Genomic DNA, 115,343 nt, shown 5'->3' on the forward strand with positions numbered 1-115,343 from the left:
GCAAAAGCAGCTTTTGAATTAGATAACTTAGTACAGGTAATGAATAAATATCCTGATATGGTAATTTATGCAACCTCACACACAGATATTAGAGCAACAAATAGATATAACGATGCTTTATCAGACAGAAGAGCAAAAACAACAGTACAATACATTATCTCTAAAGGTATAGATGCTACAAGAATATCTGGAGCAGGAAAAGGAGAAAATGAATTAGTGGTAGACTGTGGTGATAATTGTACAGAAGAAGAACACCAACTTAATCGTAGAAGTGAATTTGTAATTATGAGTGGTGGCCCTAATACGAATAACTAGAACACACTAAACTTAGAAATAAATAACCAACCAAAACAAAAAAGCCGCAACTTATGTTGCGGCTTTTTTAATACTCTAAAGTCATAAGATAAAATAGTAACTTCGTAACATGAATTTATCATATTGGGAAATAAAAACTTGGTTATATAACATTGACTATACTATCGTTGGTAGTGGTATAGTAGGTTTAAACTGCGCTTTAAGTTTAAGACAACGCTTTCCTAAAGCTAAAATTCTTGTCCTAGAAAAAGGTATTCTTCCACAAGGAGCAAGTACAAAAAATGCAGGTTTTGCATGCTTTGGTAGTCTTAGTGAAATTGTAAAGGATCTTAATTCCCACTCGGAAGAAGAAGTCTTTCATCTTGTAAAAAATCGTATAGAAGGTCTCAATTTATTAAGAGAAACTCTTGGTGATAAGACCATAGATTATCAAAATAACGGTGGTTACGAGTTGTTTTTAAAGAAAAACGAATCTTTATTTAGTAATTGTTTAGACAAAAAAAACGCTGTTAACACATTACTTCAGCCTTTATTTAAACAAGATATTTTCAAATTGCAGGATAATCTTTTTGGTTTTAAAACTATAAAAGAGCAATCTATATTTAATTCTTTTGAAGGCCAAATAGATACTGGAAAAATGATGAATGCTTTACTTAATAAAGTACAAGCGCAAAACATTAAAATATTAAATAATATAACAGTTGAAGCATTTTTAAATGAAGGACACTCTGTAAAACTAAAAACAAATGCATTTGAATTATCGACTTCAAAATTATTAATAGCTACAAATGGTTTTGCTAAACAATTATTAAATGAAATTGTTGAACCAGCAAGAGCACAAGTATTAATTACAAAGCCAATTAAAAACTTACATATTAAAGGCACTTTTCATTTAGATGAAGGCTATTATTATTTTAGAAATATTAATAATCAAATATTATTTGGAGGCGGAAGGCATTTAGCTTTTAAAACCGAAAACACAACAAATTTTGGTGAAACAGAGCTCATTCAGAATACATTAGAAATGCTTCTAAAAACAACCATCTTACCAGAAACCTCTTTCGAAATAGAGCATCGTTGGAGTGGTATTATGGGTGTTGGAAAACAGAAAAAACCAATAGTAAAACAAATAGACGACAATGTCTTTTGCGGTGTACGATTAGGTGGTATGGGAGTTGCTATAGGTAGTCTGGTTGGAAAACAATTAGCAGATTTAATATAATAAATTATGAAAAAGCTCTTTCGTTTTTTATTAAAATCTTGCTTTTGGAGCATTGTGTTTTCTATAAGCTTAGTAGTATTATTTAAATACATCCCTGTACCAATTACACCTTTAATGGTTATTCGCTATTACCAAGACGATGCTAATCGTAAGCTTTGGAAACATGATTGGACTCCAATAGAAAAAATCTCTAAAAACTTACAGTTAGCTGTTATTTCTAGTGAAGATCAAAAATTTATATCTCATAGTGGTTTCGACATAGAAGCTATAGAAAAAGCGTACGAGAATAATAAAAAAGGGAAACGTATAAAAGGCGCAAGTACTATTAGCCAACAAACGGCCAAAAATGTGTTTTTATGGCCAGAACGCAGTTGGCTTCGTAAAGGATTAGAAACGTATTTCACTTTTTTAATTGAGAAAATATGGAGTAAAGAACGCATTTTGGAAGTCTATTTAAATAGCATAGAAATGGGAAACGGCATATATGGTGCTGAAGCTGCTACACAGTATTGGTTTAAAAAATCTTCAGCTAGTCTAACAGAATATGAAGCAGCTGCAATTGCTGCTATATTACCAAATCCAAAACAATACAAGGCTAATCCTGCATCTTCATATATTCAGAAAAGAAAGACATGGATTGTTAGACAAATGCATTTTTACGGAAAACTAGAATTTAAAGCTCAAAAATGAATTTAAAGGAAGAATTATATAATCAATGTTTAGTATTTATAGACAATCGGCTTATAACGGTTCAAAATACAATGCAAGAAATTCAAGAGTCTTTGCTTTCAGAAACAAAAAGCTCTGCTGGAGACAAACATGAAACTGGTAGAGCTATGTTACAACTGGAGCGTGAAAAGGCCGGAAATCAGTTAGCAGAAATTAATAAAACAAAAGCTAACTTAGTAAAAATAAATATAGAAACTACTTCACAAAAAATACACCTTGGCAGCATTGTCTATACAACGCAAGCGAATTATTTTATTGCAATAAGTGCTGGTATACTAACAGTTAAAAATGAAGTGTTTTATGCTATCTCTCCAAGTACTCCAATTGCTCAACTACTATTATCTAAAACAAAAGGAGATAAAATAACCTTTAGAACAAATAACTTTAGCATTACTAAAGTTATTTAGAATATAATTATCTTTAAAAGATGATAAAGACTAAAAGTATATTCTTCTTTTTTACATTTTTATTTTTGATAGCAAACTATAGTTATTCCCAAAGTAATAATGATGTTAATACACATGTTACCGTAGATTTTAAAATTAGAAACCTAGGGTTTAATGTAGATGGCTATTTTAAAGATACCAAAATGAATGTTCTATTTAACAAAAATGATTTAGCAAATAGTTCAATTTCTGGCAAAGTATCTGTAAAATCGATAAATACTGATATAGAAAAAAGAGACGAACATTTAAAACAAGAGGACTATTTTGATGCTAAAAAGTATCCATATATTTTATTTAAATCTTCAAAAATCATATTTAAATCTGGAGACACTTATAATGTTACTGGAGAATTAACCATAAAAAATACTACTAAAGAAATCACCATTCCTTTTAAGATAAAAAACACAACATCTGGTCTTGAATTATCAACTTACTTTGAAATTAACAGACGAGATTATAAAGTAGGTGGTAGTAGTTTTGCTCTTTCTAACACAGCAAAAATATCGATTACCTATCTTAAAAAATAAATGTCTTGAATACTGAAGACTCATACTTTGATGTTATAATAGTTGGTGGTGGTTTAGCTGGATTATCTTCAGCAATTCACTTATCAAAATTTAAGATTAAGGTATTAGTCATTGAAAAAAACACCTATCCAAAACATAAAGTCTGTGGCGAGTATATTTCTAATGAAGTATTGCCCTATTTAAAATTTCTAGATATTGATGTTTTTAAATATGATGCTCATAAAATCAACTCATTTGAATTAACAACAATAAAAAATAAAATAATAAAAGTAAGGCTACCACTTGGTGGTTTTGGTATTAGTAGATATTGTTTAGATAATATACTAGCAAAAAAAGTATTAGAAAGTAATGTTGAAATATTAAAAGACGCTGTTGAAGATATTACATTTATTAATAAAACATTTTCAGTAAAAACAAAAAGCGACACAACATATAAAGCTAAACTAGTTATTGGTGCTTATGGAAAACGTGCCAATCTTGATACAAAATTAAATCGTCAATTTATAAAAGAGAAATCACCCTTTCTAGCTGTAAAAATACATGCTACTGGAAACTTCCCTGATAATCTAGTAGCATTACATAATTTTAAAGGCGGTTATTGTGGTGTTTCAAAAGTTGAAAATAATAAAATCAACATCTGTTATATTACTAACTATAATACTTTCAAAAAACACAAAAACATTCAAGCATTTCAAAAAGAAATTCTTTATAAAAACGAGCATTTAAAATCTATTTTCAAAAACTCCACGTCGGTTTTTGATGTCCCTTTAACAATAAGTCAGATTTCTTTTTTAAATAAAAAACCTGTAGAAAACCATGTGCTTATGTGTGGTGACACGGCAGGAATGATTCATCCGCTAGCAGGAAACGGCATGAGCATGGCTATTAGAAGTGCCCAAATAGTTTCATCCTTAATAATTGATTACCTTGATGGTAATATAAAATCAAGATATTTATTAGAAAAGCAGTACTCAATGCTTTGGAATAAAGAGTTTAAGAACAGAATAAATACTGGGAAATTTATTGCCTATTTGTTTAGCTTAAATATAGTATCGGAAATAATTGTACTAATATTAAAGCCATTTCCAAAAGTATTGCAGTACATTATTAAACGTACGCATGGCAAAATCATGACTACATCATGAGTTTATTAGTGAATACAAAATATAGGACTAATGCAACAGAAATTATGGATGATTTCTCAATTAGCGGTACTATTTTACGAGACACTTTAAATAAAATCGATAATATTAATGCTTTTTTAGGTGGTAATAATGTTACTATTAATGGGCTTAAAAAGCTATTAAAAAACCATCCAAAAGAAAAACCAATAACCATTATAGATTTAGGTTCTGGTAGTGGTGATATATTAAGAAACGTAGCAAAACTGGGCAAAAGAGAAGGCTATGCTTTTAATTTAATTGGCATAGATGCCAATAAAGATACTACTGCTTATGCCAACGAATTGTCTATTAACTATCCAGAAATTCAATTTCTAGATTATAATATTTTTTCAGAAACATTTAAATCATTAGAATTTGACATCGTATTGTCAACCTTATTTTTACACCATTTTAAAGAAAATGAATTACATTCACTCTTATCTTATTTAATAAAAAAAGCAACAATAGGAATAGTTGTTAACGATTTACAAAGACATAAACTAGCCTATTATTTATTTAAATTACTATGCATACCTATAACAAACAAAATGGTTATTGAAGATGGATTAACTTCTATATTAAGAGGTTTTAAACGTAAAGAATTAGAATCTATTTCGACAAAAATAAATGCCAATTATGCAATAAAATGGAAATGGGCTTTTCGTTTTCAATGGATTCTTAAAAGAAAATAAATGAGTGTAAAAATAACAGCAGTAGCAAAACAATTACCTCAATATACTAGAGAAACTAAAGATATTATACCATATTTAAATAATTGGTTATCTGGGCAAGACGATCGTTTTAAAAGAAAGGTAATAAAGCTTTTTGAAAATGCAGGCGTAGAAAGACGTTACTCTATTATGGACGCTAAAGACGTTTTTACTAAAACATCATTTGAAGAGAAAAACGACATTTATTCTCGAGAAACCATTAAGCTAGCTGAAAAATCCCTAATAAAAGCACTAGATAAAGCAAAACTACAACCAACAGATATAGACTATATTATTACGGTAAGCTGTACAGGTATTATGATTCCATCTGTAGATGCTTATTTAATAAATAGATTAAAAATGAAGCGTGATATTGTGAGACTACCTGTTACAGAAATGGGCTGTGCAGCTGGAGTTTCAGGAATTATTTACGCTAAGAATTTCTTAAAAGCAAACCCTAATAAACGTGCAGCCGTTATTGCTGTAGAATCTCCAACAGCGACGTTTCAACTAGATGATTTTTCTATGGTAAATATTGTAAGTGCCGCTATTTTTGGAGATGGTGCTTCTAGCGTTATACTATCATCGTATAAAAGCGATAATGGACCAAAAATTATAGATGAAGCAATGTACCATTTTTACAATGCAGAGACTATGATGGGTTTTAAATTAGTAAATACTGGCTTACAAATGATTTTAGATAAAGCTGTACCAGAAACTATTGCTGAACATTTTCCAAAAATAGTCCACCCTTTTTTAGAAAAAAACAATCTTACAATAGAAGCTATAAATCATCTTATTTTTCATCCTGGCGGTAAAAAAATTGTACAAACTGTAGAAGCTCTTTTTGGAGTTTTAGGTAAAAACATTGACGATACAAAAGAAGTTCTTAAATTGTATGGAAATATGAGTAGCGCTACTGTTTTATATGTTTTAGAGCGTTTTATGGACAAACAATTACCAAAAGGAGATAAAGGATTAATGTTAAGTTTTGGCCCAGGTTTTTCTGCACAACGCATACTTTTAGAATGGTAAAATCTCGATTAACTTTACACTGTTAAAGCTCTGGACTAAACAGGAACTAAATATCATATTGAGCTAGCAGGAACTTTAAACAATCGAAGTGTCATTAAAATAAATATTTGAATAAAGTAATGAAAGAATTTCAAGATAAAAACTATTGGGCAATTATTTTAGGCGGTTCTAGCGGATTAGGTTTAGCTACTGCAAAAAAATTGGCAAAGCACGGTATGAATATTTGTGTTGTCCATCGTAATGCCAGAGCACATTCTGAAATATTTAATGCAGAATTTGATAAAATTAAAGCTGAAGGCATACTATTTAAATCTTATAACATTGATGCTTTTAAAGTTGAAAAACGAAACCGAATTATTTCAGAATTAAAAGAGGTTTTAGGAACTAAAGGTAAAGTAAGAACACTTATTCATAGTGTTGCTAAAGGCAATTTGAAACCTATGGTAGATACCGAAAACCCAACTCTTACTAACGACGATTTTCATTTAACACTTAACGCAATGGCTATTAGTTTGTACGATTGGACTAAAGCGGTTTTTGAGGCCCAATTATTTGCGGAAGATGCAAGAGTACTCTGTTTTACAAGTGAAGGAAGTTCAAGAGCATGGAAAAGTTATGCTGCCGTTTCTGCCGCAAAAGTAACCTTAGAAGCCCTTTCAAGAAATATAGCACTAGAGTTTGCTCCTTTTGGTATTAGAGCAAATTGTATACAAGCTGGTGTTACAGACACCTTATCTTTTCGAATGATCCCTGGAAGCGATAAACTTAAAGAACATGCATTATCGCGAAGTCCCTTTAATCGTTTAACACAGCCTGAAGATGTTGCTAATGCTGTGTATTTATTAAATAAAGATGAAGCCAGCTGGATTAACGGTTGTGTAATTCCTGTTGATGGCGGCGAACATATTAGTTAAACATGACTGGAAAACAAATCATAAAACTATTACCTTATCAACAACCTTTTCTATTCGTTGACGAGCTAACGACTATCTCAAACGAAAGTATTACTGGGCATTACACCTTTAAAAAAGATGAGTATTTTTACCAAGGTCATTTTAAAGATAATCCTATTACACCTGGTGTTATTTTAACAGAATGTATGGCACAAATTGGTGTTGTTTGTTTAGGAGTTTTCATGCTAAAAGATGAACTTTCTGAAGTTAATCTTCCACAAATAGTATTAACGTCTAGTCAAATAGATTTCTTTTTACCGGTTTATCCAGAAGAAAAAGTAACAGTTATTTCTGAAAAAGAAGTCTTTCGTTTTAATAAATTGAAATGCAACGTAAAGCTTTTTAATGAAAGAAAAGAATTGGTTTGTCGTGGAAAAATTTCCGGAATGATGAAGATAGGACAAAGCGATATATAATAGTTAATTTGTCACACTGAGTTTGTTGAAGTGTTATATTAAAAATAATTAATAAGATTCCCGCTTTCGCGGGAAATGCTATGAAAAATAGAGTCGTCATCACAGGTTTAGGAGTTGTAGCACCAAATGGTGTTGAAATCGATGCGTTTTTAAAAGCCATTAAAAATGGAGATTCTGGTATTACGTTTCATCAAAATTTAAAAGATTTAGAATTCTCCTGTTGCATTGGTGGTATTCCAGAAATTTCTGAAGAAAAAAAACTAAACTATCTAACACCTTTACAACTTCGCAATTTTAACAGTAATGGTATTTTATACGGCTGTATTGCAGGAATAGACGCTTGGAAAGATGCTGGATTAAGCATAGATAAAGACAGTGAGTTAGATTTTAATAGTGGAACTATATTTGGCACCGGAACATCCGGAGTAGAAAAATTTAGAGAAGCTATTTACAAACTAGACGATAAACAAGTGAAGCGTTTAGGAAGCACCGTTGTTGTTCAAACTATGGCCAGCGGGATTAGTGCATTTTTAGGAGGAATATTGGGTTTAGGTAATCAAGTGACAACGAATTCTTCTGCCTGTACAACAGGCACCGAAGCTATCTTAATGGGTTATGAACGCATAAAAAACGGACACGCAAAACGTATGCTGGTTGGTAGTTGTAGTGACGATGGCCCATACATTTGGGGCGGATTTGATACTATGCGAGTCATGACCTATAAACATAATAATACTCCAAAAAAAGGCTCCAGACCAATGAGTGTTTCTGCTAGTGGATTTGTTCCTGGAAGTGGCGCAGGTGCTTTAGTTTTAGAAAGTTTAGAAAGTGCTTTAGATCGTAAAGCTACCATTTATGCCGAAATTATTGGAGGTAATATAAACTCTGGCGGACAACGCAATAATGGTACCATGACAGCGCCAAATCCAGAAGCTGTACAACATTGCATAAAAAACGCTATTAAAGATGCTCAAATTAAAGCTAAAGATATAGATACTATAAATGGGCATTTAACTGCTACATCAAAAGATACTTTAGAAATTGAAAATTGGTCAAAAGCTTTAAACCTAAACAGAAACGATTTTCCATACATAAATTCATTAAAATCTATGGTTGGTCACTGTTTAGCAGCAGCCGGTAGTATTGAAAGCGTAGCTACAGTATTGCAAATTAAAAATCAGTTTTTGTTTCCCAATATAAATTGTGAAGATTTACATCCTGGAATTTCGGCATTAATTTCTGAAGAAAAAGTAGTTAAACAATTAATGCATACAACAATAAACATAGCAGCAAAAGCTAGTTTTGGTTTTGGTGATGTTAATGCTTGTGTTATCTTTAAAAAGTATAATTGAGATGTCATGCTGAGCGCAGTCGAAGCATCTCAACAAAAAATAAGTTTAATTAAAAAGATTTCCACTTTCGCGGAAAGTAAACATGACAAAAGACCAATTAATAGCCAAACTAAAAAGTATTGTAGAACCCTATATACAGAACGAAGAAGCATTTAATAATTTATCGGAAAACACAGATTTTATTAATGACTTAAAAATAAACTCTGCTAATTTAGTTGATGTTGTATTAGATGTTGAAGATGAGTTTGATATTCGTATAGAAAACGATGATATGGAAAAAATGATATCTGTAAAAACAGCAATGGACATTATTAATGAAAAATTGAATGCTAAATGATTGGCAACGACATTGTCGATTTAAACTATGCCGCTAAACATTCTCCCTATAGTAATAGTAAAAGATACCAACGTTTTCTAGATAAAGTTTTCACTAAAAAAGAACAACTACTTATTTTTAATGCTGAAGATAAACACCAAATGGTTTGGCTGCTTTGGAGTATGAAAGAAGCTGCCTATAAAGTAAATGTACAACAGTTTGGGAAGCAGTTTTATAACCCAAAACGCATTGATTGCAAATTGCTTAATGACAAAAAAGGGCAAGTTATTATTGATGAAAACCTATATTTTACTGAGTCAATAATTACTGATGATTTTAGTCACTCTATTGCGACCTTAGAAGGTGAAACTGACTTTAAAAGCGAATGGTTTAAAGTTGAAAAATTGGATTATAAAACACAAAGTAAAATGCTAAAATATTCTTTTCTAAAATTAATATCTGAAACCAAAGGATTTAATATTCAAACTTTGAGCATTAAAAAAACAGAGGTAGGTATTCCTAAATTATTTAATGAATCTAAAAAACTGTGTATTGATTTTTCTTTGTCACATTGTGGCGAGTTTTCCGGGTTTGTTTTTTAATAAAAAATCAATAATAAATGTGAGAAGTCAATCAAACAAATCAACTAGCTAATAAATTGCCCTTTAAATTTTATTAGAATTCTACTTTGTTATTTTTCCTTCTATTTTTAGTAACTACTCTAAACATGAATAAGTTTTCTGTCAATTAAAGCTTAACATCACTACTTTCTGTTAAATTATTATAGCACTGCTGATGGCTTCCGTTTTCCCTTAATGAGGATTAAACACTGTTCTTAGCCGATTAGACTTACTTACAATTTAGTTTAACAGATACAAACTGAATAGGAAAACCCTTCTGAATTTTCATAATAGCAATTAATCTTATACGTTGTTAGGAGGCATTTATTAAGTGATTATTTTTAAGATATCCTTTTTAGTAACCTTTCTTTTTAGTTTCTTTTTTAATTTTCTATTTACTCTTTTGGCAATTCCAATTTTAGTATAACGTATTTATAAAAGTTGGCAAATAAAACGTAGATAGAAAATCCGCAATGACTTTCGTAAACTGGCTAAAACCAACAATTAATTTTATACGGTGTTGTAAAACGTTTTTTTGTCGTCTATTTATTTCAAATAATTAACGAAATTTTTTTCAGTTTTTTTTCCAACTAATCTTTTGTTTTTATAGAAAAGAGTTATTTTTTTTCTTGAAGGAAGCGTTCTGACAACTTTGACTATCTTCCTCTTTGAGAATTTAGTTTTTCTATTCCTTGGTGTATATCTTCTATATTTTACAACATAGTTTTTCCAATATTTCATTTCAGACATATGTGAAACTCTGTCATTTTTTTCAAGTCTTAAATAATTATAATTTGTACTTGACAAACTACTTCTACCACCTAAATTCAAATTTTTTATTCTTTTCTTTTTTGGTTTTCCCTCAACTTTAAATTTATGGTCGTTAAACATTTTTCTCCCAACTTTTTTACCTATCAATTTACCTCCTTGATAGAAATAAAAGGTTAAAGCACCTGAAGAACTTTTAGTAGCGTAAACTTTAATTAAATGATCAGTAAACGAAACAGTTCCATTTAGGTTTCTGTATAATCTATCTGTTCTTTTTACGTATTCTTCCCAGTAAGCTTTCTCTGTAATAGTTTTAATATATTCTTTCTTATTCTGATTATTTCTATTTTGCGCTATTGAACTCGTGGCATTTAATAAAAAAATAAAAAGTAAAAAATAGATGATCTTTTTCATAGTAATTTAGTTATAATGGTTTCTAGTTAATTTTTTAGAAGTTTCTTCGTCAGAACTTATTCTAATGTTATATTGTTCAATCATTTTTTTACTGAAGGTTGTAAATACTTGACAAGTATAAATACCTATTGAGATATCATAAGCACATGAGTTTGTATTTTTACCATGATTTGCCTTTCCAACTAGAATAGTTTGTTGTTTACCATTAGTCCTATTTGTTAAAACTATTTTACGAGAATAATAATTTGGATTTAAAAAACAAATGGAACCAACATTACTATTTGTCTCACTCTCAATTTCTTCCTCTTCTATTTCATCATATTCCTCTAAATCAGTTGATTCTTCATTAGAATCTTTGTTTTTTACATTTTCTGCGGTTTTATTTAAAGTTGCAACAGCAATATTACCAAGAGCTTTCCAAAATTTTCCTTTTTTCTTTTTTGACTTAATCTCCTCTTCAACTTCCTCAATAATTTCATCATCATCTTCTTCTGTCGTTTTAACAGCTATATTCTTGTTATTTTCTAATTTTTCTGAAGTTTCTTTAATCACTTTTTTAACATCAGACATTTTAATTTTAATTATTGAACCATTATCCATTTCCACAGTTAAACTTTCATTAACTATCATTTCTGTAATTACCCCTTTAAGAATACTCCCATTATTTAAGTGAACAACATCAATTTGTTTACTTTGTGCTGCCAAAAATATCGGTATGCAGATAGTTAAAATGTAAATTAATTTTTTCATAATATTTCTAATGCTGCCTAACTATTAATAAAAAGAAAACTTAATGCTAAGAATAGTAGGTATATTTTTTTCATTTTATTGAAATTTATTTGAAACAAATCTCAATAGAAACATATGAATTGACAACAACCACTTCGGTTGTTTTTACTTATTTATCTGATAATCAACAAATAAGTCGTTAAAAATTTTAACAGAATGACTTTTAGTCATCTGAGTATCGATACTTATATCTATAAATATCTTAAGTGCTTCGTAGAGTTTTACGATTCGAGTTTTTGCACCACTTAAGCTTAGGTTGATACTTTTAGCTATTTCATTATAACTTTTACCTTTTACAAGTTCAAGATAAACTACTAATAGGTCATTATTAATACCTGTTTGCTCTTTAATAAATTTGTGAAATTTAGAATCTTCAATACCCTCAATATCTTGAGGTCTGTTTTCAAGATTTTGTACCATTTCTCGTAAACGCTTTCCTCTATTTAATTCTTGATTGTATTTATATTGTTCTATTTTTAATTGTTTTTGACGCTTATGAAGATAATACACTAACAATAAAGAGAATAATGCAACAATTGAAACAATGTATATTAATTGATCTTTTTTATTACTTTCTTTGGCTAATAGTTCGGCTTGTTTAGCTTTATCTGTTCTAAGTTGTAAATTTTCTTTTTCTTTTTCAAAGGTTTCAAATTCAATTTTATCAATAGTCGATTTTAGTTTAGTTTTAGCTCTATTTACACTGTCAACTAAACGCTTGAATAGTCTTGCCTCTTTATTATTGTTTTTCTTAATATCTATTAAAAACCCTAAACTTTCTATTTTAGAATCTGCACTATTTAATTTATTTGCAATTTTATAAGCTGCTTCTGCTTTTATTTTTGCTTGGTTGTAATTATTTAGTTTTAAATGCAGTTTCGTTAAGTGAATGTTACTAGCATAAGCGTCTATATAATAATTAAGCTTAAGCTTTTCATTTTTAATAGAATCAATTTTATTAATTGCATTTTTATTATTTAAGAGTCCTTTTGTAAATGCTTTATTGTCTTCAATTTTTAATTTAAGTTTTGGCTTTAAACTATCTTTTAAGGCTAAGTCAAAAAACTGTAATGCTTTATTATAGTTTTTTTTCTTTTGAGACATGACTCCAAAACTATTGTATGTATTAGCACTATCTTTTTTGTTTTTTGCTATTTTCAATGCATCGGAATACCATTTTTTTGCTGACTCATAATCCCCTAAATTATTAGAACAAATACCTAATTGCATGTATAATTTATAGCTAAGTTCTTGGTTTTTTGCACCTATTAATTTTAATCCATCTACCGCTAATTTTTCCGCAGTATAAAAATCCCCATTAATTCTAGTGATATCTGATAAATTTTTAAGGGACTTTACGACATTTAAAGTGTCTTTAATAGATAAAAAATACTTTTTAGAATTATAAAAATTAACATATGCAGAATCTTTAATCTCAATATTGTTATAATTTAACCCTAGTTTGTAATAGGCTTTGGCAATGTAAAGCGTGTCTTTTATAGCTTTAGCGTTTTTTAATAATTTATAAGCTTCAAGAATTGCATTTTTTTCATCATCAGCACTATAAAAAATAGCAACTTTACGCGATTGGTATTTTAACTTTTTAGAAGCATTTTCATTACTAAGCAATGCTTGGTTAATATAATTTAATTGCTGTTTTATATGCAGGCTATCGTTCTTACTTAAAATATATAAAGAGTCCGTCGAAATATTAGATTTTTTTTGAGCAAAAAGAGGAGTAATACTTAAAATAAAAAACAATAAAAAAAAGGGGAATGTTTTTTCCATTCCCCTAAAATACTAAATTTAATCGTCGTCTTTTTCTTTTTCAGACTCAATAGACTCTTCTCCATTGGTACTTTGTTCTGTTAGATTTTTATCATCTTCCATGTTCTGCGGTGTGCAATTATATAAACTAACACTCATTAAAATTATGGCTACTGCCAACACTGCTTTTTTCATCTCTTTTAAGTTTTAGAGGTTAAACAAATGTTATCCAGTTGCCGATCGGCTTTTATGTGAGTAGTATATTAAAACAGGATAGTAGCATCTCACATTGCTGTGCTTTAATACACTATTATGATGTAAATTTAAGATGGAGTTAAATGAAAAAAGTTCCAATAATGGAACTTTGATAAAAAAGATGAAAAAAATAAATTACAGTAAGCCCAATTCTTGTAGTTTTAAAACCAATTCTTTTTGATTACTAACATCTAGCAACTGGCTTAACTTGTCTATTCTTTTTTTTATACCTCTATAACTGTATGCTTTGCCTTTTTTAAAAACTTGATTTTTCCAACTTTCTATGCTTTGGTTGGTTGGTAATAATTTAATAATCTGCATATCTACATCATCTAGTTTTAAATCATAGGTTACTCGCTTATTCAGTAATTGTTGCACTTCTTTACTATAATAGGTGTTGCCTTCTAATACTTCCTTTATAGCAAATAATAATTCTTTATTACTAGTACTAGTTTTAAGAACGTAACTTTTGGTTTTATAACTATTAATTACTGTATGTATGCGCTGCATATCATTATGAGAGCTATAAACAATAGTAGGTAATGTAATTTGTTTTGCCTTTAAAGCAGAAAGCACTTGAATACCATCTTTAAGCTGTGCATTAAAAGGTTCTATTGTAAAAGTTAAATCTAATATTAATAGAGAGTATGGCTGTGTTAATAAGCTTTTTTTTATTAGAGTAAAACCTTCGTCGCAAGTAGAGGCTATTGTTATTTTCGCTAATGGAAACTCTCGAAGAATTTTACGCTCTAAGTTTTCAAATACGTCTTCGTGATCTTCAATAATTAAAAAATTAGAATTCATACTATTATATAATAACAAATTGAATGGCAATAATAGTTCCTCTATTTTTTTCGCTTATTATTTTTAAATCACCATTGATATCTTTAACTCTAACTTTCATGTTTCTAAAACCGCTTCCTATATTTGTACTTTTTTTATCAAAACCAATACCATCATCTTTAATATTAACACTAATATTTTTAATGTTTTTATTAAAATGGACATCTATATTATTCGCTTTAGCATAATTACTGCTATTAGAAACTGCTTCTCTAATTACTAAAAACAAATTGTATTTAATAGGTTGTGCTATTTTTTTCCAATCAATATTTTCTATACCAGATATATTAATTCTAGTGTTTTCTGTTTGGTATGTAGCAGCTAAAGTCGTTAACTGTTCTTGAAAAGGACTTTCCTGAAAAGACATTACACTTAATTCTTTAGAAATTTTTTTGATGTTATCTTTAATTTGTGTGGTTTGTCTCGCTAAATCACCATCTCCCTTTTTTGTTAACTTATATGCAATTGCCTCTAGTTTTTTTGAAATACTATCATGCAATTCTTTACCTATTTCATCCTGCTCATTCTGTCTAGCTTTTATAATATTAAGTTTTGCATTATATAAAAGTTCTGCTTTTTTATTTCTAGCATATTTATAAAATAAAATTATACCAAAAAGCAATAGCGTTAAAATAAATAACAATAGTAAATTTTGATTTTTTCGTTTTTCAGCTAAAATGATTTTTTCTGCCGTATCTGCTCTAAGTTTTTGGTTTTGTTTCTCTGTTTTTTCTGTTTGGAACTTTGTTTCAAACTCTAAATACTTACTATTTAGCACAGTATAGTAGATACTATCTTTTAGTTTTATAATACGGTCTATGGTTTCTCTTATGTCTTTTTCACTGTTTATTTTTAGATTAGCATCTATAGCCTTTTTGCTTCCTTTTAAATATTCTAAATAAGCATTTTCTTTTTCTAATTGAATACGTTTATCTATGATACTATCTCTTTCTTTTAAAAACGCTTCGGTATTATTAATTGATTCATTTTTGCCATTTAATTTTGCTAACTGATTCGTTTTCTCAATTTCTGCTTTTAATTTATTTGCTGTTTCAAAACTACTATAAAGACCTAAACTTATAAATGCATGTTTCTTTGCTTTATCAAGTTTTCCTGTATATAAGTATATTTTAGCCAAATTCGAATTAGCCAAAACTACATTTTTATTTAATTGGTTTGCTTCTGAAAATTTAATAATGTCCTTATACTTTTTCTCTGCATCATTATATTTTTTTTGAAGCTCATTAAGTTGTGCTAAACAAATTAAAGTTTCAATAATAGTAACACTGTCTTTACTTTTTTTAGCATAAGTCATTGCTATATCTAAATATTTTTTTGCTTTCTTTTTGTTTTTTTCTTGAATAAAAATGCGTCCTAAATTAGAATTAGTAGCATTCAATAAATAATTATTATTCGTTAACTCTGCCGTTTCTATAGCTTTTAAGCCAAATACAACCGCGCTATCCATTTGGTTTTTGGTATAAAATACTGAAGATTTATAATTGTATTTTTTTACTAAAAGAGTATTTGTTTTTAATTTATCTGCAATTTCATCTCCTTTCCCATAATAAATTTGTGCCGAGTCTAAAAGAGTAAGGTTTTGAAAAGCATAACCTATTTTATAAAAAGCTTTACCTCTTTCTTGTTCCGAAATTTGAGGGTTTGCTGCTACATTTCTTAGTAGCTTAATACTAGAAAAATACAACCCATTATTAGCTAGACTATCTGATGTTTTAATTTGTTTATAAAAATAAGCGTCTTTTTCTTTACAAGAATTTAGTCCGAATATTAAAAATAGAAAAATTAGAATTCGTATCATTTACAAGAAATTTAGAGTACTTCTAAAATATAGCAATAGTAACTAATAATCTGCTTATTAATAGAGAAAATAAGAGTTTAAAAAACAACATATATATTAAAAAAGAGCCATAAATTCTTCTAAACTGTTTTTTTTGACATAAGAACGAATTAACGATATTTACAATCTAAACAACTTTCGCTATGCTTAAAAACATCTTATTTAAAATCATCAAATTTTCTAAAAACTTATTTTTTATTAAACGATTAGTGGCTCTAGCTATACTTGCTTTTATTATTTATATGTTTAGTGGCGATTTACTATTTATGTCTAAAGCTAAAAAATTAGAACCTGTAAAAGCAAAAAATATTTTAAATACTAAAGAAACACAAAAATACATGTTGCTTTCAGATTATAAAATAGATTGTAACTATCCATTTATGGTAAAAAAGGTATTTAAAAAAGATAAAATAAGTCACTTTTATTTGCCGCTTGTTAGTCTAGATAAGCCAAAAGAGATTATTGCTCTAATTAGTGAAAATGCAATAAAAGATAGTACAATATTAAAAACAGAAAGTTATGCTGCTAAAGTGAATTTAGCGCAAAACTATTTTGAAAAAGACATCGAGACTAAATTGTTAAATGGAGAAAAAGAGTTTTACATAAAAAACGGTTTTCAATTTTCAGATACTTTTATGCAGTTAAAAATAGATGCGCCACCAACAGCTTTTGGTAGATATTTAATAGCTGTTATTATAGCTTCACTTTTATTCTTACTACTTTTAATATCATTCATTCCTAATAAAATTTTAAGTAAATGGTTTAATCAGTATACTGGAATTGATTATAGTTTTGGAAATAAAACCATTAAAAAAATCGTAAAAAATGTTGAGTATGGTAAATACAATACTGCATTAGAACAAATAAAAGCGTTAACAGCAGACCAAAAAACGCAAGCCATAGATGCTTTAGCTTTAATGCTAAAAGAGAAGCAGATGCAAAAGTGGAAAAAAGCTGAAGGTAATTCTGCTTTTTTCAAATTAGTTGATGGCAGCAGACAGATCTATGACGCATGGGAAAAACGCGGTTACGCTTATGCAACTGAAACAGATGAAGATAGTGCTTTAGGTTTTCTTGAATTACTTGAAAAAGGAAAAAGAACACTTAGTCAAGTACAAGGTTTTTTAAAGGTCGATGCCAATAATTTATTAATAAGCGTTAATAAAGGCTTAAGTGAAAAAGAAGTTTGTAAAAGAGCGTTTCAAGACTGTATATCTGCCGAGCCTAAACATACTATGGCACATTTAAATTATTTAGATGTAATATTACCTAAATGGCTTGGAAGTGAAGAAGAAGTCGATGCTTTTATTATAGAACATTCTAAAAAATCTACTTTTTTAGAATGTATATTAAAGGCAAAATGGCTTCATGAGAAAGTAAATTATAACGAAGAAGAAAATTATACAAACGAGATTGAATCTTATTTAAATACCTTCGAGCCTCAAATACATCAATTAAAAACCGATAGTCCAAATAAATATATTCTTTATAATTACTTATACTTTTTAGCAGATGAAGTTGGAAATAAAAAACTATCTAAACGCTACGAGAAAAAATTAAAAGAGTATTTGTCACCAACACTATATTCTCCCTTACGTTCTGCTGAAGAGATAAAACGTAAGTTAGGTTAATAGCTTATTTAACTTTCTTTATAATTAGTTCAAAATAGTATAAAGTATTGCCTTACTAAGGAAAATTATTAATGCACAGTATAAATAAATATCAGATTATTCTGTAACATTTATATCTACAGTGACACATATCTATAGTTAGCATTAATAATGATAGTAAAATTAAAAACTTTACCAATATTGTTTCTACATAACTGCTATTAAAAATCTATAATCTAAAAACACTAAATCTATTGAGAGCTATTATTGACATTGCTTTTTCTTCTGTAAATATTATACTAAGCCTGTTAGTTATTTTATTAATACTATACTGGCTATTTACAATGATTTCTGGAATTGATTTCGATTTAGATATCGACGTAGATGTAGATATTGATGTTGATGCAGATGTTGACGTAGATATTGATACTGCTACTTCTATTACAGACCTTGCTAATGCAGAAATTAATAAAGAGGATGTTCTTAAATACAATAGAAAAAACCTAGAATGGTGGCAAATAGTATTACTCTATTTTAACTTTGTAGGCTTACCATTTATGTTCACATTTACATGCTGGATTTTTATATGGTGGTTATGTACTGTAATTTCTACAAGCATTACAGAATCGTATAACACTAGTTTTGGTTATACATTACTTTTAATAGGTATCGTTCCCTCGTTATTTTTAACTAAAATTTTTACAACACCATTTAAAGGCTTTTTTAAGAATTTGAATCCCGATGGAGATTTACCAATAAATTTAGCAGGTAGAAAAGGAGTTATGCTATCAAAAATTTCTGGTGATAAAATGGGATCTGCAGAAGTTGTAGCGAAAGGAAACCCCATGTCTGTCTATGCAAAATCATTTGGAGGTGAAACAATTAATTATAAACAAACTATTATTGTTGTTAAACAGTCTGATGACAAAAATTTTTACTGGGTTTTCCCTTATGTAGAAGATGAAGAAAATCCCACTAGACTAGATGAAACCAATTAAAAAACATTATAAACATTAACTTAAATAAAAACTAAATAGTAATTTATGGAAAACGTCACGCAATTTATTGGAATAGGAATAGGGCTTATTCTTTTTTTAATCGTAATTTATTTTGCAATTATTGCCCTATTTTATAAAAAAGTCCCTCAAGGAGAAGCTTTAGTAAGAACGGGATTTAAAGGTACAAAAGTAGCAACAGATAAAGGTTTGTATGTAGTCCCTGTATTTCATAAAGTAGAAATCATGGATATTTCTGTAAAGAAAATTCAAATTGAGCGTATTGCAGAAAATGGCTTATTATGTAAAGATAACATGCGTGCCGATATTAAAGTGGCTTTTTTTGTACGCGTAAATAATGAAGTAGATTTTATTAAAAAAGTAGCACAAACAGTAGGTTGTGAACGTGCTTCAGATATTTCAACTTTAGAAGAACTTTTCGAGGCTAAATTCTCTGAAGCTCTAAAAACGGTTGGAAAAAAATTCAACTTTGTAGAGTTATATGAAGCGCGTAGAGAATTTCGTGATGAAATTGTTGATATTATTGGTACCGATCTTAATGGTTATACACTTGAAGATTGTGCCATCGATTATTTAGAGCAAACCGCTGTTCAATTTTTAAAGTCTGATAATATTCTTGATGCAGAAGGTATCAAAAAAATTACCGAATTGACTGCTGAACAAAACATGAAAGCAAACCTTATTAAGCGTGATGAAGAAAAAGTAATTCGTAAGCAAGATGTAGAAGCACGTGAAGCTATTTTAGAGTTAGATAAACAATTAGCCGAAAAAGAAGAACAACAAAAAAGAGAGATTGCAAACATAAAAGCACGTGAAGGAGCAGAAACATTAAAAGTTGCCGAAGAAGAACGCCTAAAATCTGAAAGTGCTAGAATAGCTACTGAAGAAAAAGTAAAAGTAGCCGAAGAGAATATGGCACGTCAAATTATAGTCGCTGCTAAAAACAAGCAACGTACAGATGCCGTAGAAACAGAACGTGTAGAAAAAGACAGAATGTTAGAAGCTACAGAAAGAGAACGCATAGTTACTTTAGCTCAAATTGAAAAAGAAAAGGTCGTTGAAGTTGAAAAGAAAAACATTCAAGATGTTATTCGCGATAGAGTAATGCTGGAAAAAGGTGTTATAGAAGAGCAAGAAAACATGAAGGATATTCAAGCTTTTAAAACAGCCGATAGAGATAAACAAGTAAAAATAACGGTTGCAGAAGCTAATGCACAGGAAGACTTAATAAAAACTATAAAAGCTGCGGAAGCCGAAAAAGAAGCAGCAAAACAAAAAGCAGAAGAAATAAATATAGAAGCAGAAGCAAAGAAACAAGCCAGTCAAAAAGAAGCAGAAGCAAGAAAAACATTGGCAGAAGCTACAGCTAAGGAAGAAGCTACAAAAGGTTTATCTGAAGCTCAAGTATTACATGCTAAAGCTGAGGCTAATGAGCGTCAAGGTAAAGTAGAGGCTTTAATTATTGAGGAAAAAGCAAAAGCTGAGGCAGCAGGTATTTTAGCAAAAGCGGAAGCTATAAAAGAACAAGGTATCGCAGAAGCAGAAGTAATAAAAGAGCAGGCTTTAGCAGAAGCTATAGGTATTGAAGAAAAAGCTAATGCCATGAAAAAACTAGATGGTGTAGGTAAAGAGCATGAAGAATTCAAACTACGTTTAGATAAAGAATTACAAGTAGATTTAGCCGAAATTAATATTCAAAAAGAGATTGCAGATGCTCAAGCAAATGTAATTGGAGAAGCACTTAAAGCAGCTAATATTGATATTGTTGGTGGAGAAACCATGTTCTTCGATCAAATTATTGGACAAATCACTAAATCTAAAGGTATAGATCGTTTGGTGAATCATTCAGATAATATTACTCAGGTAAAAGATGCTATTCTGGGAAGTGACGATGTTAAGGGTAATCTTTTAGATAAAGTAAAAGAGTTTGCAACTAAATATGGGATCACTTCAGAAGATATTAAAAACCTAACTGTAGCTAACTTATTAATAGATTTAAAATCTAAAACTACAGATGCTAGTGAATCAAATCTATTTGATAATCTTGCAAACCTTGCAAAAGGATTAGGCTTATCTGATAAAAAATTAGGGTAATTATATATAATTCACTTGCTTGTTTAAGTAACAGGTGAGTGAATTAAATCTTTTAATAATTAGTGTCAAAATTTAAGGTCATTTTAATTGTTATTCTATCTGCAATAGTAATCTATTTAGTAGATAATATATTCTTAAAAGAAGAATACCTAAAGGGAGTTGTTATAGAAAAAAGGTACCAAGATAAAATGATTATTACTGGGACAAGTAATAATACTCGAACAGGACATTCTGTTGTAAATACTCCAACTTATGATCCTAATGGCTATAGATTAATTATTAAAGATAAAAATGATAATCAAATAGTGATAAGGAGTAACTCTGATATTTATACCAAAGCTTACAAAGGTGACTCTGTAAAATATCGTGTATCAAAAGGGCTTTTTTCTAGAAAAATATGGAAAGCTTCCATTGTTGAAATAATACCAAATTTTGAATACAGAAAACAATTTTTAAATAAAAAACTATCACCACTAGAAAAGCTCCTTAAAACAAAAGGTGATTTTAACAAAAAAGAATATGACAAGTAATTTCCCTAAAAGGAAAAACTATGGAAAAAACTAATATAGATAACAACATTCAGCTAGACGGCGGCACCTATGAGATTATTCAAGGGCGTTTACAAAAACAAAAAAGTGAACTGCTTTCAAGGCTTTCTCAATTAAACGATGCTCGTAAAAACGTTTTTGGTAGTGTTGAAACCAAGCTTATTGCTAACAACCGTATTAATACAGAAAATAACTGTATAGCAAGAGATATTGTTACCATAGGTGATACCTGTTTTTTTGGATATAATGTACACTTTGGGTTGCGAACCGATATCACACTTGCAGATGTGTTTAGTGTGTATACATACGATAACGACCATTTTACCATTCAGTCTTTAGGCCTAATAGAAGACCCTACGTTTATAAACGATTTTACTAATTTATATAAGTATTATAGAAATACCATTTTCTCAAAATTTGCCATAGTTGGCAATTACTTACATATGGTATTTCAGTTAAGCGACAGTATTACTGATATAAAAACCTTTAAATGGCTTATCAACGATGGTGCACTTCAGTATATTGATAACCGTAGCGAACATGAATTTAAATTCCCTAATCAGCATGAATTTAATTGGGTAGAATCTACCAGAGATAATCATGTGTATGGAAAACACTCGCACATATCAATATTAGACAAAGTTTTTGTAGAAACCATTGGTGGAGATTTAACTATTAAAATAGAAGATAATACAGATGATGGTAAAGGCATTTACGATGAATCTGTACTACATCCAGACCAAACCCTAGATGATGGACAATATAAGTACGCAGACCTAGGTAATTTAATAGCTCTAGAAATTAAACCCTTTCAAGAGCAATCAAGATATTTTGTATACAATCATAAAATACAAGAAGTAAAAAAAATAGATAGTATTGGAGATGCCTGTATACTATTACCAGACGATCAAGGTATTATTTTTGCAGATGGTTATTACTTACAATCTGGTGATTTTAAGTTATTTGATAATAGTGTTTCTAACGTTAAATTCAAAAAAAAGGTAAGCTCTCCTAATGGTGAAGATTTCCTATATGTGTTTTACGAAAGTAAAAAAGGCTTGTATGTATTGATGTCTTATAATGTTATAGACCAGCAAGTAAAAACACCTATTATTTGTAACGGTTACACTATTCTTAATGATGGAGAATTATGCTACTTTAAAACCGAAGACGAACAAACAAAACACCATGTTATTCAAATATGGCAAACACCATTTATTAAAGGCGATGTTATTCCTTCAGAACATACAGACAGTCTATTATATAAAATAGGAAATAAAGATATTGTAAAAGCAATGGCAGAATGCCAAGCTTTAATAACACTTTTAAATAAAGAAGATAGTTACGACGGCTTATATGATGATATTGCTAAATCCTCAAGCGATATTTTAAATAGTTACTATTGGATAACAGAACCAGAAACATTTCTTGTTAACCAACCCTTAACAGAATTAAATGAAGCAGCCAATGCAGCTATTGATGAATTTGAAAAAGTAGTACAACTACGTAAAACAGCTGCAAATATTACTAAAGATACACAAGCTAAAGCAGATGGTGTTTTTGGAAAAATTAAAAGTAGTACGTTTAAATCTATTGAAGATTTTGTACTTGTTTTATCACAGTTACGAACACTTAGAGGAGAAGTTATTGGTTTAAATGACATTCGCTATGTCGATACTGCATTTATAAGTGCATTAGAAGCCGAAATTATAGCGCAAAACGATAAAATTTCTGAACGTTGCGTACAGTTTTTACTAAATGATAAAGCACTTCTACCTTACCATAATCGTGTTGCTGAAAAAGAGACAGAATTAGAAGGCATAAAGAAAGTTGTTGCAGCTAAAAAATTAGAAGAAGAAGTCAATCAAATTGCTGCCGATTTAGAAATGCTCATCGATATCGTTTCTAATTTAGAAATTGAAGATGCCTCGCATTCCACACAAATTATTGATAATATTTCATTGATTTTTGCAACCATTAATCAACTAAAGGCAGGCTTAAAAAACAAGTTAAAGTCCTTAGGTGAAAAAGAAGCTTCTGCAGAGTTTGCTTCACAATTAAAGCTAGTAGATCAAAGCATTATCAATTACTTAGATATTGCTGCTACACCAGAAAAAACAGATGAGCTCTTAAATAAAGTCTCTGTACAATTAGAAGATTTAGAAGCTAGGTTTGCAGATTTTGAAGATTTCATTACTCAAATTATTGAAAAAAGAGAAGAAGTATATAATGCTTTCGAAGCCAGAAAAAATAGTCTAGTTGAAGCCAGAAACAAAAAAACAATAACTTTAGAAGCAGCTGCAAATCGCATTCTTAAAGGTGTTACTAAAAAAGCACTAAGCTTTAAAACTACAGCTGAAATTAACGGTTATTTTGCATCCGATTTAATGATTAATAAGCTTCGCGATATTATCACTAATCTTAAGGATTTAGATGATGCAGGGAAAGCTGAAGCTATTGAAACAGGATTAAAAGTAGCTAAAGAAGATGCGGTTAGAAAATTAAAAGATACCCAAGATTTATACGAAGATGGCGAAAATATTATCAAACTTGGTAAGCACAGGTTTGGCGTTAATAAACAACCATTAGATCTTACCATTGTTTATAAAGATAATACTTTAAAGTACCATCTAACTGGTACAGATTTTTATCAGTCTATTGAAAATGATACTTTAATTAAGTCTCAAAAATATTGGAATCAAGAATTGGTATCAGAGAATAAAGAGATCTATAGATCTTCATATCTTGCCTATAAACTATTTATAAATGCCTCTAATAATCTAAAGCAACTAAGCGATACAGAATTACTTAAACTTGTAAAAAGTGAAAGTAGTAAAAACTATTCCGAAGGTTATATTAAAGGAGTTCATGATGAAGATGCTACCAAAATTTTAAAAACGTTAGTTAGCAAACATCATGATTTAGGATTATTGCGTTATCAATCTATAGTGAGAGCATTTGGGCAATTTTTTTGGAACACTTTAGACAATGAAAACAGAGCGTCTTGGAATCAAAAAATAAAAGCTTCAGGTGAAGTGCTATCTGCTTTTCCAGATAGCAAAGAATATGAAATTTTTGTAGAGATCTTAAGTCAAGAATTGCAAGATTCTGTGTTTTATGATGTCATTTCTAAACACTATAAAGGGCAAAAAAATACACTTGAATTTGAAACAGCATCCTATTTATTTGATGAATTACAAAACAACGATACGTTTTGTAGTAGCAAAACAGCCCAAGAGTTATTTGATAACTTTACAAAAGCCTTAAAAAATAAAAAAGCAATTACCGCTTTTAAAACCTCTCTTAAAACCGCTTTAGGAGATAAAAATATTACAATCAATGCGGTGCAATTAGCTGTACAATGGGTAAGCTCTTTTATAAAATCACAGGCTCCAGAGTATATAGATTACATTTATGAAGTTGTTGCACTTATGCTATTTAAAAGTGACACAAAACTAGAAACTATTCAAGTAAATGCTACTTTAATTATTAAAGATTTAAAAGGAAGTCATACCACAATTAGTGAAGGCGATTTTCAATTTAATTACCATAATTTTATAAATCAATTACAACACTTTGCTTCTGTAGAAGTACCAGCATATAATGCCTATCGTGAAGCAAAACACACAGTTACCGAAACTCTAAAAGAAGAACTAAAATTGGAAGAGTTTAAACCTAGAGTACTCTCTTCTTTTGTGAGGAATAAGCTTATAGATCAAGTGTATTTACCTTTGTTTGGCGATAATTTATCCAAACAATTAGGAAGTGTAGGTGATAACAAGCGTACAGATCGTATGGGTATGCTATTGCTTATATCGCCTCCTGGTTATGGTAAAACAACCTTAATGGAATATATGGCAAATCGTTTAGGACTCATATTTATGAAAATAAATGGTCCAGCAATAGGTCATGACGTCACTTCTGTAGACCCGCTAACAGCAAAAAATTCTGCAGCCCGAGAAGAATTGAACAAGCTTAATCTTGCTTTTGAAATGGGTAATAATGTGATGTTATATTTAGATGACATACAACATTGTAACCCAGAGTTTTTACAAAAATTTATATCACTTGCAGATGGTACACGTAAAATAGAAGGGATTTATAATGGTAAACCAAAAACTTACGATTTACGTAGTAAGAAGTTTTGTGTGATTATGGCAGGGAATCCATATACAGAAAGTGGTGATAAGTTTCAAATTCCTGATATGTTAGCAAACCGTGCCGATATTTATAATTTAGGTGATATTATTGGAGATACAGCAGATTTATTTAAGCTAAGCTTAATTGAAAACTCACTAACTTCTAATCCTATTCTTCATCAATTGAGTAGCAAATATTTTGAAGATATTTATCAATTAATAGAAGTTGTAGAATCTGGAAATCCTGCTAATTTAGAACTTAAAGGCAACCATACCAAACAAGAAGTTCAAGATTATTTGGCAGTATTAGATAAAGTAGTTGCCATTCGCAATACGGTATTAAAGGTAAACGAAACTTATATTAAATCTGCTGCTATGGATGATAGTTACCGTATAGAACCTTCATTTAAATTGCAAGGATCTTATCGTGATATGAACAAATTGGTGGCCAAAATAGTGCCAATAATGAATGATAAAGAGCTACAAACTCTTTTGCTATCACATTATGAAAACGAATCGCAAACCCTTACCAGTGCTGCCGAAGCCAATTTATTAAAATATAAGGAGCTTACAAGTTCTATAGATACTATTGAAATTGAGCGTTGGCAAACCATTAAAGATACGTTTGTAAAAAACAATAAGCTTAAAGGTTTTGGAAATGAAAATGAAATGGCGCAAGTACTAAATCAAATGATGCAATTTAGCGAGCATTTAGAAGGGATCCAGAATGTTTTAAAGAAAGGTTTAAAATAAAAACGTCTGTTCGAGTGATTTTGAGTTATTGAAATTCACTCGAATTGACGAATTTTATCTAAGTTAAGATAATCAGATTTGTTTTTTAATAGACCTGTTAGGTTAGATTACTCTATGATATTTTATTTTGATTCAACTATATACTACTGAAGTATTCGTTATATGATTTTCTATAATATGTGCGCCTAAATTTAACCAAAGTTCTGCTCTATCTAAAACCCAAGCATCTGCACTTACAACAATGTGATTGCTTTCTGCTAAGATTTTATCTGGATTGTTTTCTAAAATAATGTCCCAATTAAAACTATGTTTTATGGCGATGTCTCTAAGTATGGTTTTAAGACGACCACTATTAGACACAGGTCTATCAAACACCCAAATAACCTCATTTTCTTTTAAAAGATTACCCACTATAAGCAATGCGTTTTCTGTTTGTTGTACGCGTTTATAGGTACCATGAACACCAGACAAATCTCTATATGCAGCATCTAATCCTTTAAATAAGTAAGCACCAGAAAGTGCACTTTCTAAAATAATAAGCAAATTAAACCCATCTATAATAATGGTTTCAGAAGTTATATTCTTAAAAGGGATGACGTGGTTTTCTCGTCTTTCTATTTGTTGTTGCGAAGCACTCATACCTCTAACGGCTTGTTGTTGCCTTACGTTTAAACGATGCTTATTTCCAACGAGTTGCAATGATGATTTCTCGGCATAACCCCTAGAGAGCAAATAGTGCATATCTATTATAGCTTCTTTTAGTTTTTCTGAATTTTTTCTGAACCAAATAAGACATCATCATTACTGTCTTTTCCTCTGTTTCTATAAATAGTCATACAAATTACCTCCAGAAGGGTTTCTTTTTAGGTTTTAAATCCGCAACGTTTCCTGAAAAATATTTAACCTGAAAAACATTTGTATCTTCATATTGTACCTCCATAAGTTCTACTGGAAAAATACAACAATTTGTTTCTGAATTTACAACTTTTAAACACCTAAGTTTATAATTATTCGTCCTATTTATTTTTGCTCTATTAGCAATTTTTACAATTAGACTAATAAGCTGTTTATGGTTACTTATTATTAATGGATTAAAACATATAAGATATAAAAATTCGGCTAAAGCTTCATTTTTATCTTTAGATTTAAATAAGTTAGTATTATCATGGAAATAAAAATACCATTTCAAAGGATTGTTATCAATAGCAATATTTTTTTCAATTATAATCGGATCAAGTATAGAGTTATTATAAATACTAATTATTGCATTATTTTTTAAATGTAATAACTGATTTTGCTCAACCTTATGTCTTTTTAAATTCCGATTTAACTTTTTATATCTCCATTGAATAATTATACATAAATCTAATAATTCAATAGGCAAGTTATAATTATTATTCTTTTTATTCTCTTTTAATTTATGAGATAAAAATTGAAATAAAATATCACTACAAGTAGATGTTTTCATGGTATTAATTTTAAAAAGAGAGCAAGCAGGATTTGAACCTACAACCTCGGGTTTGCAACCCGCTATTTTTCCAGTTAAACTATTACTCCCCTATTTATATAAGTTGGATGCATGAGACTTGAACTCACAACCTCCTGCTTGAGAGGCAGGCGCTCTTCCAATTGAGCTAGCATCCAATAAAAATCACGTAAGTAGGACTCGAACCTACAAATTTAGAAATGTTGCCTAATGTTTTTCCAATTAAACTATTACGTGTTTTAAAAAAGTAAAGAACGTATGAGATTCGAACTCACAACCTCAGGATTGTATGTCAAGCGCTCTTCCAGTTGAGCTAACGTTCTTTACAATACTTTACCAATTTTCTTCTCTATAATTCTTTAAAAGTTTACCAACAAATATATTATTATTAGTTAAAGATTCAATTATAGGATGAATAACTCTTGATGCTCCGTCTACAGGATCTAAAGGTGGAATATAACCTTGTTCATATTGCTTTTCTCTTAGCGATTCTATGGCTCCAGTTGATACCCAACCTACATCTACAGCATTCATGTAGATATTATAATCTTCATATTGTTTCGCTGAAGTTCTGGTTAACATATTTAAAGCAGCTTTTGTCATATTTGTATGTGGATGAAAAACCGTTTTATTAGCATAACTAAATTGACCTTCAGATGACGTGACATTAATAATAAATTTTTGTTCAAATCTTGATGCTTTGATAAGTGGTGTTAATTCTTTTATTAAAAAGTAAGGTGATATTTGATTAATTAAATTAACTTCTACTAATTCATACATAGAAATTTCATCTAAAGTTGAATTCCAACTATTTTTAGTACTCAAGTCTACAGGCTGACCAAATCGATTAAGCTTCAAATCTATATCCTTTACAGATGCTAATGCTTTATCTTTTTGCATTAATGGTGTTTTGTTTTCAATAAGCTTTTGAGGCTCATTAAAATTTGACAATAGCATTTGCTCTTTTTTAATTATTGGAATATAATATTGATCCGAATATTTAATAGTTTGAGCAGCATTATTTATTAATATATCTAAACTTTCATAATTAGATTTGTAATACTCTATAAATAATTCTACAGATTTTAAGTGTTTTAAATCTAGTCCATAAACTATTAAGTTTTTACTCCAAGTTTCATAATCCTTTTCTTCTTTAAATAGGTTCAAAGCAGAAGCAGGAAAACGTGTTGTCACCAAAACATTAGCATTACATCTTAAAAAACGCAATGCAGTGGCATAACCAATTTTAACACGACCACCAGTAATAATTACATTTCTAGATGTTAAATCAGCCTTTTTAAAGCGATTTTCATAATTTATTTCTGAACAATCTGGACACAATCTACTATAAAAAGAATGAACTTGATTATAAGATTTATTACACGAGTAACAGTTTTTAGGAATATTAATAGTTTGATAAAATTGTTCTTTTTGCTTTAAACCATCATACTCCGAAACATTGTTTAATGCATTTTGAGCAATTTTAGAATTTTTCAGAATTTCTAAATCATGTCCTTTTTTAAATTTATAACTAGATGATCTATTCTGCTTTTTAGCTCTTTTATGAATTTTTGAAATCAAAGCCCCAAATTTTTGGTTATCTGGATTATCAAGAGGATTCTCTTTTAACTCAGTCAATACCTTTAGACAAGATTCCCATTCTTTAGATGTGAAATTATATTGGTCCATAATTATATTTACAAAAAAGGTTCTAAAAAACCTATTAGCGATTTATCGTATTTGGACCATCGTATACCATGGCCACTTTTTATTCTTATTTCAAAAACAATTTCATGTTTGTAATGATAAAACGTATTCCACCATGTATGATTATCTATTATATTATTTATAATGCCTTTTACTTTATCTAATTTTTGTTGTGGAGAACCTTTAATTTCTCCCCAAAAGGAATCTTCTGTTCTATCAATATGTTTTTCCCAAGCACGAACACCAACACTAATTTGCTTATTATAATGACTCAAGCTATTGTCTAGCATCTCTTTTTTGGTCATTGGCAAACCTTCTACAGTTTTTATTGTTGCGGGCGTTTGTCGTTGCCCCATTAATAAAAGAACATGCTCAAAAGACACGCTTTGTATTGTACTGCAAATTATGTTTTTATTTATTACGTCGGAGACAAAATCTCGTTTATTAATTTCTGAAATTGCATGTTTAAAAAATGAAAAAGAACCTTCTAAATTAGGAGCTATTTCTTCTGAAAAATAAGGGAATTGTACATTTTTTGACACACCATATTTATGAAAATTAATACAGTTCTTTGAAAAAACACGTAGATAGTCTTCATGAAAAAACATAGAATTAACTGTTAACCAATCTTTTGAAAAAAGATCTTTTGAATCTAATAGTAGTTGTGTTAATAGAGTTGCTTTCACTTTTTTATATTATAAAAGTTATTTCTCATTTCATAAACGAGTTTATTTACTAAATCTAAATCAGGTCTATCTATTAATTGAGAATTATCATAAATAGCATCAAGTTCTTCTTTCATAGTTTCTGCGCGAGACACTAAATCGTCGTATTCAAATTCAGCATTTTTTATTGATAACAAAAAGTCTCTATCTGTTCTTCGAACATTAATTTCATTATGTAATCCTATTTCTTTAGCCATATGTAATAACCTAAACGTATGCATCATGTTTTTTGCATCATAGTTTTTACTGTGAGAAATATTACTTTTATAACGTTCTTCATTTCTTTTTGCTACCCAATCCCAATATTCTTTATATTTTTTGCAATAGGTTGAATACCCATCTACATTAAAATATAAAACGGCAATAGGTTTTTCAGATTTTGGTACAGAACTTAAACACACTTCATTTCCGTTTTCTCTAACTATACCATTATAATTTAATTCTTCATTATAAAATAGATTATAACAATCTTTCATATGAGCTAGATTTACTAATCCACAATGTTTTGGATCTAAATTCTTTTTCTTTACAAAATCTTTAAACACTATAGATTCCTTTTCTTCTCTTACATAACAAAAATCTTCCACAGACTTTCTTTCTTTTTCAACAGGGTTTACAATTTTCTTGTTTAATCCTCTTGCTTTTTTTATTTGAGTAAATGCATAATTAGCAAAGGTGTTCTTACAAAGTTTAGATACAAAATCTTTCTTTTTAATAGTATCAAATATTGGATCCTTATAAAGTATGCACTCCTTAGGAACATTTAATAGTTCCATAATATTTGGATTATTTTTAGAGAGTAATTCAATAAACTTTCCTAATTCATAATAAGCGATATCGTTCGTTTCATTATTAATTTGACCTATATAATTAAGCGAGTAAAATTGTGCTTTTGGTAAAATAAAAACACCTCTTATATCAGTATCAGAAGTGGCAGTATCTAAGCCATAAGCTCTACTGCCACTAATACTTTCTAATATTATCGATCCTGATTTTTTTAATTCTTCTATTGTCATTGTATTTCTTTTAAGAAGAATGCATTAAATTCTTCAGGATTCGGCTTTTTATTAATTAAGTCGTTTTTAATACTATTATTTTCTGTAACAATATCTCTAACTAATGTAATTAAAGTGTTGCTAACAGGTTCTGTACTTTTTTCAATATGTTTACTTTTTAAATGAATTAAATCATTTAATATAGTATGGTATTTCTCATCAATTATTGGGTACAATTCCGTGAACAAAACTGGCGGAATAGTTTCGTTTTTATAAACCCAATTAGCACACAAAGCAGTTCTTATGGCGTAGAAAAAACTTTTTAGCGTCATTTTATCTGTATCTAGTGTTTCTTCAAAACGGTAGCTCATACTATGGTAATGATAAAAACCAGATACAGGATTAAAGTTGTTTTCTGCCAAAGTTCTAATTTCTTTTAAAAAATCGCCATTCGCTCTATACACAATAGGAGAAAATAACCAGCCTAAAAAAGACGCATTAGATTTTGCTAATAATTTTAAAGCTTTGCGAAATTCCCAACCAGAGCCATCAAGATCGTCTTCTGTCATGAACTCAATAGTATCTTTTTGTTCCCAAAGGTTTAAATACCACTCTTTTTTATGTTTATATACAAAACGGATATCGTAATCTGAATCTGGTGACTCAAATCCCCAAGCTCTACTTCCAGATTCTACCGCAAATAGTATGTCTATATTTTTGTCTTTCTCTATTTCAGAAAGTTTTTCTAGTATTTTAGTTTTCATTTTTCTTTAAATTTTTAAGATCTAGCATAATAGCTTCTCTATTAAATCCATCCAACTGTTTTTCGTAACATTTATCTAAGATATTTTTAAATTTTTTAGATGGCTTTAATCCTAAATCGATTAAATCTCTACCTAAAACTACAGGTTCAATTTTTCTTTCTCCAAACTTTTTAAATAGCTCAAAGCATTTTTCGGAAGTTTCATGTCTATCTAAAATAACATTCCTTCCTGTTCTACCTGCAGAATCTGCTTTACTTTGCCAGCCTAAGATATCCAGTCTACACTTATTATGTAATCGTTTCCATGCAGCATCTTTTGCTTGAGAACGAAATAACTGACCAGGCATCATATGTAAACCTACAATTGTTTTTACTTTATTAATTAAATCTTTATCATTAGTTAAACGCATTAAAAAAGCTTCAGCTATTTTAATACCCGCAACGTCATGTCCATGAGCTTTTAAATCTGGAGTTGTTGTAGAAGGTTTTCCAACATCATGTAATAATGCTCCAAACATATAAGCAAGCTTCCATTTTTCAGGAATTAAATGTCTTAATTTAGCAGCATTGTCCAGAACCATTTTTGTATGAATCCATACATCGCCTTCAGGGTGCCATACTGGGTTCTGAGGACAACCGATTAAATCCTTTAATTCAGGAAAGTGTATTAACCATCTTGAATCTTTTAAAAAATCTAGACCTATTGATGGTTTATCTGCTTTTAATAATAATTTTTCCCACTCAACAAAAACACGTTCTCTAGGCAATTCAGAAAATGTATTTACCATTGATTGACATAAAGTCATTGTTCTTTTTTCTACTTCTCTTCCCTTTCTTGGCAATAATTGCATAATACGCAAGACTCTTAATGGGTCTTCAATAAAAGTATTTTTATCTGTTGCTTTTATTATTCCTTTTTTTAAATCCTCTATACCATTAAAAGGATCAACAATTCTGCCATTATGTAAATTTAAATACATACTGTTAATTGTTAAATCTCTTCTTTTTCCGGCTTCTTTAGGTGTCATTTCTTGATCTAATTCAATTTCAAATCCTTTATGTCCAATTCCAATTTTATTTTCTCGTCTTGGAATAGAAATATCTATTTCTATATTATCTATTGTTGTTTTAATGACACCAAATGATTTCCCTACTAAATTACATGGTATATTTAATTCTTCAATTAAAACAACTAATTGAGGATAAGACAAACCGTAAACTTCAATGTCGATATCTTTTAGAGGTAATTTTTTTATACTATCTATAACTGCTCCTCCAATTAACATTGCAATTCCGCCTTGTTCTTCTATTTCTTTTAATAAGTTTTTAAAGTTTTCTTCTTTAAAGACTTTATTTCTAAGGCTTTCAATATTCTTCATAATTTTTTCGCTGTTAAATAATCTAAGATTTCTATATATACTTATTTTCAATAATAGAGTGAGCAATAGATAATGTACTCGCTAAATCTTCATCTTTTGTATTAAAGAATTCTTTTTCAATTCTAAATAGTATAATGTCTTTATAAAACCAATATGTTAAATCACTAATAATTTCTTTGCTTATATAGTATTGCAAACCATTAACTATAGATTCTGCTATAAATAGAGTACTATTAGAAGACTCCTTATTTTTCCATATGCTTAAAGCTTTATTTAACCCTGTATATTTAGAAACAATATTTAATACACAACCTATTTGATGAAAAGTTGCATTTTCATTTGTAATTACATCTTCCCAAAGTTTAAGCAAGTAGTTATCAATAGTAATAATTTCATTTCTATCCCAAGTCTCCCATTCGCTATAATTCAACTTTTCAAATGTTGTGAAATCATCTAATGTATCACTATTTGGGTCTTGCATTAACTCTAATATTCTAGGCAAAAAATGCTTGAAATCTTCTACATGTCCAAAAGTTGATATTGCAGAACGAGAGAAATGTCCAATATCATCATCATTTAAATCTTTTAAAGGTTTAGATAACAACACCCTTATTTCTTCATCTGTAACACAACAGTCACAACTTCTATCTCTTAAATCTCCCTTAATTGAGTATTTACTAAAAGTATTATAAAGTTGATTTGTTAATTTTTCAAGTTGCGGTTTCATTTAATCTATGGTTTATTTCAATCCTTATTTTCGGATTAAAAATATTTGCATTACAAATGTCGAAACCTAATACGCGGTCTTTTTGCGTAGTTTATTTTTTAAGTAGGCCAACTTTAAGTTATTCTATTTCATTTTTTAAATTATTAATAGACCTTCTTAACAATGAAAAAAAACTTTCAAGATCTTTATTCCTCTTCACATAATATTTAAAAGAATTGTAATGTTGTTTTGTAATTATATCTCCATCAATAATTTTCACTAAACATGGAAACCCTTTGGTTTGAGTATCTTTAGCCAAGTATTCTAATAAAGGATCGTTGAAAGTATATGTTTCAATCTTTAGGCAGTCAATTTTGAAATTATTTTCCTTAAAATAATTATTGAAGTTAAATTGATTGTATTCTTTATATAAAAGGAATATTTCACCATTTTTTTTACCTAATATATTTTTTAACTTTTCTTTTCTTTTTTTCCTATCTATAGAACTTGTTACTATTAAATAGGGGATAAAAATTAATGCTAAAACAGTGAGTATAGGGATAAAAATAGCAAAAACTAAAATGATTAGAATTGATAGGAAAAAGCCTGCTGGTTGATATTCTCTAGGGTGCATTTTTTTAGGTTTTGTAAAAACAGACCAACCTAAGTTAGCCTGTTTTCTATTTCTAAGACTTATTTTTATTTCTTTTATTTTGTCTTCTCCTAATCTTCCAAGGTGCATTTTTCTGCCAATCGCCAGCCATAATACAACCATAAGGCATCACCTCATCAATCACTTTACCTAAATTAAACTCATCCATTTGTGCTCTCACTGCTTTCGCATTTTTATAAGCACTAGGTAACTCGGTAATGTCAATTTCCTTAGAGAAAAACCTAATATCTAAACCTTTGGTTTCTTCATTAAAAATATCCATAGTTGTACCTGTTTTACTTTTTCTATGTTGCGTTCTACTCACATTTCTACCTGCGCCGTGTGGTGCAAAACCTAAATTGGTTTTAGTGGTATCGCCTTCTACAATTAACACTGGTTCACTCATATTTAAAGGAATCAATCTTGGACCTGTAATATCTGGCATAAACTTCTTATCTAATGGCGTTGCTCCTTTAGCATGGTAAAATAAATCGCCATCTTTAAAGACAAAGTTATGCTCGTTCCAATACCTGTTTTCAATATCGATTTCTAAAGTCTCGGCAACAACATTATGGATTACTTCGTGATTGGTTTTTGTCCATTGTCTTATTACTTGCAAAGCATCCCAATACGCTTGACCTTCTTCAGTTTCAAAAGGAATCCACGCATTTTGCTTTTTCGTTTCTGGTGATAATTCTTTTCTAAAACGTTCGGCTATTTTCATACCTTTTGTATATAGTCTAGCACCTGGACCTCTTGAACCATGATGTGTTACCAGCATAGTATTTCCTGTTTTTTTAGATTGTCCAACAAATAAAAAATGGTTACCATCACCTTGCGTTCCCAAATGCGATCTCGCAGCTTGAATCATGTTGCCATCATTTAAAAAGTAATTCGCTTCAAAAGCTTCTAATAAGGCCTTTGGAAATCTAAACTGCGAATTTCTATCTCTTCCTCCAGGACCAAAATGTGTGTTAGCATGCGCAGCATCTAAAATAGCTTTTGGGTCTGCTTTACCAAAATCAGTCAACATCACCGAACAGCAAATATCTGCACTATGCATTCCTGGATGAATCGCATTTTTTGCAACTGCAACACCACCAACAGGAATGGTTCCATCTGGACCTGCTGGACAGGCATCTGGCATAATAGCACCATCAACTAATGTTGGTGTTCTCATTAAGGTTTGCATAGAGTTAACCACCTTATCTACATTCTCTTTTTCCTCTTCATTTTCAGCTTTAATATTTATTGAAAAATCAATTGATTTTGCGTGTAATGCTATTGGATCTGGCGATTTAAATTGCTCTAAATACAATGCCATTGCTTCTCCTTCTAATTCATTTTCATTAATATATACTATGGCTTCTTTCATCCATTTTCCTTGTCTATAACCTAATGCGATTAAATCGTGTCCTGTTACTTTTGTTTTCATGTTTTCTAATTTCTTAATTACACTACAAATATTATAGCGTATTGCGCAATGTTATTGCGCAGTTTTTTTATTTCAAAAGATTATACTCATTAGTTGGGAATTCATGTAAAACCCATTTTTCCTTATAAGCTTCTGGGTTCATTTTATTTAAAATTTTAATCAAAACTTCACGTACCTGATTAATATATTTAGCTACGGTAGTTTTTCCTTCTAATTGTATTTGGTAATTATCAGTATTAATCATATTCCAACTATACCAATCTGGATACCATTTTAACTGATATATAATTAAATTATCTTTTCGTGTTAATTCTAATATAAATTCCCCTGGCTCATCCATAAAGACAACCTTTGCATAATCCTTTGTTTGTATATTAATTGCTGATTCCGCTAGTTCTTTTAATGAATCATGTAAATAAGAAACCACAAAATCAATAGATTTTTCTAAATCACCAATTCTTCCTTTAGCCCAACCAGCATCTAATACATCGTATTCAATAAAAAACATCTCTTTTATTTTTATAAAACCCAAAAGTTCTTTACTTGACTTGCAGGTTTTTCATTAATATACATCATAGCATCTTTCATCCATTTTCCTAGTCTATACTAGGGAGATTAAATCGTGTCCTGTTACTTTTGTTTTCATTGTTATTTTACTTTAACATTTTCAACCTTAATTGCTACATAATCATAAGTATAGCATTCGTTTACTATAGTTGCTATCCCAATTTTGCAATTAGGACAAATTTGGTTTAAAAAATCAACTGGCTCATATCCACAACAACCAAAATAGTTTTTTATTAATTTGTGGTTTATTAGTTTCGAATCTCGCCAGTTTATTAATATTCTATCGTTATGAGAGATTGATACATCTTCATGTCCTTCACTCCAAAATCCTCTTTCTATAATTTCTTCATCTTCTTCAAAAAGAGATAAGTCTAGTTTAATTTTCTTTAATTGATTTGTAAGAGATGCATCACAATTTTTACATGTTATAATAATTTTTTCCATTATTTCTTAATTACACTACAAATATTATAGTGTATTGCGTAATCATTTTGCGTAGATAATTTATTTTAAAGAAAAATAATTATGTAAAGCTTTAAAAATGGATTTTACATTGGTATTTGGGTAGAACCCAGAACTGTTTATGCAATTAACTTCAACTATTTTCCATCCATTATTGGTTAAGCCTATATCCATAACAAAAGCATCAGCGATATTAAAAACAGCTATCATTTCTTTTGCAAAGGCAATGCCTTCAGGCGCTACATTTAATTCAAATAATACGTTTTCATTAAACTTATAATAACCAGCATCTACTATTTGTTTACCAACAATCCAAAGTCTAGCTTCCTTTAAAATTTCTTGTGGCTTTGAAATTTGGATAAGTGTATTTTTATTCAAATTTTCTGAAGCTTGACTTTCCAAAGCTTCGTATACATAATCAGACCAAGATGATTGATTAAAAACTTTACCCGTAAAAACCTTTGCATCTCTATAAGGCTTAATAAATAGCTTAGAATTAGCTTTCCAATTAATCTTATCGGTCAATTTTAGAACTTGAAAATTATAATTAAGTGTATTACTCTTATAGTGTTTAGAGTAAATTTCAAATAAGTGATTATTGCCATAAAATGAATTGGGCGACCAATCTTTATATTGTAGCGCCAAACGTGCTAATCGTACTGAACCATAAACGAATATATCCTTACGGTTTGTTTTTAGTTCTAAATGTTTAGTTTCTTTTAGAACCTCAATAGTTTCATAAGGATAGTTTAACGTATCTAATGCTTCATATACTCTATCATGATCTGGATCTGAGTATATATTTGATTGAATTAAAAAATACATGTTTTAAATATTAATTATTTTTAAATTAAGCCTACAAAACTAATTTTGTAGGCTATTTAAAGAGGCTTCATTCTAGCTAAAGAGCTTTAAGAAACTATCTTTTTCTAAATTCTCCAAAGAGAAATCAAAGTCTGCTTCATCTTTATAATCTGTAATCTCTGCACCTAAAGTTCTAACCAAATTATCAAATGATAACGGTTCGTTCCATTGCTGGTACAAGGCTTTAGTTGCTAATTTTGATACTTCAGAATTACCAGAAACTCTGGTGTGACCTGCACCAAAATTTAATAACACAAAGCATTGCTTATCTTTTTTTGGAAGTAACATTCCTAAAATGGTTTGCTTCTGTACAGATTCACATTTAACATCTGCAAACAAATTGTTTGGATTCATCATATAATCTTTAGAGATTTTATCACCTTTACCAATAACAATTTTGTAACCACAATCTGTAGTCCCTGAGAACACGTTGTTTTGAACCAAAGTTGGTACATTTAAACCTTTATTAGCATACAAATACTCTACAGCTCCATTTGGAGCAGACGTAATATCTCCTGAATACATTAGGTTACCCTGTTGTTGGTTATATGTAGCATTCCAACCAATTTTACCAGCAATATTTAAACCAGATAAATCTAAGTCTCGCGCTCCCCATGCATCTTCCCAATAAATACCTACTGCCAATTTTTTACCATAAAAACGTGTCCCAGTAGGAATATTTCCTACATACATTTTTTCTGATGTTGGCAAAGCATAGGTAATGTCCTCAGGAAAAAATAAACGCTTACCAGATAAATTAAAACGTTGTTTTAAATAGTTAAGTAAGAACTCATAATTTTCCTTAAACACTGTGTTTTCTATAACTGTACCCTTGTATTTACTAGCCTTACTTTTCTTTAAAAGATTAGCAAGGATATTATTTCTACTTACAACAGAAGTAGTATCAGATTTCACAAATGATTTACCGTTTCTAATTCTGTATAAAAAGGCATCTTGCCCTTGTTTTCTTGAATAGCAAGCAGACAAAGCCTTAAATAATGCAAAAGGCGTTGCGTTATCTAACCAATGTACATCTTTATCAGTTATCAATGTATTTGTAACATCATTTAACGGATTAGATACTAAAGGTTTGTGATACGTTTTAGATAGCTTACTAATTTTATTAATCGTTTTTGGAGCTTTGTTTTTAAATGCCAAAAACAAAGGTTTAAATCGATTAAATATCTCAGCAAGTTTTTCTAATCCAAAACTGTTAAACGCTTGTGTTGGATTGTATGAACTGTTTTTTATCAATTCAATTAACTCATCATTTTTGATTAATAAAGTAGAATCTGTAGCTCTATAGATAATGTATCTAAAAAACTCAACAGGATGCTCTGGATAAATATTATAATACTCTGCCAATTTTACAATCGCCTCTTTATTTCTAATATTTTCTTTACCAGTAAATGTGTAACCTAATTCATCTACCAATACAATGATTAATTCGTCTACAGTATCTTCTTTTAAAGCCATACCAGATTTTAATAAAGCTAAACATTTTTGCTTCATTATATCTGCAGAATATGCATTTATAACTTTATAGTTGAGCTTTACATTTGGAATATTTAAAATTTCTTCTGGAATATAAATGTCATCATTAAAGTCACTTCCATAGGTTGACATATAGTGTTCTATTTGTCCTGCACACAATTCATATCTAGAGCTATTTTTTATTTTACTCCATGATTTGTGAAACGTTTTATTTAGATCATTACCATTTAATTTTTCAGCTTTAAAAAAAGTAATGATTCTGTCTTTTGCCCAAAGTGCATTTGGAGCTATGATATAGCCTTCATCTGAGATGTATGGCTTTTCGTTTGATGTTTTCGCTACTACAGCGTTAAATAATTTTAATGTATTCATGTTATTAATATTTAAATAAGTGAGGTGTATGGTTTTGATTATCGGTCAATGAAATAGGAACACCTTTTACCTATTATTTTTTTAAAGACGAAGAGTAATTATCTTGTACCCTTTCGGGCAGCAAGTCGTAAATTTATAGGAACTCTATATGTCTTTTATGACGAAGCGTAAATTAACCTCAAGCTCTTTCGAGCTCTGGAATCGAACCAGATTATAGGAACGCTTTGTGTCTTTTACTAACGGAAAGTAATTTCTCCAATGAATGTTATAGGAACTTTCTGTGTCAGTAATTTAATTGTAGTCCAGGTGGGACTCGAACCCACGACACACGGATTATGAATCTATACAGGAACTTTTTTTTGCTGAAGGCGAAAAGTATTTTCGTTGCTCTACCTTCTGAGCTACTGGACTATTTTTTTATTATGTTAAAGAACGTTGTACCTCTTACCAGATTCGAACTGGTACTTTCACATAACGTGAACAGATTGACTCTAAATGCGCTTCCCTACTATAATTTCGGTGCTTCTGCAAATTCTATTCGATAGCAAGCTTGTCACTAACGACATATTCAATCACTCCGTGGCTACGATTAAAAGTCTTTTACCACAGCTCTTCCTTTTAAGCTAAAGAGGCCTAATATTTTAAAAAGCGTTCTGAGAATACCTCCGCTTATAAACAAGCTTTCCTAGAATTATAGTTTACACTTTCTCTAGTTTTCCACGTGCTTCTTATTGCTTAGAGAATTACGTACTTGTTCGATGCCTTAATACATTACAACTGTTCGGCAACTTAGACTTGACTTGCATAGTGACTTTTGTCACGCTTTGCAATTACAAGGGTTGGCTCCCTCACCATTTATAAGCGTCCTCTTTTGAGGCGGCTTATTAGAATGTTCACCGCAAGACAAAGGTTTGCGACCTCCATCTCCCCATATATTACAATGGGTTTAGGCAACTACTAACTGCTGTAATGTTCGAAGTCTTTTGCTTTTTACTCACCAACTGAGCAGTATCAAATTATGGTTTAGATACTAGGAATCGAACCTAGAAATAAAGTTTTGACCTTGGAAAAGGGCTTCGAAAATGGCTTCGTAGATTTTAGCCTACAAAATACCAACCTTTTCCATGCGTGTTTCCCAACACACCGTATGTTTAGCTACCGAATAGTTTCCTATCGGGTACCTATAATACTGCAATACGCTCCGTTAAATTGGATGATCTATACGTAACCTATTACTACAACTTTTCCTGTTAATGTCTCCATTTCAAGCCTAATTAAATGTTAGCTATAAACCCTTATTTACCTCAGCGGTTGCCCCTTGTAAATAGAAATTTATGTTAGTTGCTTGCTTACCTGTACTATACTCAAAAGAATACAGTCTCCATTTGCAGTGTCTGCAAATAGATTTATCCTTGTTACCAAGTTTATCTATGGACGATAAGCCGCCCCATTATTTATAATAAATAATGATTTCTTTATATATAGAAGCTATAAATTTTCAGCTTCTTTTAATTTCAATGAACGTTTTTATTAAACTCCACCAGCTTCAAAATCTGGTGGAGTACTACTTATAAAGTCTGATTCCAAAAGACTTTTAATTAATTACTCTGCAAATATTTTACACTATTACGCAATGTTTTTGCGTAGTTAAAATGATTTATGAAATTTTCAATAAAGCTGTAAAATTTCTTGCCTAATAAGCTTAGCAGAGCATTGATTAAGTTGTTTTGTTAATCGTTTTTGTTCTACTTTTTCAAGCAATTGAAACGATGTTCCAAATTCTTTTGTGAAATCTTCAAAAGCATCTTTAGAAAGAAAACCAATTAATTTACCAATTTGGCAACTGTCTAAATTACTTTCTTTACTCATTACATTTGCCAAACGGTTTGGGTTGATATAACGCTCTAATTCAACCTGTAATAGATTAGCTTCTTTAGAAAGCTCAATTTGTAATACTGTTTTAGAATTGGCTTTGCTTTTTTCACTCCATTTCGCATTTTTATTTTTAATAATAACTCGATTTCCATTTGGTAAAAAATGAGGCTCTACAGGTTTAATAACTACACCTTCACAAATATTATCTTTAATTTCAGGTAGTTTTAACCATTTAGGAATTTTGCTTTCAAATGTATTTGAATACTCTAATGATTCTTTTAATTGACCTCTAAATAATGTTTTTGCATAGAAAAACCCATGTGCTTCTAATAATTGATTTACTTCAATTACATTTAGATAATATGACTGGTTAAGCATAATATCAAAAGCATAAAACCCATTATATGGTGCATAAAACACTCCTTTTTGAACCTTCATAGCTCCTCTCGCTTGTTCTATATCTGGATAACTCCCGCCAAATAATTCACCAAATACAGTAATAGATTTTGTATCTGAATATTTCTTTTTTATTGCTTCGAAAAGTAATAGCATTTTAGTGTAATACATCTCTTTAATTAAGGTATGATTGTAAAATGAATCTGAATCTTTTAAAAGACTTGTACGTTTTGCTGATTTTAAATCTTTACCATTAGTAATTAAACTAAAATTTGCTCCATGCACTTTTTCCTGTACAACAAAATCATTATTGTTTACGGTAGCTATTGCTACACGTTCTATGAATTCTGTTCTATATGAGTTTTCAATTGAATTGTATTTTTTAAATTCCATGTTTTTGTGATTTTTAGGGTTAACAATTATTTTGAAATTCTACTTGGTTTCACCCAAAACCAAGTAGAATTGATTAAGTAGGAATATCTCTTTTTTAGAGGCGTTTTTAAACAACCTTATCTGCACAAGATGAACTTGCAAAAGCATAAGGCTTAGCTTTAAAAACGAATCCCATTCCTAAAATGTAGCCCATAGCATCTTTAAGAGCCACATTAGATTCAAACTTAGGATCTGTATTAATATCTGCGTGAACCTCTAAAGCAACATTATATTTATCTAGTATATCACAAATAGCATATGCTACTTCTACAGACATAGTTACTTCTTTAAGCATACGTTCTTTAATACCAATTTGTTTTGTGCCTTTATAGTTTCTCATAAACATAAAACCTCCTTTTCCTTCACGAAGCACTACAATAACTGTCGCATATTCTACGTGAGAGTTGTAGGCTTGAGAATCTGAACCTACACAAACCTTTAGACGATGTCCAGCCTTTTGCTCTCTTATAATGGCATCTTCTAGAATACCAGTAATAGGTTGATCAAAGAATTCACCACTAAAGCTTCTCCATTTTTGCTGTTCATTTTTCATAATATTGACCGCGAAAGCGGTTATCTTTTTAGTTAAATAATTATGTTGTGGAATAAACTGGATTAGCTCGCTAATTTTTATTTTTTTAGCTGTGCTCGTGAATGCAAAAGCATTTTAAACCAGTATCTTCCGGGCTTAACTCAATGAATTTTATTTCATTAAATAAGATTCGTTGAATTCGTAAACTCATTTCTACCGGACGTATAGACCTACCCTTCGACTCCGCTCAGGACATGCTTTGCTATTATTCCTTTTTTGGGGTGATTTCGGGACTCGAACCCTATTCTTCTCATTCACAGTGAGACATTTTACCTGTTAAACTAAAACCACCATTTTTAATTCCCATGAAAATGGGAATCTTAGTTCTGACAAAAGGATTTGAACCTTTATCCACAAACGTATCAGGTTTGCACTTTACCAATTAAGCTATGTCAGAATGTTGTTAACCCAATAGGACTCGAACCTATACCTCAAGAGTCAAAGTCTTGAATGCTGCCATTACACCACAGGTTAATTTTGTAAGCTTAATAGGACTCGAACCCATATTCCCAGAGTCGTATTCTGGAGTGTTATCCAATTACACCATAAGCTTATTTGTATCCTACCTCGGACTCGAACCGAGAAATCACAGCGCTTAAAACTGATGCCTTTTCCAATTTGGCCAGTAGGACATTAGTACAGGAAGAGAGATTTGAACTCTCAAAATCTTGTTTCTAAAACAAGCGCGTATGCCAGTTCCGCCATTCCTGCATTAGTTGAGATGTCAGGAATCGAACCTGAACCTTTCGCCTTATGAGAGCGATGCTCTACCTAGTTAAGCTACATCTCAATTTGTTGAGGCAATAGGGATCGAACCTATGACTGTCACGATGTAAGCGTGATGCTCTTCCGCTGAGCTATACCTCAATTTGTACTCTATAAGGGAATCGAACCCTTGTCTTCCGATAGAAAGTCGGATGCACTAACCACTATGCTAATAGAGCATTTTGCGGTTCATACGAGAGTCGAACTCGTATCTCCCGAGAGACAGTCGGGAAGGATAGCCATTACCCCAATGAACCTTTAAAAATTGAAGCTGAAATCGAAGTCGAACCTGAACTTATATAGCTTCGTTTTTATCTTCATTTTGTACATCTACCTGGATTAGTTCGTATCACACATATTTTTTTAAATGAGTGAGCTAAATCTTTAGTGCTATCCATTACACCATAAATGCTAATTGTGGAAGTAGTAGGACTCGAACCTACATGCTCCGAAGAGACCAGATTTACAGTCTGGCGAGCCAACCAATTGCTCAATACTTCCAATTTTGAGACAAGGATGAGATTGTTACACGTTCTCATCAAGTCACAAATTGAATGTCACATTTTTAAACAGGTTTAAAATGTTTTCATCATTGAGACAAGGATGAGATTCGAACTCATAAAAAACAGTTTTGCAGACTGTTACTTTAACCATTCAGCCACCTTGTCTTTGCGATAGTGATAGGATTCGAACCTATAACCAAGGACTTAACAGATCCACGCTCTGCCATTGAGCTACACTATCATTTTGAGGAGTTACGGAGACTTGCACTCCATTCTGCACATTGCAAACGTGCTGTTTTGGCTTGGTAAACTATAACCCCATAATTTTTTGCGGAGAGCAAAGGAATCGAACCTTCACCGCCATAAAGCGGACTTGTTTAGCAGACAAGCGCAACAAACCAGTATTTGCCTACTCTCCATTTATTTATATCGTCTAAGAGACAGGATTCGAACCTGCAACCTCTCGCTTCCAAAGCGAGTAAACTATCCATCGTTCTCCTCTTAGTTTTGCGGAAGGAGTGGGAATCGAACCCACACGAGTCGTTATCTCCGAACAGTTTTCAAAACTGTGGCCACCACCTATTGGCTTGCCCTTCCATTTTTTTGTTGACGTAGTGAGAGTCGAACTCACATAACCTCGATTAAAAGTCGAGTGCTTTAGCCAGTTAAGCTACACGTCACTATTTTATTTCAATGAACACCATAAAAAAAGCACCTCATTTTTATGGAAGGTGCTTTCTTTAAATCTATAAATACATCAACTCATGTATCTATAACCTTCCTATTATATTTTATAAATCTCTCATCACAACTAGATGCGACCATATTATGCTTCGGCGAGCGAAACCAGAGATTTTGTTTAATTATATGTTGTAAATAATTTTCCATTATTGTTTTATTTGTTTTTGACGATGCAAAGATGAAACGCTTTTTTGAATTACACAAGAAAAATTTCATTTTAATTTACTGATAATCAATTAATTATGTTGTTTTTAGGCAATAGAATTCCTGTCCGTTTTTTAACGGATATTCAACATGTTATACAATAGTCTGTCTCCCAATTGTTTTGCTGTTTCAATGCTCTATTTTAATCTTTTTACTGTTCTATAATCATTTCAAAAAAAATTAAAAAAAAACGTCCAACTTTTAGGTTGGACGCTTAATATTCTATTTTTATTAGAGTTTAAATCATAATCTACTCTTTAAAAAAGATACAAAACGTCCTTCTTGGGGATTCAGTAAAATAACTGCTCCTCTATAATCGCATTCACTAAAGCGCGATATTGCTTGTTTATGTATTTCTTGTTTTATCATAATTATTTCCCACGAAAGTGGGAATCTGTTTTATTTACACTACAAATATAATTGCAGTAAGACGCAATCTTTTTACGTAGTTAAAATTATTTTTTTGTTTTTAAATGAATCTCTCCTCTTTTTGGATTAAAAATCATTTGTTGAACAGTAATATCCATTTTTACATTACCATCTGAAAGAATATCAAAATGATCTTGAATTGATTCTGGCGATTTAAACTTAATCATTTCGTTCACCCTTTTGTGCCTACCAGATGCTGTTAATTGCAAGGTGTCATTAGTTTGTTTATTTTCAGTTAACGATAAATATTCGTTAGTTACAATTAAGCTGTTACCCGCAGCTTTTCTTATAGAAAAAGTTGTTGGGGTTCGTTCTATAACTACATTTTCATCTTTATTTACGCCCACAACCATTAATAAACAATCTGAGGCAATAGTTGTTTCAGAAAGCATTACAACCGCTTCATCAAATGTTTTTGCTTTTTCTAAAACATCCCTAATTAAAAACGTAATAGGAATAGCAAACTGAGGCGATTCATTACTTAATACAGCATTTAAAGTTATTGAAAATAATCTTGGTTTTACTCCTGATAACGCTCCAATAAAACCTGGCCAACTTACTAAAGAATATTGAGTTTCATTATCCTTCTTAAAGTCAAATATTTTAGTAAACTTTCCCAGCATATTATTCTCTGACCACCAATCTAGATTTCTAGCATGAAGCTTTTCATTTTGATTAGTAACACAAAACGAAGTACAACCAAAAACAAACTTTAATGCATCGTAATATAAGTTTGTAATTAATATTTCATTTTCTGAAAAATCACTATATCTTGAAACAGATTTAATTTCTTCTTGATACTCTTTATTAATAAATAGTGTTTTATAGGTTTCTATATAGTCTTGGAAAATACCAGCACTACTCAAATCTTCTAAATAGTATTTGAAAAGACTATTCATCTCTTTCCTATAGTCTTTAAGCCAATGCCACCTTTCTGATGGCTTAGCATTTAAATTTATTATAATTCGTTCCATTTTAATTCCTTTTTCTAATAAGTAAAATCACAGGTTTAGTTTTGCTGTTGCAAACACCAATGTAAAATTTTTGCAATATTTTTTGCGTCATCTACACCTCGGTGATGCGTCCCTTCTAGAGGTATTTTTAAAATATTAAGAGCGCCTTTCATCCCTACTTTTTTATTTAAATCTTTTACCCAACTAAAATGAGTTTTTACATTAATATGTTTTTGAGATAATGGGTATTCCACACCTCGCAACTTACATTGTTTTTTCATCATATTTAAATCGTAAGCGCCATAGCTTGCCCAAGTGTAATGATTAGCACTGTAATCTTCTCTTAATTTTACACAAGCTTCTTTAAAAGTAATACCTTCTTTATCTAAAAGATCTTGAGTTATTGTTGTTAGCTCTGTACAAAACGAACTTACCTTAGAGCGTTCTGGCTTAATTAATATCCCTTCACTTTTTGTAATACTTCCTGTAATTATGTCTAAAACACAAATACCTATTTCTATTATTTCATTTACTTGACCATTTGGAATTTCCCCATTCCAACACGTAGCCTCTAAATCTATTATAATTATATTTTTATTGTAATTCATTATCTTATTTTTAAAAGTAGACAAACCTAAGCATGCCTACTTTTCTTTATTTATTGAGATGCATATATTTTATCTCTCCTATCTATTTCGCCTAAGGGACTTCCTTTGAAGGTTAAAATATTTACAAACCCATTATCTTTTGTAATTAAAGAGTCTTTTTCTTTAACAGCTCCAATAGCTTTATTTCCATAATCGCCAGTTAATTTTTTGGTTGCAGGATCTAAATCTCCCCAAAGTATATCTGGCTTACCATTATCTATTGGTTCAACGAAATAAGTAATCCCAGTAATTTTAGAACTTACTATAAATCGTCCTGTTCTATCTGTTCTTGTAAGGAATCGCTTTAGTAATTCTTGTCGTTTCATAAAGGTTTGTTTTTTATTGTGAACTCCTACCTTCGCAGGAATCACAAATAGTTATTTCTTTTTTTTCTTCTTCTTTTTGGATGTTTTCTTCTTATTAGGTTTCATTTTAGTTTTCACTCTTGATATTTCTGAGTTGATATAGCTTATAAAACCATCATTATATCCAAATTGTTTTGCTTTTTTTAGCGCTTTAATTGCTTTTTTGTAGTCTTGTGTTATTTCAAAAAGCTGGCCTTGATTTTTCCAAATAACCCCTTTATCAATACCTTTTACTGTTAAAGCAAAATCAATTAATTTTTGAGCTTCATCAAAATCGTCATTATCCAATAACACTTGAATATATCTTGGATAAACACGTTGATAATCCATTTTGTTTGCTAATGCTTCTGCATAATATTGCTTCGCCTTTTCATAATCTCCAAACTGTTCTGCTTGTAAACGCGCCATGAGATACAATGCGTAAGCATTATTACTTTCGTAAGACAAGGCATAGTTTAGATTCTCTACAGTTTCTTCTAACTCATATGGATAAGCATCAATAGCTTTTAGCACGTAATTATTTAATAAATTAGTTTCCATTGTTTTAGTTATTTAATTCATTGCGTAAATCATTTTTTAATGCGCAACGTTGTTTTTTATATTTTTTTACAACTGTATTCTTTTTAAAATTTGAGCCTTTAAAAACTTGTATAGGATTACCTCTTTCTAATTTTAAATGGTTTCCCCATTGGTTTTTAATACTCATTTGTAAAGCTTCTAATTGTATTGCGCTTACTTTTTCTTGCAAGCGTATTTTTGCTATTTTTTTATTTTGATGTTGTGAGCGGCTATCCATAACTAATACTTGTGTTTTAGTTAGTTTATGAATAGCCCTAATAGCGGAGCTCACTTTATTTACATGCTGTCCTCCAGGTCCAGAACTACGAGTTGCTTGATATGTAATATCTTTGTCATGAATTTGAAATTCTTGACTTTGTTCTATCTCATATAAACCCACAAACCAATTTTTACGTTTATGATTTGGCCTAAAAGCCGAAACGCCTATCCACTGTATTGTTCCTTTCCATTGACTTAAAAACACCTCTAGGTTTTCTCCTTTTAATTGAACAGTAACCGACTGCAATGTCAAATTCTCTATTCCTTTTTCCCTTTGTAATATTTTATAATCAATAGCATTGCGTTTTACAGCTTCTAAAAATTGCTTTAAAACTTGAGCCACAACCCAACAACATTCTGCTGGTCCTCGACCTGAGGTTATTTGTATTATTTTAGTATTCATTTTTATATACTTTTTCTAAAGGATTTTTAGACAGTAATACATTACCAACAGGATTTTCACCTTTCGCAATTAATTGTAACGCTGCTTTTACTGCCCAGCATTTATCGCTAGAATGAATGTTAGAGTAGAAGCTTAATAACGTTTTTGGCTCAACTAATGTCCAACCATTTACTTTTATAACTTCTACTGTCGCAGATTCAAAAAAATCTATAGTTACTCTTACTTGTTTTCCTGTTTCTAGCCAATCTATTTTCTCGTAACGTCTAAAATTTTCGTTACTTGGCATATGGTCATATCGTGTCCACACTTTTTCGAAACCATTGGCTGCTAGTACTACCATCACTTCTGCAACATCTTTTGGATGTACAAAAATGTCTATATCCTTATGATCATGCGCATGTTTGTATTCTGTATGGTCTTCTGGTGACATAAAATGCCATGCCCAACCTCCTGAAATAATAATCCATGCTTTTAATTTATTTAAAATGTCCAAACCCTTTTCTATTCTATAGTTTGGCCATTGCTCTCCGTATCTTTTTATGTTATGATTTGCTCCCATAATTCCTTTGTTTTTAAAGCAAAAATTTACCTAGCCATTCTCACTATTTTTGGTGTAAACTTGCCAACAACCTCAACTAATTCTAATTGATTTTGCATCACTTTTTCAATGTTTTTATATGCCATTGGCGCCTCGTCAATACCGCCTCCAATTAAAGAGACGTCATGCTTTTGCAATTCTTTTTTTATTGCACTTTGCGTTAATGTCATTTTACATTGTCGTCTTGACAATAAACGTCCTGCACCGTGAGATGCCGATTGTAAACTCTCTGTATTACCTAATCCTCTAACTATAAATCCTGGCGCCGTCATAGATCCAGGAATAATACCTAGCTCTCCTTTTTTTGCTGGTGTCGCTCCTTTTCTATGTACTATACATTCTTGACCATTTACGTCTTGTTTCCAAGCGAAATTGTGATGATTTTCTATTTTGGCAATTGGTCTTTCTCCTAATAATTTACCTATGCGTTTATGAATATCATCATGGCAAGCTTTTGCATAATCTCCAGCCAAATTCATAGCTAGCCAATATTCTTGTCCGTCGTGAGTATTTAAATCTAACCATGCTAAATGCTGTACATGTTTTGGTAACGGACATTGCTTTGTTGCCAAATATGTATAATGCTTAGCGATGTTAGCACCCAAACCTCTTGAACCACTATGTGATAAAACACCTAAGTATTCTCCTATTGGTAAATCCCATTCGTTATTTACATCTAGAATACTTACTTGACCAAATTCGACAAAATGATTGCCGCCACCCGAAGTTCCTAATTGCTTATAAGCTTTATCTTTTAAGCGTTTTACTAACGGAATCGTTTTAAACTCTTCACGTTCAAAAACTGGATCATCATGTTTTATTTTGTGCGTTTCGTACATCCCAAATTTGGTGTGCTCCGACAAAATATTTTCCAATTGATGCTTCTTTCCTTTTAAATAAGAGGCTTTAACGGGATATATAGTTAAACACATTCTGCACCCAATATCTACGCCTACACCATAAGGAATAACAGCATCTTTTGTTGCTAATACGCCTCCAATTGGCAATCCATATCCTACATGTGCATCTGGCATTAAAGCACCAGCAACTGCAATTGGTAGTTTTAAAGCATCGAATAATTGATACTTTGCTTTATCGTCGATTTCATTGTCTCCATAGATTTGAAATGGTGCGCGATGTGTATTTAATACTTGCTTTTTTACCACTACAGGATCTAATAAACTTTCGGCTATTTTACCCCAAACACCATCACCTTTATAAGCCTCAGGATTTAATAATACTTTCTTTGCTTCTATTAATATTTTTTCTTTTTTTATTCTTTTCTGGTAACGATTAATTTGACCTAAAGTCACATTAATACTATTGTTTTTCGGAAAGCCTAACTTGATTAAGTCTTTCCCGCTTAATTTCTTTCCCATTGTTTTAGTTTTTAATGAGAAGGTGAAAATTAAATCACCTTCTCTTTTTTAATTCATCATTGTTTTCAAAATGAAATACATAATCCAAAAGATTATTTTCAATACCAAAGTAGAATCATAATTTTGCTTCTCAGTCATTTGTCTACGTTCAACTAGCCTAGCATATGCTTGCTGTTGACCATGAGCTTGGTATGGTCTTTCGTATTCCATCTCTTTTTTTCGCCTAACTTGTGAATTGTTAATCCAGTGATTTATTAATTCAACAGATTTACTGTCAGGATCTTGATTACACTTTGCTTTAGCTTGAACAATTGTATAGCTTGGTAATTCTATTTCTAAAGTAACCAAGCGTTTCATTGGTTTACCTTCAATTTCTTGTCTTAAAGAAAAAATTGAACACCTTCCTTCATCACAATCGTCATCGTATTCAGAAACACAGTGTTGCATTTCATTTCCTTCATCATAAAGCTCCCCTGAACTTAAAAGCTCTTCAGTTTTATAAATAACTTTTTTATTATCTAAAGTTTCTTCAAAGTATAAAGGCTTAATTCCTGATGAGCTCCAAGAAAATTCCTCCCCTTTTTCTTTTAAGTAAACACTACGATGCCATTCTTGCGTTTGATTCAACAATGAGCTGAATGTTCTATTTTTCATTGAAAGCGACTGATTATCACGATATTTATATGCTAAATAATCAACAACTTCATCTAATTCATTAACATTTAAATTTTCTTCTTTTGAAAAAAACTGAACAACTGATGCCCAAAAACATTCTTGCTCTTCTCTTATAATTGATAACCTTGAAAATGCAATCATTTTAGAGGTTTTTGTTGAAGCTCCATAACCTAATGCTTGTGCGTAACGTAAAGCTTCATTAACCGACAAAAATGAAGGAGCATTTCTAAACTCATGCGCCATTTTATCTGTTAGCTTTATTGGCATATTAGATAAGCTTTTTACACTTTTTCCTTTTCCCAACTGAACGTACCAAAACATGTGTTTTTTTTCACTTATATAAAATGAGTTTTCTAAAAACGTTGGTGTTACATATAATGCAAAACAGTGTTTTATTACTGCGCTTAGTTGTTTTTCTTCTTGCAAACATTCGTTTTGCCAATCTTCAATATTTCTTACTATTTTATTACCAAAACCACTTATATTATGAAGAACACTAACACTGTTATAATTTCTTAATAATGCATAACACTTTTGGTTGTACAAGTGAATTAATAACCTCTTAAAAGTTTCTCTTTTCCATGTGTATTTTCTCTTGCTGGTTTTAGAAAAAAATTCACGAAGCATTGATTCTATAGAGCCTTTATAACGAGTAGGCTTATTATTTTCGTTATATATTTTTTCAACTAATTTTATATAACTCCCTTTATGTAAGTGTTTGTTCTCTACATTCTTATTTGTTTTCATTTTAAAGTTCTTTACTAGATTATTTTCTATGTAAAGCCACTCAAATTTTTAATACACATTGTTAAATTGTATGCATTTATAATCATATCTTAATTTGGCTTTTACTATTTAATGAGAAGCTGCATTTTATATTAGCTTTCGTTTCAACATCCCTTAAAAGGGTTCACTTCGAACAATTGATATCCGGAATTTTTAAGCCTAAACTACTTTTGAAAAAAAGGCATACAAAAAAGTCCGAAACTTTTGGCTTCGGACTCTTTGTATGATAAAAATAGATCTCTATTTATCTGGAAAGAAGTCTCGAAGCGAGTATACTAAAGAACCTAGTTCTTCAATTATACTTTTGTTTACATTGGTATTAAACATTTTACTTCGTTTTAATATTTATTTTGTTGCAGTATTGCGGTGCAAATATAGAATGTAATTTTTGAAAAATCCAAATAAAAAATAAAATTAATTTGCTGAAAATCAATTAGTTAAATTGATTTTAGGCAATAGAATTCCTGCCCGAATTTCTTCAGATATGTAATTCCTTGACAGTGTGCTATGTAATTAATCAATACACAATTTTTAGGCATTTACAGGTTTTTATTTTTTTTATAAAAAAAAAGCGTCCAAATTAAATTATTTGGACGCTTTCACTATTTTTTATTTATATATACCTACTAAATATATCTACAATAGCGCAATTTTGCGTCCTTATTATGTGATTTAAATAGATTCATATAGGTGTGTTTATTTTTTTATGCTGTACAAATATGTGAATTTTATTTGAAATATTCACAATAAGTATAAATGTATTTATTTTCTATTCCAAGATCTTATTAATGTATTTGAAACCCAAAAGATCTAATGCTTTTAACTTATCTAAAGTTATCTTATCAAGAAAAGAAAGTATTACCTCTCCATTTTTTAATCGAATGTGAGTAATAAACTCAGAAACATCTATTACATCTCCAAACATTTCAGATTTAAATTTTATAAAAGATTCCTCATTCTCGAAAACATAGATATCTACATCCGAAAGAAAAGTAATTAGGCCATATTTTAAACTAAATTTTTTTTCTTTAAAAAGACCAACTTTGCTTACATAGATTTCACTTGGGTTTGCTTTAAATTTTTGTAACCATATTTCATTTTGAATTACATCTTTATTTAAGACAAAAGCCTCTTCTATAAAACTTAAGTCTATATTAACAGACTCTTTAGATATTTCATAAACTGTATTCTCTAAAGGAATTTCTTTTTCCCAGTCTAAACAGTAAGTATTAAGAGGAATTCTTGATGTGTTTGAAGGTATTAACGCTTCGGCTTCTCCAGTATAACTAGCTTCTAATTGAAATTCGGAATTAAACTTTATATTATGTAAAAAGGAAAACAATGTTTTTAGCGTTTTTGGAACAGATATTAAATTTTGAGGATTTCCTACTAAAGGCTTTAGTTTCATTGCTTTATTGTCTAACCAATTAACACAAAACTCTGTTCCCAAATCGATACTTGTGTTAAAGTTTGTATTTAAAACAGCTTCAGAAGCTGTGCCTCTTGTTGTTTTAAGTTGAAATGCTCCTAAATCAATTCCATCAGAAAGATTCATATAAAAACATGTTTCACCTAAAGGTTTTATAGCAAAACCAGCACTTAGCTCAATATCTTCATATAACTTAGTACCAATACTAACATCTAAAGATTTTCCATCGAATTTAAAATCCATAGACATTCCTTTTGTTAATTCAATAGAATTATTGAGACTTAGACCATCTTTAGTAGCAATTATTTTACCTGAAAGTATTTTTTTTTCTGTTTTATCTTGTTGAGCATAATTACTAAGAAGGCTACATGAAATAAAGAAAAGAGTAAATAATGATTTCATATTATATTGTTTTTTAATGAGTTAAATCAAAAATAAATGTTTTACTATATTCATATTATCCCCAGTATCGGGTATTTTAGTCTCTTTTATTTAAGTTTCACTTTTATTTTTTAATATTTACTACGCAAATTATTTACGTTGTAAGTATTATTTTTAAATTTTGTAATAAAGAGAATTAACATGGCAGTAAATAAAAACGCATTAATTCGTTATAAAACTATAGATAAATGTCTTCAAAATAATTTTAGACAATGGACACTTAATGACTTAATAGAAGCTGTATCTGATGCGCTTTACGAATACGAAGGCAAAGATATAGATGTAAGTAAACGTACAGTGCAATTAGACCTTCAAATGATGCGTAGCGATAAACTAGGTTATAATGCTCCTATTGTGGTTTATAATAGAAAATATTATAAGTACGATGATGACAATTATAGTATTACAAATAGCCCTATTTCTAATCAAGATTTAACAAAATTATCTGAAGCTGTTTCTTTTTTAAAACAATTCCAAGGATTTTCCCATTTTAAAGAACTAGGAAGCATGGTTCAAAAACTAGAAGACCATGTATACACCCAAAAAACACAAGAAAAATCGTTAATTGATTTTGAAAAAAATGAAAACTTGAAAGGTCTAGAGTTTCTAGATGAATTATATCAATTTATTCTTAAAAAACAAGCTATTGAAATTACATACCAGTCTTTTAAAGCAAGACAAGAAAATACATTTACATATTATCCTTATTTATTAAAAGAATATAGAAATCGATGGTTTGTTATTGGTAAAAGAAAGAAAAATGAAGGCATAATGAACTTAGCTTTAGACCGCATTATTTCAATTAATAAAAGCTCTAAAACTTATACAATTGACAGCTCTTTTGATTCTAAAACATACTATAAAGATGTTATAGGCGTATCTGTAAGTCCAAATATGGCTGCAGAAGATGTTGTGTTTTATGTTAACCATAAACACGCTCCTTATGTTATTACAAAACCTTTTCATAAATCTCAAAAAATTATAGATCGTGATAATTATGGTGTTACTTTCTCTATGCAAGTGCAACTTAATTTTGAATTAGAAAAGGAAATTTTAGGGCTTGGGGAATCTATTAAAATTATAGCTCCAGAGCGTTTAAAACGGAATATTAAAGAACGTTTATATGATGCTATTGACACTTATGAAACAGAGATTAGTGATAAAAATTTACGAACTATAGCAAAACGATTAGAATATAAAGGGTTCGGTATTTTAAATCACATATATTCAAAGCGTGATATTAGAAAACTTAAAGCACGATTTGATAGTTATATAAAACAGAACAATGAACAAGCTTATGGTATGCGAGAAGTCTTATTAAAAATGCCTGAACTTAAGGGTATTCTTTTTAATAAAAACTTTAGAAAACTTATTAAGTCTATTGATAAAAATGTGTTTTTAACTAAAGCTATTTATTTTGACAAATCTCCAAATGAAAATTGGTATGTTAATTGGCACCAAGATGTCCCTATTAATGTTAGTAAAAAAATAGAAACTAATAATTTCTCGTCTTGGACAAATAAAAAAGGTGTTATTAGTGTTTGTCCTCCGCAAAAAATTTCTCAGAATACTTTTTCTATGCGCATTCATTTAGATGATACCTCCATAAAAAATGGAGCCTTAAAGGTTATTCCTGGTTCGCATAACAAGCGTTTAAAAGACGATGAGATACAATTAATAAGCTCAAATTCAATACCTTTTATATGTGAAGTTGCTTCAGGTGGTGTTCAATTATTAAAACCGTTACTTCTTCACGCTTCTTCTAAAACTACTACTCAAAAAAGGCGCCGTGTACTACATTTAGAATTTTCTTCTATTGCGTTACCAAATGGCTTAGAATATGCTGAAAAAGAAGTGTTATAATCTCTATTTAGAGTGTTTCTTATATATAATTAATGTCTATGACATTGGTAATATCTCTATTACTTTTCCATAAACATTTTTTGTCCATCCATTAATTCTACCGTGATTATTACCAATTAATAATCCCCGTTTGTTATTTTTCCCTTTTACAAGGTGTGTAAAACAATTGCCTCTCACTTTACAGTAAACAATATCTCCTGTTTCACAATCTTCCCATTGAATAGGTTTAAGCTTAACAGGTTGCTTTGACTTAAGTCGTGGTAGCATAGAATTTCCTGGTTCTTTTGAAATAATGGTCTCGCCATTTTGTAGTTTTTGAATTTTCCAATTCATAATATTTAATTTTAAATGTTATATAAGCCACTATTGACTTATATATCCTTCAAAATTGTTTCAAAAGCATTTTTCAATGAACTAATGCAAAGATATATAAATTATTGTATTTACTTTATAAAGACTTCTTCTCCTTTTTTAATTGCAGAATGGTGCTCGAAAAAAATAACCTCATCATTTAAACTCGCTTCAATTAAGTAGTAATTACCTTTAAAATAACATTGTACTACCTTTACTTTTAAATTAGAATGCGCTACTATTTTTAGTTGATAAGAATACACAATCTCATTATTTATAATATTAAATTCTCCAAAAAAAGAAGCTATTAAAGGAGTCTCTGGATTGCTATATAATTCTTGAGGCGTATTATTTGCAACTATCATGTTATTATCTAAAACAAGCATCTTATCTGCATAACCTAACACATCTTCTTTATCGTGTGTTGCTACAATGCAGGTAATTTTTTTCTTTTTTAAGTAGCTAAAAATATTACGCCTTAAGGACTGTTTCTTAAAATTATCTATATGACTAAATGGCTCATCAAGTAATAAAATTTCTGGCTGCTTAGCTAATGCTCTTGCTAATGCTACACGTTGTTTTTGTCCCCCAGAAAGGAGTTTTACTTTTGTTTTAGTAAAAGACTGTAATTCTACTACATCTAATAATTCTGCAACACGCTGTTTTTTTTCTTCTGGATAAAAATTAGATAGAAATTGACCTATATTTTCTTCAACCGATATATAAGGCTCTAATTCAAATTCTTGAGCAACATATTTCATAAAGTCATAACCAACAACAAGATTGAATTTAGGTCCTAGTATGTCTTCGTCTTTCCATAAGACCTGACCTTTATTTAAATCGTATTCACCGCGAAGCACTTTTAATAGTGTGCTTTTTCCAGAGCCACTTTCTCCAATAATAGCTATATATTCTCCAGCTTCAGCTTTAAAGGAAATATCTTTTAAGACAGTTTTCTTTTTATAACTAAAGTGAATGTTTTTTACTTGAAGCATGAACAAAAACAGGTTGCCAAAAATCTAGTGCAATGTCATATTGAGCTTGTCGAAACATTTAGTCTTCACTACTAACTAAAATAGGTTTCGACAGGCTTAACCTGACAAATTAAAATTATCATGATTTTTGGTAATCTTTAAAATTTAATAGTTAAAAATAAAATTAGTCTTTAAACTCGTCTTTCATTTTACTTGGTAAAACATCAAACCCCATATTATATAGTGTAAAGCCGTAAATATCTGCAGCTTGTTCAATGGTTTTACTTACTGGTGTTCCTGCACCATGTCCTGCATCTGTTTCTATACGAATAAGTGTTGGATTATTTCCTGCTTGTTTGCTTTGTAACTCTGCTGCAAATTTAAAGCTATGCGCTGGCACTACACGATCATCATGATCTCCAGTAGTTACCATAGTTGCAGGATATTCTACACCTTTTTTTACATTGTGAAGAGGTGAATACCCTTTTAGGTAATCGAACATTTCCTTACTATCTTCTGCGGTACCATAATCGTAAGCCCAGCCAGCCCCTGCAGTAAACGTATGATAACGTAACATATCTAACACACCAACTGCTGGTAAAGCAACCTTCATTAAATCTGGACGCTGTGTCATAGTTGCTCCTACCAGTAAACCACCATTAGATCCTCCTCGAATTGCTAAATAATCACTAGATGTGTACTTCTTTTCTATTAAGTATTCTGCAGCTGCTATAAAATCGTCAAATACATTCTGCTTTTTTAATTGCGTTCCTGCATCATGCCATTTTTTACCATATTCACCACCACCACGAAGGTTTGGAACTGCAAAAATACCACCTTGTTCCATCCATACAGCATTAGTGATACTAAAACCAGGTGTTAAACTAATATTAAACCCTCCGTAACCATAAAGAATTGTTGGATTTTTTCCATTAAGCTCTGTCCCTTTTTTATATGTAATAATCATAGGTACTTTTGTGCCATCTTTAGAACTATAAAAGACTTGTTTACTTTCATAATCTTCCGGATTAAAATCAATATCTGGTTTACGAAAAAGTTCTGAAGTTCCTTCTGCAATATTATATTTATATATATTTCCTGGTGTTACATAATTAGTAAACGAATAATACAATTCCTTATCTTCTTTTTTAGCTCCAAAACGTCCTACACTTCCAACACCTGGTAATTTAACCTCACGTATTAATTTACCATCATAATCATATTGTAATGTTTTTGATACAGCGTCTACCATATATTCTGCAAAAAAATTACCTCCTGCCGTAGATGCGCTTAAAACATTTTCGGTTTCTGGAATTAGATCTTTCCAATTCTCAGGCGTTGGACTTGATGCATCAACAGTCACAATTTTTTTATTTGGCGCATCTAAATTAGTCACCAAATAAAGTTTACTCCCTGCATTTTCTATAATATTAGTATCGCTATTTGTATGATCCAATATTGTAACTAAAGGACTATCTGGGTTTGTTAAGTCTTTAATAAATAATTTATTCCCAGAGGTAGAAACACTAGCAGAAATCATTAAATAATTATCATCTTCTGTTACTCTTGCTCCAGCATATCTATGTTTTTCTTCAGGCTTAGCTCCAAAAATAATTTTATCTTCTTTTTGAGATGTTCCTAATTTATGGTAATATACTTTATGTTGATCCGTCTTTGCTGATAATTCACTTCCTTTAGGTTTATCGTAACTTGAATAATAAAACCCTTCGTTTTTATACCAAGACATACCACTAAATTTAACATCTACAATAGTGTCTTCTATAATTTCTTTAGTTTCTGTATTCATTACTAAAATTTTACGCCAATCACTTCCTCCTTCAGAAATTGCGTATGCTAACGTTTTTCCATCTTTAGAAAAGCTTGCGCCTCCAAGTGAAATTGTTCCATCCTCTTTAAACGTATTAGGGTCTAAAAAAACTGTTGCTGTCTTAGAATCTTCTCCTGTTTTATACCTATAGATTACATATTGATTTTGAAGACCATTATTTTTATAAAAGTAAGTATAATCACCTTCTTTAAAAGGAGATCCTATTTTTTCATAATTCCATAATTTTTCTAATCTAGATTTCAACTCTTCACGAAAAGGTATGTTATCTAAATAGCCATATGTTGCTTTATTTTGATCTTTCACCCAAGCTTGAGTTGCTTCACTTCTATCATCTTCTAACCATCGATAAGGGTCTTTTACTTCTGTTCCAAAGTAATTAGTAATAGTATCTACTGTATTTGTTTTAGGGTAGTTTACTGTAACTTCCTTTCGAGAAGTTTGCTCTTCTTTGCAAGACATAATTATTGAAAGTGTTAAAAAGCAAAATGCTATTTTTTTCATATTCTTAAGTTTAAGACATAAAAATAAACAAAAAAGCTCTTGTGATAATACACAAGAGCTTTTTTAAGTTTATTTTAAAATTTACTTTTTTATAAATTTCTGTGTTTTCACACTTCTATTTGCTGAAATTTGAAGGATATAATTTCCAGACTGTAATTTAGAAATATCAATACTATTAGAATTAAAATTCCCATTGGCAACCATTCTTCCGACCATATCAAATATTGAATATTTAGTGTTATCAAACAAGTAGTCTGTTCCATTTAAATTTAATACTGTAGTTGCTGGGTTAGGGTATAGAATTAAATCTTCAACAGAAAACGCTGCAACACTTAAAGGACTTGATCCTTCGACAACTTCAAGAGGTTCATTAATATTAGGATTCTCTATAAAATCTGTCATTCCAGATGGCCAGTGTATTGTTATAGATGTTATTGCTGTATCTGCCCCAATACCAAAATGAGCATTTAGAGTGTTCATAAATCTAAATCCATCACCACTTCTTACATCTCTAATTTGAGTTCCAGAAGCTGTTTCTAATATAATTCTTGCCCCAATGCCATCTAAATTACTTGCCGTACCTACAGTATTAATCTTAATCCAGTTATTTGAGTTGGTATTGTTTGTATATAGCGTTCCTGTTTCAGAAAAATTATCTATAAATCCATCATTATTTAAGTCACCAAATGAGCCTCTTGCTGCAACAACGTTTTCATAAGATGTAAATGTTAAATCTCCATTTCCAAATAATATATTACCATTAGAAGCAATGTCTAGGTTTCCATCATTATCAAAATCGAAAGTCACATTTTCAATACCTGTCGCAGTTAAAGAAGAAACACCTGAAGTTCCTGTAACTTCGGTAAATGTAACCGATACTAGATCTCCATTTGTATCTAAAACTAAATCATTACGCATTAATTTATGAGTACCAGAACTTGCACCTACAAAAACATCCATATCACCATCATTATCAAAATCTCCCCAAGCAGAAGACCAAGTTTGCATTGGGTCTGCAAGGTTTAAAGCTACTCCATTTTCTGTAAAACTAGTAGTGATTCCGTTAGCATCAAGTCCATTATTGGTATGCATTTGGTTTGTTCTTCGCGCAACTTCACCGCCACATTTTGCTATAAACATATCTTGATCTCTATCGTTATCATAATCTATCCAAATAGACCCATAGTTTCCTCCAGAAACATAATCTCCTAAATTATAAGGAGCACCAGCATTAGTTGTTTGGTGGAATGTTAAATTCCCACTACCATCATTTATATAATACACATTTGGAGCAACATCATGGCAAACAAAAGCATCTAGATTACCATCATTATTAATATCTATAAAGTTAGAACGTTGAGAAAACACATTTTGAGATCCCGAAATTTCTGTAAAAGATGTTCCTGTTGCATTATCGGCTTTCATAAAAGTCACCCCAGAACCAGCACCGTAAAGTAAATCGGTATATCCATTACCATCCCAATCTGCTGCAGCTAAACTCCATGATGGTGTGAAATCTGCATTAGTAGTCGTAATATTTTTAACAGCAAATCCACCTCCAACTTGTTGTTCTTGAATATGGATATTTGTAGAATTAACAGCCACAATATCATCTAAATGATCTCCATTCATATCTACTACTGCTCTTATAGTTCCAGTAGTAGTAATTGGAGATTGTGTAAAAGAAATTGGAGCAGGAATAGAAGCTGTTTCAAATTGTCTTGCAGCTCCCCATGTACTATAGCCATCATCAACACCACAATAGCTTCTTACATATACATCATAGCTAGTTCCTGCTATTAATCCCGTAACGTTATATGTCGTTGTAGTTACTACTGTTCCAGTATCAGTATCTAAAGGTTGAGGCTGACCAGTTAATTGCACTATAATTTCCCAAGACGTTTCACTACCACCAGCGGTCCAATCTATAGTAGCTGTATTTTGTGTAATATTCGTCACGATAGTGTTTGTTGGTCCTGCACATGAAGTATTATAAATACTAACATTATCAATAAGCCAATACCATGCCCAAACATCATTATCATTATAAATAAAACGTACTTGCATATTTGCATTCTTATATGCAGTAATATCTATTTGTTGTATATCTGGATTATTAAAAGCTCCAGCATCAGCAGTTTGATTTAAAATCTCTACCCAGTTAGTTCCATCGTAAACTTCAACAATAGCGACATCTGCTCCAAAATTATTAAAAAACTGATGGAATTCTAAATATAATGCAGTAGCTCCAGAAGTATCAACAATTGGACTTGTTAATGTCTCAAATAAAATTGTTCCATCTCCAACACCATCACTATCTACAATAGCTGCATTTGTACCGTTTAAAGCATTTCCATTTTTCATACCAGACGTCCAAGAATCTCCAGTTGCCTCGCCGGCATCAGTAATGATCCAACTACTAGGAATAGTAGTATCAAAGTTTTCACTTAAATATGTTTGTGCTTTTACAGTTAATGCAAAAACAAAACACAATGTTAATAATGTAATTTTTTTCATAGCTTTATTGGTTTTTTTTTAGTTATTGGCAAGGCTGAGTTAAAGACTCGATCCATTCTTCAACTAATCTAATACCTTGTGTATGTTTTAATGTCCTCCCTATAAGAGGCATTCTATATTCTTCTAATGTTGAACTCATTCTAAAAAAAGCAACAGATTCATTTGGGCTATTGGGTTTTATAATATGTGTCAAACTACTATTTACATTAGTATCTGGTTCTACACAAACACCCATATTTATTAAATCATCATTCTCATTAAATGCAAAACGCATAGGTCTATATTCACAATAACTTTCTTCACTATGACAATGTGCACAATTAATATCTATATATGACCTAGCTCTGAGATCTAGAGACAGACTAGTATCTTTCCAATTTACTGTTGCAATAATATTTGAAGGGTAATTAGGTTCTAGATAATCCATCTCAACCCATTTTTGCATTTGATTTTTTAGACCGTCACTATATTGTAAGTCTTTAAATATATTTTGTGGTTTGGGACCAATTGGAACTGGCGTTCCAAATTTATTATGACATGTAAAGCATTCTGCTGCTGCAGGTACTCTATAATTTACATTTTTAATCTCGTTGTCTTGAATCCACTCTATATTAACAACACTTCCTTCACTAGTTAAAGTTGCTTCAGATTGTGCTTCATTCCAAAGGTACTCTGCGAATATCCATTGATCTGCTTTTTTAATCATTAAGCGTGTCTCTATTATTCTTTTAGTGTTATTGGGTTGAATATTTTCAAAATAGAAATTTTTAATGAGTACCGTTCCTATTGGAAAATTAAAAGGCAAATGATCACTAACATATGTGGCCTTAACATTTTCAGGCATCCATACAAATCGTTTTTTCTTAGCATAATCACTAAATAAACTTGAGTTTAATTCATACGGTAATACTCCAAAAACAGGTTCTAAATCTTTAAGTTCCTCTTTAAAGAAATTATATTCTGATAACGTTTGATAAGGTACATTTTCAATATTAAAAATCACAGGAGATTCCTGTTCCTCTTGATTAGGAATCGTTTCATAATTTTCTTCTTTAGTACAGGAAGATATACTAAAAAAAAAGAGGGAAATTATTAAAAATAGAGCGTAGTTTTTTACCATAAATTCAATTCAATTCTACTAATATATAGAATTCTTTAAATTCTGGCAATTAAAGCGCTGAAATTAACGCTTTTAGCTATAAAACGACTAAACTAAATTATTATCGACTAAATATTCGGCTATTTGTACCGTATTGGTTGCTGCTCCTTTTCTAAGATTATCACTTACTATCCACATATTTAATGTATTGGTTTGAGAACCATCACGACGAATACGCCCTACAAACACATCATCTTTACCATTAGCATATAAAGGCATTGGATAGGTATTTACATCTACATTATCTTGTACTGTAACACCGTCTGTTTCACTAAGCATTTGTCTCACCTCACTAAGATCAAAATCATTTTCGAATTCAACATTTACGGCTTCACTATGTCCTCCGGCAGTTGGAATTCTAACAGCTGTTGCAGTAACAGCAATAGTTTTATCATCAAGAATTTTTTGAGTCTCTCGAACTAACTTCATCTCTTCTTTTGTGTAACCGTTCTCTTCAAAAACATCACAATGTGGAATGGCATTTTTATTGATAGGGTATGGATAAGCCATTTCTCCTTTTATTCCTGCTAATTCGTTTTCAAGCTGTTTAACAGCTTTTACTCCTGTTCCAGAAATAGATTGATATGTAGAAACAACTATACGTTTTATTTTATATTTATTATGTAAAGGAGCTAAAGCCATTACCATTTGAATGGTAGAGCAATTTGGGTTTGCTATAATTTTATCATCTTTAGAAAGTTCTTTTGCATTTATTTCTGGAACAACCAATTTTTTTGAATGATCCATTCTCCAAGCTGAAGAATTATCAATTACCGTAGTTCCAGCTTCAGCAAATTTAGGCGCCCATTCTAAAGACGTATTTCCTCCCGCTGAAAACAAAGCTACATCGGGTTTCATATTTACAGCGCTTTCAAGACTTACTATTGTATGTTCTTGATTTTTAAAGGTTACTTTTTTTCCAACAGATCTTTCTGAAGCTACTGGAATAAACTCAGAAATTTTAAAATTACGTTCTTCTAATACTTTACGCATTACTTCGCCAACCATTCCTGTGACACCGACTACAGCTAATTTCATTTATATTATAATTTAAGTACTACAAAGCTATTATATTTCTTTATAGGTAGTATATAAAAACATATTATTTTTTCATAAAAAATTAGTGTAAAAAAAACCGGTTTTGCAATTACAAAACCGGTTTTTAAAATATTTCTTAAAAATTAGATTACTTTTTTAAAGCATCTCTAATTTCCATTAGTAATTCATTGTCTGTTGGTCCAGCTGGCGGAGCATCTGGTGCCGGTTTTTTAGTTTTGTTATATGCTTTAACAATCATAAACATTACTAATCCTACAACAATTAAACTAATTATAGTGTCAATCCATGCTCCATATTCTACTGCAGCAACTCCAGCTTCTTTAGCAGCTTCTAGAGTTTTATATTCTACATCTCCTGGAGTCCAAAATTTGTCAGAAAAACTTACTCCACCAGTGACTAGACCAATAAGTGGCATAGCTATTTTAGAAACGAAACCGTTTATTACAGCTCCAATAGCTCCCGCCATAATTACAGCAACCGCGAAATCAATCACATTTCCTGTCATAATAAAATCCTTAAATTCTTTAAGCATAATTTTAATTTTTAAGTTAGTTGATATTAATTGTTTTCAATTTAGTTAAAATTTTAACATAAACAGAAATAAAACAGTAATGAAACACAAAAACTATCGATAAAACACTCTTTTTATTCGTTGAGATGTATTAGTGAGTAACTCATAAGAAATAGAGTGAATAGAACTGGCTAAATTTTCAGCTGTATGATGTGGCCCAAAAACGATAACCTCGTCTCCTTCTTGACACGAAATATTTGTAATATCTACCATAATCATATCCATACAAACATTACCAATAATATGAGCTTTTTTTCCATTTATAAAAACAAACCCTTTTTTATTACCATATTGTCTACTAATTCCATCTGCATGACCAATTGGTAAAGTTGCTGTTTTAGTTAAATTCGTAGCTATAAAAGCACGATTATAGCCTAAACTATCTCCTTTTTTTAATGTATGAATTTGAGAAATTATAGTTTTTAAAGTCGCTATGGGCTTAAGGCTTCTATTAAATTTAGCATCGTTACCAAAACCATATAATGCAATACCACTACGAACCATATTAAAATGTGCGTCTGGGTAATTGAAAATACCTGAAGTATTACTTTGATGTAGTACTGGCTCGTATCCTAAAATATTAGACATCTTTTTTGCAATGGTTTTAAATTGCTTAATTTGATTGAGAGTAAACGCTCTTTCATTCTCATCCTCACTTGCTGCTAAATGAGAAAAAAGAGATTCTACTTTTATAGATTCGGCGAGTATTAGTTGAGTAGAAACACTATTAATTTCAGTTTCATTTAAACCAAGTCTATTTAAACCAGTATTAAATTTTAAGTGAATAGGATAGTCTTTTTGTTTATTTTCTTTAGCAATAGCTATAAAATTTTCCATTACACGCAAAGAGTAGATGCTGGGTTCTAAGCGGCGTTTAATTAGAGTTTTAAAATTTTTAGGTTGCGGATGCAAAACTAGAATAGGTGTTTGAATTCCTGCTTCTCTAAGTGCAACACCTTCATCTGTATAAGCAACAGCGAAATAATCTACACCTAAGCTTTCAAGATATTTTGCAATTTCTACAGCATCACTACCGTAAGCAAATGCTTTTACTACTGCCAGAAATTTGGTGTCACTTTTAAGTTTAGATTTAACGAATTCAAAATTATGCTTTAATGCCTTTAAATCTATCTCAAGAATCGTTTCCTCTGCTTTAGGCATTTTTATTTTTAGGTTTTATTTCTTCCGCATCATTCACTTTCATTGTTTTTATTTTTTCACGCATAGTAGCTTTGTAATATGCAGCGCGGCTTAACGGTTCGTATTCTTCGGTTTCTCCTAACAATACTAAATCTTCACTTTTATTTTTTCTATAACTAAATTGAGCCAGGTTTCCTGTGCGAGTACATACAGCATGTACTTTAGTAACATACTCTGCAGTTGCCATTAAATTAGGCATTGGACCAAAAGGGTTTCCTTTAAAATCCATATCTAATCCAGCAACAATAACTCTAATACCTTTATTAGCCAAGTCATTACAGACACGAACAATTTCATCATCAAAAAATTGGGCTTCATCAATACCAACAACATCACAGCCATCTGCTAAAATAGGAATGTTAGCAGCTGCTGGAACTGGGGTTGATCTAATTTCATTAGCATCATGGGAAACAACCATTTCATCGTCATAACGCACATCTATTGCTGGTTTAAAAATCTCTACTTTTTGCTTTGCAAACTGAGCACGTTTGAGTCTGCGAATCAATTCTTCGGTTTTACCAGAGAACATTGAACCGCAAATCACTTCAATCCAACCAAATTGTTCTTTTTGATTTACTGTATTTTCAAGAAACATTTCGTAATTTTAACACACCAACAAGAAGTATTTCTCGTTGCTATAAAGGTGGTTCAAATTTATTAAAAATCAAAAGCCTAAATTGCATTAAATTCAAATAATTATAAAATTTTAATCTATGAAGAAGAAGTTAGAATCAGAATTGATGAGCATTGCCCATAAGATTCTTAAACTAAAAGGAAAAGAAGATGTTAATAAAATGCATGCTGAAGTTGCTGCGCTTTATGAGAAACTTACTGTTTTAAAATTTGCTCAAGAGAATTTTGAAGATGATTTACCTACTATAGGAAATGACTCATCTTTTTTTGGTATGCTAGATACAGCATTTAATAATACTGTTAGTGATAATATAGAAGTTGACAATAAAACTTATGTAAATCTAGATGAGCGAGAAGAAGAAGACATCATGGAACCCGTAATGGAAAAAATAAAAGACATGGTTGCCCAAATGCCTCAAGAAACACAAGAAGTTGATGCTATTTTTGAACAAGTAAACGCAGATTCTAAGCCTTATAAAAATGACTTTGAGGAGATTACTGCAAACTATAGTGAAACTCCTGTTTTTGAAAAAGCTAATGATATTAAGGCTGAAAATGAAAAAAAATCCCTTAATGATAAATTAAAATCTGGAGGAATTAATATTGGACTTAACGATAAGTTAGCTTTTATTAAGCATCTTTTTGATGGTAAAAGCGAAGATTATGATCGTGTAATTTCTCAACTTAATACTATTGAAAGTTTTGATGCTGCAGATCATTTTATTAAAACTAAGGTTAAACCAGATTATAATTTTTGGTTACAAAAAGAAGAATATTCTGAACGTCTTATGGAAATAATAGAATCTAAATTTAATTAATGGATATAAAAAAAATAATCTACTGGATTACAACACTAGGTGTTTGTGGCATGTTCTTATTTTCTGCAACCATGTATTTTACCAAATATGATATGGTAAAAGGCTTTTTTGAAATGCTTAACTATCCCACTTACATTATATATCCGCTGGCAATATTAAAAGTTTTAGGTATCGCTATGATTTTATGGCGTAAAAGCAATTGGTTGACTGAATGGGCATATGCTGGCTTCTTTTTCGATGCCATTTTAGCCACTGCAGCTCATGAAAATGCTGGTCATGGTTTTGGACTATCTCATATTGCTATCCCTGTTATTTTGGTGTCTTATTTTTTAGGTAAAACTGTTAGAAAATAATGAGCAAACTCTATATTGTTCCAACGCCAATTGGAAATCTCGAAGATATAACACTTAGAGCCATAACTGTTTTAAAAGAAGTAGACTATATTTTAGCCGAAGACACTAGAACTTCGGGGAAATTGCTAAAACATTTTGAAATTAATACGCCTATGCAAAGTCACCATATGCATAATGAACATAAAACGGTCACACGATTAGTAGAACGTTTAAAAGGAGGCGAAACTATTGCTCTTATTAGTGATGCAGGAACACCTGCTATTTCAGACCCTGGATTTTTATTAACTCGTACTTGTGTTGAAAATAACATTGAGGTTAATTGTTTACCTGGAGCAACAGCTTTTGTTCCTGCGCTAGTAAATTCTGGTTTACCTAACGATAAATTTATTTTTGAAGGCTTTTTACCAGTAAAAAAAGGGAGACAAACCCGATTACTACTTTTAGCAGAAGAAACTCGCACTATGATTTTTTATGAAAGCCCTCATAAACTTATTAAAACCTTAGGGCATTTCTGTGAATATTTTGGGGAAGATAGACCTGTTTCAGTATCAAGAGAACTCACCAAATTATATGAAGAAACTATTCGAGGCACAGCAAAAGAAGTACTAGAACATTACACTAATAAACCTCCAAAAGGAGAGATCGTAATTGTGGTTGGTGGAAAAAAGTAAAACATAAAGTATATTTAATTACTTTTAAAAAAATCAATCAAAAATGTTCAAAAAACAAATCTATTTTTTACTCATTTCAATCCTTCTAGTTAACTGCAAATCAACTAAAACAACTCAAGAAGTTAAATCTCTATCTTCAAAAAACATAAATTATTTTGACATACTTAATAATGAATTTACAGGTAATTTAGCTTATGAAACTACTGCCTTTGTTGAAAAATACTGGAGAGTTGTTGGTAACACTGGCTTCAATAAAAGCATTAATTTTATAGCAGAGCATCTTGAAAAAGCAGGCTATGTTAACGAAGACAATGCAACGCCTAACGATATTCTAACTTATAGAATAGAAAAACGCCCACTTAAAAAACCAACTTGGGAACCTGTTTCTGCTTTAGTAACAATAGAAGGTGAAAACAAAACTTTGTTACAACAAACAACTAATAGTAATATGGTTGCCTTAAATTCTTATAGCACTACTAAAGAAGGTGTTACAGCAGAAGTTGTTCATATTAAAAATATAATAAATTTAAAAAACACGGATGTAAAAGGGAAAATAATCTTTGTTGAATCTCATCCAGCTGGAGCTTTTCAAACAGGAGTAATAAAAGGAGGTGCTGTTGGTATTTTATCTTATAGTAACCCAAATTATTTGCAACCAGAAAAAAACACAACATCTATACAGTTTAGATCAATTCCTTTAAATGAAGATGTTAAGGGTTGGGCAATAGCTATGTCTTATGCATCAAAAGAACATTTAAAAAAAGCTTTAAATAAAGGTAAAGTGACTTTAAATGTGAAAATAGAAACAAAAATATATCAATCTGAGGAACTAACTATTGTCGCAGATATAAAAGGTAGCAAATCACCTAATGAGCGTCTAGTTTTTAGTGCTCATGTACAAGAACCTGGTGCAAATGATAATGCGACAGGAGTTGGCGTCGCTTTAGAAATGGCTTCAATAAGTGCTCGATTAATTAAAGAAAATAAATGGTCACCAAATAGAACGTTGACATTTCTTTGGGGAGATGAAATTATCTCTACTAGGCGTTATGTGCAAGAAAATAAAGCACGAGCAAAAGATATTAAATGGGGTATTAGCCTAGATATGGTTGGCGAAAACACAGATATCACTGGAGGTTCTTTTTTAATCGAAAAAATGCCAGACCCAAGTGCAATATGGACCAGAGGAAATGACAAACATACAGAATGGGGAGGAAGTAAAATGAGTTTAGAACAAATGAAACCTCACTATTTAAATGATTTTTTAATCCATAAATTTAAAGAACAGGGCGAAAGAGCTAATTGGATTGTGAATACAAACCCTTTTGAAGGAGGAAGTGATCACGTTCCTTTTTTAAGTGCAAATATTCCAAGTGTACTTTTCTGGCATTTCACAGATCAATTTTATCACACAGATAATGACCGTATAGATAAAGTTTCGAAAACGACTCTAAAAAATGTTGGAACAGCTTCTCTGGTATCTGCATATACGCTTTTAAACTCAGATGAAAACTTAGCTAAAGACACTATTAAACAGATTGAAAATTCGGCAATAGAAAGATTAAACGAAGAATTAGTACAAAGCAAAATAGCATTAGAAAAAGGAGACAAGTTAAAAACCCAAGTCTCAATAATTAAAGCATGGAAAGATTGGTATATAAAAGCCATAGAAACTACAAAAGACATGGTTGATAATACCTCAACAATACAACAAGACATTATTAATTCTCAAAATAATATTAAAGCAAGAGCAATAACCATAATTAATAGTTTAAAAAATTAAGATGCAAACCTTACTTCATAATATTAGTCAATGTACAATTTGCTCTAAGCATTTGCCTCTAGGACCACGACCAGTTGTTACCGCTCATACAGATTCTAAAATTATAATTATTGGTCAAGCTCCTGGAACTAAAGTTCATAATTCTGGAATTCCTTGGGACGACCAAAGTGGAAAAAAATTACGTCAATGGCTTAATGTTAGTGATGAGGATTTTTACAACACTAAAAATTTTGCTATAATTCCAATGGGCTTTTGCTATCCAGGTAAAGGTAAGACTGGAGATTTACCTCCAAGACCAGAATGCGCTCCAGAATGGCATAATTTATTATTAGAAAAAATGCCAAAAGTAGAATTGATTCTATTAATTGGTGCTTATGCTCAAAAATATTATTTAAAAGAGACCGCTAAAAAAACACTTACTGAAACTGTTGGTGATTATAAATCCTATTTACCAAAATACTTCCCTATTCCTCATCCATCTCCAACCAATAGATTTTGGAGAAGTAGAAACCCATGGTTTGAAGAACTAATTGTTCCTGAATTACAAAAAACAATTAAAACTATTTTATAAAAAAACCTCACCATTTCTGGTAAGGTTCTATATTCTAAAATTAAAATAATGTAAACTTATTAAACGTGTTTACCTACTTCAAAACCATGTTTTCCAAGATATTGGTTTCCACTATCAATAGCATCACCTTCTAACGTTGTACCCATAGAATCATTCCATCTATTTAAGTAACCAAAAAGAGAAATAACACCTAACATTTCTACTATTTCTCCTTCATCCCAATGTTCATGTAAACGTGTTTTAATATCTTCATCAACTGCATTAGGCACCATAGAGGCAGCTAAAGAAAAATCTAAGGCAGCACGTTCTGCTTCACTAAAAGCAGAATGCGTTCTATATTCCCAAATGTTATCTAATTGCTCTTGTTCTGCGCCATAACGTTCAGCAGCACGAATAGCATGTGCTTGGCAATAACGACAACCCGTACTATTACTACTTACCCAAGCAATCATTCGCTTAAGAGCAGAAGTTACTCGTCCTTCGTTAGCCATTACAGCCATGTTTAAATTTATAAATGCCTGCGAAATAGCAGGACGACGTTGCATTGTTAATACCGAATTTGGGCAAAACCCTAAGGTTTCATTAAAAAAATCTGCAAGTTTTTTTGTTTCTAAATCATGCTCTGCATGTAAAGGTGTCACTAAAGGCATATGTTTGTTTTTTATGTAGTATTTTTGGATGCATCAATTAACAAAAAAATCTTTAATTATGTCGCATAAAGTTACAACAGTTTGGAAAGAAAAAATGGTTTTCGAAAGTGATAATCCTAGTGGTTATACGTTTAATTTAGGTCAGTCGGAAGAAAACAACGACCCTTACAAACCTTTAAGACCAAAAGCTGCAATGTTATCTTCTTTAGCTGCTTGCTCTGGTTTAGATGTTGTCTCTATTGCTGAAAAAATGAAAGTCTCTTTTAATGATTTTAAAATTGATATTGAAGGACAACTTACTGAGGAACACCCAAAAACGTATCATACTGTAACTGTAGATTATCATTTTTATGGTAACGATTTAGATGAGAAAAAAATTAATAAAGCAGTAAATTTATCTATAGAAAAATATTGTGGTGTTATGGAAATGTTTCGTCAATTTGCAGATATAAAAACGACTACACATTTTCATAATAATTAATATTTATGAATTTTGACTTTAATAAAGATTATGTTTTGGAGAACGATATGGTTTTACTAAAACCGCTACATGAAAGTCATATTCCTAAATTATTAAACATTGCTAATGAACCAAATATTTGGGATTATTCCTTTATAAAAGGAGATGGATTACAAAATTTAACGAATTATATACTGTCTACATTACAAGCAAGAAAAAATAAAAGAGAATATCCTTTTCTTGTTATTGATAAGAGAATAAATGCTGTTGCTGGTTGTACACGATTCTGTGATATAAATTTAATATTAAACAACACAAGACTTGGTTACACTTGGTATGGAAAACGATTTCAAGGTACTGGTTTAAACAAAAATTGTAAATATTTGTTGTTTGAATTTGCGTTTAATGTTATGAAAATGGAACGAATAGGTCTTGGTGCCTATATTGAAAACAAAAGAAGTATTGCGGCCATGAAAAGTGTTGGGTGTGTTCAAGAAGGCAAGTACAGAAAAGCACTACCAAGTCCTACAGGAACAGGAAGAACCGATGCTATTTTATTAAGTATCTTAAAAGAAGAATGGATAGCATCAAAAAAAGAAGCACTTAAACGAAAATTAATATAGTAAATGCGTTGGACTCTAAAACCAAAACCAAACCTTGATACCGTTAAGTTCTTACAACAAGCTTTACAGGTTGACGAATCTATCGCATCGCTTTTAGTTCAAAGAGGTATTGAAACTTTTGAACAAGCAAAAGATTTTTTTAGACCTAGTTTAAACGATTTACATGATCCTTTTTTAATGAAGGATATGGATAAAGCTGTTGCACGAATAGAAACAGCAATACAAAACAATGAAAACATCCTAGTCTATGGCGACTACGATGTTGATGGCACAACGGCAGTTTCACTAATGTCTTCTTATTTATTAAGTAGCTATTCTAACGTTGCCACCTATATTCCTGACCGTTATAATGAAGGCTATGGTATTTCATATATGGGTATAGATTTTGCTCATGACAATGAGTTTTCTTTAATTATTGCATTAGATTGTGGTATAAAAGCCATAGATAAAGTTGCTTATGCTAAAGAAAAAAATATCGATTTTATAATCTGTGATCACCACAGACCTGGAGACAATATACCAAATGCCATTGCTGTTTTAGATCCTAAACAAAATGATTGCAATTACCCATATAATGAATTATGCGGTTGTGGTGTTGGTTTTAAATTAATTCAAGCATTAGCTTCTAAAAAAGGGGAAACTATAGAAGATGTTATTAAATATCTTGACTTAGTAGCAACTGCTATTGGCGCAGATATTGTTCCTATTACTGGAGAAAACAGAATTCTGGCCTATTATGGTTTACAGGTTATTAATGAAAAACCAAGAGCTGGATTTAAAGCTATTATCAATCAAATTAAAAAAGAAACGCTTACTATTACTGATGTTGTTTTTATTATTGCTCCTAGAATAAATGCAGCTGGACGAATGAAACATGGACAATATGCTGTTGATTTATTAACAGAAACCAATATTCAAACAGCAGAAGTTTATGCAAAAGAAATAGAAGATTTTAATACCGATAGAAAAGATGCAGATAAGCAAATAACCATTGAAGCGTTACAACAAATTCAAGACAATAAAGAAGAAGAACAATACACATCTGTAGTTTATCAAGAGAATTGGCATAAAGGTGTTATAGGCATTGTAGCAAGTAGACTTATTGAAACCTATTATAGACCAACTTTAGTATTCACTAAAAGCGGAGATAAATTAGCTGCATCTGCAAGATCTGTTAAAGGCTTTGATGTTTATAATGCTTTAGAAGCTTGCTCAGAACACATAGAACAATTTGGAGGCCATAAATACGCTGCAGGCTTAACATTAAAAGTAGAAAACTACGAAGCTTTCAAGCATAAATTTGAAGCTGTTGTTGAGGCTACAATTGATAAAAAATTATTAACTCCAGAAATTACTATAGATACTCAAATAGAACTTAATACTATTACTCCAAAATTCTATAGAATTTTAAGTCAGTTTGCTCCTTTTGGCCCAGGAAATATGGCTCCAGTTTTTATGAGTGATAATCTTAAAGATACCGGTTATGGTAAATGTGTTGGAGAAGATGATAAACACCTACGTATTACTGTAAAGCAACCTAATAGCAATAAAATAGTTTGCATTGGATTTGGTTTAGGGAATAAATTAAATATTATTAAAAGAGAAGATTCTTTTATGGCAGCCTATTCAATTGATGAAAACCATTGGCAAGGTAATGTAAGCCTACAACTAAAGTTAAGAGATATAAAAGAATAATTTATATTCTTATGCGTTTCTTTTAATATGAAATATAAGATTACGCTATTTTTTATTTTTCTTATTACGGTTACAAACTCACAAAATTTAGTAAAAAACCCAAGCTTTGAAGACTATAAAAAATGCCCTACAGAATTAGGAGCTTTCCATGATAATGTTATGTGTTGGTCATGTTCAAATTATGGCTCAACAGATTACTTTAATAACTGTAATAACGATTTAGGTTACTTTAATTATGTAGGCAATCAAACCCCAAGAACAGGGAAAGGTTATGCCGGGATATATGCTTATGCTCCTAATAGTTATAGAGAGTATATTCAAACAAAATTTATTAATAAACTAGTAAAAGGAACAGAATATATAATCACTTTTTATGTTAGTCTTTCAGATTGTTCTTCACATGCCGTAAATACATTTGGAATATTATTTACCGAAACGAAATTAGATCATGCTAGTTCAAATTTTATTCACTTAAAATATTTAAATCGAGACAAAATTAAATATAATTTTATTTCCGTTATGGATAATACGTTCTATTCTAATACTCAAGAATGGATTAAAATATCGACCATTTATAAAGCAAAAGGTTATGAAAACTATTTGTCTATTGGCAATTTTGATGTGAACAGAAAAATAGTAATAACAAATGTCTGGCCAAGTGCAGAAAGACAATTTGCATATTACTATATAGATGATATCAGTATTATAGATTATTCAAATATTTTAAAAGAAAAAACAATTGAAATAGATAAAGAAAAGAAGGTAGAAGAAGACATTTTATTAGAAACTGAAAAAATCCATGTATTTAAAAATGTATTATTCGATTTTAATAAATCAACATTATTAAAAGACTCCGTTGAAGATTTAGATAAACTATACCTTCATTTATCTAAAAACTCAAATCTATTTGTAGAAATTTATGGGCATACAGATAATATTGGTTTACAAAGACGAAATCAAGAATTATCTACCAAACGCGCAAAAGCTGTTTCAGATTACTTAATTTTGAAAGGACTAAATAGTAGTCGTATACAATGGTTTGGTTTTGGAAGCACAAAACCAATATTAAAAAATAATTCTGAAGAAAATAGAGCACAAAATAGACGTGTAGAATTTAAGTTAATTTCTAAATGAGTAAAACCAAAAACGATCCATACGCAGCATTGCGTTTTAAAGAGTTTAATATTTTTTTACTCATGCGTTTTTTATTGGTTTTTGGTTGGTCTATGCAATTTATTGTAATAGAATGGCAAGTATATGCACTTACTAAAAGCCCTCTAGCATTAGGTATTATTGGTCTTTGTGAATTTTTACCTGCTTTTCTAATAGCTCCTTTTGCGGGATATATTGTTGATAAAAAAGAAAAAAGGAATTTGTTCGCACTTTGTATTGCTCTATTTTCTTTAATAAGTTTTGGGCTGTTTTGGCTAACATCAAATTATGTAGAAACCTCATGGCCAACAAATACGGTTTTATATGGTATTTATAGCTTAGTTTTTTTTGGTGGTGTTTTGAGAGCTTTTTTTGGACCTACTATTTTTTCACTCATCGCACTTTTGGTACCTAAAAAGATATATCCTAATGCAGCTACATGGAGTAGTAGTACATGGAAAGGCGCTAATGTTTTTGGTGCCCTGTGTGGCGGTTTTTTAATTGCATGGATTGGTGTTAATTATACACTTGGTATTATCTTTTTATTAGTAATGTTAGCATTATTACTGGTGTTTCAAATAGCCAAAAAACCTATTTTAAATAAAGGAAATAATGAATCTGTGAAAGAAAGTTTAAAAGCTGGACTTAATTTTGTGTTTAATGATAAGGTAATTTTAGGTGCTTTAACCTTAGATATGATTGCCGTTTTATTTGGAGGTGCAGTTGCAATTTTCGCTGTATTTGCAACAGATATTTTGGATGCAGGACCTAAAGGATTTGGTATATTAAATGCAGCATTATCTTCTGGAAGTATAATAACAATGTTAGCTACAACATATATACCTATTACAAAAAGTACTGGGAAGAAATTACTTGTTTCAGTTTTTGGGTTTGGTGTTTTTATGATAATTTTCGGTGCGTCAAAATTGTTATGGCTTAGTGTTATAGCGTTATTCTTTTCTGGTGTTTTTGATGGAATTTCAATGGTGGTTCGTCAAACCATACTACAACTTAAAACACCTGATGAAATGAGAGGTCGTGTTGGCGCCGTAAATTCTATGTTTGTTGGGTCTTCTAATGAACTTGGAGCTCTTGAGAGTGGTATAGCTGCAAGACTATTTGGTGCACCTTTAGCGGTTATTCTTGGTGGTTCTATAACACTTATTATTGTGGCAATAATTGGTGCAAAAAATCAACCTTTACGTGATCTTGATTTGACAAAAGATATCGAGGATGATCAAGATCAATAAATTACTCTCTAATTTCGTCTAATTTAATAATTAAATCATTTAATATTGAAGCATTACTATCGCTTAATGGTAATTGATTTGCGTTTAATAAATTTGGATTTTCTACAGTGTTTGTACTTAAATCATAAAACGCTTCATTAATACCTCCAAGATTAATATACTTATGAGTAGCGTTTCTTATTGCATAATTATTACTTCCAGCATCAGTATTAATTTCGGTATAAACATAATCTCTTGTATTGGTATTAGACGTTGTTAAAAGCGTTTTAAAGCTTTTACTATCATTTATTTCTGAAACAGTATTACCAGTTAATTCTGATATGGTTGCAAATAAATCTGTAGTATTAATTAAGGCATCTTCGGTATCATTTATACGCATTACATCCTTTCCAGAAATTATCATTGGTACATTAACACCGCCTTGATAAACAGTTCCTTTTGCTCTTGGAGAAGGATATTCTTGAACCACTTGATTTGGTGTACCATTATCACCAATAAAAATAATTATAGTATTCTCTTTTTCTTCCTGTGACATAGCGTTTAGCAATCTACCCATTTCTGTATCCATAGCCTCAATCATTGCCATATAATATGGTAATGGATTTGCGTCTATACTTGCTTGATCTGTTGGTAAAGCGCCTTGTGAATGTAGTTCGCTAGGAGGTAAATGAAATGGAGTATGTGGCGCATTATATGCAAGCCACAAAAACCATGGTTGCGATTGATTACTAATCCAATCTATGGCAAGATCTGTAAATTTTGTAGTTGTATATTCAGTAGAAGAATTTGTTTGTCCATTTTCTGTTAAATTCCAATTGGTATAAGATTGTACGCCTCCATTTAAAAGACCAGCATAATAATTAACACCCATATTAGTTGGGTGATTGGCATTTGTAGACAAATGCCATTTACCAATAACGGCATGATTATATAAATTTCCTGTTGTATTATCTATATAACTTTGCAAAGACGTTTCAGATGTTGATAATTCATCATTTACACTTAATACACCTGTTCTATAGCCATATTTTCCAGTAATAATACTTGATCTTGTTGGTGTACATACTGGATAAGACCATAGGTTATTAAACCTAATTCCAGTATTTATCATGCTTTCTAAATTTGGCATGTTAGGCTTTATGCTTCCAATATTGTATCCTGGAGTTGCATCTAAACCCATATCATCTGCTATAATAAGTAAAATATTGGGCTTACTTTGTGTTGTATTATTTTCAGATGGAGCAATTACAGTATTGTCTGATTTGCAAGAAAAAAATACTATAGTTAAAAGTAGAATAAATTGTAATTGAATAGGTCTCATAAATTTGGATATATAAGCTTAGACTATAAAATTCTCATTTCGTTTAATTCAATTATAATTAGTTTTTATTTTTATTTTCCGCGCTTAAAAAATCAAAAATTAATTCATTTATAAGTTGTGGTTTTTCTTCTTGTATAAAATGTCTTGCGTCTATTAAATGAACATTTTTATCATATATATTTAAATCATTTATTACTTTCTCTTCTTGTAACTCCCAAAATAAAAATGAATCCATTTTACCCCAAACTACTAGTACAGGAACATCAACAGACAGTAACGTTTCTTTATAATTAGGTAATGCATTACAAGTCTGTGTGAAAAAATAATACATACCATGTGTTTTTCCTTCTTTTAAAGGTTTTTTATAACCTTCTATATCTGCCTTATTAAGGGTATTCTTTTTTAGTCCAGAATTAAAAAGCCCTTTAAGCATTGTATTTGCTGTAATGTTATTTCTATAAGCCCACATTGCTGTTTTGGCAAAAAATCCTTTTTTAAATCGAATTGGTGGATTAAAACCTTCTTGATAAATAATAGTATTTAAAACGACTAGTTTTTCAATTCTATTAGGTTGTTTTTTTAGTAATTCCCATGTCCAAAGACCTCCTGCATCATGAGTAACATGAGTCCAGTTTTTAATCTTTAATTCATCCATTAAAGCTATAAGACGTTCAGCATGTTTTTCTTCAGAATAGATATTATAGCCTTTAGGAGAATCACTACTACCAAAGCCCAGCATATCTGGTACAATTACACGATAAGATTTAGACAACTCATCAATCATTTTCCTATACAACCATCCTGAAGTTGGAACACCATGAAGTAAAACAATAACATCTCCATAGCCTTTATCTATATACTTAATAGCACCTTCTTGAGAAAAAAATGTTTTTTGCCTTTCTCTATATATATGATATGTCATTTGATTATTTCTTATAATTTTTGATTGGTATGGCTTACATGAAAAGAAAACGCCTTGAAAAACTAATAGCAATAGTAATTTCCTCATAATGAGAAGTTTTTTTTAAAGATAATAGAAAATCTAATAAAATTACTATGAAACTAAATTTCTATTATCTTTGTTTGAGCTATACGTCTTTCTATAATATCTAAACATCAATGAAGAAAATTCTAATTTTTATCCTTGTCGTTATCATTCTAATATTTGCCTATTCGGAATATAAAGAATACCAACGTTTTCACCCCAAAAATGCAAACATAATAGCATCTAACACTATTGATTTAGACTACCATAATAAAGAAACTATTTTTAATTATTATAGAGCTTTAGAAAATGCTAATAACTATATGCAAATGCAATGGAGTGTTAATGGTATAGATGTTAGAAGCCCTGAAGATGATAATGAGGAAACGAATTTAGCTGTATCTAAATATGGCGAAAAAGTAGCTAAACTAAATTACTTTAAAAATATTCTTGAGCGCTCTAAAAAACTTAAAAGTGAAGGTTATAGTAATAAGGATATTAAGAGTTTTGAAACCCAAGGTTTAACTACTAAAGCGTATACGCTTAAAATAAATAAAGAGAAATATAAACAAATGATTCTTGAAATGATGCCCGAAAAAGCATTGTTTTCTGGAGAGCGCAATCAATTTGTATATGAAATACAGAAGTTATTAGTAAAAAAAGGATATGATATCCCTATTGATGGCGTCTATAAAAATGTGACTTCTGATGCTTTGATGTTATTTGAAGAAAAAAACAACTTATTTACAGATGGAAAAATTGATTTAATCTCCTTAAATTTATTACTGAAGTAATTTTTTAATATTACCAAATAGTTAATTATAATTTTATTTGAATTTTTTTCATCATTTGAAAACCGAATCACTTCTTAAAAACACAGCTTTAATTCTTGGTCTTTTTTGTGTGTTAATTTCTATGACTTCCTTTAGTCGATTAGAATTTTATTTTAAACCATTATTTCACCTTGTTTTATTACTTAGTTATTCTATTTTTTCTAAAAAAATAAAGCCTATAGTGTACGTTTTCTTTTTAAGTGCAATGGTTGCAGAATATATGGCTAGTTCTAATTTTTATTTGAATTTTTTTTGGATTCTATTAAGCTTTTCAATATGCTTTATTAGTGGTATTATTCTGTTATTCCCGTTCTTAAAAAAAGGCAATCTAAAATTTAAAGGCACTAATCTTATATTTATTTTAATAGTTATTGCTGGTTTAAGCTATATAATACTTTCCATATATGTTAAATCTATTAAAGCGCTTAATAGTGAAGGTTTTTTCACTTTTGTAACTATTATATTTTCTGCTTTTATATTGTCCTGTTTTTACATCACTTCCACATATAACCATCCTAAAAGTATTCTTTTATTCTTAACTGGTATAGGTTATGGAATAACTTGTATTGCAAGTTTAATCATGTTTACATTTAATATAGACAACGTTCTATTAATAGGGTTTATAAATTTAAGTGAAACGACAGCGCAATTTTGTTTTGCTTATTTTATGATTGATTATAATGAGGTATTAGACAATAAAGATTTATTAGATAAAATCTAGCTTATTAAAGTTCATATTTTTTTAAATCTAAAGTATCTCCATCAAAAACGCCATACGTATAATACGAAATCCAATCTCCGAGATTAACATACTTAGAATTATTCTTTAGTTCTATATCTAGAGGAAGATGTCTGTGCCCAAACACAAAAAAGTCTCTGTGTTTACTTTCCAATTTTCGTTTACAATATTGAACGAGCCATTCTTTATCTTCACCTAAAAATTTAGCATCTTCATCTCCTGAAATCAACTTATTTTTAACAGAAAGGTATTGTGCTAATCGTACTCCTAAATCTGGATGCAGCCATCTAAAAAACCATTTAGCAATTGGGTTTGTAAACACTTTTTTCATGCGCTTATATCCTTTATCTCCGGGTCCTAAACCATCACCATGACCAATAAAAAAGGTTTTATTATTAAAAGTATATTCTTGAGGTTTATGATATACAGGAATATTTAGTTCTTCTTCAAAGTAACCATTCATCCATAAATCATGATTACCAACAAAGTAATAAATTGGAATTCCAGAGTCGCTTATTTCTGCTAATTTCCCTAATGTTCTTGTAAATCCTTTTGGTACAACCATTTTATACTCTGCCCAAAAATCAAATAAATCTCCAAGCAAGAAAATAGCTGCAGCATCTTCTTTAACCATATCCAACCAAGCTACAAATTTTTTCTCTCGAGGAAACGATTGTTCTTGTGTTGGCGCACCTAGATGATTATCTGAAGCAAAATATATTTTCTTTCCTTTTGGAATTTGCATGGGTAAATATAATTAATTCCTTTACTAATAAGAATTAGTTTTCACTCGCATACCATTCGGCATACGAACTTTCTGTCTCTTGTAATTTTAATGAATGTAGCTGTACATTATTAGGTAAGCGCTTTTTTATTTTTGCGGCAAAATCAATAACCATCATTTCACTTGTTGGTTGGTAATTCACCAATAACACATTATGACCTCTATCTTGAAGTTCTTTAGCCAATTCAACATGAGGTGTGTTTTTATTAAAAACGGTTGCGTGATCGAAAACATCTACAATCTCCTCTTTTACTATTTTCTTAAGGTCTGAAAAATCAATAACCATCCCAAACTTTACATTTGAATTATCAGTTATTGGTTGCCCAAAAACAGTTACAGATAATTTATAACTATGCCCATGAACATTCTTACACTTACCGTCATAACCATATAATGCATGACCAGTTTCAAAAGAAAACTGTTTAGTAATGCGTATATTTCCCATTATCTACGATTTCTGTTTCTATTAATAATATATATTACAACAAGTGCAACACCTAGTAAAAGAAATAATCCATTTCCACCTAAAAATTTAAGAATATCCATATTGTATTGTTTAAAAAACTATGCTTCAAAGTTAATCCTTTTGTGATAGTGGTAAAAATTCTTTTCTGAATTTTATAATTAATGGGATGCCTCTAGCTATTATCCAGGCTGTAAATGCAATAAAAACACCATATAACTTAAAATCATAGCTATCTAAAACATATAATACAGGTAGAAAAACAATTAATGTTGACAATAATAAAAGGTTTCTGAGATCTTTCATTTTACCAAGCCCTTTAAAAACACCATCAAAAATAAAAGCCAGCGCACAAAGTGGTTGCATAAGTAATACTATCCAAAACACATTATAGAATTGTTTAAGTACTTCTGGTTCTTTAATAAAGATTTTGCCTATAGGATAATATAGAATCGCACCTAAAACACTTATAATTGTGCCAATAATAATTCCATATTTTATTAATTTATTACTTAGCGTTATCATTTTGCTATATTCCTTTCCGCCATATAATTTTCCAGATAAAATATTACCAGCACTAGCATAACCGTCTATTAAAAAAGCACCTAAAAACCATAAGTTAATTGCAATAGTGTAAGCTGCTATATAGTCTTTACCATAACCTGTCGCAAACCTAGTAGCAAAATACAAAGCAGCATTTAAAGCTAGTGTTCTAACAATTAAGTTGCCTATCATAATTAAAAACCGTTTAATCTCTTTATTGAAAGGAAAACTAATTTTTAAAGGAATGTTCGTTTTTTTAATAAGATAATATGCCGAAAGTATTGCCATTAAAAGTTGTGCAAAAACACTAGCATAAGCTGCGCCTTTAATATGCATTGCTGGAATAATATTAGTAATACCATATACTAAGATATAATCTAAAAAGATATTTGCAATAGCTCCAACAATAGCAATTATCATTGGGTAAAACGTATTTTGCAAACCCCTAAAAGCCCCAAAAACAGCAATTGTAAACAATGTAAAAGGGAAACCAAAAACACGAATTTTATAATACTCTATTGAATAATCTAGAATTAGACCCGAAGCATTATAAAGTTTAAAAATATTATATGCAAAAGGGTAGGTACAAATAATGATTAATATACTTAATGAAGTGATTATAAATATTGCTTGAGCTGGTAGATTTTTTACTTCTTCCAATTTATTTGCTCCTAAATATTGAGAAACAATAGAAGAAATAGCACTTCTTGTTTGTCCAAACACCCATATTAACATTGATAAAAACGTAGAAACTATGCCTACAGCAGCAAGGGATTCTGTTGCATTTAAATCTATATTTCCTACAATGGCAGCGTCGGTAAGTGACAAAATAGGTTCTGATACTCCTGAAATTAATGCAGGAATTGCCAATGTATTTATATGTTTTAGACTAATGTTTGTACTCAAAATATAAAAGGATTTTTTGCTAGACTAAGGTCGGAAACTTTTATTATAAAAAGCTGTATTTTTGTAGCCTAAATCATTTTAAAAAATTTACTATGAAAAATATTTTAGTTCCTGTTGGCTCATCAAAAAATGCAAAAAGTCATTTACAATATGCCGTAGATTTTGCTAAAGCTACTGGAGCAAAATTATATGTAGTACAAGTTTATAACGTTTATACAAAGGCTGGGACTATGATTAAAATAGACCATATTTTAGAACGTGAAAGTAAAGCCTTTTTAGATAATCATATTGCTGAGATAGATAATAAAGGAGTTAATATTGTAACTAAAACTTTTAAAGGGAAATTAATTGATACGATAGAACTAGTAAGTAAGTCTTTAAATATTGATTTAATTATTTTGGAACCAAGAACCAATTCTATTAAAGATGAAGTTTACTTAGGGAAAACTTCTGGTAAAATTATAAAACAAACAAATATTCCTGCTTTAATTGTTCCTGAAAACTATGTTTTTAGTAATATTAATAGTGTTCTATTAGCCATAAAATCTGGTAAAATTAAAAAAGATGCTGTTTTAGAGCCTTTAAAACAAGTGAAACAAGATTTTAATGCTATTGTAAATGTATTGCTTGTTAAAACTCCTTTTTACAATGAAGGTGATTTTGATATAAATACAGATTTAAAAGATCTAACTGCAAATATTACCAAAACAGAAAACGCGACAACTTACCAAGGTGTTTTAGAACATTATAAGGAACAAAACCCTGATTTATTATGCGTTGTAAGACGCCAAAGAGGTTTTTTTACAAAGCTTTGGGAGAAAAATGTTGTCTTAAAAAAAGAGTTTCATATAACTCAATTTCCTGTTTTAGTACTTAGTGGGCTAAAATAGAACTAATACTCTTATCTACAACTTTATTTAAAGCCAAGGGTAAATGGTTTTCATTCCATGGTTCTTTTGCACTAAAAACATGGTCACTATTTTCTATTGGAAATAATTTACTATTACTATTCCATAAGTGTAATGATTCCGCTTCATTATATTTAACAGATGGGTCATCTTTTGCATGGATAATTAAATGAGGAATAGATAATTTTCTTTCTGCTTGTTCTATATTTAATCGTTCTTCATTAGTTTTAAAGTCCTCATAAAATTGATAATTATGAGGCATTTGCTGTTTTGTTCTTCCATTTAAAACATATTTAACGCCTTCTTTTTTCCACTCTTCAAGGTTACCAATTGTAGCTGTTCTCTTTGCAAAATCGCATACACTTGCTAATGTTATAAGTTTAGTAATTCTTGAATCTTCAGACGCTTTTAAAATAGTAATGCCACCACCACGTGAATGTCCAATAAGTGTAACATTGTTAAAATCTATTTCGTTTTTAAATTCGTAGTTCTCCGCTAAAAAGTAATCTAAAACAAACTCTAAATCATCTAGTTCTTTAGTATAGTTGTTTTCGGCAAAAGCTTCTAAATCCGGGAAATTAATTGGATTCTCGACTGTACCACCATTATGCGAAAAATTGAATTTCACAAAAAATAGATTCGCATTCATAAAAGCTTCTGCCAGTAAATTCCATGCACCCCAATCTTTAAAGCCTTTATAGCCATGACAAAAAATTACTAAGGGTTTTGGAGTTTTATTTTCATTAAAAAAAACATCGAAAACAATAGGTTTTTGGTTCTTTCTAGTTAAAACATTGTTTTTACTAATCATTTTATCTCTTTTTCTATAAAATTAATTTCTGGATTACATATCTCTATAATTAGTTTTTTTAGCTCTTCAAAATAATTATTTAGAGTGTCTTGAGTAATTAAAGTATTTTTATTTCCACCTCGGGGTTTTTCTTTTTTTGTAAATTTTAAAAACCCTGCATTTAAATTCTTAAAAGAAATAACACCTGCTTCTACCGGTAAACTAATTATATTCTTCTGATGCATCATATAGGCATAAGCTAATATTTGAAAGCTTTTACTGTATTTTTTATAATCTGTAGAGATGTCTTCCCAGTTAATAATTTCAACTTGGTTTTGTAATACTTTTCCAGTTTTATAATCTATAATTCTTGTTATACCATTATATTCATCTACACGATCTACAGTTCCATTTATATTAATTTCAAAATCTAATTCTGGAATAGATAAAGGCAATTCTGTCTTATCTTCTAATGCAATAATTTTAATCGTATTTCCTTGTTTTAGATCTTCTATTTCCATTTTTAAAAAATTCTCAACATAGCGTTTTGCTATTTCAAAAATGATAAGGTTTTTACCTTTGGTCATATCTCCATCCTTATATGCACATTCAAAAAAATGCTTAATCGTAGTTTCTACTTGAGGTTTCATACTCTCAATAGCCTCTACTTTTAAAATTTGTCCCAAAAATGGCTTGTACAAGGCCTCTAAAGTATCGTGAACCACAGTTCCCATTGTATTAGCTGCAACTGTTTCTTCTACCTCGTCTAAATCTTTAACTCCAAGTAGTTTTTGATAATAAAAGTCTAAAGGGTTTCGAATATAATTAGTTAAAGATGATGGAGAAAACCCCTGTTTTGCTATAGTTTTAAGCTTTTGTATTACTGAAGTTGTTTTTTCTATTTCATTTAATTTATTCTCAATACGTGGTACTTTAGGAGTTACAATTTTATGTTCAATTTGATGTATTCCTTCTAATTCTAATTGATTGATAAAACGACTTTTTTCTCCTCCAGTTAAAACATCTGCTTCTGTATTATATAATATATAAACATTTTTTGCTCGTTGTAATAACCTATAAAAATGATAAGTATAAACTGCATCTTTTTCTTTATAGGTAGGTAAATTATTTTCTAGTTTTACATCAAAAGGAATAAAAGAATTATTAGTCTTTCCTGAGGGTAAGACACCTTCATTTACAGAAGAAATTATAACTGTTTCAAAATCTAATACGCGAGATTCTAACATACCCATTACTTGTAGACCTTGCAATGGTTCTCCTTGAAAATCTAAAGTTTCAGAAGATAACAACTCTTTATATATACTAAATAATGCAGAAATATCATTTATATGCTTATAGTTCTCATTAAGGCGTAACAATTCATTAAAAAGAGTATTGAATCGAAATAAATACTCCAGCGATAATGTATTAGCTTCTTTATCTCCCGAAAGGTTTTCTTTTATTTTTTTTATAATCTTAAAACAATTTTCAAGACTAATTCTAGCATTGTTATGCCAATTGCCAAATAGTATATCTATAACGCTATTGTTATGCGATTTTAAGTCTGAAATAGATAAATAGGCTAGGTTATTTTTTTGAATAGTTTCTATAAGCTTAGAAGCGTGATTTATTGATTCATTATCAAATAATGGTCGAATAAATTGATGAGACAAAACACTAATAACATCTTTATAGTAAAACGTTATTGATCCTTTTTTGTGAATAGAAAATAATCTTTCAAATAAAGAAGCTAATGGTATCGAACTTAATGGAAATCCCATAGTAACATTCAGTTTCTCTATATTAGATGGAATAGAGTTTAATACAGGTATTAACATGTTTTCATCTCCTAAAACAACTGCAGTACTCTTTAATTTAGGGTTCTTATCACTAATTTTTTTTAATATTAATCCTATTGTCTTTGCCTGACCTATATTTTTTGGTATACCATAAATTTGAATGTTTTTTTGAGAGGCATAGTGGTTAGTTATCCAATTATATGGCTCTTTTGCAAAATATTTCCAATTATTCTTATGTTGTCTAGTAAACAATCCTGCATCATGAATTGTGTTATTAAAAAAAGTTGCATCTATATCCCAATACACCTCACCAAGATCATTTTTTAACAACTCTTGAATTATAGTTTCTTCTGCAGTATTAAGTGCATTAAAACCTAAAAAAACATGCTGTTTCGTTGTATTGCTATTACAATAATTTTGAATGTTTTCTACGGCTTCTCTATAAATTAATCCCTGATAACCAACTTTGTTCTTAATTAATACTTCTGTATAATCTTTGTAATAAAATTTTAGCTTATCCCAAAATTTGAGGTAATTCTTAACAATTTCGGTTTTATCATTATCTAGAGACCAATGATCTAATTCTTTAATTGCTGCTAAATAATTAAATATTTTATCTTGCTGTATTAGATACCTATCTATTTCATTAAAATCTTGTAGAAGTATTTGTGCCCATTTACAAAAACTTTCAAAAGGCTCTCTTTCTTTCTTTGGAGTTAAATTAATATAAGTGTTATAAAACTCAAAAAGAAGCTCTGTATTGGTTATAGATTTTAATTGAGCTAGTTCTTCAACAAACTCTTCAATACTAAGAACTATAGGTGCAAAAATTGTCTTATTTAGCACAGTAGCAAGTTCTTTTTTTAAAAAAATGCCTGCTCGCCTACTTGGTAATATAAATACTAAATCGGATACGTTTTTATTCTTCTTATTTAGATCTTCTAATACATCGAAAATAAAACTATTCATTGTATAAAAATAAAAAACGCCTCGGTATAACCGAGGCGTTTTTATAAAAACTTATTTAAAAGTATTGAGAAACTTATTTTCTAAGTTTAACCTCAGTACGTCTGTTGTTTTTTCTACCTGCACTTGTTGCATTACTATCGATTGGGTAATCTTCACCAAATCCATAAGCAGTTAATCTTGCAGTGTTAATTCCATTTTCTACTAAGTAATCTTTTACAGCATTAGCTCTTCTTTCAGATAATGACTGGTTAGAAGACTTACTGCCTTGACTATCTGTATGACCTTCAATTGTAAAGTTAGACTCTGGGTATTCTTTTAAGATTGCAGTAATGTTCTTTAACACTTCATACGTTTGTTGCTTGAAAGAAGATTTTCCAGAATCAAATAAGATTGTCTTAGCGTAGCTTTGTAACTTCTCAATAACTTCTTGAGTTGGTTGAACAACAACTTCAGGACATCCATTGTTAGCAACTGTTCCTACTTCTTTAGGACATTTATCAACGTTATCTGTTACACCATCACCATCTGTATCTCCCCAAGGACATCCTTGGTTTGCAGCTGGACCAGCTTCATTAGGACATTTGTCTTTTGCATCAGCGATACCATCAGCATCAGCATCTGGACAACCTCTTAAGTTTTTAAGACCTTTAACAGTAGGACAATCATCACTACCATCAACAACACCATCACCATCAGTATCAGGACATCCATTAAATTCTGCTAAACCAGCAACATTTGGACAATCATCTTTACTATCTTCGATACCATCAGCATCAGCATCTGGACAACCGTTGAAAGCTTCTAAACCAAATACTTCTGGACAAGCATCATTTTTGTCGTATATACCATCTCCATCAGAATCTTTTCCTCCAAATCTAACTGATACACCAGCAGAATGTTGGAAATGCTTTGTTAAGTAATCACTAAAAGAGTGCTTATATTTACTTTCAACAAAAACACCAATATTTTCATTAAACCAGTAAGTTGCACCAAGAGCTGCATTTAAAGTTCCAGCTCCTACATTATTAGTTCCACCTACTCCGTTGTCATTATATCGTCCTTCTTCAATCCATGTATATCCACCACCGATACCAAATGTTGGCTCGAAAGTTTTACACTTGATTAAGCTTCCTAAATTATATCTAACTAATGCATCTAATGCATAGTAGCTTAAATCTCCAACTCTTACACTTGGTGTAGTATCACCAAATTGTCCCCATTTAGTTATTCTATTAATAGAACCTCCAACTTCAACACTAAAGTTATCTGATATGTATTTAGATGCCGAAATTGTAGATAAAGAAGGAAGAATATTCCAGTGATCTTCAACATTAAAGAATTCGTCAAAGTAATCTCCCTGAGGAGCATCTTCTCCAACTGGATAAACGTCAACCGCGTTTATACCAAATTTAATAGCCCAAGGATTGTCTTGGTCTTGTGCATTTACATTATTGAAACTTACAATAAGTACTAATGCGAATAATAATCTGCTAAGATTTTTCATATTCAAAAAGTTTAATTTTTAAGTGTTAATTAGAAGCAAAAATAAGTTGTTAAATCTTTTTAACAAAGACAAATATATAAAAATATTGGTTATTGACATAAAATGTCAAAATTATTAAGCCTTTTATATTATTTCTAAAGTCTTACCAACTTTTGTAAAGGCCTCAATAGCTTTATCTAAATGTTCTTTTTCATGAGCAGCAGATAACTGTACTCTTATTCTAGCTTTATCCTTTGGTACTACAGGAAAAAAGAACCCTATAACATAAATTCCTTCCTGTAAAAGCATATTTGCCATTGTTTGAGATAATTTTGCATCATAAAGCATTACTGGTACTATAGCTGAATCTCCATCTATAACATCAAATCCGGCTGATTTCATACCTTTTTTAAAGTAATTTGTATTACTTTCTAGCTTATCTCGTAAAGATGTATCATTTTTAAGCATATCAAAAACCTTAATTGATGCTCCCACAATAGCTGGCGCTAAAGAGTTTGAAAATAAATAAGGTCTAGAACGCTGACGTAATATATCTATAACCTCTTTTTTTGCTGTTGTATAACCTCCCATGGCGCCACCAAGAGCTTTTCCTAAAGTTCCAGTAATAATATCTATACGTCCTAAAACACCTTTTTCTTCAAGTGTTCCTATTCCTGTTTCTCCTATAAAACCTGTAGCATGACACTCATCTATCATAACTAACGCATCGTATTTATCTGCTAAATCACATATCTTATCTAAAGGAGCAACTAAACCGTCCATTGAAAACACACCATCTGTTACTATTATTTTAAAACGTGCTCCATTTTCATTAGCAGCTATAAGTTGTTGTTCTAAATCTGCCATATCATTATTTTGATAACGATAACGTGCCGCCTTACATAAACGCACACCATCAATAATAGAAGCATGATTTAAAGAATCTGAAATAATAGCATCTTCTTTACTAAGTAAAGGTTCGAAAACACCTCCATTAGCATCAAAAGCAGCAGCATATAATATAGTATCTTCTGTACCGTAAAAATCTGCGATTTTTTGTTCAAGCTCTTTATGTATGTCTTGTGTTCCACAAATAAATCTTACCGAAGACATACCAAAACCATGAGTATTCATTGTATCTTGCGCAGCTTTAATCACTTCTGGATGCGATGACAGTCCCAAATAATTGTTTGCACAGAAATTTAAAACGGTTTCTCCTGTATTTAATGTAATCTCTGCTCCTTGTGGTGATGTTATAATACGCTCTTCTTTATATAGCCCATTACTTTTTATGCTTTGTATTTCTTCTTGTAAGTATTCTTTTATTTTACCGTACATATTTTTCTTTAATTAGTTGGTTTTACAAATCTAAGAATGTTTAAACTAATTATAATTTTTAATAGTAATATCTTTATTAATATATATTAATATTTTTTTAGACACTTTAAATTCCATCTCTTCCAAAACATCATGATAGTCTTGAAGTTGATGTTGGTATTTAGGATTATGCAATCCTGTTTTATAATCAATAATTACAACTTCATTTTCATTATTAATAATTAAACGGTCTGGTCTATAAATTTTGCCTGTCTTAGAAATAATATCGCGTTCATTATATACCGTATTACTTTCGGAATAATACTTTTTTAAATCTGGATGGTTTATTATTTGAAGTATTGAAACCCGAAGCGCATCTGCTTGTTCATTATTAATTACTCCAGAAGTTATAAAATCATTAATAGCAAAATCAACATCATTTTCTGTTTTAATATGCTCCATAATATCATGTAAAAGATTTCCTTTCTCAATGGCTTGCTCTTGATTTGTATCCCATAAATAGCCTGAATTTGTTATAACTTTAATATTATGATCTTGTTTAGCTGTAGATATAAATTCTTCTAATTCTATTGTTTCATTTTTATTATTTACTGCTTTAGTTATTGATCGCTTTTGAGAACCAAAACTATATTCCATTTTCGAATTATCCCAATGATTACTTTGCATCAAATAATTAATTAGCATTCCTGAATATGTATTAGGCTTAACAAAACCTTTAGAATCAATGTCTTTTTTACCTATAACATATAATTGTTCTATTGGGCGAGTTAAAGCAACATATAATAAATTAACATTATCTAGTTCTAATTCTGCTTGATGTCTTTTATAAATATAATTTCCAACATCTCCATATAGCTCAAAATCTTTATTATAATTTAAAAGTGTATGCGTAAAACCTTTATACTTCTCAGCATCTAGTGCAATCCATTCTTTAGGTTCAATTTCTCTATAAATATCTAAATCTGCATACGGAAATATAACAACAGGAAATTCTAACCCTTTAGATTTATGAATCGTCATTATTTGAATAGCGTCTTGATTTTGAGGCGACACAATACTTAAACTATCTTTCTTTTTCTCGAAATAGTCCAAAAATGATAAAACATCTGAAATATTTTTTTGAGAATACTCTAAAACCAAATCAAGATAAAATTGAATATAAGCATTAGAACTGTCTACTAATTTAAATTCGCGAACAATGGTTTCAACAACATCATAAAGTGCTTGCTGGATTATTATTTTTGAATTGATAAAGATTCCGAAAGACTCAAAACTTTTAAATAATTCAGTAAGCTCTATTTTTATATGGTTTTGAAAATACTCATGCTTATCTTTTATAGAATACTTTTGAGCTAGAAAATCTAAAATAGAAAGTCTAGATTCACTATCATTTGGATTGACTAATAGTATTAAAAGATTATTTACAAAATTAACTTCCGGTGAGTTACTAATTAGCATTGTTTCGCTAGAAGTAATTTTTAATCCTTTACTACTTAAAAATTCAGCAATAGCAATACCTTCTTTTTTCTTTCTAACTAGAATACAAATGTCTTTTAATGTATAACCATTTTCTAGACAAGAGTTAACACTTTCAAGAACCTCATTAGTGTATAAATCATTTCTATTTTCACCAGTATCAAAATCAATAAACTTAAGGTTAACATAGCCTTTCTCTTCTATAAAAAAATCTTGACTAGCATGTTTATATAAATTAGAATAATCTAGATTCATAAACACTGTAGTAGATAAGAACTCAAAAAAACGATTATTAAAATCTACTATGTTCTCGAAACTACGATAGTTTGCAGGCAAGTTTTCAAGTTGTTTTTCTACATGAAATGGGTTGTCCTCATTAAATAAACCTATAAATTGTTCTGCTTTTCCGCCTCGCCATCTATAAATAGCTTGTTTGGCATCACCAACCAACATTGCTGTCCCTTGTTCTCCTTTTATATTTTGCCCAGACAATGTATTCTCTACTAAAGGAATTAAGTTTCCCCATTGCATTTGCGATGTATCTTGAAATTCATCTATAAAATAATGTCGAAATTTTTCTCCCATTCGCTCATAAATAAAAGGAGTAGGTTGTCCACTAATTTCTTTACTTATAATGTTATTAAATTCTGAAATAAGCATTTTATTCTGTTCTTCTTTTAAAATGTTTAGCTCTTTATTAATAACATTTAATACAGAAAGCGGTGTTAGGTTTTTATAAAAAGCATTTAAAAACTTATAATTAAAAACAGCACGTTTAGTGTTATGGTATGCTTTTTCTATTTGCGGTAAGATAGACTCAATAATACTAGCTTTAGTTTCATCTAAAGTTTTATTATAAACCTTTATTCTCTCAGAAATATTATTCTCTAATTGATTATCGTATAATCTTGTAAAGTTTAATTCTCTAGCCTTTTTAAAATGATTGGGTAAAGTCCCTCGTGTAAAATCTGTAAAATCTAATCCGTTTTTTGTTATTAATTCTAAAACGCTTGTTGCACTATTGATAATATTTTTTTTAGAAGTCTCGATTTCGGAAATCAAAAGTTTTTTCAACTCTTTAAAATCATCTAAGGTTTTATCTTCTATAGTTTTTATAAACTCTAAGTCGTTTTCTTTAATAAGCAAATTTGCAATGCTATTAAAGTCTTTAGAGACATCCCAACTTTTATCATCATCTGCTTTTTCAATAGCAAAATCGACTAGAATTTTAGTTAGTCGTTTATCACTTCCTGCTTTGGCTATTAAACTATCTACTGCTTCATTTAATAATGATTTCACGTCTAATTCAACTTCAAAATTTAGTGGCAACTTTAAATCGTAAGCAAAGGTTCTAATTAGGCGATGATTGAATCCATCTATTGTAGAAATATCAAATGCTGCATAATTATGCATTATAGTATTTAATATGATTTTTGATCTTTTATGTAAAGTATCATCTTCAATAGGTAACTCTTCACAAATAGCTTTAAACATACTATTTGGAGTTTCTAAAATTTCTATATCTGAAAACAGTTTTAACATTTCTATAATCCTAGCTTTCATTTCACCTACGGCTTTATTTGTAAATGTGATAGCTAAAATGTGTTTAAACTGATAATTACTGGTAGAAGCAAATAGTATTTTGAGGTATTCTTTTACAAGTGTAAAGGTTTTTCCACTTCCGGCAGAAGCATCATAAACCCGAAAAGAATGTTGGTTTGGCATACTATTTTACAATTTTGACACAAGATAAAAACAATCAATCATTTGATAAGCATTTATTATTTTTAAATGAATGGTTTTATGTGTAAATTTGAATAGAATTTTTTTAATAATAAAAACACAGAATTATGGCTTTCGAATTACCGAAATTAAAATATGCATACGACGCTTTAGAACCAAATATAGATGCGCGTACAATGGAAATACACCATTCTAAACACCATAATGGTTATACCTCTAAATTAAATGCTGCAATTGAAGGCACAGATTTAAATGGAAAAACTATTGAAGATATATTAACTAATCTTGATATGGATAATAAGGCTGTTAGAAATAATGGTGGTGGATTCTACAACCACTCTTTATTTTGGGAAGTAATGAATCCAGAAGGAAAAGGGCGTTTATCTGGTGAATTAAAAGATGCTATTGAAGCAGCTTATGGTTCTTTTGATGCTTTTAAAGATGCATTTAGTAAAGCTGCAGCAACTCAATTTGGATCTGGTTGGGCTTGGCTATGTGTTCATAAAGGAGGAAAAGTAGAAGTTTGTTCTACACCAAACCAAGACAATCCATTAATGCCAGGAGGAACTTGTGGAGGAACACCAATCTTAGGCTTAGATGTATGGGAGCATGCTTATTATTTAAACTATCAAAATAGAAGACCTGATTATATTGAAGCTTTCTTTAATGTAATTAACTGGAATGAAGTAGAAAGACGTTATGCTGAAGCAAAATAGTCAAAAACAATAATATATTAAAAAAGCAGATTCGTTTGAATCTGCTTTTTTTTATACACTTAAAATTTAATTTGCTGGGTTTCTTTTAAAATAAAAAAGGTGAACGAGAGTTCACCTTTTTTGCCCCAAATCTACCATGAACTTAACCTACTTATGTTATGGTAAGCTCAAATATAACGAGAACAAATTTGATTTATTGTTTTTTTAGACAAAAAGCATAAAAATCTGATAAAGTGTGTTTTATCGATGCGATAGAATAATTTAAGACTGTATTAGATGAAAAGCACTGTTGAAAATAGAGATTAAAAAACAATATAAAATAAAAAAGGTGAACGAGAGTTCACCTTTTTTGCCCCAAATCTACCATGAACTTAACCTACTTATGTTATGGTGATTTAAATTTATAGTAATTTAATTTTCCTAGGAAATCTTTTAGACTAAAAGCACCTATTTCTGTTTAAGTGATTAATTACTAGTTAATAAGCTCGCTCTTTATTTCCTTCATAAAAATTAATAAAAGCTCTATTAACTACTCTATTACCTCCAACTGTTGGATAATTTCCAGTAAAATACCAGTCTCCTAAATTATCTGGACACGCCATATGAAGGTTTTCTACTGGTTGAAAAATAATTTCAACTTCTGCATTTACAGATTCATCACTCAATAACTCAGAAATTTTTGCCGAAATTTGCTCTGGTGTAAATTGATCATAAATTTCTTTCACAAAATTCTTAACATCCTTATCTGCCAAGTCAACTTGCTTCTTACATTTAGCATATACTTCTTCCACTAAATGATATTTATTATTATCTTTCAATAAAGCCAATGCAGCATTAAAAGCAACTAATGTTTCCAAATTAGCCATATCTATACCATAACAATCTGGGTAACGTATTTGCGGTGCAGAAGATACAACAACAATCTTTTTAGGATGTAGCCTATCCATCATTTTAATAATACTCTTTTTTAAGGTTGTCCCGCGAACAATACTATCATCTATAATAACTAAATTATCTGTTGGTTTTATAACGCCGTATGTAACATCATAAACGTGCGCTACTAAATCATCACGACTACTATCTTCTGTTATAAATGTCCTTAGCTTAACATCTTTAATTGCAATTTTTTCTATACGAGGTCTTTCTTTTAAAATATCTATTACCTGTTCTTTAGATAATTTTCCATTTCCATCTAAAATTGCTTGTGTTTTTCGCTCATTTAAATACTCTTCAACAGTTTCTATCATTCCAAAGAATGATGTTTCTGCCGTATTTGGTATATATGAAAAAACACTATTTGCAGTATCATTGCCTATAGCTTTTAATACTTCTGGCATTAACAATCTACCAAGCATTTTTCGTTCTTGATATATTTCTGCATCACTACCTCTAGAAAAATAAATACGCTCAAAAGAACAAGCTTTTCGTTCTAATGGCTCTAATATTTTCTTAATAGAAACTGAGCCTGATTTTTTAGTAATTATTGCATGACCTGGATCTAATTCCTTAACATCATCGAATGCTACATTAAAAACCGTTTGAATTACTGGACGCTCTGAAGCAACAACAACCACTTCATCATCTTTGTAATAATATACTGGGCGAATACCTGCTGGATCACGTAATACAAAAGAATCTCCATGACCTAAAAGACCTGCCATTGCGTATCCGCCATCCCAATTTTTTGCTGCTCTTCTTAAAATCTTTCCAACTTTTAAACGCTTAGCTATTAATGGAGAACATTCGTTTTTATTATAGCCTTCTTTTTTTAAATCTTTATAAATTTTACTCACTGCGTCATCAAGAAAATGCCCTATTTTCTCCATGATTGTAATTGTATCTGTATACTCTTTTGGATGTTGACCAAGTTCAACTAAATTGCTAAATAACTCTTTAACATTAGTCATGTTAAAGTTACCTGCTAAAATTAAATTTCTATGCTGCCAGTTATTTTGTCTTAAAAACGGATGTACACTTTCTACACTATTTTTTCCAAAAGTTCCATAACGTACATGACCTAAAAGAACTTCTCCAATATATGGTATGTTCTGTTTTTGCAATGCTACATCATCATTATATTCTGGATGCGCAGTAAGCTCATTATTAATACGTTCATTAATTTGAGCAAAAATATCTTGAATGGGTTGCTGTTCTATAGAACGTACTCTACTTATATAACGTTCTCCTGGTTTAGTATCTAATTTAATACTAGCAAAACCAGCACCGTCTTGACCACGATTGTGCTGTTTTTCCATCATTAAATACATTTTGTTTACACCGTAAAATGCACTTCCATATTTTTCTTTATAATACTCTAATGGTTTTAAAAGTCTAATATGTGCAATACCGCACTCGTGTTTTAAAGCATCACTCATTGTTGTTGTTGTTGTGTTGTGAGTTGTTTGTTAAATATATATTCTAAATAAAAAACGCGCTCAAAATTTGAGCGCGTCTTTTTATGTTAATTCAATTTCGAATTGTGTTAAATCCTTGAACTGCTGTAAGCGTTTATGTACTTCACTACTTGTTAGACTCTCCATTCGCTCTGTACCAAATTTCTCTACACAGAAAGACGCCAATGTTGAACCATAAATTACTGCGTTTTTCATATTCTCAAAAGATGTATCTCCTGTTTTTGCCAAATACCCTGCAAAACCACCAGCAAATGTATCTCCTGCTCCTGTTGGATCAAAAACCGCTTCTAAAGGTAATGCCGGAGCATAGAATACACTATCATCATGAAATAATAAGGCACCATGTTCTCCTTTTTTAATTACCACATATTTTGGACCCATTTCGTGAATTTTTCTAGCCGCAACCACTAAAGAGTATTCCCCTGTTAATTGTCTTGCTTCTTCATCATTAATGGTAATAACATCAACATTTTTAATAACTGAAAGTAAATCGTCTAAAGCAATGTCCATCCAGAAATTCATAGTATCTAAAATTGCTAACTTAGGTTTTTTAGACATTTGATTTAATACACCTTGCTGTACTATTGGGTGTAAGTTTCCTAACATTACAATGTCTGCATCTTTATAATCTTCTGGAACTATTGGGTTAAAATGCTCTAATACATTTAACTCTGTTGCTAAAGTATCACGAGAATTCATATCGTTATGATATTTTCCACTCCAAAAGAAAGTCTTACCATCTTTTACAATTTCTACACCATCAATATTTAAATTCTTACTTGTTAAAAGATCTAAATGTTCTTGTGGGAAATCACCACCAACTACAGATACTAAAGCTGCATCTACATTAAAATTTGAAGCAGATAAACCAATATATGTTGCTGCTCCTCCTAATATCTTATCTGTTTTTCCAAAAGGTGTTTCAATAGCATCAAATGCTACAGTACCTACCACTACTAATTTGCTCATAAAGCGTTTTAAAATTTAGTGCAAATATACAGTCTTTAATTACAATCTCAAGTTTTTTTATTCTTGTGATACAATACTAGAATGAGATTGTTTAATTGTCGCTTTTAATTCTGAAAATGTTTTAAATGGCCCTTTAATTAAAAGACTGTTTACAACAAAAGCAGGAAGATTCCCTTCTGGATCTAAAAACAATTGCTGTGTTACTATAGTTTTAGCACCCTTTTCTTCTAAAAGCCAATATCCCATTACTGTTTTAATTCTTATAGTCTTTTCTTTTAAGGGTAATGCATTGGGTAAACTTTCTAATGTGAGTTTTATCTTTTTATTAGACAATTTTTCTACTGTTAAAAGCGTAATAATATCTCTGTCTTTTATTGGCCATGGTAATTGTTTATGTGCATAAAAAACATGTTCACTATCTGATATTGATTTCACATAATAGCTAACACCTGCTTCGCAATTAGTAGTATAATCTGGAGCTTCAAGTAATTCTGCTAATACATTATCTATTCTTGTTTCAATTATTGTTGTTGCCTTATATTCATCAAAATTGATATTCTCAATAGCACGCGTATAAATTTGTATGTTGTTTTCGTTTTTTTTTAGTTTCCATTCGTTTTGAGAAAAACTTAGTAATGGAATTAATAACAAATAAACTAAAGGTGTTTTCAACATAACAATTCTTTTTTTTAATTGTTTTAGTTGTTAGATTTTACGATTCATTACAACACCACATGTTAAATAGACATTATTTTCGGCCAAAATCTGCTGGGATTTCTCCCCAAGCTTTAGTTTCCCATTTTACAATAGTAGTTTTATATTCATTCTCTTTTAACCAAGTCACAGCACGATCTACCAAATCATATACTGGTTTGTTTTTTTTATTCCGTTCTAATTTAGAATTACAAGTTTGTTTTCGCACCCAACTCATAGCTGTTCTAGAATCTGTATATATAATACGATTACTATTATGTTTTTTTAGATAACTTAAACCATGAACTAAAGCTAGAAACTCTCCTAAATTATTTGTTCCTTCTGGAAAAGGACCTTGAATGAATAATTGTTTTTTTGTTTTAGTATCTACACCTCTATATTCCATAATACCTGGATTACCACTAGAAGCTGCATCAACTGCTATAGAATTATAATTAGGCTGTCCTATTTTTTTTAATTGCTCGTCTGTAAGCTCACTCGTAAATGTTTTATTCTTACCAACATAATCAAAATAGTTTCCTTTAAGGGCTTTTTTAGCAGCATCAAATGTACTAAAAGACTTGTATTGCGCACCTTCAAAATCTTTTATTTGAGCCTTACAATCATTCCAAGATTCAAAAACACCTGTATGATGCCCTTTCCAAACTGTATAATATTTTTTCTTCTTTTTACTCATTTAAAAGTCTTTCAACCACTATAGGAAAATGTTTCATTTCTAATTCATGAATCTTAGCAGCAACATCTTCAGCAGAATCTGAAGGTTTTACCTCACATTTGGCTTGAAAAATGATAGCGCCTTCATCATAATGTTCATTTACATAATGAATAGTAATACCCGTTTCAGTTTCTTTATTATTTACTACTGCCTTATGAACATGCATTCCATACATGCCTTTTCCACCAAATTTTGGTAATAGAGCAGGATGTACATTTATAACTTTATTTGGGAAATGTTTAAGAATGTTTTCCGGAAATTTCCATAGAAAACCAGCTAGAACAATTATGTCTGGATTAGTACTCTTTAAAATATTAAGCACATCTTCTGTTTCAGTAAAAGCTATTTTATTAAATGATAATGCGCTAATTCTTAGCTTTTTACACCTATCCAAAACTTTGGCATGCGGATTGTTAGTAAGAACTTGAATAACAGACGCATTGTCCCTATTTTGAAAAAACTTAATTAAATTTTCAGCATTACTTCCGCTTCCGGACGCAAAAATTACTACACGTTTCATTTTCTAGTTTCAATGTTAAATCTTCAAACAAAAAAAAGAATAATTATTAACAATTATAGGCTAAAACACAATTTCTTGAATAGAAATTATTAAATTACAATCACATTTTTTCTGTAAAGGTGTGTTTTAAAATAAAGTTTTTTATTTTTGCCTCTTAATTAAAACTAAAAAAATTAAAATTATGTCAGACATTGCATCAAGAGTAAAAGCGATAATCGTAGACAAATTAGGTGTTGATGAGAACGAAGTTGTAACTGAAGCTAGCTTCACTAACGATTTAGGAGCAGATTCATTAGACACTGTTGAATTAATTATGGAATTCGAAAAAGAATTCGATATTCAAATTCCAGACGATCAAGCTGAAAACATTGCAACAGTTGGTCAAGCTGTATCATACATTGAAGCTGCAAAATAAGCACTAATATTTATGGAACTTAAGCGAGTTGTAGTTACAGGCCTAGGCGCTCTTACACCAATAGGGAATACCAAAGAAGAATACTGGAATGCTCTAATAAAAGGTAAAAGCGGTGCTGCGCCTATTACATATTTTGATACTGAAAAGTTTAAAACAAAATTCGCTTGTGAGTTAAAAAACTTTGACGTGAACGATTTCATACATAGGAAAGAGTCACGTAGAATGGACAGGTTTACGCAGTACGCAATGGTCGCATCTGATGAGGCTATTGCGGATGCTAACCTAAATTTAGATACCGTTAACAAACTTAGAGTTGGCGTTATTTGGGGAGCAGGAATTGGTGGTTTAGAAACATTCCAGAACGAAGTATTAAACTTTGCTGATGGAGACGGAAGTCCAAGGTTTAACCCTTTCTTTATCCCTAAAATGATTGCAGATATAGCACCAGGAAACATATCTATTAAAAATGGATTTATGGGGCCTAATTATACTACAGTATCTGCTTGTGCATCATCTGCTAATGCGATGATTGATGCTTTAAACTATATTCGTTTAGGTCATTGTGATGTTATTGTTACTGGTGGAAGTGAAGCTGCAGTAACTATTGCAGGAATGGGTGGGTTTAATGCCATGCACGCTTTATCTACTAGAAATGATAGTCCTGAAACAGCTTCAAGACCTTTTGACTCTACAAGAGATGGTTTTGTTTTAGGAGAAGGAGCAGGAGCAATTATTCTAGAAGAATATGAGCATGCTAAAGCAAGAGGTGCTAAAATATATGCAGAAGTTGTTGGTGGTGGTTTATCTAGTGATGCTCACCATATGACAGCTCCACATCCAGAAGGAATAGGTGTTATAGCAGTAATGAAAAACTGTTTAGAAAATGCTGGATTAAAACCTGAAGATGTAGATCATATTAACACACACGGTACATCAACGCCTTTAGGCGATGTTGCTGAGTTAAAAGCTATAACAGAAGTTTTTGGAGATCACGCAAAAAACATCAATATAAATTCTACTAAATCAATGACTGGTCACTTGTTAGGTGCTGCTGGAGCAATTGAATCTATTGCCTCTATTTTAGCAATGGAACACGGTATGATTCCACCTACAATTAATCATGAAAATATTGATGAGAATATAGATCCTAATTTAAACTTAACACTAAACACGCCTCAAAAACGCGATATAAAAGTCGCAATGAGTAATACTTTTGGCTTTGGTGGACATAATGCTTGTGTATTATTTAAAAAATTAGACTAAACCTCGAATGAAACGCATTCGAAACATATTCAACTCCCGTAAAAAAGAAAACGGGGTTTTTTTTACTACCATTTCAGAAATAATAGGCTATAAACCTAAAACAGTTAAGCATTTTAAAACTGCTTTCACACATCGTTCAATGAACATTAAAAACAGTAATGGTCATGTTGTTAATTATGAACGTTTAGAGTTTTTAGGTGATGCTATGTTAAGTGCTGTAATTGCTCATCATTTGTACGAAGAAGTCCCTAGTGGTGATGAAGGTTACTTAACTAAAATGCGTTCTAAAGTGGTAAGTAGAGAGCATTTAAATGAACTAGGAAAAGATCTTCAATTAATTAAATTAGTAGAAAGTAAAATACCTAAAGGTCAATTTGGAGATAATATTCATGGTAATTTATTTGAATCTTTAGTTGGTGCTATTTATTTAGATGGAGGTTATAAAGCCTGTGAAAAATTCATTTACAAGCGGGTTATTATTCCTTTTGTAGATATCGCTCAATTAGAAGGTAAAGTTATAAGTTATAAAAGCTTGCTAATAGAATGGTGCCAAAAAGAAAAGAAAACTTTCGACTATAATGTTTATGAAGATACTGGTAATGATAATATTCGTCATTTTTCAGTTAAACTTTCAATAGATCAAAAAATTGTAGCTAAAGGAAGAGCAACTTCAAAAAAGAAAGCAGAAGAAAAAGCATCTAAGCGCGCTTTTTTCGTTTTTCAAAATCAAATATCTAAAGCTTTTTTATAAGCTTGAATTTTCGTTTTCGTTTTCTAAAGAAAACCTTTTCTAACTATAACGATTTCGTATTAATTTATTCTTAAGATTACCCCAAATTAGCTGTTTTCGTCCATATTAAATACTATATTTACAATTAATTCTGTTGTGAACATGGCAATTAAAAAACTCGTTTTAGATGATTTTTTTGAAGAAGAAGACTTCTCGCTTATTGGAATTCATTGCACTATTGAAGATTATCGCTTAGCTTTTTTACTTAATAAAGTTTTAGATATTAAACTTTCTAGGCAAGACAGTGATATCGATAACAACAATCGAAAAACAACTTTTTCTTTATTTGAATGGGAAGATAGCGCACAGTTTAAAACATGGAATTTAGTATCTAATACTTGCAAAGTATTATCTAACCAGATAAACGAAAACAGTTTAGATTCTCTTTTTAGTTTTAATGAAACGATAACTAAAATTCATCATTTAGTTCCTGAGTATAGTAAAGCTAATTATCTACTTAAAATTAATAATGCGCTTAATAAAAAAAAAGAAAAGCTCATTTTAAACAAAATACTAAACATAGATCAAGTCATTACGGCATATAGTATTGCAACAAATGAACTAAAATCTAAAGACCAATTAATATTTAACTAATGTTAAAAAGAAAAAAAACCAAAATTGTAGCGACCTTAGGTCCTGCAACTAGTAGCAAAGAAGTGCTTAAAGGCATGCTTGACGAAGGTGCTAATGTATTTAGAATTAATTTTTCTCATGCAGAATACGAAGATGTAAAAGAGCGTGTACAAATGATTCGTGAACTTAATGACGAATTTGGTTATAATGCTTCAATTCTTGCCGATTTACAAGGACCTAAACTACGTGTAGGTGTTATGAAAGGGGAAGTTATTGTAAACCCAGGAGATGAAATTATTTTTGCAACTGGAGAACGTTTTGAAGGCACAAAAAAACGCGTCTATATGACCTATGATAATTTTCCTCAAGATGCAAAAAAAGGAGAACGCATTCTTTTAGATGATGGAAAATTAATATTTGAGGTTATTTCTACAGATAAGAAAAGTGAAGTAAAAGCAAAAGTTATTCAAGGCGGACCTTTAAAATCTAAAAAAGGGGTAAATCTTCCAAATACAAATATTTCTCAGCCAGCTTTAACAGAAAAAGATATTGAAGATGCTAAATTTGCTTGTGAATTAAAAGTCGATTGGTTAGCATTATCTTTTGTACGTCACGCTGAAGATTTAATGGTACTTCAAGAACTTATTAAAGAATATAGTGATCACAAAATTCCAATTATTGCTAAAATTGAAAAACCTGAAGGCGTTGCTAATATCGATAAGATTGTTGCATACTGTGATGGTTTAATGGTAGCAAGAGGTGACTTAGGGGTAGAAATACCAGCTGAAGAAGTTCCATTAGTACAAAAGCAATTAGTATTACGCGCCAAACGTGCAAGAATTCCAGTAATTATTGCTACACAAATGATGGAAACTATGATTGATAGTCTTACACCTACTCGAGCAGAAGTTAATGATGTTGCCAATTCTGTAATGGATGGTGCAGATGCAGTAATGTTATCTGGAGAAACTAGTGTAGGTAAATATCCCGTACAGGTTATTAAGCAAATGGCAAACATTATTCGTAGTGTTGAAGATAGTGACCTAATTCATGTCCCGGAAGCTCCACCACATATACGTACTAAACGCTACATTACAAAATCGATTTGTTATCACGCTGCACATATGGCGAACGAAATTGATGCTAAAGGAATTTCAACACTAACAAATAGTGGTTATACAGCATTTCAAATTTCTGCATGGAGACCAAGCGCTCATATATTAGTATTTACATCTAATAAACGAATTCTAACACAACTAAACTTACTTTGGGGAGTTAAAGCATTCTTTTACGACAAATTTGTAAGTACAGATGAAACTATAGAAGACGTTAATAAAATGGCTCAAGAAATGGGTTATCTAGAAAAAGGAGATATGCTAGTAAGTCTTGCTGCAATGCCTATTCAAGAAAAAGGAATGGTTAATACATTACGAGTTACTGAGATATAAATAGAAAATAATAAAAAAGTCTGCTATTTAAATAGCTGGCTTTTTTATTAAAATTTAAATTGTAATTGTACGCTTATACTTTTTTTATCGACCTTTTTAGTCGTTTTTTCAGTATTTAAATTAGATAAAGAAATACCCAATAATCGTACAGAATTATTTAGCTTTTCTTGATACAATAAATCTTTAGCTGTTTCTAAAATAATATCCTTATCACTTATAAAATAAGGTAAAGTTTTACTTCTTGTCTGTAATGTGAAATCACTATATTTTATTTTAAGCGTTACTGTTTTACCTGCTACTTTGCTCTTAGCTAATCTACGAGAAACTTCGTCTGCAATATGCCGTAATTTTTCAAGCATAAAAATCTCTGATGACAAGTTTTCATTAAACGTGCGTTCTGCTGCTAAACTTTTTCTTACACGATTTGGTTTTACTTCGCTATTTTGTATGCCTCTAACAATATAATAATAGTACTTACCAGATTTTCCAAAGTTTCCTTCTAGGAATTCTAATGTTTTTGACTTTAAATCAATACCAGTAAAAATACCTTTTTGATACATTTTTTCGGCTGTGACTTTGCCAATACCATAAAATTTTCTAATATCTAATTGTTCTAAAAACTCTAAAACCTCTTCTGGATTTACTGTTTTTTGACCATTTGGTTTATTATAATCGCTGGCTACTTTAGCTATAAATTTATTTATTGAAATACCCGCAGATGCCGTCAATCCTACTTCATTAAAAATGCGTGCTCTAATTTCTTCAGCTATAAGCGAAGCACTAGGGTTTCCTTTCTTATTTTCTGTTACATCCAAATATGCCTCGTCTAATGATAATGGTTCGACTAAATCGGTGTAATCATGAAAAATAGCTCTAACCTTCTTCGAAATTTCATTATAACGCTCAAACCTTGGACGTACGAATAGTAACTCTGGACACAAACGTCTTGCTTTAACTCCACTCATAGCACTTCTTACACCAAACTTACGTGCTTCATAACTAGCTGCACTAACAACTCCTCTTGTTCCACTACCGCCAACAGCTAAAGGTTTACCTTTAAGTTCTGGATTGTCCATTTGTTCAACAGAAGCATAAAAAGCGTCCATATCTACATGAATAATCTTTCTTGTTGGTAAATCGTTTTGCATGCTGTAAATTTAGACATTATATGTCTTTATTATAAAAGTTTTACGGTTAAACTAAAAGGCATATTGAACACTATGACACATAATTTATGATTGAAATCGAGCGCAAATTCTTAGTAGATTCTAATGACTTTAAATCTGAGGCGTTTAAAAATACACGAATAATTCAAGGTTTTTTAAGCACAGATAAAAAACGAACCGTTCGTATTAGGCTTAAAGGAAATATAGGCTATATAACTATTAAAGGCATTTCCTCTAAAAATGGTTTATCCCGTTTTGAATGGGAAAAAGAAATTTCTAAAACTGAAACAGAAGCACTTTTAAAACTTTGCAAAAAAGGAATGATAGACAAAGTACGTTATGAAGTTAAAGTAGGCAATCACACTTTTGAAATCGATGAGTTTTATGGAGACAATAAAGGTTTAGTTATAGCCGAAGTAGAACTAACTTCAGAAAATGAAAGTTTCTCAAAACCTAATTGGCTAGGGAAAGAAGTTACTGGAGATAATAAATATTATAATTCACAATTAAGTAAAACACCATATAATAAATGGTAAATAATTCTTTTAAATTATGAAAAAAACACTTTTATTTTTATTGATTATACTTTCTGCATGCAAAACTGAAACCAAAGAAGTTCTTGTTGAAGAAGGTATTGTAAATCAACAAAGCTCAAAAAAAACACTTGAAGACTTAAAAACTAATCATTTTGAAGTTTTTGATTATGTTGACGAGAAAACAAAAGATACGGTAATTATGCAAAAATATTTTATTGCCTTCCTAAAATCTGGAGCCAATACAAGCCAAAACAAAGAAGAAACTGAAAAATTACAAAAAGAACATTTAGCACATTTGGGAAAGATGTACGATTTAGGTTATGCAGATATTTCAGGTCCATTTGGTGATGATGGAGCTATACGAGGCATAACTATTTACAACGTCCCTACATTAAAAATGGCAGATAGTTTAGCTAATTCTGATCCTATGGTTAAAGCTGGAAGATTAGAAATAGAAATTCATTCATGGTGGGCAGCAAAAGGTTATGGCTTAAGATAACCTGAAAGGCTATTGCTCTCGTTGTCTTTTTTGTAAAATTATAATTAATTACCTGATACGTTTATAGTCGATGTAGAGAAAAATTCTGACGTTATTTGTGATGACCATGTACCAGATTGACCACTAAAAGCATATAATGTATTTACATCACTATCAAACATAATAAAGTTTCCATTAGAGCTCTGTATTGTTGATGTAGAGAAAAATTCTGACGTTATTTGTGACGACCAATTCCCTGTACTATTACTATATGCATAAAGTGTATTTGTGTCACTATCGAATGCTAAATAATTATTATTTGATGTTTGTATTGTAGAAGTAGAAAAAAACTCTGAGGTAGTTTGTGTAGACCAAACACCAGTATTTCCATTATAGGAATAAAGACTATTAAGATCGCTATCAAACATAATAAAGTTTCCATTTGATGTTTGTATTGTAGAGGCAGAAAAGAACTCTGAAGTTATTTGAGATGACCAAGATCCTGTATTTCCATTAAAAGCATATAATGTATTTGCATCGCTATCTAACATAATAAAATTCCCTTTTGAAGCTTGTATTGTTGACGAAGAGAAAAATTCTGTCACTATTTGTGTAGACCAAGTTCCTGTATTACCACTATATCCATATAGAGTATTAATATCACTATCTAACATAACAAAAGAGCTAGAAGAAATAACATTATTAATTGGGATTTGTATATCTGTTACACCATTAATATTTGCATCTAAAGCAGATGTGCTTTTAGCATATAATGCATATGGCACGCTTAATAATTTATTAGCTCCAAAAATGGTATAATTTGTTCCTCCCATGGTATCTATTTCAGATTTAATATAAAAAGAATTACTTCCCCAATCTATAGCTGAAAAAACATCTGTAGTTGATCCAGCTCCAATATTTAAACTAAACAAACCATTATCATCTGTTGTTATTGAATGGGTTTCAGAATATACAACTGTTCCTGTCTCAGATCCTTGTAAAATACTAATTCGTATACTAATGGTTTCATTTTGTATTAATACATTAGACGAATTTTTAATAATAGCCTGGTAATTAAACATTTCTGGAACTTGAGAAAAAATAGTACTTGAAAACATAATAAATACTATACAAAGATATGTGTGTTTCATTTATAAGATTTTAATAAACAAAACTAAAGAATAAAAAAAAACACCACAGTAAATGTGGTGTTTTTATAATAATAAAGTTAAAAAGTTATTCTACTATAATTTTCTTAGTAATTGTTTTAGAACCATCATTAATATTTAATAAATACATTCCAGATTCAACATTACCAAGGTTAATTGCTTTGTTAAACTCTCCAGAAGTATTACTATATGAGTTTTTAATAATAGAACGACCTCTAATATCAAATACTGCAACATCTATATTACTTGAAGTAGTATTAAACTTAACATTAAACGCTCCGTTATTAGGATTTGGATATATACTTAAATTATTAAGTTCAAATTCATTAACACTTAAAGCCTCTAAAACATTTACAGAGTAATCCTCTACTTGTCCCCAAAAAGCAGTCTCGCATGGCGTAAGACTATCTACGTTAGCTATTTGTTCATTTTTCATCATGATTCTCATAGTAGTCGATCCTAGAACTGCATCAGTAGGTACCATTATAGTATAAGGAGAGTCACTAGTTGCAACATCAACAACATTTATTGCCGTTCCTAAATTATATTTTTCATCTGCATCAAAAGTACAGCTTTGATCCCAATCAATCCAAGCACTTATAACATATGGAAAATCACCATTAGAATTTACATGTACTGTCATATCATGAGACGAACCTCTTTCAACATCAGTAGAAATAGCCGTAAAATCTTGATAAGGATCATCTGCACTTGCCGCTAAAGTAACATTATTAATAGTATTAAATATAACTCTAGTAATTCTATCATCATCAGCGTTAGAAGCAGAAGATGCACAAACACCATTAGTAAGCGTTAACATTACTGTTTCTGTCTTTACTACAGATGGTGAAGTTGCAGTAACTGTAATTGTATAATCTCCTGGTGTAGCTCCAGTAAGTCCTGTAACATCCATAGTAAATGCTCCATCTGTACTTAAAGTTGAAGGAGTAAATGTAACTGTTGATCCTGCAGGTTGACCTGCCGCTGTTAATGTTGTCGTTTCAGAAAAACCATTTGATGTTATATAATTAAAATCGTAACTCACAGCATCTATATTACATGCAGATTGAGCTCCTGTATTACTAATTATATTAAAATCTGGAGTAGTTGTATCTGAAAGTGGAAAAACATCAGTAATAGCATAAAATATATTATCAGCAGCTTCTACTAAAATTCTTGAACTATTATTTAGAGGAATACTAGGAACTGTAATTGAAGCAGTTCCATTATTAGGAACTCCAGTTGCTAATGTTGTATCAAAGTTATTTCCTCCATCTGCAGAAAATAAGATATTAACTGTTTGACAATTTATTGTAACATTATCTGTTTGACCAACAGTCCATATAACTGTTTGTGTACTTCCTGGTCCCCAACTTGTTGGTGTAACTACTGTAAAAGGAGCAACGTTTTCTACAGTAACTACCATTTCATCTGATTGCGTATTTCCTGCTACAGGAGCATTATCTCTAACTGTAAATAAGAAGCTCATTGTTCTTGCAACAGATGGAACAACTTCCCAAGTTGATGCTAAAGAACCTCCTAACACAGTAGCAAAATCAGGAAAGTATCTTTCTGGAACTGTTTTAGGATCTAATGATCTAAAAGTTGGCCCTCCAGTATTAGTAGCTTGAGGTGGCATTGGAGCTGGAGTAGTATCATTTTGCTCCCAAGAATACGTTAATGAATTTCCTGCATCTGCATCTGTTCCAACACCAGTAAGTTTAAATGCCGTAGATGGAGGAATAGAATAATCCGCTCCTGCACTAGCAGTTGGTGCTGTATTTCCACTTGCAGATAACACAGGACAACTACTACTGTTTCCAACAGATATATTTAACCACATTTCTTTAATATTTTCACCATGAAAATAATCATCACTATTGTTTTGTACGTTTGGAGCACAAATACCTGCATAACCCATTATAGATGATGCACTTCCTGGCTCAACAGACACAGCTGATCTTTGACAATTATTATTTTGTGTATGATTTCCACCAAATTGATGACCTAATTCATGAGCTACAAAATCAACATCGAAAGCATCTCCTATTGGAGCTCCCAAACCGGTTACTCCACCAGCTTTAATATTTGTACATGGTGAATTCAAATACGCAACACCACCGCCGCCAGTACTAAAAACGTGACCTATATCGTAGTTAGCAGTACCTATATTAGTATCACATACTGTCTGGTTTTCTCCTAACATTGTACCTCCATTATTATTAGTATATGGATCTGTAGCTCCATTTAAAAATATAATAGATGTGTTATCTACCATAATCATGGTTAATCCTAAATCTCTTTCATATATACCATTATTACGATTTATAGTAACATTCATAGCTGCCATTACTGCTGCTGTTGTTCCTCCATGGAATGCAGCATACTCACCAGTACAAGCAAGAGCTAGTCTGTAAGTACGTAATTGTCCATCATCAGCGTTTCTTAACGCTCTATATTCTTCATCAGATACACCGCTCTTTTCAAGAACCGACTCTGTTTCACATACAAAGTTTTCTGTATTATTATCTCCTTCAGAATTTATAAACGAAATATATGTTTTTAAATCATTTGAATACGGTTCTATAAAAACTGTTTTCTTTTCAGATAAAATCATACCGCTTAAACCTTTTTCAGGAGAAATAGTTAAACGAAGCATTGCTGAAGGATTTTCTATACCAACACCAACATATGACTTGATTTCAGGAAATTGAGCTTCTAAACTAGGCTCCATAACTGATACTTCACTGATTCTAAAAGATTCTAACTTACCATCAGCATTTGGAAACAAAGCCGTTAAATTTGAAACTTTAGCAAATGCATCTCTTTTAGGTGCATTAACTAAAATATTCGATAATTGTTCTACATTAACATTAAAAAATGTAGATTTTTGAGGAATTTCCTTGTAAAATTGAACATCGTTAGCACTTATTTTGTTAGCGCTTACTTGAGACCAAATTGCAGATTGTTTTTGAGCATATAAGCTTAAAGAAAACATAACTACAAAAAACAAGAAAAAACTTTTAAAGTATTTTTTTTTCATGATAAAAATTTTTTATTTTAAGAACTAAAGATAAATTGATATTATTAAACCTACAAGGTTTGGTAGTTAAAATTCTCAAAGTATATTATTCAATATGAAACACATATATTTATTTAGTGTATTATTAGCTTTTATAGCTACAAATGTATCATGTAAAGCCAGTAAAAAAAAAGATTTAAAAACTAACTCAAAATCTGTTATGGTTAATTGCCCAAAAGACGGTATTTGTACCTTTGAAGTATTAAAAAACAAATCATTACAAGTAGAAAAAGATGATATAGGTTCTCTGTATCCTATTTTATTGGATGGAAAAACTAATGTTTTAAAGTTTGAATATAAAAGAAACGAAATTCCAAATACGCAAGATGGTAATTATAGTGAATTAATTTATGTTGAACTACCACAAAAAATTGAAAACATTAAACTTAATGATACTAATTTAAACAGTGCAAAAGTTTTATTTGCAAGGTTATGTTTTTGTAGAGGCCAAACCGGTTACTATAAGGTGTCTAAGGGCCAATTAGAAATTAATAAAAATGATGATGATAGCTTTAATTTTAAACTTAATTTTAAAATAGATGAAGTCCCTCAAATTATTACTGTAATAGAAGAATCATTTAAGTTATAAAACAAAAAAGCGACTTAAAATAAGTCGCTTTTTTTTTATTCTTCAATTTCTTTTTCCATCACAAAATCTTCCATAAATTTAGTGGTGTAATTTCCTGATAAATAATCTGGGTGATCCATTAATTGTCTATGGAAAGGTATTGTTGTTTTTATACCTTCTATTACAAACTCATCTAAAGCACGTTTCATTTTATTAATGGCTTCTTCTCTAGTTTGAGCTGTAGTAATTAACTTAGCGATCATAGAATCATAATTTGGCGGAATTGAATATCCTGCATATACATGCGTATCTAAACGCACGCCATGACCACCTGGCGCATGTAATGTTGTAATTCTTCCTGGTGATGGTCTAAAATCATTAAAAGGATCTTCAGCATTAATTCTACACTCTATAGAATGCAACTTAGGTGTATAATTTTTACCTGAAATAGGTACACCTGCTGCCACTAGAATCTGCTCACGAATTAAATCGAAATCAATTACCTGTTCAGTTATTGGGTGTTCAACTTGAATACGTGTATTCATTTCCATAAAGTAGAAATTTCTATGCTTGTCTACTAAAAATTCTACTGTCCCAGCGCCTTCATACTTTATATATTCAGAGGCTTTCACTGCTGCTTCACCCATTTTCTTACGTAAAGCTGTTGTCATAAATGGAGATGGCACTTCTTCTGTTAATTTTTGGTGACGTCTTTGTACAGAACAATCTCTTTCAGAAAGGTGACATGCTTTCCCATTAGAGTCCCCAACAATTTGAATTTCAATATGACGTGGTTCTTCAATAAGTTTTTCCATGTACATATCATCATTTCCAAAAGCAGCTTTAGATTCTTGTCTTGCAGATTCCCATGCTTCTTGTAAATCTTCAGGCTTCCATACAGCACGCATTCCTTTTCCACCACCACCAGCAGATGCTTTAAGCATTACTGGATAACCGGTTTCCTTTGCTACTTCTATACAATCTTCAAAGGTTTCAATAACACCTTCGCTTCCTGGAACACAAGGTACTCCTGCAGCTATCATTGTTGATTTTGCATTAGCTTTATCTCCCATTCTATCAATCATTTCTGGCGAAGCCCCAATGAATTTGATTTCATGTTCAGCACAGATTTTTGAAAACTTAGCGTTTTCAGATAAAAACCCATAACCTGGATGTATTGCATCTGCGTTTGTAATTTCTGCTGCTGCAATAATGTTGGACATTTTTAAATAAGATTCGCTACTTGGTGCTGGACCAATACAAACCGCTTCGTCTGCAAATTTAACGTGAAGACTTTCGGCATCAGCAGTAGAATATACAGCTACTGTTTTAATACCCATTTCTTTACAAGTACGAATAACACGAAGTGCTATCTCTCCTCTATTTGCAATTAGTATTTTTTTAAACATAAATTCTTCAAATTTTCAATATTCAAAAAACAAACTCCAAAAGATATTCTATTAGAATTTGGAATTAAAAATTGTGATTTATATTAAGACGGATCCACTAAAAATAATGGTTGATCAAACTCTACAGGAGAAGCATCATCTACTAAAATTTTAACAACTTTTCCTGACACTTCAGATTCAATCTCATTAAATAATTTCATTGCTTCAATTATACAAAGCACATCTCCTTCTGCAATATTTTGCCCAACCTCAACAAATAAAGGTTTGTCTGGAGATGGTTTTCTATAAAAAGTACCAATAATTGGTGATTTTACAGTTATATATTTAGAATCGTCATTCTCAGCCGCTGGTGCTGGAGCTGCAGCCGCTGGTGCCGGAGTTGCTGCTGCAGGTGCTTGCATTTGCATTTGTGGCATTTGTGCCATAGGCATTTGCTGAACAATTGTAGTCTCTTCCGATCCTGTTTTTATTGTTATCTTAACATCATCTGTTTCTAATTTAACCTCACTTGCTCCTGATTTGGCTACAAATTTGATTAAGTTTTGAATGTCTTTTAAATCCATAATTACAGTTATTAAGTTTTTTAGTTAGTTTATTATGAGTTATAGGCCCATTTTAAATAAATAGATCCCCATGTGAAGCCACCTCCAAAGGCAGCAAAAATTATATTATCACCTTTTTTAAGTTGTGATTCATAGTCATTAAGTAATAACGGTAGAGTAGCAGAAGTCGTATTACCATACTTCTCTATATTCATCATTACTTTATTTTCATCTAATTCTATACGGTTTGCAGTAGCATCAATAATACGCTTATTAGCTTGATGTGCAGCTAACCATGCAATATCATCTTTCGATAAATTATTACGTTCTAATATTTTAACAGCAACATCTGCCATATTAAATACAGCGTTTTTGAATACTGTTTTTCCGTCTTGAAAAACAAAATTCTCTTTTCTTTCTATACTTTCTGCTGTTACAGGGTATGAAGAACCACTTGATTTAACTTGTAAAAATTCTCTACCCGCTCCATTACTTCTTAAATATTCATCTTGAAGCCCTAAACCATCTTCATTAGGCTCAAATAACACAGCTCCAGCTCCATCTCCAAAGATGATGCATGTTGCTCTATCTTCATAATTAATCATTGAAGAGTTTTTGTCTGCTCCTATTAATAAAACGTTTTTGTAACGACCAGATTCAATATACTTTGCAGCTGTAGACATACCAAATAAGAAACTTGAACATGCTGCTTCTAAATCAAAAGAAAAAGCATTAGTAGCTCCTATTTGAGTTGCTGTATATGCTGCTGTAGAAGCTGCTTGCATATCAGGAGTGGCTGTAGCAACTATAACTAGTTCTATATCTTCAGGGTTAATTCCTTTTTTATTAATAAGGTCTTGGGCAGCTTTAATGGCCATATAAGATGTCCCTTTGCCTTCTCCTTTAAGAATGCGACGTTCTTTGATACCAGTTCGTGTGGTAATCCATTCATCGTTTGTATCAACCATAGTTTCAAGTATCTTGTTGGTTAATACATATTCTGGCACATAAGCACCTACAGCTGTGATTGCTGCTGAGATTTTACTCATACTTTTTAAGTTAATTCGACCAAAAACGACCCAAAATTGTGCAAAAACGGCAAAATTCTGATGAATTTAATCATTTTTCGTCAATATTGCGCAAATTAAGTTCTTTTTAACGCATAGAAAAATTTATAACAAAAAAAACGCCCACAAGTGAGCGTTTTCTATATGCATGCATAGCAAATTATGCAATATTTTCTTCTGCTACAGCATTGTCAATTAAAACTTGACCTCTGTAATAAAGTTTTCCTTCAAACCAATGAGCTCTATGATATAAATGAGGCTCACCCGTTGTTGGACAAGTTGCAACTTGTG

At 30.6% G+C, this 115,343-nt stretch carries 104 protein-coding genes and 21 tRNA genes (1 of these 125 running past the window's edge); 41 read left to right on the forward strand and 84 right to left on the reverse strand.

Annotated features, from left to right (window positions below):
• The 13 genes from Q0997_RS00005 to Q0997_RS00065 form a co-directional block, all read left to right on the forward strand.
• A partial coding sequence (locus tag Q0997_RS00005) for an OmpA family protein (protein WP_299883141.1) occupies positions 1-315 on the forward strand: 315 nt, incomplete at its 5' end.
• A 109-nt stretch (positions 316-424) separates the two neighbouring features.
• Positions 425-1,537: an FAD-binding oxidoreductase gene (locus Q0997_RS00010; RefSeq protein WP_299883144.1), complete on the forward strand. Its 1,113-nt coding sequence runs from the start codon at positions 425-427 to the stop codon at positions 1,535-1,537.
• A 6-nt stretch (positions 1,538-1,543) separates the two neighbouring features.
• Entirely contained in the window at positions 1,544-2,227 is a 684-nt protein-coding gene (gene mtgA, locus Q0997_RS00015) for a monofunctional biosynthetic peptidoglycan transglycosylase (protein ID WP_299883147.1), read from the forward strand.
• Positions 2,224-2,673 (forward strand): 3-oxoacyl-ACP synthase, encoded by a 450-nt coding sequence (locus Q0997_RS00020; RefSeq protein WP_299883150.1) that lies wholly within the window; start codon positions 2,224-2,226, stop codon positions 2,671-2,673. The genes mtgA and Q0997_RS00020 overlap by 4 nt, the downstream gene beginning before the upstream one ends.
• A gap of 20 nt (positions 2,674-2,693) precedes the next feature.
• Positions 2,694-3,239 carry a YceI family protein gene (locus Q0997_RS00025; protein ID WP_299883153.1) on the forward strand — a complete coding sequence of 182 codons (546 nt, stop codon included), beginning with the start codon at positions 2,694-2,696 and terminating at the stop codon, positions 3,237-3,239.
• Positions 3,240-3,244: 5 nt separating this feature from the next.
• Positions 3,245-4,384: an NAD(P)/FAD-dependent oxidoreductase gene (locus Q0997_RS00030; RefSeq protein ID WP_299883158.1), complete on the forward strand. Its 1,140-nt coding sequence runs from the start codon at positions 3,245-3,247 to the stop codon at positions 4,382-4,384.
• Entirely contained in the window at positions 4,381-5,094 is a 714-nt protein-coding gene (locus Q0997_RS00035) for a methyltransferase domain-containing protein (protein ID WP_299883161.1), read from the forward strand. Before Q0997_RS00030 ends, Q0997_RS00035 begins: the two co-directional genes overlap by 4 nt.
• Complete coding sequence (locus tag Q0997_RS00040) at positions 5,095-6,147, forward strand: type III polyketide synthase (RefSeq protein ID WP_299883164.1); 1,053 nt, start codon at positions 5,095-5,097, stop codon at positions 6,145-6,147.
• Positions 6,148-6,266: 119 nt separating this feature from the next.
• Entirely contained in the window at positions 6,267-7,061 is a 795-nt protein-coding gene (locus Q0997_RS00045) for an SDR family oxidoreductase (RefSeq protein WP_299883167.1), read from the forward strand.
• 2 nt (positions 7,062-7,063) lie between these two features.
• Complete coding sequence (locus Q0997_RS00050) at positions 7,064-7,516, forward strand: hydroxymyristoyl-ACP dehydratase (protein WP_299883170.1); 453 nt, start codon at positions 7,064-7,066, stop codon at positions 7,514-7,516.
• A gap of 80 nt (positions 7,517-7,596) precedes the next feature.
• Entirely contained in the window at positions 7,597-8,868 is a 1,272-nt protein-coding gene (locus Q0997_RS00055) for a beta-ketoacyl synthase (RefSeq protein ID WP_299883173.1), read from the forward strand.
• A gap of 82 nt (positions 8,869-8,950) precedes the next feature.
• Entirely contained in the window at positions 8,951-9,205 is a 255-nt protein-coding gene (locus tag Q0997_RS00060) for an acyl carrier protein (RefSeq protein WP_299883176.1), read from the forward strand.
• Positions 9,202-9,786 (forward strand): 4'-phosphopantetheinyl transferase superfamily protein, encoded by a 585-nt coding sequence (locus tag Q0997_RS00065; protein ID WP_299883179.1) that lies wholly within the window; start codon positions 9,202-9,204, stop codon positions 9,784-9,786. The genes Q0997_RS00060 and Q0997_RS00065 overlap by 4 nt, the downstream gene beginning before the upstream one ends.
• Before the next feature lie 564 nt (positions 9,787-10,350).
• On the opposite strand, the gene Q0997_RS00070 is transcribed toward Q0997_RS00065, so the two are convergent.
• The 6 genes from Q0997_RS00070 to Q0997_RS00095 form a co-directional block, all read right to left on the reverse strand.
• The gene (locus Q0997_RS00070; RefSeq protein WP_299883182.1) at positions 10,351-10,986 is read right to left on the reverse strand and encodes a hypothetical protein; all 636 of its coding nucleotides are present in this window, start codon (positions 10,984-10,986) and stop codon (positions 10,351-10,353) included.
• 6 nt (positions 10,987-10,992) lie between these two features.
• Positions 10,993-11,691 carry a hypothetical protein gene (locus tag Q0997_RS00075; RefSeq protein WP_299883185.1) on the reverse strand — a complete coding sequence of 233 codons (699 nt, stop codon included), beginning with the start codon at positions 11,689-11,691 and terminating at the stop codon, positions 10,993-10,995.
• 189 nt (positions 11,692-11,880) lie between these two features.
• Positions 11,881-13,563 carry a tetratricopeptide repeat protein gene (locus Q0997_RS00080; RefSeq protein WP_299883187.1) on the reverse strand — a complete coding sequence of 561 codons (1,683 nt, stop codon included), beginning with the start codon at positions 13,561-13,563 and terminating at the stop codon, positions 11,881-11,883.
• An 18-nt stretch (positions 13,564-13,581) separates the two neighbouring features.
• Positions 13,582-13,737 (reverse strand): hypothetical protein, encoded by a 156-nt coding sequence (locus Q0997_RS00085; protein WP_299883189.1) that lies wholly within the window; start codon positions 13,735-13,737, stop codon positions 13,582-13,584.
• A gap of 195 nt (positions 13,738-13,932) precedes the next feature.
• Positions 13,933-14,601, reverse strand: a complete 669-nt coding sequence (locus tag Q0997_RS00090; RefSeq protein WP_299883191.1) for a response regulator — start codon at positions 14,599-14,601, stop codon at positions 13,933-13,935.
• A 4-nt stretch (positions 14,602-14,605) separates the two neighbouring features.
• Positions 14,606-16,459, reverse strand: a complete 1,854-nt coding sequence (locus Q0997_RS00095; protein ID WP_299883194.1) for an ATP-binding protein — start codon at positions 16,457-16,459, stop codon at positions 14,606-14,608.
• Positions 16,460-16,641: 182 nt separating this feature from the next.
• Between Q0997_RS00095 and Q0997_RS00100 the strand changes: the two genes are divergently transcribed.
• The 5 genes from Q0997_RS00100 to Q0997_RS00120 all read left to right on the forward strand — a co-directional run bounded on the left by Q0997_RS00100 (position 16,642) and on the right by Q0997_RS00120 (position 26,658).
• Positions 16,642-18,129: a hypothetical protein gene (locus tag Q0997_RS00100; RefSeq protein ID WP_299883197.1), complete on the forward strand. Its 1,488-nt coding sequence runs from the start codon at positions 16,642-16,644 to the stop codon at positions 18,127-18,129.
• Between the two features lie 233 nt (positions 18,130-18,362).
• Positions 18,363-19,106, forward strand: coding sequence for a hypothetical protein (locus tag Q0997_RS00105; RefSeq protein ID WP_299883200.1), 744 nt, complete (start codon positions 18,363-18,365; stop codon positions 19,104-19,106).
• A 45-nt stretch (positions 19,107-19,151) separates the two neighbouring features.
• Positions 19,152-21,218: a flotillin family protein gene (locus Q0997_RS00110; RefSeq protein WP_299883202.1), complete on the forward strand. Its 2,067-nt coding sequence runs from the start codon at positions 19,152-19,154 to the stop codon at positions 21,216-21,218.
• Positions 21,219-21,280: 62 nt separating this feature from the next.
• On the forward strand, positions 21,281-21,748 hold the full coding sequence (locus Q0997_RS00115; protein ID WP_299883205.1) for a hypothetical protein: 468 nt from the start codon (positions 21,281-21,283) through the stop codon (positions 21,746-21,748).
• 20 nt (positions 21,749-21,768) lie between these two features.
• Complete coding sequence (locus Q0997_RS00120) at positions 21,769-26,658, forward strand: DNA repair ATPase (protein WP_299883208.1); 4,890 nt, start codon at positions 21,769-21,771, stop codon at positions 26,656-26,658.
• 132 nt (positions 26,659-26,790) lie between these two features.
• On the opposite strand, the gene Q0997_RS00125 is transcribed toward Q0997_RS00120, so the two are convergent.
• The 46 genes from Q0997_RS00125 to Q0997_RS00350 all read right to left on the reverse strand — a co-directional run bounded on the left by Q0997_RS00125 (position 26,791) and on the right by Q0997_RS00350 (position 54,676).
• Positions 26,791-27,399, reverse strand: coding sequence for a DUF434 domain-containing protein (locus Q0997_RS00125; RefSeq protein WP_299883211.1), 609 nt, complete (start codon positions 27,397-27,399; stop codon positions 26,791-26,793).
• 100 nt (positions 27,400-27,499) lie between these two features.
• Positions 27,500-28,126 (reverse strand): hypothetical protein, encoded by a 627-nt coding sequence (locus tag Q0997_RS00130; RefSeq protein WP_299883214.1) that lies wholly within the window; start codon positions 28,124-28,126, stop codon positions 27,500-27,502.
• Between the two features lie 17 nt (positions 28,127-28,143).
• Positions 28,144-28,215 (reverse strand) — tRNA-Cys (locus tag Q0997_RS00135).
• A 14-nt stretch (positions 28,216-28,229) separates the two neighbouring features.
• Positions 28,230-28,302, reverse strand: a tRNA-Glu gene (locus Q0997_RS00140).
• Between the two features lie 7 nt (positions 28,303-28,309).
• Positions 28,310-28,381 (reverse strand) — tRNA-Cys (locus Q0997_RS00145).
• 13 nt (positions 28,382-28,394) lie between these two features.
• Positions 28,395-28,467 (reverse strand) — tRNA-Val (locus tag Q0997_RS00150).
• A 10-nt stretch (positions 28,468-28,477) separates the two neighbouring features.
• Positions 28,478-29,833 (reverse strand): SDR family oxidoreductase, encoded by a 1,356-nt coding sequence (locus Q0997_RS00155; protein ID WP_299883216.1) that lies wholly within the window; start codon positions 29,831-29,833, stop codon positions 28,478-28,480.
• Between the two features lie 8 nt (positions 29,834-29,841).
• Entirely contained in the window at positions 29,842-30,537 is a 696-nt protein-coding gene (locus Q0997_RS00160) for a hypothetical protein (protein ID WP_299883219.1), read from the reverse strand.
• Positions 30,534-31,592, reverse strand: a complete 1,059-nt coding sequence (locus tag Q0997_RS00165; protein ID WP_299883222.1) for a nucleotidyltransferase domain-containing protein — start codon at positions 31,590-31,592, stop codon at positions 30,534-30,536. Before Q0997_RS00165 ends, Q0997_RS00160 begins: the two co-directional genes overlap by 4 nt.
• The gene (locus tag Q0997_RS00170) at positions 31,589-32,335 is read right to left on the reverse strand and encodes a nucleotidyltransferase domain-containing protein (RefSeq protein ID WP_299883225.1); all 747 of its coding nucleotides are present in this window, start codon (positions 32,333-32,335) and stop codon (positions 31,589-31,591) included. The genes Q0997_RS00165 and Q0997_RS00170 overlap by 4 nt, the downstream gene beginning before the upstream one ends.
• Positions 32,325-33,713, reverse strand: coding sequence for an HDIG domain-containing metalloprotein (locus Q0997_RS00175; RefSeq protein ID WP_299883230.1), 1,389 nt, complete (start codon positions 33,711-33,713; stop codon positions 32,325-32,327). The genes Q0997_RS00170 and Q0997_RS00175 overlap by 11 nt, the downstream gene beginning before the upstream one ends.
• 31 nt (positions 33,714-33,744) lie before the next feature.
• On the reverse strand, positions 33,745-34,440 hold the full coding sequence (locus Q0997_RS00180; RefSeq protein ID WP_299883233.1) for a hypothetical protein: 696 nt from the start codon (positions 34,438-34,440) through the stop codon (positions 33,745-33,747).
• Positions 34,441-34,558: 118 nt separating this feature from the next.
• A complete protein-coding gene (locus Q0997_RS00185; RefSeq protein WP_299883236.1) occupies positions 34,559-35,194 on the reverse strand; it encodes a hypothetical protein in 636 nt (211 codons plus the stop codon).
• Entirely contained in the window at positions 35,106-36,506 is a 1,401-nt protein-coding gene (locus Q0997_RS00190) for an RtcB family protein (protein WP_299883239.1), read from the reverse strand. The genes Q0997_RS00185 and Q0997_RS00190 overlap by 89 nt, the downstream gene beginning before the upstream one ends.
• Before the next feature lie 67 nt (positions 36,507-36,573).
• Positions 36,574-37,014 (reverse strand): hypothetical protein, encoded by a 441-nt coding sequence (locus tag Q0997_RS00195; protein ID WP_299883242.1) that lies wholly within the window; start codon positions 37,012-37,014, stop codon positions 36,574-36,576.
• 140 nt (positions 37,015-37,154) lie between these two features.
• Positions 37,155-37,517, reverse strand: a complete 363-nt coding sequence (locus tag Q0997_RS00200; RefSeq protein ID WP_299883245.1) for a hypothetical protein — start codon at positions 37,515-37,517, stop codon at positions 37,155-37,157.
• 60 nt (positions 37,518-37,577) lie between these two features.
• Complete coding sequence (locus Q0997_RS00205; RefSeq protein ID WP_299883247.1) at positions 37,578-38,360, reverse strand: ATP-grasp domain-containing protein; 783 nt, start codon at positions 38,358-38,360, stop codon at positions 37,578-37,580.
• A 72-nt stretch (positions 38,361-38,432) separates the two neighbouring features.
• On the reverse strand, positions 38,433-40,265 hold the full coding sequence (locus Q0997_RS00210; protein ID WP_299883250.1) for a hypothetical protein: 1,833 nt from the start codon (positions 40,263-40,265) through the stop codon (positions 38,433-38,435).
• Between the two features lie 298 nt (positions 40,266-40,563).
• Positions 40,564-40,676, reverse strand: a tRNA-Met gene (locus Q0997_RS00215).
• A 1,257-nt stretch (positions 40,677-41,933) separates the two neighbouring features.
• Complete coding sequence (locus Q0997_RS00220) at positions 41,934-42,929, reverse strand: RNA ligase family protein (protein WP_299883253.1); 996 nt, start codon at positions 42,927-42,929, stop codon at positions 41,934-41,936.
• A gap of 106 nt (positions 42,930-43,035) precedes the next feature.
• Positions 43,036-43,521: a ribonuclease H-like YkuK family protein gene (locus tag Q0997_RS00225; RefSeq protein ID WP_299883256.1), complete on the reverse strand. Its 486-nt coding sequence runs from the start codon at positions 43,519-43,521 to the stop codon at positions 43,036-43,038.
• Positions 43,522-43,777: 256 nt separating this feature from the next.
• Positions 43,778-43,851 (reverse strand) — tRNA-His (locus Q0997_RS00230).
• Positions 43,852-43,884: 33 nt separating this feature from the next.
• Positions 43,885-43,957, reverse strand: a tRNA-Ile gene (locus Q0997_RS00235).
• Positions 43,958-43,963: 6 nt separating this feature from the next.
• Positions 43,964-44,034 (reverse strand) — tRNA-Gln (locus tag Q0997_RS00240).
• Between the two features lie 6 nt (positions 44,035-44,040).
• A tRNA-Arg gene (locus tag Q0997_RS00245) sits at positions 44,041-44,113 on the reverse strand.
• An 84-nt stretch (positions 44,114-44,197) separates the two neighbouring features.
• Positions 44,198-44,271: transfer RNA gene (locus Q0997_RS00250), tRNA-Leu, on the reverse strand.
• Between the two features lie 5 nt (positions 44,272-44,276).
• Positions 44,277-44,350: transfer RNA gene (locus Q0997_RS00255), tRNA-Met, on the reverse strand.
• 5 nt (positions 44,351-44,355) lie between these two features.
• Positions 44,356-44,427, reverse strand: a tRNA-Val gene (locus Q0997_RS00260).
• A gap of 5 nt (positions 44,428-44,432) precedes the next feature.
• Positions 44,433-44,504: transfer RNA gene (locus Q0997_RS00265), tRNA-Glu, on the reverse strand.
• A gap of 6 nt (positions 44,505-44,510) precedes the next feature.
• Positions 44,511-44,582 (reverse strand) — tRNA-Asp (locus Q0997_RS00270).
• A gap of 161 nt (positions 44,583-44,743) precedes the next feature.
• Positions 44,744-44,826 (reverse strand) — tRNA-Tyr (locus Q0997_RS00275).
• A 94-nt stretch (positions 44,827-44,920) separates the two neighbouring features.
• Positions 44,921-44,993: transfer RNA gene (locus tag Q0997_RS00280), tRNA-Cys, on the reverse strand.
• A 4-nt stretch (positions 44,994-44,997) separates the two neighbouring features.
• A tRNA-Asn gene (locus Q0997_RS00285) sits at positions 44,998-45,069 on the reverse strand.
• A gap of 90 nt (positions 45,070-45,159) precedes the next feature.
• Positions 45,160-45,246 (reverse strand) — tRNA-Ser (locus tag Q0997_RS00290).
• A 14-nt stretch (positions 45,247-45,260) separates the two neighbouring features.
• Positions 45,261-45,333 (reverse strand) — tRNA-Pro (locus Q0997_RS00295).
• A 5-nt stretch (positions 45,334-45,338) separates the two neighbouring features.
• Positions 45,339-45,425: transfer RNA gene (locus Q0997_RS00300), tRNA-Ser, on the reverse strand.
• Positions 45,426-45,434: 9 nt separating this feature from the next.
• Positions 45,435-45,508 (reverse strand) — tRNA-Lys (locus Q0997_RS00305).
• 720 nt (positions 45,509-46,228) lie between these two features.
• The gene (locus Q0997_RS00310) at positions 46,229-47,176 is read right to left on the reverse strand and encodes a C45 family peptidase (protein ID WP_299883258.1); all 948 of its coding nucleotides are present in this window, start codon (positions 47,174-47,176) and stop codon (positions 46,229-46,231) included.
• A 35-nt stretch (positions 47,177-47,211) separates the two neighbouring features.
• Positions 47,212-47,763 carry a 3'-5' exonuclease gene (locus Q0997_RS00315; protein WP_299883261.1) on the reverse strand — a complete coding sequence of 184 codons (552 nt, stop codon included), beginning with the start codon at positions 47,761-47,763 and terminating at the stop codon, positions 47,212-47,214.
• Between the two features lie 50 nt (positions 47,764-47,813).
• On the reverse strand, positions 47,814-48,128 hold the full coding sequence (locus Q0997_RS00320) for a hypothetical protein (RefSeq protein ID WP_299883264.1): 315 nt from the start codon (positions 48,126-48,128) through the stop codon (positions 47,814-47,816).
• A 51-nt stretch (positions 48,129-48,179) separates the two neighbouring features.
• A complete protein-coding gene (locus Q0997_RS00325) occupies positions 48,180-48,707 on the reverse strand; it encodes a tetratricopeptide repeat protein (RefSeq protein ID WP_299883267.1) in 528 nt (175 codons plus the stop codon).
• A gap of 4 nt (positions 48,708-48,711) precedes the next feature.
• Positions 48,712-49,407: a peptide chain release factor H gene (prfH, locus tag Q0997_RS00330; RefSeq protein WP_299883270.1), complete on the reverse strand. Its 696-nt coding sequence runs from the start codon at positions 49,405-49,407 to the stop codon at positions 48,712-48,714.
• The gene (locus Q0997_RS00335; RefSeq protein ID WP_299883273.1) at positions 49,397-49,966 is read right to left on the reverse strand and encodes a hypothetical protein; all 570 of its coding nucleotides are present in this window, start codon (positions 49,964-49,966) and stop codon (positions 49,397-49,399) included. The genes prfH and Q0997_RS00335 overlap by 11 nt, the downstream gene beginning before the upstream one ends.
• 26 nt (positions 49,967-49,992) lie before the next feature.
• Complete coding sequence (locus tag Q0997_RS00340) at positions 49,993-51,384, reverse strand: RtcB family protein (protein WP_299883276.1); 1,392 nt, start codon at positions 51,382-51,384, stop codon at positions 49,993-49,995.
• A gap of 48 nt (positions 51,385-51,432) precedes the next feature.
• Entirely contained in the window at positions 51,433-52,806 is a 1,374-nt protein-coding gene (locus tag Q0997_RS00345; RefSeq protein ID WP_299883279.1) for a PcfJ domain-containing protein, read from the reverse strand.
• 808 nt (positions 52,807-53,614) lie between these two features.
• The gene (locus tag Q0997_RS00350) at positions 53,615-54,676 is read right to left on the reverse strand and encodes a hypothetical protein (protein ID WP_299883282.1); all 1,062 of its coding nucleotides are present in this window, start codon (positions 54,674-54,676) and stop codon (positions 53,615-53,617) included.
• A 180-nt stretch (positions 54,677-54,856) separates the two neighbouring features.
• Between Q0997_RS00350 and Q0997_RS00355 the strand changes: the two genes are divergently transcribed.
• Positions 54,857-56,578: a WYL domain-containing protein gene (locus Q0997_RS00355; protein WP_299883285.1), complete on the forward strand. Its 1,722-nt coding sequence runs from the start codon at positions 54,857-54,859 to the stop codon at positions 56,576-56,578.
• A 36-nt stretch (positions 56,579-56,614) separates the two neighbouring features.
• Here Q0997_RS00355 and Q0997_RS00360 read toward each other — a convergent pair whose 3' ends face one another.
• From Q0997_RS00360 to Q0997_RS00400, 9 genes are all read right to left on the reverse strand, one after another.
• Positions 56,615-56,911 carry a S26 family signal peptidase gene (locus Q0997_RS00360; RefSeq protein WP_299883288.1) on the reverse strand — a complete coding sequence of 99 codons (297 nt, stop codon included), beginning with the start codon at positions 56,909-56,911 and terminating at the stop codon, positions 56,615-56,617.
• Between the two features lie 110 nt (positions 56,912-57,021).
• The gene (locus Q0997_RS00365) at positions 57,022-57,924 is read right to left on the reverse strand and encodes an ABC transporter ATP-binding protein (protein ID WP_299883291.1); all 903 of its coding nucleotides are present in this window, start codon (positions 57,922-57,924) and stop codon (positions 57,022-57,024) included.
• A gap of 163 nt (positions 57,925-58,087) precedes the next feature.
• A complete protein-coding gene (locus Q0997_RS00370; RefSeq protein ID WP_299883294.1) occupies positions 58,088-60,253 on the reverse strand; it encodes a prolyl oligopeptidase family serine peptidase in 2,166 nt (721 codons plus the stop codon).
• A gap of 81 nt (positions 60,254-60,334) precedes the next feature.
• The gene (locus Q0997_RS00375; RefSeq protein WP_299883297.1) at positions 60,335-62,770 is read right to left on the reverse strand and encodes an FG-GAP-like repeat-containing protein; all 2,436 of its coding nucleotides are present in this window, start codon (positions 62,768-62,770) and stop codon (positions 60,335-60,337) included.
• 22 nt (positions 62,771-62,792) lie between these two features.
• Positions 62,793-63,890: a hypothetical protein gene (locus tag Q0997_RS00380; RefSeq protein WP_299883300.1), complete on the reverse strand. Its 1,098-nt coding sequence runs from the start codon at positions 63,888-63,890 to the stop codon at positions 62,793-62,795.
• Positions 63,891-63,977: 87 nt separating this feature from the next.
• Positions 63,978-64,967, reverse strand: a complete 990-nt coding sequence (locus tag Q0997_RS00385) for an aspartate-semialdehyde dehydrogenase (protein WP_299883303.1) — start codon at positions 64,965-64,967, stop codon at positions 63,978-63,980.
• Positions 64,968-65,115: 148 nt separating this feature from the next.
• Complete coding sequence (gene mscL / locus Q0997_RS00390; RefSeq protein ID WP_299883306.1) at positions 65,116-65,520, reverse strand: large conductance mechanosensitive channel protein MscL; 405 nt, start codon at positions 65,518-65,520, stop codon at positions 65,116-65,118.
• 93 nt (positions 65,521-65,613) lie between these two features.
• Complete coding sequence (alr, locus tag Q0997_RS00395; RefSeq protein WP_299883309.1) at positions 65,614-66,720, reverse strand: alanine racemase; 1,107 nt, start codon at positions 66,718-66,720, stop codon at positions 65,614-65,616.
• Positions 66,713-67,354 carry a thymidine kinase gene (locus Q0997_RS00400; protein ID WP_299883312.1) on the reverse strand — a complete coding sequence of 214 codons (642 nt, stop codon included), beginning with the start codon at positions 67,352-67,354 and terminating at the stop codon, positions 66,713-66,715. The genes alr and Q0997_RS00400 overlap by 8 nt, the downstream gene beginning before the upstream one ends.
• A gap of 118 nt (positions 67,355-67,472) precedes the next feature.
• Between Q0997_RS00400 and Q0997_RS00405 the strand changes: the two genes are divergently transcribed.
• Genes Q0997_RS00405 through Q0997_RS00425 form a run of 5 tightly spaced genes read left to right on the forward strand, consistent with a single transcriptional unit; the run spans position 67,473 to position 71,588 of the window.
• Positions 67,473-68,210 carry a hypothetical protein gene (locus Q0997_RS00405; protein WP_299883315.1) on the forward strand — a complete coding sequence of 246 codons (738 nt, stop codon included), beginning with the start codon at positions 67,473-67,475 and terminating at the stop codon, positions 68,208-68,210.
• Positions 68,210-68,563: a DoxX family protein gene (locus Q0997_RS00410; protein WP_299883318.1), complete on the forward strand. Its 354-nt coding sequence runs from the start codon at positions 68,210-68,212 to the stop codon at positions 68,561-68,563. The genes Q0997_RS00405 and Q0997_RS00410 overlap by 1 nt, the downstream gene beginning before the upstream one ends.
• Positions 68,563-69,234, forward strand: coding sequence for a 16S rRNA (cytidine(1402)-2'-O)-methyltransferase (rsmI, locus tag Q0997_RS00415; protein WP_299883321.1), 672 nt, complete (start codon positions 68,563-68,565; stop codon positions 69,232-69,234). Before Q0997_RS00410 ends, rsmI begins: the two co-directional genes overlap by 1 nt.
• A gap of 43 nt (positions 69,235-69,277) precedes the next feature.
• Positions 69,278-71,017 carry a M28 family peptidase gene (locus Q0997_RS00420; protein ID WP_299883324.1) on the forward strand — a complete coding sequence of 580 codons (1,740 nt, stop codon included), beginning with the start codon at positions 69,278-69,280 and terminating at the stop codon, positions 71,015-71,017.
• 1 nt (position 71,018) lies between these two features.
• Positions 71,019-71,588 (forward strand): uracil-DNA glycosylase family protein, encoded by a 570-nt coding sequence (locus Q0997_RS00425; RefSeq protein ID WP_299883328.1) that lies wholly within the window; start codon positions 71,019-71,021, stop codon positions 71,586-71,588.
• A 59-nt stretch (positions 71,589-71,647) separates the two neighbouring features.
• On the opposite strand, the gene Q0997_RS00430 is transcribed toward Q0997_RS00425, so the two are convergent.
• Positions 71,648-72,238 (reverse strand): carboxymuconolactone decarboxylase family protein, encoded by a 591-nt coding sequence (locus Q0997_RS00430; protein ID WP_299883331.1) that lies wholly within the window; start codon positions 72,236-72,238, stop codon positions 71,648-71,650.
• A 58-nt stretch (positions 72,239-72,296) separates the two neighbouring features.
• On the opposite strand from Q0997_RS00430, the gene Q0997_RS00435 reads away from it, so the two are divergent.
• Genes Q0997_RS00435 through Q0997_RS00455 form a run of 5 tightly spaced genes read left to right on the forward strand, consistent with a single transcriptional unit; the run spans position 72,297 to position 77,418 of the window.
• Positions 72,297-72,719, forward strand: a complete 423-nt coding sequence (locus tag Q0997_RS00435) for an OsmC family protein (RefSeq protein WP_299883333.1) — start codon at positions 72,297-72,299, stop codon at positions 72,717-72,719.
• A gap of 5 nt (positions 72,720-72,724) precedes the next feature.
• Complete coding sequence (locus Q0997_RS00440) at positions 72,725-73,321, forward strand: GNAT family protein (RefSeq protein WP_299883336.1); 597 nt, start codon at positions 72,725-72,727, stop codon at positions 73,319-73,321.
• Positions 73,322-73,324: 3 nt separating this feature from the next.
• Complete coding sequence (gene recJ, locus Q0997_RS00445) at positions 73,325-75,016, forward strand: single-stranded-DNA-specific exonuclease RecJ (RefSeq protein ID WP_299883339.1); 1,692 nt, start codon at positions 73,325-73,327, stop codon at positions 75,014-75,016.
• Positions 75,017-75,043: 27 nt separating this feature from the next.
• Positions 75,044-76,150, forward strand: coding sequence for an OmpA family protein (locus tag Q0997_RS00450; protein WP_299883342.1), 1,107 nt, complete (start codon positions 75,044-75,046; stop codon positions 76,148-76,150).
• Entirely contained in the window at positions 76,147-77,418 is a 1,272-nt protein-coding gene (locus Q0997_RS00455) for an MFS transporter (RefSeq protein ID WP_299883345.1), read from the forward strand. Before Q0997_RS00450 ends, Q0997_RS00455 begins: the two co-directional genes overlap by 4 nt.
• 1 nt (position 77,419) lies before the next feature.
• Here Q0997_RS00455 and Q0997_RS00460 read toward each other — a convergent pair whose 3' ends face one another.
• Together Q0997_RS00460 and Q0997_RS00465 are read right to left on the reverse strand one after the other, a co-directional pair.
• Entirely contained in the window at positions 77,420-78,739 is a 1,320-nt protein-coding gene (locus tag Q0997_RS00460) for a sulfatase-like hydrolase/transferase (protein WP_299883348.1), read from the reverse strand.
• Between the two features lie 58 nt (positions 78,740-78,797).
• The gene (locus Q0997_RS00465; protein ID WP_299883351.1) at positions 78,798-79,748 is read right to left on the reverse strand and encodes an alpha/beta hydrolase; all 951 of its coding nucleotides are present in this window, start codon (positions 79,746-79,748) and stop codon (positions 78,798-78,800) included.
• A 110-nt stretch (positions 79,749-79,858) separates the two neighbouring features.
• On the opposite strand from Q0997_RS00465, the gene Q0997_RS00470 reads away from it, so the two are divergent.
• Together Q0997_RS00470 and Q0997_RS00475 are read left to right on the forward strand one after the other, a co-directional pair.
• Positions 79,859-80,518 (forward strand): peptidoglycan-binding domain-containing protein, encoded by a 660-nt coding sequence (locus Q0997_RS00470; RefSeq protein ID WP_299883354.1) that lies wholly within the window; start codon positions 79,859-79,861, stop codon positions 80,516-80,518.
• A 220-nt stretch (positions 80,519-80,738) separates the two neighbouring features.
• Positions 80,739-81,278, forward strand: coding sequence for a hypothetical protein (locus tag Q0997_RS00475; protein WP_299883357.1), 540 nt, complete (start codon positions 80,739-80,741; stop codon positions 81,276-81,278).
• Positions 81,279-81,282: 4 nt separating this feature from the next.
• Here the strand turns inward: Q0997_RS00475 and Q0997_RS00480 are convergent, their stop codons facing one another.
• The 3 genes from Q0997_RS00480 to Q0997_RS00490 all read right to left on the reverse strand — a co-directional run bounded on the left by Q0997_RS00480 (position 81,283) and on the right by Q0997_RS00490 (position 83,992).
• Complete coding sequence (locus Q0997_RS00480) at positions 81,283-82,041, reverse strand: UDP-2,3-diacylglucosamine diphosphatase (protein ID WP_299883360.1); 759 nt, start codon at positions 82,039-82,041, stop codon at positions 81,283-81,285.
• Between the two features lie 34 nt (positions 82,042-82,075).
• Positions 82,076-82,525 carry a 6-carboxytetrahydropterin synthase gene (locus Q0997_RS00485; protein ID WP_299883362.1) on the reverse strand — a complete coding sequence of 150 codons (450 nt, stop codon included), beginning with the start codon at positions 82,523-82,525 and terminating at the stop codon, positions 82,076-82,078.
• Between the two features lie 132 nt (positions 82,526-82,657).
• Positions 82,658-83,992, reverse strand: coding sequence for an MATE family efflux transporter (locus Q0997_RS00490; protein WP_299883365.1), 1,335 nt, complete (start codon positions 83,990-83,992; stop codon positions 82,658-82,660).
• 92 nt (positions 83,993-84,084) lie between these two features.
• Here Q0997_RS00490 and Q0997_RS00495 point away from each other — a divergent pair, with 92 nt between their 5' ends.
• A complete protein-coding gene (locus Q0997_RS00495) occupies positions 84,085-84,882 on the forward strand; it encodes a universal stress protein (protein WP_299883368.1) in 798 nt (265 codons plus the stop codon).
• Here the strand turns inward: Q0997_RS00495 and Q0997_RS00500 are convergent.
• The 5 genes from Q0997_RS00500 to Q0997_RS00520 form a co-directional block, all read right to left on the reverse strand.
• Complete coding sequence (locus Q0997_RS00500; RefSeq protein WP_299883371.1) at positions 84,866-85,711, reverse strand: alpha/beta hydrolase; 846 nt, start codon at positions 85,709-85,711, stop codon at positions 84,866-84,868. The two genes, Q0997_RS00495 and Q0997_RS00500, sit on opposite strands and share 17 nt — an antisense overlap.
• Entirely contained in the window at positions 85,708-88,458 is a 2,751-nt protein-coding gene (locus tag Q0997_RS00505) for a PD-(D/E)XK nuclease family protein (protein ID WP_299883374.1), read from the reverse strand. The genes Q0997_RS00500 and Q0997_RS00505 overlap by 4 nt, the downstream gene beginning before the upstream one ends.
• Before the next feature lie 73 nt (positions 88,459-88,531).
• Positions 88,532-89,962 (reverse strand): OmpA family protein, encoded by a 1,431-nt coding sequence (locus Q0997_RS00510; protein ID WP_299883377.1) that lies wholly within the window; start codon positions 89,960-89,962, stop codon positions 88,532-88,534.
• 123 nt (positions 89,963-90,085) lie between these two features.
• The gene (kbl, locus tag Q0997_RS00515; RefSeq protein WP_299883380.1) at positions 90,086-91,279 is read right to left on the reverse strand and encodes a glycine C-acetyltransferase; all 1,194 of its coding nucleotides are present in this window, start codon (positions 91,277-91,279) and stop codon (positions 90,086-90,088) included.
• A 45-nt stretch (positions 91,280-91,324) separates the two neighbouring features.
• A complete protein-coding gene (locus tag Q0997_RS00520; RefSeq protein ID WP_299883383.1) occupies positions 91,325-94,480 on the reverse strand; it encodes an exodeoxyribonuclease V subunit beta in 3,156 nt (1,051 codons plus the stop codon).
• A 125-nt stretch (positions 94,481-94,605) separates the two neighbouring features.
• Between Q0997_RS00520 and Q0997_RS00525 the strand changes: the two genes are divergently transcribed.
• Positions 94,606-95,214: a superoxide dismutase gene (locus Q0997_RS00525; RefSeq protein ID WP_299883386.1), complete on the forward strand. Its 609-nt coding sequence runs from the start codon at positions 94,606-94,608 to the stop codon at positions 95,212-95,214.
• Positions 95,215-95,690: 476 nt separating this feature from the next.
• On the opposite strand, the gene Q0997_RS00530 is transcribed toward Q0997_RS00525, so the two are convergent.
• The 5 genes from Q0997_RS00530 to Q0997_RS00550 all read right to left on the reverse strand — a co-directional run bounded on the left by Q0997_RS00530 (position 95,691) and on the right by Q0997_RS00550 (position 100,546).
• The gene (locus tag Q0997_RS00530) at positions 95,691-97,589 is read right to left on the reverse strand and encodes an amidophosphoribosyltransferase (RefSeq protein WP_299883389.1); all 1,899 of its coding nucleotides are present in this window, start codon (positions 97,587-97,589) and stop codon (positions 95,691-95,693) included.
• Positions 97,590-97,670: 81 nt separating this feature from the next.
• Positions 97,671-98,597, reverse strand: a complete 927-nt coding sequence (locus tag Q0997_RS00535) for a PfkB family carbohydrate kinase (RefSeq protein ID WP_299883391.1) — start codon at positions 98,595-98,597, stop codon at positions 97,671-97,673.
• 57 nt (positions 98,598-98,654) lie between these two features.
• Complete coding sequence (locus tag Q0997_RS00540) at positions 98,655-99,272, reverse strand: START domain-containing protein (protein ID WP_299883393.1); 618 nt, start codon at positions 99,270-99,272, stop codon at positions 98,655-98,657.
• A 73-nt stretch (positions 99,273-99,345) separates the two neighbouring features.
• Positions 99,346-99,987, reverse strand: coding sequence for a ribonuclease H family protein (locus Q0997_RS00545; RefSeq protein ID WP_299883395.1), 642 nt, complete (start codon positions 99,985-99,987; stop codon positions 99,346-99,348).
• Positions 99,980-100,546, reverse strand: coding sequence for a phosphoribosylglycinamide formyltransferase (locus Q0997_RS00550; RefSeq protein ID WP_299883397.1), 567 nt, complete (start codon positions 100,544-100,546; stop codon positions 99,980-99,982). Before Q0997_RS00550 ends, Q0997_RS00545 begins: the two co-directional genes overlap by 8 nt.
• A 181-nt stretch (positions 100,547-100,727) precedes the next feature.
• On the opposite strand from Q0997_RS00550, the gene Q0997_RS00555 reads away from it, so the two are divergent.
• From Q0997_RS00555 to pyk, 5 genes are all read left to right on the forward strand, one after another.
• Complete coding sequence (locus tag Q0997_RS00555; RefSeq protein ID WP_013869581.1) at positions 100,728-100,961, forward strand: acyl carrier protein; 234 nt, start codon at positions 100,728-100,730, stop codon at positions 100,959-100,961.
• A gap of 12 nt (positions 100,962-100,973) precedes the next feature.
• Positions 100,974-102,224: a beta-ketoacyl-ACP synthase II gene (gene fabF, locus Q0997_RS00560; protein ID WP_299883399.1), complete on the forward strand. Its 1,251-nt coding sequence runs from the start codon at positions 100,974-100,976 to the stop codon at positions 102,222-102,224.
• A gap of 7 nt (positions 102,225-102,231) precedes the next feature.
• Entirely contained in the window at positions 102,232-102,975 is a 744-nt protein-coding gene (gene rnc, locus Q0997_RS00565; protein WP_299883401.1) for a ribonuclease III, read from the forward strand.
• Positions 102,976-103,116: 141 nt separating this feature from the next.
• Entirely contained in the window at positions 103,117-103,608 is a 492-nt protein-coding gene (locus Q0997_RS00570; protein ID WP_299883403.1) for an IPExxxVDY family protein, read from the forward strand.
• Positions 103,608-105,035, forward strand: a complete 1,428-nt coding sequence (gene pyk, locus Q0997_RS00575; RefSeq protein ID WP_299883405.1) for a pyruvate kinase — start codon at positions 103,608-103,610, stop codon at positions 105,033-105,035. Before Q0997_RS00570 ends, pyk begins: the two co-directional genes overlap by 1 nt.
• A gap of 47 nt (positions 105,036-105,082) precedes the next feature.
• On the opposite strand, the gene dinB is transcribed toward pyk, so the two are convergent.
• Positions 105,083-106,183 (reverse strand): DNA polymerase IV, encoded by a 1,101-nt coding sequence (dinB, locus tag Q0997_RS00580; RefSeq protein WP_299883407.1) that lies wholly within the window; start codon positions 106,181-106,183, stop codon positions 105,083-105,085.
• A gap of 86 nt (positions 106,184-106,269) precedes the next feature.
• On the opposite strand from dinB, the gene Q0997_RS00585 reads away from it, so the two are divergent.
• Together Q0997_RS00585 and Q0997_RS00590 are read left to right on the forward strand one after the other, a co-directional pair.
• Positions 106,270-106,737, forward strand: a complete 468-nt coding sequence (locus tag Q0997_RS00585; protein WP_299883408.1) for a CYTH domain-containing protein — start codon at positions 106,270-106,272, stop codon at positions 106,735-106,737.
• Positions 106,738-106,753: 16 nt separating this feature from the next.
• Entirely contained in the window at positions 106,754-107,236 is a 483-nt protein-coding gene (locus Q0997_RS00590) for a YciI family protein (RefSeq protein WP_299883409.1), read from the forward strand.
• 44 nt (positions 107,237-107,280) lie between these two features.
• Here the strand turns inward: Q0997_RS00590 and Q0997_RS00595 are convergent, their stop codons facing one another.
• Positions 107,281-108,366: a hypothetical protein gene (locus Q0997_RS00595; RefSeq protein ID WP_299883411.1), complete on the reverse strand. Its 1,086-nt coding sequence runs from the start codon at positions 108,364-108,366 to the stop codon at positions 107,281-107,283.
• A gap of 85 nt (positions 108,367-108,451) precedes the next feature.
• Entirely contained in the window at positions 108,452-111,427 is a 2,976-nt protein-coding gene (locus Q0997_RS00600; RefSeq protein ID WP_299883413.1) for a reprolysin-like metallopeptidase, read from the reverse strand.
• A gap of 94 nt (positions 111,428-111,521) precedes the next feature.
• Here Q0997_RS00600 and Q0997_RS00605 point away from each other — a divergent pair, with 94 nt between their 5' ends.
• Positions 111,522-112,055, forward strand: a complete 534-nt coding sequence (locus tag Q0997_RS00605) for a hypothetical protein (RefSeq protein ID WP_299883415.1) — start codon at positions 111,522-111,524, stop codon at positions 112,053-112,055.
• Between the two features lie 35 nt (positions 112,056-112,090).
• On the opposite strand, the gene accC is transcribed toward Q0997_RS00605, so the two are convergent.
• The 4 genes from accC to rpmF form a co-directional block, all read right to left on the reverse strand.
• Positions 112,091-113,443, reverse strand: a complete 1,353-nt coding sequence (gene accC / locus Q0997_RS00610) for an acetyl-CoA carboxylase biotin carboxylase subunit (protein WP_299883417.1) — start codon at positions 113,441-113,443, stop codon at positions 112,091-112,093.
• A gap of 83 nt (positions 113,444-113,526) precedes the next feature.
• Positions 113,527-114,006, reverse strand: a complete 480-nt coding sequence (accB, locus tag Q0997_RS00615; RefSeq protein ID WP_299883419.1) for an acetyl-CoA carboxylase biotin carboxyl carrier protein — start codon at positions 114,004-114,006, stop codon at positions 113,527-113,529.
• A gap of 32 nt (positions 114,007-114,038) precedes the next feature.
• Entirely contained in the window at positions 114,039-115,034 is a 996-nt protein-coding gene (locus Q0997_RS00620; RefSeq protein WP_299883421.1) for a beta-ketoacyl-ACP synthase III, read from the reverse strand.
• A gap of 178 nt (positions 115,035-115,212) precedes the next feature.
• Positions 115,213-115,343 carry the 3' portion of a 50S ribosomal protein L32 gene (gene rpmF, locus Q0997_RS00625; RefSeq protein ID WP_013869593.1) on the reverse strand. 73 nt of this gene lie beyond the right edge of the window, so only the last 131 of its 204 coding nucleotides appear in the window; its start codon lies beyond the right edge, outside the window — the gene reads right to left on this strand; the stop codon is at positions 115,213-115,215.

The sequence above is a fragment of the uncultured Lacinutrix sp. genome (genome assembly GCF_947500325.1).
Classification (GTDB): Bacteria; Bacteroidota; Bacteroidia; order Flavobacteriales; family Flavobacteriaceae; genus Lacinutrix.

Bases quoted from the DNA above. Each gene is read 5' to 3' on its own strand.
- Q0997_RS00050 (WP_299883170.1), top strand. From the start codon at position 7,064: ATGACTGGAAAACAAATCATAAAACTATTACCTTATCAACAACCTTTT.
- alr (WP_299883309.1), bottom strand. From the start codon at position 66,720: ATGCCTAAAGCAGAGGAAACGATTCTTGAGATAGATTTAAAGGCATTA.
- dinB (WP_299883407.1), bottom strand. From the start codon at position 106,183: ATGCAAAACGATTTACCAACAAGAAAGATTATTCATGTAGATATGGAC.
- Q0997_RS00570 (WP_299883403.1), top strand. From the start codon at position 103,117: ATGGCAATTAAAAAACTCGTTTTAGATGATTTTTTTGAAGAAGAAGAC.
- Q0997_RS00500 (WP_299883371.1), bottom strand. From the start codon at position 85,711: ATGATTAGTAAAAACAATGTTTTAACTAGAAAGAACCAAAAACCTATT.
- pyk (WP_299883405.1), top strand. From the start codon at position 103,608: ATGTTAAAAAGAAAAAAAACCAAAATTGTAGCGACCTTAGGTCCTGCA.
- Q0997_RS00155 (WP_299883216.1), bottom strand. From the start codon at position 29,833: ATGGACCAATATAATTTCACATCTAAAGAATGGGAATCTTGTCTAAAG.
- Q0997_RS00455 (WP_299883345.1), top strand. From the start codon at position 76,147: ATGAGTAAAACCAAAAACGATCCATACGCAGCATTGCGTTTTAAAGAG.
- Q0997_RS00590 (WP_299883409.1), top strand. From the start codon at position 106,754: ATGAAAAAAACACTTTTATTTTTATTGATTATACTTTCTGCATGCAAA.
- Q0997_RS00080 (WP_299883187.1), bottom strand. From the start codon at position 13,563: ATGGAAAAAACATTCCCCTTTTTTTTATTGTTTTTTATTTTAAGTATT.
- Q0997_RS00345 (WP_299883279.1), bottom strand. From the start codon at position 52,806: ATGAAAACAAATAAGAATGTAGAGAACAAACACTTACATAAAGGGAGT.
- Q0997_RS00410 (WP_299883318.1), top strand. From the start codon at position 68,210: ATGGATATAAAAAAAATAATCTACTGGATTACAACACTAGGTGTTTGT.
- Q0997_RS00095 (WP_299883194.1), bottom strand. From the start codon at position 16,459: ATGATACGAATTCTAATTTTTCTATTTTTAATATTCGGACTAAATTCT.
- Q0997_RS00310 (WP_299883258.1), bottom strand. From the start codon at position 47,176: ATGGAACGAATTATAATAAATTTAAATGCTAAGCCATCAGAAAGGTGG.
- Q0997_RS00065 (WP_299883179.1), top strand. From the start codon at position 9,202: ATGATTGGCAACGACATTGTCGATTTAAACTATGCCGCTAAACATTCT.
- Q0997_RS00400 (WP_299883312.1), bottom strand. From the start codon at position 67,354: ATGTTTCTTGAAAATACAGTAAATCAAAAAGAACAATTTGGTTGGATT.
- Q0997_RS00200 (WP_299883245.1), bottom strand. From the start codon at position 37,517: ATGGAAAAAATTATTATAACATGTAAAAATTGTGATGCATCTCTTACA.
- Q0997_RS00020 (WP_299883150.1), top strand. From the start codon at position 2,224: ATGAATTTAAAGGAAGAATTATATAATCAATGTTTAGTATTTATAGAC.
- Q0997_RS00325 (WP_299883267.1), bottom strand. From the start codon at position 48,707: ATGGAAACTAATTTATTAAATAATTACGTGCTAAAAGCTATTGATGCT.
- rnc (WP_299883401.1), top strand. From the start codon at position 102,232: ATGAAACGCATTCGAAACATATTCAACTCCCGTAAAAAAGAAAACGGG.
- Q0997_RS00540 (WP_299883393.1), bottom strand. From the start codon at position 99,272: ATGTTGAAAACACCTTTAGTTTATTTGTTATTAATTCCATTACTAAGT.
- Q0997_RS00225 (WP_299883256.1), bottom strand. From the start codon at position 43,521: ATGAAAAATGAACAGCAAAAATGGAGAAGCTTTAGTGGTGAATTCTTT.
- Q0997_RS00045 (WP_299883167.1), top strand. From the start codon at position 6,267: ATGAAAGAATTTCAAGATAAAAACTATTGGGCAATTATTTTAGGCGGT.
- Q0997_RS00425 (WP_299883328.1), top strand. From the start codon at position 71,019: ATGCAAACCTTACTTCATAATATTAGTCAATGTACAATTTGCTCTAAG.
- Q0997_RS00620 (WP_299883421.1), bottom strand. From the start codon at position 115,034: ATGAGTAAAATCTCAGCAGCAATCACAGCTGTAGGTGCTTATGTGCCA.
- Q0997_RS00315 (WP_299883261.1), bottom strand. From the start codon at position 47,763: ATGAATTACAATAAAAATATAATTATAATAGATTTAGAGGCTACGTGT.
- accB (WP_299883419.1), bottom strand. From the start codon at position 114,006: ATGGATTTAAAAGACATTCAAAACTTAATCAAATTTGTAGCCAAATCA.
- Q0997_RS00385 (WP_299883303.1), bottom strand. From the start codon at position 64,967: ATGAAATTAGCTGTAGTCGGTGTCACAGGAATGGTTGGCGAAGTAATG.
- Q0997_RS00465 (WP_299883351.1), bottom strand. From the start codon at position 79,748: ATGAGGAAATTACTATTGCTATTAGTTTTTCAAGGCGTTTTCTTTTCA.
- Q0997_RS00170 (WP_299883225.1), bottom strand. From the start codon at position 32,335: ATGAAAACTAAAATACTAGAAAAACTTTCTGAAATAGAGAAAGACAAA.
- Q0997_RS00040 (WP_299883164.1), top strand. From the start codon at position 5,095: ATGAGTGTAAAAATAACAGCAGTAGCAAAACAATTACCTCAATATACT.
- Q0997_RS00505 (WP_299883374.1), bottom strand. From the start codon at position 88,458: ATGAATAGTTTTATTTTCGATGTATTAGAAGATCTAAATAAGAAGAAT.
- Q0997_RS00175 (WP_299883230.1), bottom strand. From the start codon at position 33,713: ATGAAGAATATTGAAAGCCTTAGAAATAAAGTCTTTAAAGAAGAAAAC.
- Q0997_RS00585 (WP_299883408.1), top strand. From the start codon at position 106,270: ATGATTGAAATCGAGCGCAAATTCTTAGTAGATTCTAATGACTTTAAA.
- Q0997_RS00320 (WP_299883264.1), bottom strand. From the start codon at position 48,128: ATGAAACGACAAGAATTACTAAAGCGATTCCTTACAAGAACAGATAGA.
- Q0997_RS00530 (WP_299883389.1), bottom strand. From the start codon at position 97,589: ATGAGTGATGCTTTAAAACACGAGTGCGGTATTGCACATATTAGACTT.
- Q0997_RS00350 (WP_299883282.1), bottom strand. From the start codon at position 54,676: ATGAAATCATTATTTACTCTTTTCTTTATTTCATGTAGCCTTCTTAGT.
- Q0997_RS00340 (WP_299883276.1), bottom strand. From the start codon at position 51,384: ATGGGAAAGAAATTAAGCGGGAAAGACTTAATCAAGTTAGGCTTTCCG.
- Q0997_RS00495 (WP_299883368.1), top strand. From the start codon at position 84,085: ATGAAAAATATTTTAGTTCCTGTTGGCTCATCAAAAAATGCAAAAAGT.
- Q0997_RS00595 (WP_299883411.1), bottom strand. From the start codon at position 108,366: ATGAAACACACATATCTTTGTATAGTATTTATTATGTTTTCAAGTACT.
- prfH (WP_299883270.1), bottom strand. From the start codon at position 49,407: ATGAATACTAAAATAATACAAATAACCTCAGGTCGAGGACCAGCAGAA.
- Q0997_RS00210 (WP_299883250.1), bottom strand. From the start codon at position 40,265: ATGAATACATTAAAATTATTTAACGCTGTAGTAGCGAAAACATCAAAC.
- Q0997_RS00405 (WP_299883315.1), top strand. From the start codon at position 67,473: ATGAAGAAGAAGTTAGAATCAGAATTGATGAGCATTGCCCATAAGATT.
- Q0997_RS00470 (WP_299883354.1), top strand. From the start codon at position 79,859: ATGAAGAAAATTCTAATTTTTATCCTTGTCGTTATCATTCTAATATTT.
- Q0997_RS00110 (WP_299883202.1), top strand. From the start codon at position 19,152: ATGGAAAACGTCACGCAATTTATTGGAATAGGAATAGGGCTTATTCTT.
- Q0997_RS00360 (WP_299883288.1), bottom strand. From the start codon at position 56,911: ATGAATTGGAAAATTCAAAAACTACAAAATGGCGAGACCATTATTTCA.
- kbl (WP_299883380.1), bottom strand. From the start codon at position 91,279: ATGTACGGTAAAATAAAAGAATACTTACAAGAAGAAATACAAAGCATA.
- Q0997_RS00365 (WP_299883291.1), bottom strand. From the start codon at position 57,924: ATGCTTCAAGTAAAAAACATTCACTTTAGTTATAAAAAGAAAACTGTC.
- Q0997_RS00125 (WP_299883211.1), bottom strand. From the start codon at position 27,399: ATGCACTATTTGCTCTCTAGGGGTTATGCCGAGAAATCATCATTGCAA.
- Q0997_RS00190 (WP_299883239.1), bottom strand. From the start codon at position 36,506: ATGAAAACAAAAGTAACAGGACACGATTTAATCGCATTAGGTTATAGA.
- Q0997_RS00370 (WP_299883294.1), bottom strand. From the start codon at position 60,253: ATGAAAAAAATAGCATTTTGCTTTTTAACACTTTCAATAATTATGTCT.
- Q0997_RS00085 (WP_299883189.1), bottom strand. From the start codon at position 13,737: ATGAAAAAAGCAGTGTTGGCAGTAGCCATAATTTTAATGAGTGTTAGT.
- rsmI (WP_299883321.1), top strand. From the start codon at position 68,563: ATGAGCAAACTCTATATTGTTCCAACGCCAATTGGAAATCTCGAAGAT.
- Q0997_RS00165 (WP_299883222.1), bottom strand. From the start codon at position 31,592: ATGACAATAGAAGAATTAAAAAAATCAGGATCGATAATATTAGAAAGT.
- Q0997_RS00550 (WP_299883397.1), bottom strand. From the start codon at position 100,546: ATGAAACGTGTAGTAATTTTTGCGTCCGGAAGCGGAAGTAATGCTGAA.
- Q0997_RS00120 (WP_299883208.1), top strand. From the start codon at position 21,769: ATGGAAAAAACTAATATAGATAACAACATTCAGCTAGACGGCGGCACC.
- Q0997_RS00420 (WP_299883324.1), top strand. From the start codon at position 69,278: ATGTTCAAAAAACAAATCTATTTTTTACTCATTTCAATCCTTCTAGTT.
- Q0997_RS00460 (WP_299883348.1), bottom strand. From the start codon at position 78,739: ATGAGACCTATTCAATTACAATTTATTCTACTTTTAACTATAGTATTT.
- Q0997_RS00375 (WP_299883297.1), bottom strand. From the start codon at position 62,770: ATGAAAAAAATTACATTATTAACATTGTGTTTTGTTTTTGCATTAACT.
- Q0997_RS00100 (WP_299883197.1), top strand. From the start codon at position 16,642: ATGCTTAAAAACATCTTATTTAAAATCATCAAATTTTCTAAAAACTTA.
- Q0997_RS00525 (WP_299883386.1), top strand. From the start codon at position 94,606: ATGGCTTTCGAATTACCGAAATTAAAATATGCATACGACGCTTTAGAA.
- Q0997_RS00480 (WP_299883360.1), bottom strand. From the start codon at position 82,041: ATGCAAATTCCAAAAGGAAAGAAAATATATTTTGCTTCAGATAATCAT.
- Q0997_RS00130 (WP_299883214.1), bottom strand. From the start codon at position 28,126: ATGAAAACATCTACTTGTAGTGATATTTTATTTCAATTTTTATCTCAT.
- Q0997_RS00055 (WP_299883173.1), top strand. From the start codon at position 7,597: ATGAAAAATAGAGTCGTCATCACAGGTTTAGGAGTTGTAGCACCAAAT.
- Q0997_RS00335 (WP_299883273.1), bottom strand. From the start codon at position 49,966: ATGGGAGCAAATCATAACATAAAAAGATACGGAGAGCAATGGCCAAAC.
- Q0997_RS00380 (WP_299883300.1), bottom strand. From the start codon at position 63,890: ATGGTAAAAAACTACGCTCTATTTTTAATAATTTCCCTCTTTTTTTTT.
- Q0997_RS00450 (WP_299883342.1), top strand. From the start codon at position 75,044: ATGAAATATAAGATTACGCTATTTTTTATTTTTCTTATTACGGTTACA.
- Q0997_RS00070 (WP_299883182.1), bottom strand. From the start codon at position 10,986: ATGAAAAAGATCATCTATTTTTTACTTTTTATTTTTTTATTAAATGCC.
- Q0997_RS00220 (WP_299883253.1), bottom strand. From the start codon at position 42,929: ATGGAATTTAAAAAATACAATTCAATTGAAAACTCATATAGAACAGAA.
- Q0997_RS00440 (WP_299883336.1), top strand. From the start codon at position 72,725: ATGAATTTTGACTTTAATAAAGATTATGTTTTGGAGAACGATATGGTT.
- Q0997_RS00180 (WP_299883233.1), bottom strand. From the start codon at position 34,440: ATGAAACCGCAACTTGAAAAATTAACAAATCAACTTTATAATACTTTT.
- Q0997_RS00430 (WP_299883331.1), bottom strand. From the start codon at position 72,238: ATGCCTTTAGTGACACCTTTACATGCAGAGCATGATTTAGAAACAAAA.
- Q0997_RS00510 (WP_299883377.1), bottom strand. From the start codon at position 89,962: ATGAAAAATCTTAGCAGATTATTATTCGCATTAGTACTTATTGTAAGT.
- Q0997_RS00555 (WP_013869581.1), top strand. From the start codon at position 100,728: ATGTCAGACATTGCATCAAGAGTAAAAGCGATAATCGTAGACAAATTA.
- Q0997_RS00025 (WP_299883153.1), top strand. From the start codon at position 2,694: ATGATAAAGACTAAAAGTATATTCTTCTTTTTTACATTTTTATTTTTG.
- Q0997_RS00545 (WP_299883395.1), bottom strand. From the start codon at position 99,987: ATGAGTAAAAAGAAGAAAAAATATTATACAGTTTGGAAAGGGCATCAT.
- mtgA (WP_299883147.1), top strand. From the start codon at position 1,544: ATGAAAAAGCTCTTTCGTTTTTTATTAAAATCTTGCTTTTGGAGCATT.
- Q0997_RS00010 (WP_299883144.1), top strand. From the start codon at position 425: ATGAATTTATCATATTGGGAAATAAAAACTTGGTTATATAACATTGAC.
- Q0997_RS00520 (WP_299883383.1), bottom strand. From the start codon at position 94,480: ATGCCAAACCAACATTCTTTTCGGGTTTATGATGCTTCTGCCGGAAGT.
- Q0997_RS00195 (WP_299883242.1), bottom strand. From the start codon at position 37,014: ATGTTTTTTATTGAATACGATGTATTAGATGCTGGTTGGGCTAAAGGA.
- fabF (WP_299883399.1), top strand. From the start codon at position 100,974: ATGGAACTTAAGCGAGTTGTAGTTACAGGCCTAGGCGCTCTTACACCA.
- Q0997_RS00435 (WP_299883333.1), top strand. From the start codon at position 72,297: ATGTCGCATAAAGTTACAACAGTTTGGAAAGAAAAAATGGTTTTCGAA.
- Q0997_RS00605 (WP_299883415.1), top strand. From the start codon at position 111,522: ATGAAACACATATATTTATTTAGTGTATTATTAGCTTTTATAGCTACA.
- Q0997_RS00485 (WP_299883362.1), bottom strand. From the start codon at position 82,525: ATGGGAAATATACGCATTACTAAACAGTTTTCTTTTGAAACTGGTCAT.
- Q0997_RS00060 (WP_299883176.1), top strand. From the start codon at position 8,951: ATGACAAAAGACCAATTAATAGCCAAACTAAAAAGTATTGTAGAACCC.
- Q0997_RS00535 (WP_299883391.1), bottom strand. From the start codon at position 98,597: ATGAGCAAATTAGTAGTGGTAGGTACTGTAGCATTTGATGCTATTGAA.
- Q0997_RS00205 (WP_299883247.1), bottom strand. From the start codon at position 38,360: ATGTATTTTTTAATTCAATCAAATATATACTCAGATCCAGATCATGAT.
- accC (WP_299883417.1), bottom strand. From the start codon at position 113,443: ATGTTTAAAAAAATACTAATTGCAAATAGAGGAGAGATAGCACTTCGT.
- Q0997_RS00185 (WP_299883236.1), bottom strand. From the start codon at position 35,194: ATGGTTGTATTATGGCTGGCGATTGGCAGAAAAATGCACCTTGGAAGA.
- Q0997_RS00035 (WP_299883161.1), top strand. From the start codon at position 4,381: ATGAGTTTATTAGTGAATACAAAATATAGGACTAATGCAACAGAAATT.
- Q0997_RS00090 (WP_299883191.1), bottom strand. From the start codon at position 14,601: ATGAATTCTAATTTTTTAATTATTGAAGATCACGAAGACGTATTTGAA.
- Q0997_RS00600 (WP_299883413.1), bottom strand. From the start codon at position 111,427: ATGAAAAAAAAATACTTTAAAAGTTTTTTCTTGTTTTTTGTAGTTATG.
- mscL (WP_299883306.1), bottom strand. From the start codon at position 65,520: ATGCTTAAAGAATTTAAGGATTTTATTATGACAGGAAATGTGATTGAT.
- Q0997_RS00355 (WP_299883285.1), top strand. From the start codon at position 54,857: ATGGCAGTAAATAAAAACGCATTAATTCGTTATAAAACTATAGATAAA.
- recJ (WP_299883339.1), top strand. From the start codon at position 73,325: ATGCGTTGGACTCTAAAACCAAAACCAAACCTTGATACCGTTAAGTTC.